The following is a 109,487-nucleotide window of genomic DNA, read 5'->3' on the forward strand; positions in this document are numbered from 1 at the left end:
CGTGCTCTTCTTCGTCGTCATCACGTCCACGCTACGTGCCGCCGCCGCGCGGGCCGGACGACGTCGGGCCTATGGTTGAAGGAACAACCAACACGGAGGTCCCCCATGAAGCTGCCGATCAAGAGCCGCCACGTCCCCGCCCGCCTCGCCACCGGGGCGTTCATCCTCAACTCGGGCATCGAGAAGTCCCACGGTGACGAGCAGACCGCGCAGGCTCTCCACGGCCTGTCCAGCGGCACCTATCCCTTCGTGGGGAAGCTCAAGGCCACCGACTTCCTCAAGGTGCTGTCGACGACGGAGATCGCCCTCGGCGCCGCGCTGCTGCTGCCCGTCGTGCCCACCGTGGTGGCGGGCGCCGGCCTCGCGGCGTTCTCCGGCGGGCTCCTCGGCCTGTACCTGCGGACGCCGGGCATGCGGCAGGAGGGCAGCCTGCGCCCCACCCAGCAGGGGCTCCCGATCGCCAAGGACGTCTGGATGCTCGGCATCGCCGCGGGCTTCATCGTCGACGAGATCGTCTCCCGGCAGGACTGACGCCCGCCTCGTCGACGGTGCTCTTTCCCGCCTCGGGCCCGTAGTGTCCGGGGCCCTCCCGCGCTGCCGGCTGCCCGCTCCACGTCTCCGGGTGTCTTGCGACTCGGGTCCCGCTTGGACCCAGACCCGTCCGAGGTGGAGACCATGGCGACGTCCCCGTCCGCTCGCCCCCGGCACGCGGCCCGTCGCGGCCGCGGGCGCCGATCCTGATCCCGCCCGGTCGCCGACGGCGGACCGTCGACCGGGCCGGGATCGTGGTGCTGCTCGCCGCTCTCCTGCTCTCGATCGCCGCCGCCGGCGGTAGCGCGCGGGCCGTGCGTCCCCCGCCGCCGTGGACCCTCGCCGACCCGATCCTCGCCGGGGTGCTGACCCCGCTCGACGGCACGACCACGAGCACCGGGTGCTCCCCCGCGCCCGGGCTGTGCTCGGTGCGGCTGCGCGCGGGGGCCGGCGGCGGGAGCAGCGTGCGTCTCGCCACCCGGCCCGGTGAGCGCTTCTTCGGCATGGGCGAGCGCTTCGGGTCGCTGGACCTCGACGGGCAGGTCCTGTCGAACCGCGCCCAGGACGGGATGGGCGACGAGACCGGTACCAGCTACTCGCCGACGCCGTTCCTGCTCTCCAGCAGCGGATACGGGCTCCAGGTCCACACCACCGCCGACGTGACCGTGGACTTCGGCACCGCGGGCGAGGTCGTCATCGACGTCGCGGCGGCCGACACGGTGGTCGACGTGCTGACCGGGCCGGCTCCCGCTGCGGTGCTGGCCCGCCGCGCGGCGGTGGTCGGGTTGCCGCCGGTGCCCCCGGCGTGGGGCCTCGGGGTGTGGAAGAGCCTGATCGGGGGCCCGGAGCGGGTCCTCGCCGACACCGACCGCCTGCTGGCCGACGGCGTGCCCCTCGACGCCGTCTGGATCTACGACATCACCGACCCGACGTCGGGGATCGGGTGGGCGTGGCCGATCTACCGGCCCGTCCCGATCGGCCGGTACCCCGACCCGGGGGCGCTGATCGCCGAGCTGCACCGCCGCGGCCTGCGGGTCATGGGGTACCTCAGTCCCTTCCTCGTCCCCGGTACCCCCGGGTTCGGCGAGGCCGCGGCCCGCGGGTACCTGGTCCGCCACGAGGACGGCTCGGTGTTCACCGAGCCCTGGATGGACGCCGACCGGCGGGCGTACCTCGACTTCACGAATCCGGCGGCGACCGTCTGGTGGCAGGACCGCCTGCGCCATGCGGTGGGCGTGCTCGGGTTCGACGGCGCGATGCAGGACTACGGCGACCACGCCCCGATGGCGGCCCGCTACGCCGACGGCACCCCCGGCACCCTGATGCGCAACACGTACCCCGTGCTCTACGCCCGCGCCGCCCGGGAGGCCGTCCAGTCGGTGAAGCCCGACGCGACCGTGCTGTTCGCCCGCTCGGGATACACCGGCTCCCAGGCGTGGGTCACCGGCCGCTTCACCGGCGACCAGACGCGGGACTGGGACCCGTCGACCGGCCTGCCCGCCGTCCTGGCCGGGATGCTCAACGGCAGCGTGTCCGGATGGCCCTACTGGGGCCCCGACATCGGCGGGTTCATGACCGGTGACGGTCCCGGCGAACGCGACCGCGAGCTCTGGGACCGCTGGGTGCAGCTCGGCGCCCTCTCCCCCGTCATGCGCGACATGCTCGGTGAGCAGGAGGATCCCCTCGGGGTCCAGTCCGACCCGGCGACCCTGGCGACGTTCCGGGGCTACGCCCGCCTGCACGAGGCCCTGGAGCCGTACCTCGTGGGTCTCGCCACCGCGGCCGGCGCGACCGGTCAGCCCCTGATGCGGCCGCTCTGGCTCGACGACCCGTCCGACCCCACCGCCTGGATGATCGAGAACCAGTACCTGCTCGGGCCCGACGTGCTGGTCGCCCCCGTCGTGACCGCCGGGACGACCCGGACGGCGGTCTACCTGAGCGCCGGCCGCTGGCGGGACTACTGGACGGGCCGCGAGCACCCGGGACGGTCCTGGGTCACCGTCGACGCGACCCACCACATCCCGCTCTTCACCCGGGCGGGGTCCCCCGTCGCCCTGCCCCCGCCGGAGGTCCTCGGCCTGCCCGACTGACCGTCGGGCGGGCCACCCCTGCGGCGGGGGGCTCAGGCGTGGAGGACCAGCCAGATCGCGACCTGGTGGCAGACGGCGGCGCCGACGGTGGCGGCGAGCACGAGCACCCCGGCCCAGCCCAGCGCCAGGTACAGCGCGACCATCGGCCATCGCGGCGCCCGGGCCCAGCACAGCGACAGCACGACGCCGGCCAGGGCCGCCGCCCACACCGCGACCAGGGTCGGGATCCCGTGGGCGGGCGGCACGCCCAGCACCGCCAGCGGGGTGTACGTGCCGGCGATGAGCACGAAGATCATGGCCTGGTCGAGACGGCCCATCAGGTCGCGCGCGCGGTCGGTCGCCCGCAGGCATGGGCGACTCCTCGTCGAACCCGCTCGGGCGGGTCGTCCCGCCCGGCGACTGGCGGCGACGAGGGCTGGGCCGCGGAATGCACGCCCCGGGACGCCCCTGGCTCGGGGTCCCGGACGAGCCCTTCCTACTGGTCGTGGTCCGCGGTGTCGACGCCGTCCCGACCACCGGACGCGGAGGTACCGTCGATGATCACCCGATGAACGTCCCCCCCTCGAGCCAGATCGGACGACCCTGATGCGCCCCGCCGACGACGCCGCGACGCCCCCGACCATCGCCGTCACCGGCGCCACCGGGCGTCTCGGGGGCCGCGTCGCGCGCCGCCTCGCCGACCGCGGGATCGCCCAGCGCCTGGCTGTGCGCAGCCCGGAGCGGGCGCCGCAGCTGCCCGGCGCGAACGCGGTGGCGTGCCGCTACGACAGCCCCGACCAGGTGCGTCGGGCGCTCGCCGGGGTGGAGACCGTCTTCATGGTCTCGGGCTCGGAGACGCCGGACCGGGTGGAGCAGCACCGGACCTTCATCGACGCGGCGGCCGAGGCCGGGGTCGCCCGCCTCGTCTACGTCTCGTTCGCCGGCGCCTCGCCCACCGCGACCTTCACCCTGGCCCGAGACCACGCGGCCACCGAGGAGCACCTGCACGCCTCCGGGCTCGCCGCGATCGTGCTGCGCGACAACTTCTACCTCGACTTCCTGCCCGAGCTCGTCGAGGCCGACGGCGTCATCCGCGGGCCCGCCGGCGACGGCCGGGTCGCCGCCGTCGCGCAGGACGACATCGCCGACGCGGCCGCGGCCGTCCTCGCCGACCCCGCGCCCCACGACGGGCGGACCTACGAGCTCACCGGGCGCGAGGCCCTGACCCTCACCGAGGCCGCTGCCGTCATCGGGCGGCACCAGGGCCGGACCGTGACCTTCGCCGACCAGACCGTCGCCGAGGCCTACGCCTCCCGGGCGGGCGAGGCGCCGGACTGGCAGCTCGACGCCTGGGTCAGCACCTACACCGCCATCGCGGCCGGCGAGCTCGCCGGCGTCACCGACGCCGTCCCCACCCTGACCGGCCACCCGGCGCTCACGCTCGACGAGCTCCTCGGTCGCCCCCGGACCTGACAGGAGACCGCGATGGCCTGGAGCACCCGCGAGCTCGCCGAGCTGGCGGGCACCAGCCTGCGCTCGGTCCGCCACTACCACGAGGTCGGCCTGCTGCCCGAGCCCGAACGCCGGTCGAACGGCTACAAGCAGTACGGCGTGGCCCACCTGATGCGCCTGCTGCGCATCAAGCGCCTGGTCGACCTCGGCTTCTCGCTGGCCCAGATCGCCGACCTCGGTGACCGCGACGAGTACCCCGAGGAGGCGCTGCGTGCCCTCGACGCCGAGCTGGTCGCGCAGATCGACCGGCTGCAGGCGCTGCGCACCGACCTCGCCCGGATCCTCGAGCAGCGGGTGCCCACCGACCTGCCGCCCGAGCTGGCCGTCGCGGGTCGCGGTCGGCTGTCCGAGGCCGACCGGAACCTGGTCGCGGTGATGGGGCGCCTGCTCGGGGAGGAGGAGCGGACGATCTACGCGGCGCTGCTGGCCGACGATGCGCGGATGCCGGCCGACGACGACTTCGAGAACCTCGCTGCGGACGCCGACGAGGCCGTCCGCCAGGAGCTCGCCGAGCGGATGGCCGAGGACCTCGTCGCCCTGCACGTGCGCTTCCCGGGGCTGCGGACGCTCGGGACGCGCACCTCGGTCGGGCCCCAGCGCTACCGCCAGACGCTGGACCGGGCCGTCCGGGACGTCTACAACACCGCCCAGCGCGACGTCCTCCTGCGACTGCGCGGGCTGTCGCGCCGGGAGGAGCCCCCGGCCTGAGCCCTCACGCGGGGCCGGCGACACCGCCGAGGTGCTCGGCGAAGAACCGGTCGACCGTGGTGAACATGTCGACGAGGTTCTCGGGCTGGGAGAACAGGTGCCCCTCGTCGGCGTACACCCGGTACCCGACCTCGACGCCCCGGTCGCGCAGCGACGCCACGATCGCGTCGGACTCCGACTGCGGCACCCGGACGTCGTTGGCGCCCTGGAACACCAGCAGCGGCGTGACGATGCGGTCGGCGTGGGTGAGCGGCGACCGGTCGAGCAGGTCGGGCACCTGCGCGGGGTCCGCGGGGTCGCCCGCGTAGGCGTACCAGTTGGTGCGCAGCCCCGGCCGCAGGAACTCCGGCAGGGCCTGCAGGAACGTCACCAGGTTCGAGATGCCGACGTAGTCCACCGCGGCCGCGAACAGGTGCGGGGTGCGGGTCACCCCCACCAGCACGGCGTAGCCGCCGTAGGACCCGCCGAGGATCGCCACCTTCCGCGGGTCCGCGTGCCCGTGGGACACGGCCCACTCGACCGCGTCGACGAGGTCGTCGTGCATCTTCCGCGCGAGCTCGCCGATCCCGGCCTGCAGGTGCGCCCGGCCGAAGCCCGTCGAGCCGCGGAAGTTCACCTGCAGCACCGCGTAGCCCCGGTTCGCGAACAGCTGGACGACGGGGTCGTACCCCCACGCGTCGCGGGTCCACGGACCGCCGTGGGGCATGAGCACCATCGGCGGCGCGTCCGCGGCGCCGAGGGGCACCGTGAGGTACGACGGCAGCGCCAGCCCGTCGCGCGCCGTGATCGTCACCGGCGTCATCGGGGCCGCCGCCGCGGGGTCCCGCTGCGGGAACGGCCGGAAGAGCAGGCGGGCCTCGCCCGTGGCGTGGTCGTAGAGCCAGGTGGCGCCGGGGTCGCGGTCGTGGGTGAAGGCGACGACCCAGCGCCGCCCGCTCGCGTCGACCGAGACGGGGCCGAGGTCGCCGTCCGAGAGCGCCTCGAGGCGGGCCAGCACCTCGGCGAAGTGCGGGGCCACCGGCACGACCACCTGGCGCTCGCGGGCGTACCGGACGCCGAGGAGCTCACCGGCCGCGTCCGTGATCAGCGGGGACGGCAGCTGCGGGAACACCTGCGAGCGCGTGTCGAGGTCGTGGGTGGGGTGGCCGCCGACCTCGCACTCCTCGCCGGTGGCCAGGTCGATCCGGACCAGCCGCAGCCGGTCGGTGTCGCCGTGGCGGCCGACCCACACGCCCGTGCCGTCCGGGGTGAGCTGCAGCGGGTGCGGGCCGACGGGGTGGTCGGCGCCGGCGAAGGTGGCGACGACGCGGTCGGTGGCCCCCGGCGCGCGGTGGTGGATCTCCCAGTCGGCGTCGTCGCCCTGGGCGAGGCCGACGACGTCCCCGGCCGGGCCGACCTGGACGCCCCCGACGTCCGCGCCCCCGTCGAGGAGCACCGTGACCTCGCCGGTCGCGATGTCGATCTCGCACAGGTCGATCTCGTCGGGCCGGCGGTGGTTCATCGACACGACGAGCGTGCCCGGCCGGCCCGGCGGCAGGTCGTGGCCGAAGACCCGGGCACCGGGATACGGCGTGAGGTCGACGGCCTCCGCGTCCCGGTCGTCGAGGTCGACGCGGAACACGTGGGCGTTCTCGTCGCCCCCGGTGTCCTGGGTGTAGAGCAGCCACCGGGGCGAGGCCCAGTGGTACACGCCGATGCTGCGGGTCTCGTCCGCGGTGACGCAGCGGGCCTCGGCGAGGTCCTCGTCGACGCCCACCACCCACACGTTGAGCCGGTGCTTCCACGGCGCGAGGAAGGCGATCCGCGTGCCGTCCGGGGAGATCGTGGCGCGGGCGCGCTCCGGCTGGGCGATGACGTCCTCGACCGGCAGCGGTCCGGGGCGGGTCATGGTGGTTCCTCTCGGTGGGTCGGGCGTCAGAGCGGCAGCGGGAGCGGGGCCAGGCGGTGGGCCGGCGGCTCGCTGCCGTGCAGGTGGCGCACGAGGAAGTCCCAGGTCCGGCGGTAGAGGTGGTGGCGGCGGTGCAGGATCGCGTGGTCGCCGCCGGGGACGATGAGCAGGTCGACGTCCTTGTCGGCGGCCACGAGGGCGTCGACGAGGCGCAGGGTCTGCGACGCCGGCACGATCTCGTCGAGCTCGCCGTGGATCAGCAGCAGCTCGCCCTGCAGGTTCGCGGCCAGCGCGGGGTTGGACAGCCCGGTCAGGTCGGCGTCCCCGTGGTAGTGCTCGGCCCACATCTGCAGGCCGGTGGCGTCGTCGTGGTTGCCCGAGACCGCGACGCCGACCCCGTAGAGCTCGGGGTGGGCGAGCAGCGCGCGGGCCGCGGCGAACCCGCCCGCGGACTGGCCCGTGATGCCCACGCGGTCGGTGTCGAGCCACGGGTGACGGCGGCCGAGCTCGCGGATCGCGGCGACGTGGTCGTCGAGGGCGCCGGCGTTGCCGAGGTCGCGGTAGGAGTGGTCGTGGAACGCCTTGCTGCGCCCGGCGGTCCCCCGCCCGTCGATGGCCACCACCGCGAAGCCCAGCGCCGCGAGGGCCTCCGGGTCGCCGTGGTGCACCGGGTCGAAGGACGGGCCGGCGCGGAAGTTCTGCGGTCCCGGGTAGATGTGCTCGACCACCGGGTAGCGCCGCGCCGGGTCGAACCCGTGCGGGCGCCAGAGCAGGCCGAAGATCGCCGTGTGCCCGTCGGCGGCGGTCGCGCGGAACCGCTCGGGCGGGGTCCAGCCGGCGGCGCGCAGCGCCTCGGTGTCGGGCGCCTCGAGCTCGACCAGCACGCGCCCGTCCTCGTCGAGCACCTGGGCGTGGGGCGGCTCCTCGGAGTCCGACGCGCGGTCGACGATGTAGCCGCCGCCGGGCGGGGCGACGGCGTCGTGGTCGAGGTCGTCGTCGGTCAGGCGGGCGAACCCGCGGCCGTCGAGACCGATCCGGGCGATCTGGCGGACGTACGGGTCGTCGGACAGTCCGCCGGCGGTGAACCACACCTGGCGGCGGTCCTCGTCGACCCACAGCACGCTGCGGACCAGCCACGAGCCGGACGTGACCTGGGCGGCCGGGCCGCCGTCGGCGGGGTACAGCCACAGGTGGCCCCACCCGTCGCGCTGCGACCACCACAGGACCTCGCCGGAGCCGAGGACGCGCGTCATCGTCGGGTCGCCGAGCTGCGGGGTCGCGTCGACGCGGGTCGTGCCGCTCTCGTCGACCAGCGTCGCCGTCTCCCCCGTCGTCGGATCGAGCGAGCGCAGGCGCAGGGTGCGGGCGTCGCGGGACTGCTGCAGGCGGTGGACGACGTCCCCGGTCCACCAGGTGTAGGCGATCGCGGTGCCGTGCACCATCGGCGCGGGCTCGTCCCGCGCGTCCACGCGGGTGCGGGTGGGCACGTCGAGCACGTGCCAGGTGATCGTCGGGTGGGCCTCGTCGCCCGGCACCGGGAAGGGCAGGCGGTGCTCGACCGGCCGCCCGCCGCCGGCCGGCGACGACTCGACCAGCACCTGGTCGGGCAGGCCCCGCTCGTCGAGGCGGTGGACGAGCAGGCGGGTCGAGTCGGGTGACCAGGTCGCGTGGAAGACCGGCCCGAGACCGAGCGAGCGCAGCAGCGTCCGCATGCCCATCGGGGCGTTCACGGCGCCGTAGGCGAGGCCGGGCTCCGCGTCGTCGGTGAGTGCGATCTCGGTGCCGTCCGCCCCGCGCACCCACACGTTCCCGTCGCGGCCGAACGCGACCCGGCGCCCGTCGGGCGAGGCGACCTCCATCGGCCCGGGCGGGACCTCGTCGATCGCGGTGCACGCGCCCCCGGCCCACCGCCAGCGCTGCCCGAACGCGGAGAACCGGATCGCCGGCTCCCGGTCGTCGCCGCCGTCGACCTCCACCGCGGTCAGCGGGAGGGCGCCGGCCTCGACCGCGTGGCCCGAGGCCACGGACAGCGCAGCCGCGAGGCGGTCGTGGTCGAACAGGTCGCGCCGCTCGCCCTTGTGGGGCTCCACGAGCACGTGGCGCGCGTCGGCGACGTAGTGGAAGCGCTCGCCGTCGTCGAGCCACCGCGGCGCGACGGTGGGCACCCGGCGCGCGCGGTACGGCGCGAGCATCTGCTCGGCCCGCGCGTAGTCGGCGACGGTGAGCGTGACGTCGGGGGTCATCGGGGTGGCCTTCCTGGTGGGGTCACCGCCGACGGAACACCCGGCCGTCGCGGCACACTCCACCCCGTGTGAGCCGAGTCACCCGCGCGCTGCCCGAGGTGGAGTGTGCCGTGGCGTCACGCCGTCCCCTGGGGTCATGACCCGCTCACCGGAGAAGACCGACAGCCCCTCGCTGATCACGCAGATGGGCGGCCGGTTCGGCGTGGTCGGGACCGCCGTGCCCCAGGTGGTGTTCGCCGCCCTGTCCCCCCACCTCGCGCTGCTGACCACCGCCGCCGTCGCGCTCGCCGTCGCCGTGGTGTTCACGGTGCTCCGGCTGCTGCGCGGAGAAGCGGTGGCGACGGCCGTCGGTGGGGTGCTCGGTGTCGTGCTGGCCGCCGGCATCGCCGTCTGGACCGGCTCGGCCAGCGACTTCTTCCTCGTCGGCATCGTCGCCGCGCTGGTCGGGTTCGTCGCCGCCGCCGGTTCGCTGGCGGTGCGCCGGCCGCTCACCGGGCTCGCCTGGAACCTGCGGCACGGCGGCGGGCTCCCCTGGCGGGCGGACCGCCCCAGCCGCCGCGCCCACGACGTCGCGACCGCCGCCGTGGCCGCGGTGTTCGGCGCCCGGTACGTGGTCACCCAGTGGCTCTACGTCCTCGACGCGACCACCGGACTCGCCGCGGCGAGGGTCGTGCTGGGCGTCCCGCTCACCCTGCTCGCCGCCGTCGTGGTCGTCTGGGCGTTCCGCCGATCCACCCGGCGGCTGGTCACCGCGTAGGGCTCACGCTCCGGCCCGCAACAGCCGGTTGCTCCGCAGCGCCGCCCCGCGCTCGACGGCAGTTCGGGGCGGGCGACGTCGAGGGAGAACAGTGACCGGGAGAGGACCTGCCAGAGGCGGTACTCCGGCACCGGGCTGCCGTCACCGGGCCGGACCCTGCCGAGCTGCACGCGGCGTCGGTACTTCTTCAGCACGATGCTCACCCTCCGGAGGTGGTCGCGTCGGCGGTGGTCGCGCGGGGCGCGGTGGCGGGCGGGTCCAGGTCGCGGAACACCGGCGCGATCAGCGCGAGCACCGCGGTCACGGCGGCGAGCGCGGCCAGGGCGGCGGCGGCGGCGCCCAGGCCCGCGGCCGCCGCGAGGGCGCCGAGGGGCGCGCCGGTCAGCGCCGGCGCCCCGAGCAGGATCGCGTTCTGGGCGCCGAGCACCCGGCCGCGGCGGACGTCGGGGGTGGCCTCGACGGAGAGCACGCCGAGGACCGCTCCCGCCGGGGCGTTCGTGGCCCCGACCAGCGCGGCCGCGCCGAGCACCACCGCCGGGGAGGCCAGCGTGCCGAGGGCGCCGAACCCGACGAGGGAGCCGACCATGCCGACGACGAACCACGTGCGCCGGCTCACGCCACCGCGGCCCGAGGTCGCCGCGAACACCGCCGACCCGACGAGGCTCCCGCCGGCGAACGCGGACAGCGTCAGACCCGTGAGGGCGGGGAGCTGCTCGGCGGTGAAGTAGGCGGGCATGAGGATCGCCTGCAGCGCACTGATGATCGCGACGAACGAGGCCGAGACGAGCGTGGCGCCGAGGACGATCCGACTGCGCACCAGGAACCGCCAGCCCGCCAACAGCTCGTCGCCGGTCCGCCGCACGGCGCCGCGGTCCGCGACGAGGCCGCCGAGGACGCCGACGCCGGCGGACGTCGCCGTCGACACCGTGGCGAGCAGCCCGGCGGCGAGGACGTCGCCGGTGCGGTCGAGGACGAGCAGGGGCATCAGGACGCTCGCCGTGCCGGCGCCCAGCAGCGAGAGTCCGTAGGAGCCGAGGTAGACGGTCGCACTCCGTGGTCGAGCTTCCACCATTTCCTCCCGGAGATCCGGGCCGCCCGTGGCGGCGGCCCGGAGTCGAGGGGAACGGATGCCGTCGCGGCACACTCAAGTCCGCGTGATCGCCGCGACGGCGTCCTTGACCGTGCCGCGGCGGCACGGTGTCCCCTGGTCGTCGGCGCGGGTTCCCGCGCCACCGGGGGCGGAGGAGGACAGCGATGAGCGGGGCGGACGCCGAGGCGGCGCGGCAGAAGTGGCGCGACGCGATGCCGTGGGACCACCCCATGTCGCGCGGCGACAAGTTCCTGGTGTTCGCGACCCTCGGCGTCATCGTGCTGATGGCCGCGACGCTGCCGGTGCGGCCGTTCCTGCTCGCCTCGCACCCGATCCTGCTCAGTGCCGTCACCGGCAGCCTGTCCGCGATCGGGGCCGGGGCCGCCTTCGCGCGGGTGGGCGACGGCGACCTCTGGCTGGTGATCGCCGCCGGGGTGTTCGGGATGGTCAAGTTCGACTGGCTGTTCTGGCTGGCCGGCCGCCGGTGGGGCGCGAGGATCATCGCGTTGTGGGCGCCGGGCGACCTCGCGCAGCGGTTCGTGGCGACGATCCGGTCGTGGCCGTCGTGGGCGATGCCGCTGGTGGTCGTCGTGGCGGCGTTCCCCGGGATCCCCGCGCCGGCGGTGTTCGCGGTGGCCGGGCTCGGGGGCATGCGCCTGGCGACGTTCCTGGTGTTCGACGCGATCGGCGCCGCGCTGGTCGCCGGCCTCGTCGCGGGCCTCGGGTACGCCGTCGGCCAGCACGCGGTCGACGTCGTGCTGCTGATCGACGAGTACGCGCTGTGGCTCACGCTCGGGCTCGTCGCCGTGGTGTCGGTGCGGGCCGGCTACCGCGGCCACCGCGAGGACCGGGAGAAGAAGCTCCGCGAGGCGGACGGGGTCAGCGGGTGACCGTGCTCAGGAAGGTGCGGATCACGGCGGCCAGCTCGTGAGGATGGGTCAGCGGGAGCATGTGCGACCCGGCCTCCACCGTCGCCGTCCGCGCGTCGGGGCACGCCGCCGCGAGCCCGGTCCAGCCAGGCCGCCGGCACGATCCGGTCCAGCCCGCCGCGGACGAGCAGCACCGGGACCGGGCGGTCCGCCAGCGCCCGGTCGACGCGGTGCCGGCGTGCGGCCTCTGGCGGACGGCGGAGGTCGGGAGGCCGACAGCAGGGCGGGAGCGGCACCCGCTCATCATCGTCGGCCCGTCGCCCGCCGCCGGCGGGGTGTAACCGGGCCCCCGCTCGGGGCAGACCCCGCCGTGTCGATCGCCGCACCGGGGAGGAGTCCGACCGTGATCCGAGCGGTGGGCGAGGTCGTGGCCTGGTCCGTCGTGCTGGTGGGCGTCTGGACCGCCACGCTGACCGTCGCGACGGGGGGCGACGTCCTGGTCGGGGTGCTGTGCGCCGTCCCCGTCGGCATCGTCGCCCGGCTCGCGCGCCGGGCGCTGGGGCCACCGGTGCGGCCGCCGGCCGAGGCGCTCCGGTGGCTCGCCCTGCTGCCCGCGGCCGTCGTCGGCGACCTCTTCCGGCTGCCCCCTGCCGTGCTCCGCGCCGCTGGGCGGGCCCCGGGCGGCACGGGCGAGTTCCGCGACGTCCCGGTCGTCCGCCCGGATTCCGCCCGCGCCACCTGGGCCGCCTGGATCCTCTCGGCCTCCCCCGGCTCCTACGCCGTGGACGTGGACGACCGCCGGCTGCGCGTGCACGCCCTGTCCGACCGGCCGTCGCACCTGGAGCGGGCGGTGTCGCGGTGAATCCGTGGACCCTGGCGGCGGGAGCCTTCCTCGTCGGCGGTGGCCTCCCCGGGCTCTGGCTCGTCGTCCGCGGCAGCGCCGTGGAGCGGCTCGCCGGACTGCAGCTGACGTCCACGATGGCGACGCTCGGCCTGGTCGCCGCCGTCATCGGGTCCGGTCAGTCGAGCCTGCTCATCGTGCCGCTGGCCGGTGTCCTCATGTCGTTCGCCGGAACGCTCGTCTACACCCGGCTGCTGGGACGGCCGTCGTGACGTCCGCGGTCGCGGTGTGGGTCCTGCTCGGGCTGGCGGTGGTGGTGGCCGTGCCCTGCGCGGTGGCCGCCGCCGTCGTGCGGGACCTGCCGGCCCGGCTCCACCTGCTCGCGCCCGTGACGGCGGTGGCCGGGCCGGCCGTGGCCGTCGCGGCCGGCGTGTCGCAGGGCTGGACGCCGACGACGACGGCCGCCGTGTTCCTGATCGTCGCCCTGCTCGCCGTGACGGGTCCCGTGCTGACCACGGCGATCGCCCGGGCCCACCTCGTCGACGGCGAGGTCGAGGCCCGGGAGGAGGCCCGGTGAGCCCCGTCCTGCTGGTCGTCGCGCTCGTCCTCGTGGCGGTGACGGGCACCGCCGTGGTGCTCACCCACGACCCCGGGCGCCAGGCGATCGTCCTCGGCGTCTTCGGGCTCTGGCTGACGGTCGCGTTCGTCCTGTTCCAGGCGCCGGACGTCGCCCTGTCGGAGCTCGCCGTCGGGACCGCGATCGTGCCGTTGCTCGTGATGCTCACCGTCAGCACCGTCCGCAGGCGGTCGGGCCGGTGAGCCGCCGGGCACGGCTCGCCGTCTTCCTGGTCGCCGCCGCGGGGTTCGTCGTGTGCTGGGTGCTCGCCCTCTCGGGCGCACCGCCGGTGGGCGGGGACGTCCATCCCTCGCGGGACAGTGCCACCGCCGCGGCGGTGGCCCGCGCGACCGCGAACGCCGTGTCCGTCGTCAACTACGACCTGCGCGGGATGGACACCTTCGGCGAGGAGACCATCCTGCTGGCGTCGGTCATCGCGGCGACCGCCCTGCTGCGGCCTGCCGGCGACGAGCGCGAGCACACCCCCGACGCCGAGCCCTGGGTCCTGCCGACCACCCGCCTGCTGGGGCTGCTCGTCCTCCCGATCACCGTCCTGCTGGGTCTCGACGTCATCGCGCACGGCCACCTCACCCCGGGCGGGGGGTTCCAGGGCGGCGTCGTGCTCGCCAGCGGCGTGCACCTGCTCTACCTGGCCGGAAGCTACGGCGCGCTGCAGCGGGTGCGGCCGCAGGCGTGGGCGCCACCGGTCGAGGCCGCGGCCGGCGTGGCACTCGTCGCGGTCGGGCTCGTCGGGCTCGTCGACGGGGCGGGGTTCCTCGCCAACGTGCTGCCGACGGGAACGCTGGGCGCGTTCGCCTCGTCCGGGACCGTCGTCGTGGTGAACGCGGTGATCGGGGTCGCCGTCGGGTCCGGCCTGGTCGTGCTGCTGGCGCAGTTCCTGCGCCAGGACCTGGTCGTGGAGGACCGGTGACCGCGACGGTGACCGTGGCCGCGTACGGGTGCGCGGTCTGGCTGGTCCTCGTCGGCATCCTCGGCATCGTGCGCAGCCGCGACCTGGTCCACGCCGTGGTGTGTCTGTCACTCAGTCAGGCCGGCACCTACGTCCTGCTCCTCGCCGTGGGCTACCAACGCGGGGCGGCGGCGCCGATCCTCGGCGCGGGCGGGGCGGGGACGACGCCGGTGGTCGACCCCGTGGTCCAGGCGATGACGCTCACCGACATCGTCGTCTCGGCCACCGTCACCGCACTGCTGCTCGCCCTGACCGTGCAGGTGGCCAAGCGTCACGGCACGGTCGACCCCGACCAGCTGCGGGAGCTGCGCGGGTGAGCCGCCGATGAGCCCCGAGGCGGCCGCGACGCTGGTGATCGTCGGCCCGGTACTGCTGGCCTGCGTCCTGCTCGGCGTCGGCCGCGTCGTGCCCCGCCCGGTCGTCGACGCCGCGGCCGTCCTGGCGGCGCTGGCGGTCGCCGCCGCCGGCGGGCTGCTGCTCGTGGCCACGCGCGAGCACCCCGTGGTGGTGGCGCTGGGCGGCTGGTCGCCGTCGAGTGGTGGGATCCCCCTGGTCGTCGACGGGCTCGCGGCCGCCCTCGTGGTGCTCGTCGGGCTGCTCGGGACCGCCGCGCTGGTCTCGAGCTGGCGGTACTTCGTCACCGTCGAGGCCCGGTTCCACGTGCTGGTCCTGTTCTTCCTCGCCGGGATGTCCGGCTTCGTCCTGTCCGGCGACCTCTTCGACATGCTCGTCTTCTTCGAGCTGATGGGCGCCGTCGCCTACGCCCTCGCCGCGTACAAGACCGAGGAGGCGCGCTCGCTGCAGGGCGGCCTGACCTTCGGGGTGACCAACTCGCTCGGCGCCTACCTGTCGCTGTGCGGCATCGCGCTGCTGTACGCGCGCGGTGGAGCCCTCGGTCTGGCGCCGCTCGGCGTCGCGCTGCCCCGCCCGGAGGGCCCCGACGCGCTCGTCGTGTTCGCCTTCGCACTCCTGCTGACGGGCTGGCTGGTCAAGGCGGCGGTGGTGCCGTTCCACTTCTGGCTCGCCGACGCCCACGCGGTCGCCCCGACGCCGGTCTGCACGCTGTTCTCCGGGATCATGGCTCCGCTCGGGGTCTACGCGGTGCTCCGGGTCTACCCCGTGGTGTTCGGCGACGTCCTGCCCGCCGACGGCGTCGGCCGGGCGCTGATCGTGCTCGCCGTGGTGACCGCGCTGACCGGCACCCTGATGTGCGCACTGCAGCGCCACCTCAAGCGCCTGCTCGCCTACTCGACGATCGCCCACATCGGTCTGTTCCTGCTCGGCGTCGCCCTCTGGACCTCCGAGGGCGCGACCTCCTCGCTGATCTACCTCGTGGGGCACTCGGCGGTGAAGGCGGCGCTGTTCCTGCTGGTCGGAGTGCTGCTCGCGCGCACCGGGAGCGTCGACGAGCTCGACCTGCACGGCAAGGGCGACCGGTTCACCGGCGTCCTGTTCGTGGTCGGCGGCCTCGCCCTGGCCGGGCTCCCGCCGTTCGGGACGGGCCTGGGCAAGGGCCTGCTCGAGCACGCCGTGGCCGGCGGCCCGGTCGGCACCCTCCTCGTCGGGCTGATCCTCGTGACGTCGGTGGGCACCGGCGCCGCCGTCCTGCGCGCCGGGCTGCGCGTGCACTTCGGGGTCGGTCCCGAGCCCCCCGACCGCTCGCACCCCGAGCAGACCGGGGGCGAGGGCGAGGAGCAGGAGACGACGCCGGGCCGCGAGCAGGCGCGACCGATGATCGGCGCCGCGGTGGCCCTGCTCCTGGGCGGACTCGCGGTGGGCGCCGTGCCCGCCGTGGGGCACCGCCTCGCCGTGGCGGCCGCGGAGGCGCTCGACGGGACCCGCTACCGCGCGGCGGTGCTCGGCGAACCGATCGGGCCGGTTCCCACCGCCACCGGCGCCGAGTGGCAGCTGCTGGAGGTGGGCGTGGGCCTGGGCACGGCCGCGGCCGCCCTCGCCCTGGCCGTGCTCGCCGCCCGCCGCACGACCTCCGCCCGAGAGCGCTGGCCTGGCCGGGCGCGCCGGCGGGCCGAGCACGCCCTGGAGCACCTGCACTCCGGGCACATCGGCGACTACGTCACCTGGCTGCTGGTGGGCACCGTCGTGCTGACGGGCCTCGTCGCCCTGCCGTGAGGCCGCGGGCAGCCGCCCGAGCCGACCCACGAAGCCCCTGCCCTCGACGTCTCGCGTGGCTCGTCACGGGGTGGCGGGTCGGATCGGCGGGTAGCCGTCGGAACGCGGTTGACCCGTCAGCCCTCGTTGTCCGACGACGACGGAACGGGTGAGGCGTCGATGCCCATCAGCCGATTCGAGCGAGCGACCCGGCTGGGTCTCGAGCAGGCCGGTCGGGTCGCCGTGGCCGCGACCGACCTGCGGACACGGGCCCGCACCGGGACCGGGTCGCGCAGTGGCGACCGGTCCGCACCCACCGCGGCGCCCGGCCCGGTGGTCCTGGTCGGTGGCTTCGCCGCGACCGGTCCGGTGCTGGACCCGATGGCCGCCCGGCTCCGGGCACGGGGCCACGACGTGCTCCCGGTCACGACCGGCGCCGGCCTCGGGTGTGCGGGCCGCGCGGCGGAGGCGCTGGCCGATCGGGTGATCGAGACCGCGGAGCGCACCGGGGCGCCGGTGCAGGTGGTGGGCCACAGCCGCGGCGGCCAGTTCGCGCGCGTCGCGGCCGCCCGCGCCGACGTCCGCGCCGGTGCCCACGTGGCGGGGCTCGTCACCCTCGGCGCTCCGTTCGACCTGTACGGGCTGCGCTGGCCGACGCTCGCCCAGGCCGCCGCGGTGTCGGCGGCGGGCAGCCTCGGCGTCCCCGGCCTCGCCACCCTCGCGTGCCTGCGGGGCGGGTGCTGCGCGGCGTTCCGCGCCGGGCTCCGCGCCCCCTGGCCGCGCGACGTGCCGTTCACCAGCATCTACAGCCGTTCCGACCGTGCGGTGCCCTGGCGCTCCAGCCACGACCCGCACGCACGCAACGTCGAGGTCGCCGGCGGGCACCTCGCACTGCTCACCGCGCCACCGGCCTTCCGCGAGGTGTGCGCCGCGCTGACCCGATCCGCCGTGGAGCCCCGTCGGCCCGCGTTCGCCGTCTGACCCCGGCCGCGCCGGTGTCACGCCGGTGTCACGCCGGTTCCGCGCCGAGGAGGCACCGCGGCGTCACCCCTCCGGCCTCCCGGGCGCCGCCGGACCGTCGACGACCTCCCGGGCCCGGACGAGGTCGGCGACCCGGCGCACCGTCGTCGACACGCGATCGACCCGCACCCTCGCGCCGTGCCGGTCCGCGAGCCAGCGGATCTCGACCAGCGTCCCGAGGCCCCGCACCGAGCAGAAGCCCACCCCGGCCAGGTCGAGCACCAGCGCACGACACCCGGCGTGAAGCTCGGCGCTCGCCGCCTGGAGCAGGAGTGGTGCGGTCAGCAGGTCGACCTCGCCGACGACCTCCAGCAGGACGTGATCCGGCGGGAGCCGGCGCGGTCGCACCGCGAACTCGTCGGTCACGGGTGTGAGCGACGGGGCGTACAGAGATCAGGCACGGAGCTCCAGCCAGCGGTCCGATGGGGAGGACCCCGCGCAGCTGGAGGCACGTCGACGGTACCCGACGATCTCCGGCGCATCGTCACCTGACGAAGCGGACGATGCGGCCGCGCCCGGCGGGACGAGCATCGGGCGGTCGGCCGGCACCGCGCACCTGGCTGACCACGCGCAGGAGGGAGCGGCTGCGCCCCCGGAAACCAGTCAGGTCGACGACCAGCTCGTCCCGGGCGAGGCGGCCGAGGTACCGGGTGAGGGCGTGGAGGCGCGCGAGCCCCTCGTCGTCCAGCACCCCGGCCAGGGCCACCGCGAGACGCCCCGGGGAGAAGCACCGGAAGCCGATCGCGAGCACCTCGGGTCCCCGACGTGCCGAGGCGACCCGGGCCTCGGACGCGGCCTTCTCCACGGCGACCCGTCGACGTTCCTCGAGCTGCGGTCCCGGGGCACTCTCGGTCACGGCGTTCCCCCTGCCACGCGGGCGACGCGTCGGTCGCTCCCGGTGACGGCAGAGGGGTTCGCCGTCGGAGTCAGGGTCGGTTACCCGCGTCCGACCGTGGCGCATGCGCTGCCCGGCGCGTCGAGCAGGTCAGTCCTCCGGCGGGCTCGGGGCCTCCGGCTCCTCGGCGTGGTCGCGACGGGCCGCCCGCAGGCGGACGACGCCGCTGTCGAGATCGATCCCCACGACCCGGGCGCCCTCACCGGCGTCGTCGGCATCGTCGACGCCCTCGAGCGCGGGAGAACGGAAGATGCCACCGAAGGCCGTCACGTCGCCAGCATACGACCACGCCCGTCGTCCACGGCTGAAGCGATCACGAAGCCGCCACGGTCCCGCGACGCGTGCGCGCGCGCCCGGTGTGGGGTAGTCAGGGACCAGCGCGGTTCAGCCTCCAGCCCGTCGCCCATCCGGCACGAGACGAGGAGTACCGCCGTGACCGACGTCCAGGAGCAGCAGGTCCGGTCCGCCCTGGCGGGCCTGCGCTTCCCCGCCCGCCACCACGACGTCATCACCTACGCCACCGACCGCGGGGGCGTCGAACCCGACGTGCTCGATGCGCTGGGAGAGCTGCCCCGGCGAGCCTTCAGCGGTCCCGACGACGTGGTCATCAGCCTGCCGGACCACCCGCAACCGAAGGTGGCGACGTAGGTCTCGGCGCCGGCCGACCCGTCGGCAGTGGCGCTGTTCACCCGCCGGCGGGAGGACCGTCGGCGTCCTCCGTGGGGGCGAGGTCGATCGCCAGGGCCCGGAGTCGCTCGGGCGCGGCGACGACGCCCAGGGTGGCGATGCGGCCGCCGGTGAACCCGAAGGTCAGGACCAGGGTGGGCACGCCCTCGTGCACGACGGCCGCGCCCGGGTGGCCGTCGACGGTGGCGGGACGCGCCCGGCGGGCGGGGGCCGAGAACCGGCGGGCCTCCTCGGCGATCGCGCGGGCGCCGTGGACGGTGGCGGCTCGACCGGGAGCGAGCAGGACGGGGTCGACGTGGCGGACCGCGTCCGGGGCGAGGAGGGCGACCATCGCGGGCACGTCGCCCTCGCGCAGGGCGTCGAGGAACCGGGCGACGACCTCGCGGCGCCCGGCGAGGTCGTGCCGGTCGTCCGCGGCCCCGAGCCGGGCCCGGTGACGGGCGCGACCGGCGAGCTTGCGGGTGGCCTCGGTGGACCGTCCGAGGACGGGCGCGATCTCGTCGAACGGGACGGCGAAGACGTCGTGCAGGACGAACGCGACCCGCTCGGCCGGGGCGAGGCTGTCGAGGACCACGGCGACGGCCCGACCCACCGAGTCGGCGAGCACCGCGTCGCCGGCGGGGTCGTCGGGGCCTGCCTGGTCGAGGTCGGGCTCGTCGAGGGCCTCCGGCCGCGCGTGACGTGCCCGCAGGCGGTCCAGGCAGATCCTCGAGGTCACCGTGGTCAGCCAGCCGCCGAGGTTGTCGATCCCGGTGGGATCGACACGCCGCAGCCGCAGCCAGCTGTCCTGGACGGCGTCCTCGGCGTCGGCGGCCGACCCCAGGAGGCGTTCGGCGACCCCGCGGAGGCGCGGCCGGTGCTGCTCGAACGCCGCCGCGACGCCGAGGTCCCCGTCGTCCCCGTCGTGGTCCATCTGTCCCCTCCCGGCGTCGGGCTCCGTCAGGGAGATGACGGTCCGCGCGACGCGCGTGGGACACCGCATCCTCCCGGAGGTGCTGGATCGATGGTCATCGCCTACATCGGGGTCACGGTCGCCGCGATCGTCGCCAACGCGCTCGCCGCCGGCGCCGACCTCACCCGCGCGCAGTTCGTGCTGGACAACTCCGCCTCCGTCGGGGTCCCCCTGTCGTGGCTGACCCCGCTCGGGCTGCTCAAGGGAGCCGGTGCCGCGGGCCTCCTGCTCGGCCTGCTCGGCGTACCCGCCCTCGGGACCGCCGCGGCGGCCGGCCTCGTCCTGTTCTTCGTCGGCGCCGTCGTGACCCACCTCCGCGCGGGCGACCGGTCGGCGGCGCTCGCCTTCCCCGCGTCGTTCCTCCTCCTCGCCGTGGCCGCGCTCGCCGCCGGCGTGCTCGTCGGGTGATCGCGGGGACACCGGGGCCGCTCGCGACGAGAGCCCGGCGGCCCCCCTGGGCGCCGGGCTCCCGTTCGGCGGCTCAGTGGATGTGCGAGCCGCCGTTGACGTCGTACGTCGCGCCGGTGACGTACCCGGTCTCCTCGCGGCAGAGGTAGGTGATGAGGTCGGCGACGTCGTCGACCCGGCCGTTGCGCCCGACCGGGATGCCGGCGAGCAGGGCGGTCTTGCGCTCGCCCACCAGGGCGCCGCCGGTGATGTCGGTGTCGATGAGCCCGGGCGCGACGCTGTTGACCGTCACCCCGGCCGGGCCCAGCTCGCGGGCCAGGGCACGGGCGAACCCGAGCTGACCGGCCTTGGCCGCGGAGTAGGCGACACCGCCGAAGACGCCGCCGCCGCGCTCGGCGGAGACCGACGAGAGGAAGACGATGCGACCGAAGCCGCGCTCGGCCATGCCGGGCGCGAGACGGCGGGTGACGTGGAAGGCGCCGCGGACGTTGACCGCGAACACCCGCTCCCACTCGGCCGACGTGACCTCGAGGAACGGCACCGGCGAGGTGATGCCGGCGTTGTTCACGAGGGCACCGACCGGGGGCAGCGCCCCGGTGACGGTGGCGAGCGCGGTCTCGACCGAGGCGTCGTCGGTGACGTCGCAGGCGGCGCCGAGGGCGGCGACGCCGTGCGCGGCGGTCACCGCGTCGGCGGTCTCCTTGGCGCCGGCCTCGTCGAGGTCGAGCACCGCGATGTTCCAGCCGGCGGCGGCGAGGGCGTGGGCGGTGGCGCGGCCGATGCCGCGGCGGGAGCCGGCGCCGGTGACGACGGCGGTCATGTCGGAGGTGGACACGGGGTTCTCCTGGTGGCGAGGTGGGTCAGGCGGAGGGCGGCGCGGGATCGGCCGGCCAGGGGGCGCCGTCGTCGAGCTCGGCCTTGATGCGGGCGACGACGGCGTCGGTGGACAGGCCGTAGCGGTCGTGCAGGGTCGGCAGCGCGCCGGCGGCGAGGAACTCGTCGGGCAGCCCGATCTGGCCGAAGCGCGTGGCCACGCCGGCCAGGGCGAGGGAGGTGGCGACGGCCTCGCCCAGACCGCCGACGACGGTGTGGTTCTCGCAGGTCAGGATCAGCCGGTCCGAGCGGGCGGCGCGGACGATGGCCTCGCGGTCCAGTGGCTTGATCGTCGGGACGTGCAGCACGGCGACGTCGACGTGGTCGGCCTCGAGGCGCGCGGCGGCCTGCAGCGCCCGCATCGTCATGAGACCGGTCGAGATGAGCAGGACGTCGCGCCCGGTGCGCAGCTCGGCGGCCTTGCCGAGCTCGAAGCGGTAGTCGTACTCGTCGAGGACGGTCGGCACCGAGCCGCGCAGCAGCCGCAGGTAGGTGGGCCCGTCGTGGTCGGCGAGCGCCGGCACGGCGGCCTCGATGTCGACCGAGTCGCAGGGGTCGACGATCGTCAGGTTGGGGCAGCCGCGCAGGATCGCGAGGTCCTCGGTGGCCTGGTGGCTCGGCCCGTAACCGGTGGTGAGGCCGGGCAGGCCGCCGACGACGTTGACGTTGAGCCCGGGCTCGGCGATGTCGAGGCACAGGAAGTCGTAGGCGCGGCGGGTCGCGAACACCGAGTAGGTCGAGGCGAACGGGACCAGGCCGACCTCGGCCATCCCCGCGGCGGCCCCGAGCAGGACCTGCTCGGCCATGCCCATCTGGAAGAAGCGGTCCGGGTGGGCCGCGCGGAAGACGTGCATGTCGGTGTACTTGGCGAGGTCCGCCGAGAGGCCGACGATCTCGGGGCGCTGCTCGGCCAGCGCGGCGAGCGCGTGCCCGAACGGGGCCGGGGTGGTGCGCTGGTCGGCGTCGGCGAACGACGCGATCATCGCCGACGTCGTGAGCCTCTTCTTCGGTGCTGCGGTCGTCATCGGGTGTGTCCTTCCAGGAGCTGGTCACGGGCGGTCTGCCACTCGTGCTCCTCGACCCGCAGGAAGTGCGCCTTCTCGCGGGTCTCGAGCATCGGGACGCCGCGCCCGGGGCGGGTGTCGCACAGCAGCACCGACGGGGCGGTGGGGTCGGCGGTGAGCTCGTCGACGGCGGCGACGAGGGCGGCGACGTCGTTGCCGTCGACCCGTCGGACGGTCCAGCCGAAGGCGCGCCACTTGTCCTCGAGCGGGTCGATCCGCAGCACCCCGGCGGTCGGGCCGTCGGCCTGCAGGCCGTTGACGTCGACCACGGCGAGGACGTTCGACAGGCCGTGGTGGGCGCACGACATCGCCGCCTCCCACGTCGAGCCCTCGTCGAGCTCGCCGTCGGAGAGCAGGTCCACCACACGGGCGCCGTTGCCGAGGTGGCGCAGCCCGAGGGCCATGCCGGTGGCGACGCCGAGGCCGTGGCCCAGCGAGCCGCCCGAGATCTCCATGCCGGGGGTGTACGAGGCCATGGCCGACATCGGCAGGCGCGAGTCGTCGGAGCCGTAGGTCTCGAGCTCCTCGGCGGGGATGATGCCCGCCTCGGCGAAGGCGGCGTAGGCGGCGATCGCGTAGTGGCCGATGGAGAGCAGGAAGCGGTCGCGGTCCGGCCACTCCGGGTCGTGGGGCCGGAAGCGGAGCACGTCGCCGAACACGACGGCGAGCACGTCGGCGACGCCGAGGGCCTGGCCGATGTAGCCCTGGCCCTGCACCTCGCCCATGTCCAGGGCGTACCGCCGGATGCGGTAGGCGGCGTCACGGAGCCGTGCGACGCGGTCGGGGTCGGGGTCGGCCGGCCCGGCGGTGCCGGGGGCGGTGGTGGTCAGCGAGGTCATGGGTGGTCCTCCTCGAGGGACGGTGTCAGCGGCCGGCGGTGGAGGCGTCGGCGGTGGTCGCCACCGGCGCGCCGTGGGACGGGGCCGCCGCGGGCAGGGCGAGCGAGCGCTCGAGCGCGTCCACCTCGGCGCGCTCGGCGGGCCCCCAGGTCTCGCGGGTGAGCAGCGTCGCGACGATGCCGAGCACGCCGTAGGAGCTGATGAGCACGGCGGGGCCGATCCAGCCGAAGCCGGCGTAGAGGGCGGTCGCGATGAGCGGGGTGAAGCCGGAGACGACGGCCGAGAGCTGGTAGGCCAGCGACGCGCCGGTGGTGCGGGTCCGGGCGGCGAACAGCTCGGAGAACCACGCGCCCTGCACCCCGGCCAGGGAGTTCTGGCAGATCGCGTAGCTGACGACGAAGGCGAGGACGACCGCGATCGCGGTGCCGGTGTTGAGCAGCAGGAACAGCGGCACGCCCCACAGCAGCGTCACGACGGTGCCGAAGAGGTAGACCGGCCGGCGGCCGACGCGGTCGGTGAGCGCGCCCCAGCCGATCGTGGCGGCGATGCCGAGCGCCGAGGCGATCATGGTCGCGGTGAGGCTGACGCTGCGGTCGGCCAGCTTCTCGCTGGTCAGGTACGAGAGCACGAAGGTGACGGTGACGGCGTAGCCGGCGGTCTCGGTGGTGCGCAGGCAGAACGCCCGCAGGACGTTGCGCCAGTCGGTGCGCAGGACCTCGGTCAGGGGGTTCTTCGCGATGTTGCCCTCGTCCTTGAGCTCCTCGAACTCGGGCGACTCCTCGACCTTGAGGCGGATGATGATGCCGACGGCGATGAGGACGGCGCTGAGCAGGAACGGGACCCGCCACGCCCAGTTGCCGCCGAGGGGCACGCTGGCCAGGAAGGCGAGGTTGGCCAGCAGCAGCCCGACGGGGAAGCCGGCCTGGGTGATGCCGGTGTACAGGCCCCGTTTGCGCCAGGGCGCGTGCTCGAAGCACATGAGGATGGCCCCGCCCCACTCGGCGCCGAACGCCAGGCCCTGCACGACGCGCACCGCGACGAGCAGGACGCCCGCCCACACCCCGATCTGGTCGTAGGTGGGCAGGGCGCCGATGGCGACGGTCGCGACGCCCATGAGCAGCAGCGACGCGACGAGCACGGGCTTGCGGCCGATCTTGTCGCCGAGGTAGCCGCCGATGATGCCGCCGAGCGGGCGGACCGCGAACCCGATGCCGAGCGTGGCGAACGAGAGCAGGGTGCCCGAGAGCGGGTCGTTCGCCGGGAAGAAGACGGTGTTGAAGTAGAGGGCGGCGGCGACGCCGAAGCCGATGAAGTCGTAGGTCTCGATGGTGGCGCCGACCGACGCGCCGATCGCCACGCGCTTGCGGGCGGGGGTGCCCTCGACGGGGTGTCGCGGGGCGGGGTCGGTGCCGGGCGGGGCTGCGGGCCGTTCGGTCATGGTGATCTCCGCTGATCGTGAGGACTCGACGAGGCCGGCAGCCGCGCGGTTCGGCCAACCTCAACAGTCGACTGTTAACAGTCGGCGTTGAAGACGATGGTGCGGTCGGGCCGCGCGTCTGTCAACAGTCGACGAACGACGGTTTCAGCGGCTCTGAGCTGGGATGATCACCCCCGGACACGCCACGAGATCGTCCCCGGCCGGCGGAGCGACCCCGACGCTCCCCGCCGTCAGCGGGCGGTGTCGGCGGGCGCGAAGTGGTCGGCCGCCGCGCCCATGTGCGCCTCGACGACCGCCAGCGCCGCCTCGAGGTCGCCGCTCTCGAGCGCGTCGATGATCGGCGCGTGCCGGTCCCCGGCCATCATGACCGGCGACCCCTCGGCGTCCCCGGCCATGATCGTCACGCGGATGCGCCCCTCGAGCGCGCGCCAGGCCTCGACCAGCATCGAGTTGCCGGCGAGACGGCACAGCAGCAGGTGGAAACCGAGATCGGCCTCGACACGCTCGGCGAAGTCGCCGGTGCCCAGTCCGCGCAGGGCGTCACGCAACGTGGCCACGGCCTCCTGCCGCCGGTCCGACGCGAGGATCTCCTTGACGGCCAGCCCCTCGAGCGCCGCCCGGACCTTGAACAGCTCGCGCACCTCGGAGCCCGACAGCTGGTTGACCCGCAACATCCCGCGGTTGCCTGCCGTGACCAGGCCTTCCTGCTGGAGGTGACGCAGCGCCTCGCGCACCGTCCCCCGGCTGACGCCGAGATGGCTCGCGAGCTCGACCTCGCCGAGGTGATCGCCCGGGCGGTACCCGCCCGACGTGATGGCCGAACGGAGCGCGGCCAGCGACCGCTCACGCAGGGTGCTGCGATCCAGACTGGCCAACGGCTCGACGCTCACGGGCCCGATCCTAGCGCCCCTGCCGACAGACGAGCTGGCGACTGTTGACACGGCGCGCGGCCGGCTCGACGGCTGAGCGGTCCCGATCCCGCCGGCACGGTGACATTCGCCCTCCCGCGCAGGGATGACCGGCCCCCGCCCCGGCGTTGTGGGAGGCAGTGGGCCGGTGCGCGATGCCGGCCTGGTCAGACCGGGAGGACCGGTCAAGAGGAGTCACGATGATCGACGTCAGCCCCGCCCCCTCGGCCGAGCCGGTCCGCACGGTCCGCGTGCCCGAACTGGTCGGCGTGCCGGCCATGGACGCGCACGACCGTGCGCTCGACGCGGGCCTGCTGGCCGTCGCGGAGAACGCGACGCACACGGCCGGCGGCCGCAGCCTCATCCACCGTCAGGACCCCGACCCGGGCGCCGAGGTCGAGCACGGGGCGATCGTGCGGATCTGGGTCAGCGCCTAGTCCGCACCGGGATCTCCGCCCGCACCGTGGTGCCCCGGCCACGGGGCGAGCGGAGCACCATCCGGCCGCCGAGGGCGCCGAGCCGGTCGGTGAGCCCCGCCAACCCGCTCCCGCCGCCGGTCTGCGCACCGCCGATCCCGTCGTCGCGGACCTCGACGGTCAGCGCGTCGTGGTCGACCCCGATGGCCACGGTCGCCTGCGAGGCCTGGGCGTGCTTGGTGGTGTTGGTCAGGGCCTCGGCGACGAAGAAGTAGGCATTGTTCTCGATCACTTCCGGGAGCCGCCCGGGCAGCGACCCGTCGACGGTGACCGGGAGCAGGGCCCGCGTCGCCAGCTCGTGGACGGCCATCACCAGGCCGCCGTGGGTGAGGATCGGGGGGTGGAGGCCGGCGGCGACCTCGCGGAGCTCGTCGATCGCCCGCTGCGCGTGCCCCGTCGCCTCGTCGAAGAGGTGGTGCGCCCGCGGCGAGTCCCCGATCTCGTCGCGGGCCAGCTGCAGGCTGATGAGCACGTTGACCAGCCGCTGCTGCGCCCCGTCGTGCAGGTCCCGCGCGACGTTGCGGCGCACCGTGGCCGCGGCCTCGACGATCCGTCGCTGCGCGGCCTGCGACTCCCCCGCGCGGATGGCGGCGGCGTCCCGCTCCCGCGCCGCCTGCGCGATGATGCTGCGCTCGGAGATGTCGGTGAACGCCAGCACGGCGCCGCGGCCCCTCGTCATCGCGATGGGTGAGGCCCACCAGGCGACGGGGAACAGCGAGCCGTCGCGACGCTCGAACCACTCGTACTCGCCGTGGCTCGACTCCCCGGTGGTCCGCGGGATCTGCATCGGGCAGGTCGCCCGCGGGTAGGGCGAGCCGTCCGGCAGCCGGTGCACCGTGTCGTGGCTGTGCCGGTGGTAGAGGTCGGACGGGTCGTCGTACCCGAGCGCCGCGACCGCTGCCGGGTTGGCGAAGACGATGAGCCCGTCCTCGTCGAGGACCCACACGGGTTGCGGTGCGTCTTTGAGGATCTGGGCGAGGAAATCCGCTCCCGGCTCCACCTCGGCCCCTACCCGTCGATGAGCCCGCGGAGGGCGTCGCCGAGCAGTTCGTCCTTGGGGAGGAACCCGACCGCCCCGACGCGGTGGGCCGCCGACCGGTTGCCCGCATCCGCGTCCGTGGAGACCATCACGACCCGCGGGGGTGACGGCAGCGCGACGAGCTGCTGGGTCAGCCCGAACCCGTCGCCGTCGGGCAGGCCGATGTCGACGAGGACCGTGTCGGGGCGGCGCGCGGCCACCCGCTCGACGGCTTCCGCGACGGTGCCGGCCTCGATCACGGCGTAGCCCCAGCCGGCGAGGACGCGGGCGGCGAGGCCCCGGAAGCCGGGGTCGTCGTCCACCACGAGGACCAGGGTGGCCCCGTAGGGGGTGTCCCGCCGCCCGCCGTCAGCGGACCGCTGCACCGCGGCACCGGGGACGGACCGGCTCGACGGCGACCCCGCGGGGGTGTCCGGCGGCTCCGCGCCCCGGCCCGGCCCCGCGACCCGGACCACGTGCCGGCCGGCGACCCGCCGACCGCACGGGCGGGGCGGCGCGGGGCGCCACGGCGTCCGGCGTCCGCCCGGAGCCCTGGTCACCGGCCCATGCTAGCGCTCCGTCGCGGTGCCGCGGCCCCTCGCGGCCACTAGTGTCGGAGCCGTGGCGCCACCTCTGCGGATCGTGGTCGCCGAGGACCAGGCCCTGGTGCGCGAGGGGATCGTGCGCATCCTCGAGAGCGCCGGACTCACCATCGTCGCGGTGGCCGTCGACGCCGTCGACCTCGTCGCGCAGGCCGTCGACCACCAGCCGGACGTCGTGATCACCGACATCCAGATGCCGCCCGACCGCTCCGACGACGGGCTGCGGGCGGCCATCGAGATCCGCCGGCGGTACCCGGGCATCGGCGTCATCGTGCTGTCCCAGTTCCTGGAGGACCGGTTCGTCCTCGACCTCGTGGGCGACCGCGCGGACGGGGTCGGCTACCTGCTCAAGGAACGGGTCGCGGACCGGACGATGCTGCTCGAGGCCGTGCGCAGCGTGGCCGCGGGCCAGTCGGCGCTGGACCGCGACGTCATCGCCCGGCTGGTGGGCCGCCGCCGCGCCACCGGACCCCTCGACGAGCTCACCCCGCGGGAGCGCGGGGTGCTCGCCCTCATGGCGGAGGGCCGGTCCAACTCCGGGATCGCCGACGCGCTCACCGTGACGGTGCCCGCCGTCGAACGCCACGTGAGCGGGATCTTCAGCAAGCTCGGCCTCCACCCCTCCGAGGCCGAGCACCACCGGCGCGTCGTGGCCGTCCTCAGGTACCTGCAGCACTGAGCTGCTCCACCTGCCCCACGGAGCGTGGGGTCTGCCCCACGGTGGCGTGGGGCTGACCCCGCCCGCCCGGCGTGCCCGCTCGACAGCCATTCCGCGCGCTGCTCACGAGGCTGAGGACGACCCGGTCGCCCGTCGGCCGGGACTCCTGACGCCGTCGCCGTGACACGGGGGCCCGATGACCGCCCAGCCGCGCACCACACCCCGGACCCCGCTGCCCGGTCGGGCCGCCGACCTCGACCGGGTGCGCGCCGTCCTCCCCGGGAGCGCGCTCCTGGTCACCGGCCCCGCGGGGATCGGCAAGACCGCCCTGCTCGAGGCGGCGAGCGAGGCCGCCCGCGCCGCCGGGCTGACCGTGCTGTCGGCCGACTCCGCGTCCGGCCCCGGCCCCGCCCTCGGGCGGGTGCTGCGGCCGCTGCGCCGGCACACGTCCGGGCTGGACCCTGCCCACCGGCAGGCGCTCGACGCGGTCATGTCCGGGGCGGCGCCGTCGTCGAGCCCCTTGCTGCTGGCCAGCGCCGTGCTCGCCCTGCTGCGCGCCGCCGACCGTCCGGTGCTCCTGGTCGTGGACGACCTCCCCGACGTCGACGCGGCGAGCGCGACCGTGCTCGGCGTCGTCGCCCGCCGCCTCGCCGGCAGCCCGGTGGGGTTCCTCGGGGCGATGCGCGCGGGCGGAGGGAGCACCGGCCTGCCGGAGCACGAGTTGGCGCCGCTCGACGACGACGCGGCGGCCCGGCTCCTCCGCGACCGGTACCCGCGTCTCGCGCCCCCCGTCGTCCGGCGGCTGGTCACCGAGGCGCAGGGCCATCCGCTCGCGCTGCGGGAGCTCCCCGCCGCGCTGGGCGAGCCCGAGCGCGCCGGGGTACGGGCGCTGCCCGCGGTCCTCTCGCCTCCCGCGGGGCTGCGGGACCTGTTCGGGCCGGGCGTCGCCGGACTCCCCCGGGCCACCCGCTGGTCGCTCCTGCTCGCGGCCCTCGACGACACGGGCGACCGGGGGCTCGACGACCTCGCGCCCGCGGAACGCGCCGGGCTCGTCGCGGTCGACCGGCCCGCAGCGCGCCTCGCCTTACGTCACCCGCTGGTCCGTCCGACGGTCGTCCACCTCGCGGCCCCGGACGAGCGGCGCCGCGCCCACCGCGCGCTGGCGGACGCGTGCGCCGACGACCCCGGGCGACGGGCGCGGCACCTCGCCGAGGCCGCGGACGGCCCGGACGAGGAGACGGCCGCGCTGGTCGAGGACGCGGCCCTCCGCGCGCTGCGACGCGGCGACGGGGACGGCGCCGTCGCCGGTCTGCTCCGCGCCGCCGAGCTGAGCCCGACCGCCGCGGAGCACGGGCGCCGGCTCACCGGGGCGGCGCGCGCCGCGGCCTCCGTCACGGGCGACCTCGAACGGATCGAGCCCTTGCTCGCCGAGGCCCGCCGCGTCGACCCCAGCGGTGGCACCTCCCCGGCCGCCACGGTCGCGTCCGCGTCGCTCCTGCTGCACCGCGACGGCGACGTCGCGGGCGCCCACCGCCGCCTGGCCCACGACGCCGACGGGCTGGCGGCGGCCGGGGACGACGTCCTCGACGACGCGGCGGACCTCGCCCTCGAGGTGGGCGTGCGCGCTCCCTCGGCCCGCGGGGAGACCACCCACCTCCTGCACACCGTCCTGTCCGACCCCGCCCGGGCGACCGCGGACGACGTCGACCGCCTCGACCGGGCGATCGACCGGCTCGGCGACGCGACCGACCCCCGCCGGGTCGTCCGGGTCGCGGCGGCGGCGCTCGCGGTGGACCGGTGCGCCGGGTGCCGCGCGGCGCTGCAGCGGGTGGCGGCGAGCGGCGCGGTCACGCCGGCCCTGCGGGCCCTCGCGCTGCTGTGCCTCGACGACCACCTCACCGGACGATGGGACGAGTGCGTGCAGCGCGCGCGGGAGGGCGTCGACCTCGCCACGGCCCACGGCCACCACCGGCTCGCGGCCCCGTTGCGGCTGGTCGAGGCCCTCGTCGCCGCGGCCCGCGGGGACCGCGAGACCGCCACGGCCCTGGCCGGGCGGGTCGACGCCTGGGCCCGGCCCCGCGAGGACCGCGCCCTCGGGTGGGCCGTGCACCGGGTGTCGGCGCTGGCCGCGCTGGCCGACGGCGACCCCGAGCACGCCTTCCGGTGCGCCAGCGCCGTCAGCGCGGCGGGCACCCTCGCCCCGCACCCGTCGGCCGTGGCGGTCGCCGGGGATCTCGTCGAGGCCGCCGCCCGCAGCGGGCGCACCGGCGGCGCGGCCCGCCACGCCCGCGCGATGCGCCAGGCGCCGCTCGCGGCGGTGTCCGCACGCTTCGCCCTGGTGGCGGCCGGGGCGGCCGCCGTGGCCGCCTCCCCCGACGCGGCGGCCACCGCCCTCTTCGAGGAGGCGCTCGCGACTCCCGGTGCCGAGCGGTGGGCGTTCGACCGGGGCCGCATCCAGCTCGCCTACGGCGAGCACCTGCGCCGGAGCCGCGAGCCGGCGACGGCCCGCCTCCACCTCGGCGCGGCGCTGGGGACGTTCCGGCGGCTGGCCGCCGAGCCCTGGACCGCGCGGGTGCGCGACGAGCTGCGGGCCGTCGGCGCCCGGACCGATGGTCCCCCCACCGCAGCGGCCCCGCGCCGGCCGTCGCCCACCCCGGAGGAGCTCGAGGCCGCCGTGCTCGCCGCGTCGGGGCTGACCAACAAGCAGATCGCGGGGCGGCTGCGCCTGTCCCACCGGACCGTCTCGGCGCGCCTCTACCAGGTGTTCCCCAAGCTGGGCGTCGTGTCCCGCGCGGGCCTGCGCGACGCCCTGCGGGAACGGGAGCCGGCCGGGGGTCCCGATGCCGTCGGGGCGTGACGGGGCACCCGCCGAGGCGCGGGCCCGGACCACGGTGGCGGACCTGGTCCCCGGCGCCCTGGTGCTCCGCGCCGCGGGGGTGGAGCCCGAGGTGCACCTGGCTCTCTCCGGCCTGCACCGGCTGCTCCTCCCGCTGGCGCCCGGGATCGCCGAGGTCGCTCCGCACCACCGGCCGGCGCTGACCGTGGCCCTGGGCCTCGAGGAGGGCCCGGCCGCGGAGCGCACGGTCCTGGTCGACGCCGTCCTCGCACTGCTCCGGCACGCCGCGCGCGAGCGACCGGTGCTCCTCCTGGTCGACGACCTCGACCGGCTCGACCCCGCCAGCGCCGCGGTGCTGGACGACCTGGGCCGCCACCTCGCGGGCAGCCGGATCGGTCTCCTCGCGACCGTCGCCCGGCCCGAGCGGGGAGTCCCCGACGTCCCCGCGGCCGGCGCCACGGCACGCGGCCCGGACGAGGAGGTCGCGCGCGCCCTCCAGGACGCCGCGACCGGGTCCCTGTGCGGCGGCGACGCGGTCGGCGCCGTCGCCCTCGCGCGCCGGGCCGCCGACGTCACCCCGCCCGGCCCCGGCCGGCGCCGGCGGGTCGCCCGCGCGGCGTCGCTCGCCGCCGAGGTCACCGGCGACCTGCAGCCCGCGCGGGACCTCCTCGGCGAGGACCCCCGGTGCCTGGACGTCGCCCTCGCCACGGCTCGCCTGCTGCTCCACGGCGACGGGGACGTCGATGCGGCGCACCGCCTGCTCGTCCGGGCCCTCGAGACCGACACGGCCGCGGACGACGACACGGTCGGCGAGGCGCTCCACACCCTGTCCACGGTGTGCGCGGTCGCTGCCCGCCCGGAGCTGTGGGCGGTCCCCCGCCGCGGCACACCGGCCACCCCCTCCGCGACGAGCCGGGACGACGCCGACCCCCGGCGGGTCGTGCGGGCCGCCCTCGCCGCGTCGGAGGTCGACGGCGTCGACGACCACCGGGACGCCCTGTGGCGGGTGGTCCGGGACGGGCGGGCGGGCGGCGCCGCGGTGTCCGGGAACCAGGCGCTGCTCGTCCTGGCCTTCGACGCCCGCGACCGCGGGCGCTGGGACGAGGCCGTCGACCTGGCCTCCGAGGCCCTGGCGTGGTGCCGCGAGCGCGGCTACCCGCTCCTCGCCGCGCCCGCCCGGCTCTGTCCGGCGCTCGTCGCCGCGGCGCGCGGTGACGGGGCCGCCGTGGTCGCGCTGACCGACGAGCTCATCGGGTGGGGCGCCCCGCGCGGCGCACGCCAGCCGGTCGTGGACGCCGGGTGGGCGCGGACCCTGGCCGCCCTGGGCCGCGGGGACTTCGAGGAGGCGTACCAGGCGGCCGTCGAGGTGAACCCGCCCGGCGTCCTCGACCGCGAGGCGGGGCACGTCCCGGGGATGGCGATGGACCTCGTCGAGGCCGCCGTGCGCACCCGCCGCCACGGGGAGGCCGCCGCCCACGTCGCTGTCCTGTGCGACGCCGCCGCCGCGGGCGGTTCGCCCCGGCTCGCCCTGCACGCCGCGGGCGCCGCCGCGATGGCCGCCCCCCAGGACCGCGCCGGCGACCTCTACGACGCGGCCCTCGCGCTGCCCGGGGTCGACTACTCGCCCTTCGACCTCGCGCGGGTCCGCCTGGCCCACGGCGAGCACCTGCGCCGGACCCGGGCGACCCGCGCGGCCCGGGAGCAGCTCGCGCGGGCCCTCGAGGTCTTCGAGGCCCTCGGCGCCCGACCCTGGGCGGCACGGGCGACCGTCGAGCTGCGGGCGGCGGGCCGCGACCCGTCCCCCGCGCCCGACGGGCTGCTGCCCCCGGGGCGGGCGTCGCTGACCGCCCAGGAACGGGAGGTCGCCGGCCTGGCCGCCTCGGGCCTGACCAACCGGGAGATCGCCGACCGGCTCCGTCTCTCGCGCCGCACCGTGGACGCCCACCTCTACCGGGCGTTCCCGAAGCTGCACATCACCGGGCGCGCGGCGCTGCGCGACGCCCTGGAGCGCCACCCGGGCTGAGCGGGAGGGGCGAGTCATTCCACGGATGCCCCCCGCACGGGCCCGTCGGATCCTGGTGGTGCCGCCACCACCCGGGTGGGGACGACCGCGAGGAGCACGCCATGGCGTCCGAGCCGACCACCACGACCGACGGCCCCGTCGACGAGCTCGCGAGCAAGCTCCGGCGCACGGTGCTGCAGCACGAACCGTCGTCGATCCCCGGCCGGGAGATCGTGCAGGTGCTCACCGAGATCCCGTGCGGCGTCGAGTCCGGGTGGCACATCCACCCCGGCGAGGAGGTCGGCTACATCGCGGCCGGCACCGTCGAGATGAGCATCCAGGACCGGCCGACGCTGACGCTCCGCACGGGCGAGGGGTTCCTCATCCCGCCGCGGACCCCCCACAACGCCCTCGACCTCGGCCCGGACACCGGACGCATGCTCTCGACCTACGTCGTCGAGATCGGCGAGCCCGTGACCACCCTGGTCGACCCGCCGCGCCGATGAGCCGGGGATACGGGGCGATCGCCCAGACCGAGTACGTCCGCGCCGCCCAGGTGCGCCTGGGCAGCCGCGCCGCGGTCGCCCGCCGGGAGCGGTCCGGTGCCCCGGAGCCCACCGACCCCGAGCCGCGGGACCCGCTGACCGCGACCGAGCAGGCGTTCATCGGCGAGCGCGACGGCTTCTACCTGGCGAGCGTGTCGGAGAGCGGCTGGCCCTACGTGCAGTTCCGGGGCGGGCCGCCGGGCTTCGTGCGCAGCCCCGACGCGGCGACGCTGGCCTGGGCCGAGTTCCGGGGGAACCGGCAGTACATCAGCACCGGCAACGTCGCCGACGACGGGCGGGTGGCGCTGTTCTTCATGGACTACCCGAACCAGCTGCGCCTGAAGGTCTTCGGGCGCGCCCGCTTCGTCGACGCGCGCGACCACCCCGAGGTCGTCGCGGACCTGACCGTGGACGGCTACCGGGCGGTGGTCGAGCAGGCGGTCCTGGTGACGGTCGTCGCGTTCGACTGGAACTGCCCGCAGCACATCACGCCGCGCTTCAGCGGCGTCGAGCTCGAGCACCTGCTGGACCCGAACGGCGCGTGACCCGGGCGCCGCTGCGGGCGCCCGGGTCAGCTCGGACCGGTTCGGGTCAGCTCGCTCCGGCCGCCCCCACCGCGTCGAGCACCACCTTCGCGACCTCGTCCGCGTGGGAGATGCCCACGACGTGGGACGCGCCCGCGATCTCGACCGTCTCCCGCGCCCCGGCGCGCTCGGCCATGATCCGGTGGGCCCCGACCGGGATGTTGTGGTCGAGCTCGCCGAACACGAACCAGCTGGGCACCGTCTGCCACAGCGCCTGCCCGCCGGCGGGCTCGAACAGCGCCTCCTGCGTGACCGGCCGCTGGGTGATCGCCATCCGCGTGGCCTCCGCAGCCGGGAGGTCGGCGCAGAACTGCGCGTGGTACTTCTCCTGGGCGATGTAGGTGTCGGTGCCGCCGCCCGCGAGCGGCACCGGGACCAGGGTGTCGCCGAGGGTCGAGCCCGGGACCAGCGCCGAGGCGTCGCCGGCGCTCTCCCCCGGCGCGAGGGCGAACCCCGCGATGTAGACGAGCGCGGTGACGTCCCCGGCGTCCGCGGGGACGCCCGAGATGACGGCCCCGCCGTAGGAGTGGCCGACCAGCACCACCGGCCCGTCGAGGGTGCGGACCAGGTCGGTCAGCAGGGCGGCGTCGGTGGCGACGCTCCGCAACGGGTTCGCGAACGCGATCACCCGGCCGTCGGTGGGCAGCCGGTCGAGCAGGCCGTCCCAGCTCGACGACTCGGCGTACGCGCCGTGGACGAGCACGATCGTGGGGGTCATCTCGGTCGTCTCCTCTGGGGGATCCGGACGTTCGGGTCGGCGGGGCCGTCGCCGGTGGGCGCCGCTCCCGCGAGGAAGCCGGACAGGATCTCGGCCACCTGTTCGGGCTGGTCCTCGACGAGGAAGTGGCTGCCGTCGAGCCCGCGGCCGGTGACGTCCCGGGCCCACGGTCGCCAGACGTCGAGGACGTCGCCGTAGAACCGCGGCAGCGCGCCGCGCGCGCTCCACAGGGCGAGCAGCGGGCACTCGATCAGCCGCCGGCCGCGGTCGGCGTCGTCGTGCTCCCGGTCGACGCCGGCCCCGGCGCGGTAGTCCTCGCAGATGGCCTCGACGGTGCCGGCGTCGTCGAGCAGCCCGCGGTACAGCGCCATCAGCTCCGGGGGGTACCGGCCCGGGGCGGCGCCGAGGCCGAGGGCGCGCACGTGCAGGTCGAAGAACGCGTCGGGGTCGGCGGCGATCAGCCGCTCGGGCAGGGGCGCCGGCTGGGCCAGGAACGCCCAGTGCCAGTAGCCGAGCGCCATCCGGGCGTCCGCGCGTGACCACACCTCGCCGGTCGGCACGACGTCGAGCACGGCCACCGCGGTCACGCGTGCGGGGTGGTCGAGGGCCATGCGGTAGGCCACCCGCCCGCCGCGGTCGTGCCCCGCGACGGCGAAGGCGTCGTGCCCCAGCTCCGCCATCGCCTCGGTGAGGTCGACCGCGATCGCCCGCTTCGAGTGCGCGTCGTGGTCGGGGGTCGGCGTCGGCCGGAACGAGGCCCCGTAGCCGGGGAGGTCGGCGACGACGACCGTGTACCGCTCGGCCAGGAGCGCGGCGGCGGCGTGCCACATGACGTGCGTCTGCGGGTACCCGTGCAGCAGCAGCAGCGGCGGTCCGGTGCCGCCGACACGGGCGAAGACGGTGCCCCGCCCGGTCGGCACGGTGCGCTCGGCGAAGTCCTCGAACACGGCGTCAGACCGCGCCGCTGGGGTCGGCGAGGAAGGCGACGAGCTCGCGGTTGACCTCGGCGGCGTGGGTCACGCACATGACGTGGGGCCCGCCCTCGATCTCGACATAGCGGGCGGCCGGCAGCGCCGCGTGCAGGCGCCGGCCCTGGCCGTCGATCGAGAGGATCCGGTCGGCGGTGCCGTGCATGACCAGGGTCGGCACGTCGATGCGGCGGATGTCGGCGGCGTAGTCGTCGAGCCAGGTCCGGACGCAGGCCCACGTCGCGTAGGGCGACGCCTCGGCGCCGGCGACCCACAGGGCGCGGACCGTCTCCTCGCTGACGCGCTTGCCGAGGTAGTCGTCGAGGTTGAGGAAGTCGCCGATCAGCCCGGTGAGCCAGGCGTACCGGTCCTCGAGGATGGCCTGCTGGACCCCGGCCACCGCGGCCTCGTCGACGCCGCCCGGGTTGCCGTCGGACCGGACGAACGACGGGGCCAGGCTCTCGATGATCACGAGGCTCTTCAGCCGCTCCGTGCCGTAGCGCCCGACGTAGCGCACCAGCTCGCCCGTGCCGAGGGAGAACCCGACGAGGGTGACCTCGCGCAGGTCGAGCTCGGTGAGGAGCCGGTCGAGGTCGCCGGCCAGGGTGTCGAAGTCGTAGCCGACGCTCGGGTTGCTCGAGCGCCCGAAGCCGCGCCGGTCGTAGGTGATCACGCGGTGGCCAGCGGCGAGCAGAGTGTGCAGCTGGGGCTCCCACGAGCGTCCGTCGAACGGCCACCCGGACAGCAGCACGACCGGCGAACCGCTGCCCTGGTCCTCGTAGTGGATCTCGATCGGGGCGCTGTTCTCCCGGCCTACGGCGATGGTGCCCATGGAGCTCCCTCTCGTCCTGAGCGCGGTGGGTGAGCCGGCCGTTCCGGCTCACCGCGCCGGCCACCTCACCCTCCGCGTGCCGGTGCTCCGCGGGCATCAGTGATCTGTCCGTCGCCCCGGGCGTCCCCGAGCGGCCGGACGGCCGCCGACTCCGCGCGCGCCTACCGTCGAGGCGTGCTGCGCCGCCGAGTCCCCCCGACCCCCGACGTGGGCTTCCGCCGGCTGTGGCCCTACCTGCGCCAGCACCGCGGCGCGCTGGCCGTCGTCGCCGTGCTCTCCGCCGCCACCGCGGCCACCTCGCTGGCCCAGCCGCTGCTGGTGGGGCGGGTGGTCACCGCCGTGCAGGAGATGACCCCGGTGCTGCCCGTCGCCGCCACCCTCGTCGCGATCCTCGTGGGCGGCGCGCTCGTCGGGGCGCTGCAGTCGTTCCTGCTGCAGCGCACCGCCGAGGGCCTGGTGCTCTCGACCCGCCGGACCCTGGCCGAGCGGATGCTCACGCTGCCGGTGGCCCAGTACGACGCCCGACGCACCGGCGACCTCATGTCCCGGATCGGGGCGGACACCACGCTGCTGCGGGCCGTCGTGACCTCGGGGCTGTTCGAGATCGCCAGCTCGATCGTCATCGTGGTGGGCGCGGCGGTCGCGATGGCGCTGGTCGACGTGGTGCTGCTCGGGGTGACGCTCCTCGCCGTCGCCATCGGGGCGTCGGTGATCGGGGTGGCGTCGCGCCGCATCCGGGCCCTGTCGACGCTCGCCCAGGTGCGGGTCGGCGAGATGACCGCCGCCGTGGAGCGCGCCCTGTCCGCGGTGCGCACCATCCGCGCGAGCGGGGCCACCGAGCGCGAGGTCGAGGGCGTGGGCGCCGCGGCCGGCGCCGCCTACGCCGTGGGGGTGCGCGCCGCGAAGCTGCAGGCGGTGGTGTCCCCCGCCGTCACCGTCGCGACCCAGGGCTCGTTCATCGCGGTGCTCGGGATCGGCGGGTCGCGGGTCGCGGCCGGCGTCCTCACCGTCGGCGAGCTGGTGTCGTTCGTGCTCTACCTCTTCCTGCTCGTGCTCCCGCTCGCGCGGCTCGCCCAGACCTGGACGCAGCTGCAGACCGGCCTCGGCGCCCTCGCCCGCATCGAGGAGGTGGCGGCGCTGCCCGGCGAGTCCGCGGGCGACGCCGAGGTCGCCGTCGCGCCGGTGGCGGCCGCCCCCGCGCTGGAGCTGCGCGACGTCGACTTCACCCACGCCGACGGCACCGTTGTGCTGCGCGAGGTCGGCTTCACCGTGCCGCGCGGGACCCGCACCGCGCTGGTCGGGCCCTCCGGCGCCGGCAAGTCGACGGTGTTCTCGCTGGTCGAGCGCTTCTACGACGTCACCGCCGGCGCGGTGCTCGTCGACGGCGTCGACGTGCGCGACCGGCCGCGCGACGAGCTGCGCGCCCGTCTCGGCTACGTCGAGCAGGACTCCCCCGCCCTGGCCGGCACGCTCCGCGAGAACCTCGTGCTCGCCGCCCCCGGCGTGACCGAGGCCGACCAGCTCGCGGTCCTCGCCGCCGTGAACCTCGAGGGCCTGGTCGCCCGCTCCCCGCTCGGGCTCGACACCCCGGTCGGCGAGGGCGGCGTCCTGCTCTCGGGCGGCGAGCGCCAGCGCCTGGCGATCGCCCGCACGCTGCTCGCCGAGCCGTCGCTGATGCTGCTCGACGAGCCCACGGCCAGCCTCGACGCCCGCAACGAGCAGGCCCTCAAGGACGCGATCGACGTCGCGGCCGCGGCGGACCGGACGCTGCTGATCGTCGCCCACCGGCTCTCGACGGTCGTGGACTGCGACCAGATCGTCGTGCTCGAGGACGGCCGCGTCGCCGCCGTGGGCACGCACCAGGAGCTGCTCGAGCGCAGCCCGCTCTACGCCGAGCTCGCCCGCTCCCAGCTGCTCGTGGAGACACCCTGACCGCCGGCGGATGCTGGCAGCATCGGGGCATGCGACGGAGCGCGGGCGGTGAGCGGTTGGCCACGCTGCCGCCGGCGCGGCGCGTGCCGGCCGCGAAGGTGGCCGACGCGCTGGCCGGCACGCCGACGGTCGTGGTGCTCGACGACGACCCCACCGGGACGCAGACGGTCCGCGACCTGCCCGTGCTCACGCGCTGGTCCGCCGATGACGTCGACTGGGCGCTCGCCCGGGGGACGCCCGCGTTCTTCGTGCTGACCAACACCCGCAGCCTCGCTGCCGCCGACGCCGCCGCCCGGGATCGCGAGGTGGTGCGGACCTGCCTCGACGCGGCCCGCCGGCGCGGCGTCGAGGTCGTCTTCGCGAGCCGCAGCGACTCGACGCTGCGCGGGCACTTCCCCCTGGAGACCGACGTGATCGCGGCGGAGGCGGGCACCCCTGACGCCGTGGTCCTCGCGCCGGCCTTCCCCGACGCCGGGCGGGTCACGCTCGGCGGCGTCCACTGGCTGCGCGACGGTGACGAGCTCACCCCGGTGGCCGAGAGCGAGTTCGCCGCCGACGCCACCTTCGGCTACCGCGCCTCCCGTCTCGCCGACTGGGTGGCGGAGAAGAGCGGCGGGGCGATCCCGGCCGCCGACGTCGGCGAGGTGGGGATCGAGAGCCTGCGCGCCGGGCCGGTCGTGCTCCCGCGGGCACGGGTGATCGTCCTCGACGCCGTCGACGACGACGACCTGCGCGCTGCCGTCCTCGCGATCCTCGCGGCCGAGCGCGCGGGCGCCCGGTTCGTCTACCGGGTCGGCCCGTCGTTCGTGCGCGCCCGTGTCGGCCAGGGCGGGCAGCCGCCGCTGTCCGACGCCGAGCTGGCCGGCGCCGTCGGGACGGGGCACGGCCTCGTGGTGGTCGGCTCGCACGTGGGGCGCACGAGCCGCCAGCTCGAGCGGCTCGCCGCGCGGCGGGACCTCGCCCGCGTCGAGATCGACGTCCCGACGGTACTGGACGGGGGGAGCCGGCACCTCGACGACACGGTCGCCGCGGTCGAGGCCTCCCTCGCGCAGCGGACCACCGTGCTGAGCACGTCGCGCACACTGATCACGGGACGCGACGAGGAGGAGAGCCTGGAGATCGCGCGCCGGGTGAGCGCCGCTCTGACCGGCGTCACGCGGCGGGTCGTCGCCGGGTACGCGCCGGCCTACGTCCTGGCCAAGGGCGGCATCACCTCGTCGGACGTCGCGACCGAGGCGCTCGCCGCCGACCGGGCGTGGGTGCGGGGATCGCTCCTGCCCGGGATCGTGTCGCTGTGGGCGCCCACGAGCGGGCCACCGCTGGCGGTGTTCCCCGGCAACGTCGGCGACGACGACGCCGTGGCCGACGTCGTCGGCCGCCTGGAGGAGGCCGCATGCGCGTGATCGTCACCGGCGGGGCCGGGTTCCTCGGGACGCTGCTGTGCCGCCGGCTGCTCGCCGGCCCGGTCGGGCTCGGCGGGGCGGCCCCGGCCGAGGTCACCCAGCTCACGGTGGTGGACCTCGTCGCGCCCCCCGACGACGTCGCCGCCGACCCGCGCGTGCAGCACATCGGGGGTGAGCTGACCCGGGCCCTCGGCGACGAGGCCGACGCGGTCTTCCACCTCGCCGGCGTCGTCAGCGGCGCGGCCGAGGCCGACTTCGACCTCGGGATGCGCACCAACCTCGACGGCACCCGCGCCGTCCTGGAGTACGCGCGGGGCCACGCCACTCCCCCGGTGCTCGTCTTCACCAGCTCGCTCGCCGTCTTCGGCAGCGACCCGGCGATCGGACCCGTGGGCGCCGTGGACGACGACACGCTGCCGCGCCCGCAGTCCAGCTACGGGGTCCAGAAGTTCGTCGGCGAGCAGCTCGTCGCCGACTACACCCGCAAGGGCTTCGTCCGCGGCCGCTCGGTCCGCCTCATGACGGTCTCGGTGCGGCCCGGGCGCCCCAACGCCGCGGCCTCGAGCTTCCTGTCCTCGATCGTCCGCGAGCCGCTGGCCGGCGAGCGCGCCGTGTGCCCGGTGCCCCCGGACCTCCCCGTCGCGCTGTCCTCGCCGCACCGCACGCTCGACGGCATCCTCACGGCCGCCGCGGTCGACGACGCCGCCTGGGGCAGCCGGACGGCGATGAACCTGCCCGCGCTCTCCACGACCCCGCGCGAGATGACCGCGGCCCTCGACCGCGTCGCCGGACCCGGCACCAGCGCGCTCGTCGACTGGGTCGAGGACCCGGCGATCGTCGCCATCGTGGGCAGCTGGCCGCCGCGCTTCGAGACCCCGCGCGCCCACGCCCTGGGCCTGACCGCGGACCCGTCCTTCGACGACGTCGTGCGCGCGTACCGCGGCGTCTGACCGGACCCAGGCCCCGGAGCTGCCACGCGGTGGACGCGGCCCGGACCACGGCGGTCGGGTTCGATGCGCTCGCCTCCGGAGCGGTTCCGTCCAGCTCGCCACGTTGATCTCTCGAGGGTGTCGGGAGCGAGGCCGGCGCTGTCGCCCGTCCGTCCGTACGAAACGCCCGGAGCCTCGACGACCTCGCCGACCAGATCGGGCGAGCGGGTCAGCGGCGCGGCCCGGGAGGGCGCATGCTGTTTGCCGCACTCGAATCAGGACAGCAGTGACGGCGACACACACCATCCGTCACTCTTGACACACCAGCACCACCGCTGGTGACCTGTCGGGCACACCGGGGTGCGCACCAGCACGGCGGCTGCGCGCCCGACCGGCAGGGGCGCGGAGGAGTCGTGGTGCAGGGGACGGACACGGGCAGCAGGCCGATCCGGCTCGTCGCCCTCGAGGTCCGGCCCGCGCGGAGCTGGGGCGGCCCCGTCACCGTCGCGCCGTCGCCGACCGACCCCCTGATCGAGCTCCTCGGTCCCGAGCGTCCGCTGCCGGAGCCCCCTCCCCCGCGCCGGCCCCGTCGACGGGCGCGTCGACGTCGTGTCCTCGTCCTCGCCCTGGTGCTCGGGGCGGTCGTCGCCACGGCCACCGCCGACCTCGCCGCACCGCCGACGCCGCCGACCCCGCCCGTCGGTGCCCCGCGCGTCAGTGCCCCAGCCCTGCTGGTCCCGCCCCCGGCCGACCCGTCGCTCGTCACCGGACGCGCGACCGCGGAGATCGACGGTCTCGTCGGCGGCGACTCCCCCGCACGCGTCTCCGTGGCCACCGTCGACGTCGCGACCGGGCGGTCCTTCGGCTACGCGCCCGACACGGCGCTGCGCACCGCGAGCGTGGTCAAGCTCGACATCCTGCAGACGCTCCTGCTCCAGAACCAGGAGGAGGGCAGCCTGCCGTCCGGCGAGGCCCAGGAGCTGGCCACGCGGATGATGCAGCAGAGCGACAACGACGCCGCCTCGACCCTCTGGGAGGACGTCGGCGGCATCCCGGCCATCGCCGCCGCCAACCGGCGCCTCGGTCTCGACGGCACCGAGCTCGACGACCACTGGGGCGTCAGCACGACCTCGGCCACCGATCAGCTCGCCCTGCTCGCCGCGCTCGACGCGCCGACACCGCTCGACCCGGACGCCCGCGCGTTCGCCCGCGACCTGATGACCCACGTCGCGGACGACCAGCGCTGGGGCGTGAGCGCCGCGGCGGACCCGGGAACCACGCCGGCGCTCAAGAACGGATGGATGCCCGTCGGCGACGAGGGCTGGGTCGTCGGGTCGGTCGGCCGGATCACCGTCGGAGGGCGTCCCGTCCTCCTCGCGGTCCTGACCGAGGGCCGACCCAGCAAGGAGGCGGGCGTCCGGCTCGTCGAGTCCCTGTCCCGGATCGCCACCGGCGCCGTCACCGCGCGCTGACTCCCGGCGTGTCAGCCGTGCCGTGATGTCCGCGTGACGACACTGCCGCCGCCGGACACTCGTCCAGAGCAGTACAGGGCCCTGCGTCGGTGGGACAGTGACGTCGCGTGACGTCCGGCGGGCGTCCGCGAGGAGCAAGAATCCAGCGCCGGGGGTGCGCCATGGCCAAGTACGTCGTCTTCTTCAACTACACGCAGGAGACGTGGTCGAAGATGATCACGAATCCGGGCGACCGCCTCGCGGCGGTCCGTGCGAGCGCCCAGTCCGTCGGCGGCGACGTCGAGGCGATGTACTTCATGTTCGGCAAGCACGACGGGTTCGTCGTCGTCGACGCCCCGGACGCCGCCAGCGCGGCCGGCATCTCGATCGCCGTGTCCAGCACGGGAGCGGTGCGCGACCTCGAGACCCACGAGCTCATCGCCCCGGACGACCTGCCCACCGTCCTCGAACGGGCGGCCACGGCCCAGGGCACCTACCGCCCGCCAGGGACCTGACCGCCACCAGCTCCGCCGAGCCCGTCACCGGCGTGCGGTCACCTGGGCGTCCTGCGGTCCGGTTGGACGTCCGGGCCGGGCGGACGCAGAGTGGGCGCGCCGACGGAGAGGACGGGCGCATGGCTGATCGCCGGACCGGGGCCGCGACGACGGGAGACACGACCGGGCGGCGGACCGTCGCCCTCTTCGCGCCCTACCGCCGGCGCCTCGCCCTCATCGCGCTCGCGATCCTCACGACGTCCGCGCTGGGCGTCGCCAACCCGTTCCTGACCCAGCGCGTCTTCGACGACGCCCTGTTCGCCCCCGGCGGGCCGCAGCTGCGGCTGCTGGTCGTCCTGGTCGGCGCGATGATCGCGATCGCCGTGGTCAGCGCCGTGATCGGCATCGGCCAGACCTACCTGACGACGGTGCTCGGCAACCGCGTCATGCAGTCGCTGCGCGACCGGCTCTTCGCCCACCTGCAGCGGATGCACCTCGGGTTCTTCACCGGCACCCGCACGGGGTCGATCCAGTCGCGGCTGGACAACGACGTGGGCGGGGTCCAGTCGGTGGTCACCGACACGGCGTCGTCGATCCTGAGCAACGTCGTCACCGTGGTCGCCTCGGTGGTGGCCATGGTCGCGCTGTCCTGGCAGCTGTCGCTGGTGGCGTTCGTGCTGCTGCCGGTGTTCATCGTGCTGCAGGTCCGGGTCGGCCGGGTGCGGCGCAAGATCGCGGCGCGCACCCAGTCCTCGCTGTCGGACATGAGCGCGATCACCCAGGAGACGCTGTCGGTGTCCGGCGTCCTGCTCGCCAAGGTCTACGGCCGCCAGGACCACGAGATCGCCCGCTACAGCACGGAGAACGACCGCCAGACCACCCTGCAGATCCGGCAGACGATGAGCGGCCAGTCGTTCTTCGCCGTCGTCACCGGCTTCTTCGCGCTGATCCCGGCCGTCGTCTACCTGGTGGCCGGGGTGCTCGCGGCCGGCGGTGGCGGCATCTCGGCGGGCACGCTCGTCGCGTTCACCACCCTGCAGACGCGCCTGCTGTTCCCCATCGTCAACCTGCTGCGGGTCTCGCTGGACGTCCAGACCTCGCTCGCCCTGTTCGGCCGCATCTTCGAGTACCTCGACCTCGTCCCGGCGCTCACCGACTCCCCCACCGCCCGCCCCCTGGCCAAGGCGGACGCGCGCGGCGAGGTGGAGTTCCGCGACGTCTGGTTCCGCTACCCCGCCGACGCGGAGCCCGGTCGCCCGTCCGTGCCCGGCCCGTGGGCGCTGGAGGAGCTGTCCCTGCGCATCGAGCCCGGCCAGCTCGCCGCGGTCGTCGGCCCGAGCGGGGCGGGCAAGACGACGCTGTCCTCGCTGGTGCCGCGGCTCTACGACGTCGACGCCGGCTCGGTGCGCCTCGACGGCATCGACGTCCGCGACCTCACCCTCGCCTCGCTGCCCGACCTCGTCGGCATGGTGACGCAGGAGAGCTACCTCTTCCACGCCACCGTCGCCGAGAACCTGCGCTACGCCGCCCCGGACGCCACCGACGAGGAGATCCGCGCCGCCGCCCGCGCCGCGAACATCGCCGAGCACCTCGAGGGCCTGGCCGAGGGCTACGACACGGTCGTCGGCGAGCGCGGATACCGCCTCTCCGGCGGCGAGAAGCAGCGCATCGCGATCGCGCGGGTGATCCTCGCCGACCCGCGGATCCTCGTGCTCGACGAGGCGACGTCGGCCCTGGACACGACGAGCGAGCGGCTGGTCCAGCAGGCGCTGGAGACCGTGATGTCGGGGCGGACGACGATCGCCATCGCACACCGGCTCTCGACGATCCTGTCCGCCGACGTGATCTTCGCGATCGACGGCGGCCGGCTGGTCGAGCAGGGCACGCACACCGAGCTGCTCGCGCAGGGCGGGCTGTACGCGCAGCTCTACGCCGAGCAGTTCGGCGGCGGCGCGGTCGAGGCCCGCTGCGCGGACGGCGTCCGGTTCACCGACGGCAAGATCCTCACCTCGCGCGGCACCGACGACACCACCGCCGCCTGACCTGCTAACGTCCCCGGACCGGTTGCGAAACGCAATTGCCCTGGGAGGGCCGATGACGGACACCACCTGCCACATGTCGATCTCGCTCGACGGTTTCGTCGCCGGGCCGGACCAGAGCCGCGACCACCCGCTCGGGAAGCGCGGCATCGAGCTGCACGGGTGGCACATCGGCGACCCCCGGGCGACCGAGGCCGACGAGACCGCGACCGGGTGGCTCATGCGGCCCCGCGGCGCCTACGTCATGGGCCGGAACATGTTCGGGCCGGTCCGCGGCGAGTGGGACGAGGACTGGCGCGGCTGGTGGGGCGCCGAGCCGCCGTACCACGCACCGGTCTTCGTGCTCACCCACCACGCCCACGAGCCGATCGAGATGGAGGGCGGCACGACCTTCCACTTCGTCACCGAGGGCTTCGACGCGGCCTACGCGCAAGCGCGCGAGACCGCCGGCGACCGGGGCGTGGACATCGCCGGAGGCGCCTCGGCGGCCCGCCAGGCGCTGATCGCCGGGGTGGTCGACGAGCTCACCCTGGACATCGCGCCCACCCTGCTCGGGTCCGGCGAGCGCATGTTCGACGGTGTCGGGTCCTTCGGCTTCGAGCCCGTCGAGGTGCTGCACTCCCCGCTGTCCACGCACATCCGGTATCGCCGGGTCGACGCCGGCTGAGCTACCCGGGTCGGGACGCCGCGGCGCGGGCGAGCAGGTACCGCTGCTCGGGCAGGCTCAGGGTGTTCCGCGCGGCCCGCCGGTAGTGCTCGCGGGCGGCGTCGTGGTCGCCGAGCTCGTCGAGCAGGTGGGCGCGGACGGCGTCCACGCGGTGGTGGCCGGCCAGCGCGGCGTCGCGGTCGACGGCGACCGACAGCTGGCCCAGGGCCACCTCGGGTCCCTGGACCATGGCCACCGCGACGACGCGGTTGAGGGTGACCATCGGGCCGGGTGCGAGGGCGGCGAGCAGCTCGTAGAGCGCGAGGATCTGGGGCCAGTCGGTCTCGGCGGCGCTGGGAGCCTCGTCGTGCACGGCGGCGATCGCGGCCTGGAGCTGGAAGGGCCCGGGCGGCGCGGTCGCGAGCGTCTCGGTGATCAGCGCGACGCCCTCGTCGATCGCGGCGCGGTCCCAGCGGCCGCGGTCCTGCTCGGCGAGGGGCACCAGCGCCCCGTCCGGGCGGGTCCGGGCGGGGCGGCGGGCGTCGGTGAGCAGCATCAGCGCGAGGAGCCCCGCGGTCTCCCCGTCGTCGGGGACGGCGGCGTGGAGCTGGCGGGCCAGGCGCACGGCCTCGGCGGCGAGCTCCGGGCGGTGCAGCGCAGGGCCCGAGCTGGCCGTGTGGCCCTCGTTGAAGATCAGGTAGAGCACGTGGAGCACCGCGGGCAGGCGGTGGGCGCGCTCCTCGGCGGTGGGCTCGTGGAAGCGGGCGCCGGCGGCCCGGATGCGCGCCTTGGCCCGGCTCACGCGCTGCGCCACGGTCGCCTCGGGCACCAGCAGCGCCCGCCCGATCTCGGCGCTGCTCAGCCCGCCGACGGCGCGCAGCGTCAGCGCCACCTGGGCCGAGGGGCTCAGGGTCGGGTGGCAGCAGAGCAGCAGCAGGGCGAGCGTGTCGTCCTGCGCCGGGGCCGGGTCCGGCGCCTCGGCCCGCGGGCCGGCCAGCAGGGCGTCGTCGGTCTCGCGCCGGCGGCGGGCGGCCTCCTGGCGCCAGGTGTCGACCAGGCGGCGGGACGCGGCGGTGATCAGCCAGCCGGTGGGGTTCGCGGGCAGCCCCTGCTCGCTCCACGTGGTGGACGCGGCGAGCAGGGCCTCCTGGACCGCGTCCTCGCACTCGTCGAAGCGGCCGTGGCGGCGCGTGAGCACCCCGAGGACCTGCGGCGCCAGGTCGCGCAGGGCCGTCTCCAACGCCCGCTCCCCCATCAGGTGTCCCAGCTGCTCATGTCCAGCACCGGGCGCACCTCCGCCAGCCCCCACACCGCGTCGGGCACCCGCGCCGCGATCTCGAGCGCGCGCTCCTCGGAGTCGCAGTCGACGAGGTAGAAGCCCGCGAGGTGCTCCTTGGCCTCGGCGAACGGCCCGTCGCTGACCACCGGCCGGGCCCCGGCGGTGTCGACCCGCTTGGCCCGGACCGGGTCGGCGAGCCCCTCGGATGCCAGCAGCTCGCCGGACGCCGCCAGGTCGGCGGAGAGGGCGAAGTGCCCGCGGCCGAAGTCCTCCCGCTGCTGGTCGGTCAGCCCCTCCCAGCGCTCGGTGAAGTGCGGGTTGCTCAGGACCAGGATCAGGTACTTCACGGCGGCCTCCGGAGGGTCTCGGCACATCTTCTCCACGAGGGTGTCGAGACGGCGCCCTCGGTCTCGACACCCCGGTGAACCCGAGACACCACGGGCCACCCCAGGGAGCCACGTCATGACCACCACGCAGTCCGCGCCCGACGTCACCGCCGTCCGCGAGGTCCTCGCCGAGTACGTCGCCGCCCACGCCGCCCGTGACGCCGAACGCATCCTCGCGTGCTTCACCGACGACGCCGTCCGCTACACGCTCGCCCCGCCGCTGGCGCAGGAGCCCGGCTCGCCGTACGGCAGCGTCGAGGGCCTCGGTGTCTGGCTGTCCACCTTCGACGGCCCGGTCGTGCTCCACCACCGGGACCCGGCGGTCGTCGTCGGGGCGGACGTGGCGTTCGTCCACACGCTGACCTCGATGACCGCGACCCCGGCCGGCGCCGCCGAGCCCTTCACGCTCTGGTTCCGGTCGACCTTCGGGCTGCGCCGGATCGACGGCGCCTGGCGGCTCGTCCACCAGCACGACTCGACGCCGTTCCACATGGACGGCAGCTTCCGCGCCGCCACCGACCTCGAGCCCTGACCGATGACCACCGACCGGGGCGGCCCGCTCGCCGCCGCCCGCGTGATCGCCAAGCTGCCCGCCCAGGACCTCGACCGGGCCCGCGCCTTCTACCGCGACCAGCTGGGCCTCGAGCCCGTCGAGGAGCGGACCGGAGGCCTGCGCTACTGCTGCGCGGAGGGCGAGTTCCACGTCTTCCGGTCGTCCGGGGCCCCGTCCGGCACGGCGACCCAGATGGGCTTCGAGGTCGACGACCTCGACGCCACCGTGGCGGAGCTGCGCCGGCGGGGCGTCGTCTTCGAGACCGTCGAGAGCCGCCCCGGCTTCCGGGCGGCCGGCGGTGTCGTCGAGGTCGACGACAACTACCCCAGCAAGGGGACCGGAGAGCGCGGGGCGTTCTTCCGCGACAGCGAGGGCAACGTCCTGGGCCTCGGGCAGGCGGTGCGGGTGAGCGCGGTGTAACGCGTACGCCCTAGTGGTCGAACCTGGGAGGAGTTCGCGCCGACGGTAGCGGGGGGTGGGTCGTGCAGGAGACGTTCGGGCCGTACCGGCTCGAGGCCCTGCTGGGGCGCGGCGGGATGGGCGAGGTCTTCCGCGCCACCGACACCCGCAAGAAGGATCGTCTGGTGGCCCTCAAGCGGATGCCGGCCGACTTCACCGACCCGGAGTTCGAGGAACGGTTCCGCCGCGAGGCCCACGCCGCAGCGGGTCTGCGCAGCCCGCACATCATCCCGATCCACGACTACGGCGAGATCGACGGCCGGTTGTTCCTGGACATGGCCCTCGTCGAGGGGCGCGACCTCGCGCGGGTCCTCGCCGACGCCGGCCCGCTCAGCCCCCAGCGAGCGATCGGTGTCGTCGCGCAGACCGCCAGCGCGCTCGACACCGCCCACCGGGCCGGGCTGATCCACCGCGACGTCAAGCCGTCGAACATCCTGCTCGTCGATTCCGACATCGATGAGGACGCCGACTTCGTCTACCTCGTCGACTTCGGCATCGCCCGCGACACGGCCTCGACGGGCCTGACCTCGACGGGTCTCACCGTCGGGACCATGACCTACATGGCTCCTGAGCGCTTCGTCGATCCCCGGCGGTCCGACGCCCGGGTCGACGTCTACGCGTTGGGCTGCGTCCTCTACGAGGCGCTCACCGGCCGGCCGCCCTTCCCCGGCGACGACGTGCCCCACCTCATGTACTGCCACCTCAGCGCTCCCCCACCCGCGCCCTCCCGAGCCCGCCCCGACCTGCCGACCGAGCTCGACGACGTGATCGCCCGCGCGATGGCCAAGGACCCGGGCGATCGGTACGCCACCGCCGGCGAGCTCGCCCGCCACGGTCGTCGTGTCCTCACCGCCGGGCCCACGCCGGAGTCCGCTCGTCCCACCTCGGTGGGCCCGCCCTCGGGCGAGCGGCCGCCGGCTTCCGGGCCGGTGCGGCCGCCCTCACCGCCGCCGACCGCGGTGCCGTCGAGGCCCGTCTCTTCCGGCGGTGACGAGCCCGCGCGGCGTCGACCCGGCAGCACCGCAGCCGCGATCGCCGACGCCGCCGTGCTCGTCGCCCTGCTCGTGCCGCTGCTCAACTCGGTGTTCACCGTCCTGACCTATTCGGATCAGGTGACCGACTACGTCGCTCTGTGGGTCGCGAGCACCACGGGCCTGGTCCTCGCGGGGCTCCTCCGCGCCGCGGGTGCCTCGCGGTCCTGGCGGTCGGTCGGCATCGCTGCGGTGGGCGGCCGCCTGGGCGGCGCCCTGGTCGTCGACGTCCGAGGTGGCCTGGTGCTCGTGGCCGGGGTGGTCCTCCTGGTGACGGTGCTCGTCTCGTGCGTGCTCGCCCTGGTCGCCCGTGGTGGCGACCGCCGACTGGCCATGGCGGGAGACATCACGGCGGCCGCGATGGTCTCCGTCACGGCCGCCGTCACGTTCCCGCTCCTCCCGGCCGGGTACTCCGTGGTGCCGGTCGTCGTGGGCCTGGTCGTCGGCCTGCTGGTCGGGGTTTTGCGGATGTTCCCGGCACGTGCGGTCCTGCCGGTGGCCCTCCTCGCGCCCGCAGCGCTCGGGGCGGTCGGCGTGTACCTGTCCAGGATCGACTACTTCGTCGAACGCTTCCCGGAGGCCAGTACACCGGTCGTCGTGCAGAACGTCGTCATCAGTCTCCCGGCCGCCGTCTCCGTCGCCGCCGTCGTCGTCTTCGCGTTCCGCGCGCGCCGGGTGGTCGCCGAGACACCGATGACCCGAGTCGTGACGGCCTCGCCGTAGATTCCGCGGCTCGACCCGACCGCCCGGTCGCCGACAGCGCCCTCAGTGCTGCGGTGGCAGCACGTGCTCCCCGCTCTTGTCCGTCGACAGCGACAGCGACGAGATGTAGCCGCCCTTCGCGCTGGCGAGCATGTCGGGGCGCTCGAAGTCCTGGCCCGAGACCTGGTCGTGGTAGAGCGTCGCCGACGGGTTGCCGTCGGCGTCGACGTAGGGCTCGTCGATGCCGTCGTCGGTGCGCCGCAGGTAGTACCGGCCGCGGGTGGCCACGGCGATGAGCGGGGTCAGCACGAGGGCCACGACGATGGCGACGATCGTCGAGTACGAGGACAGGAACTCCCCGAGCAGCCCGAAGTACGCCGCGATCGACAGCAGCGACGCCGCCAGGAACGAGCCGACGCCGACCGGGTTCCAGGCGTGCAGCATCCCGCGGCGGAACTCCGGGCGCTTCGGCGAGAGCCCGAGCACGTACTTGTTGATCCCGATGTCGGTCGCGACGGTCACGACCCAGGCGATCGCGCAGTTCGAGTAGAAGCCCAGGAGGCCGTTGAGGAAGCTGAACATGTCCGCCTCCATGAGGACCAGCGCGATCCCGAGGTTGACGAACAGGAACGTGATCCGGCCCGGGTACGTGCCGGTGACGCGGGTGAAGGCGTTGGTCCAGGCCAGCGAGCCCGAGTAGGCGTTGGTGACGTTGATCTTGACCTGGGAGAGGACGACGAGCAGCAGGGCCAGCGGGACCACGAGCCAGGCCGGGAAGATCGCCCCGAGCGCGCGGTCGAACTGCTCGATGGGCTCGACGGCCGCCGCGGCGCCGACGTCGGCGAGGATCAGCACGGCGAGAAAGACCCCGATGATCTGCTTGATCGCGCCGAACACCACCCAGCCCGGCCCCCCGAGCACCACCGCGGTCCACCATTGGCGCCGGTTCTCCGCGGTCTTGGGCGGCATGAAGCGCAGGTAGTCGATCTGCTCGCCGATCTGCGCCATGAGCGCGAGCGAGACGCCCGCCCCGAGCATGATCGAGGCCGGGTTCACCCCCGCGCCGTCCGTGCCGGGGTGGTCGAGGAAGCGGCCCACCGACGACGGGTCGGCGACGACGAGGAACACGAGCGGCGCGACGATGAGGAGCACCCACAGCGGGTTCGTCCAGGTCTGGAGCTTGGTCAACGCCTTCATCCCGTAGACGACGAGCGGCAGGATGATCAGCGTCGAGATCAGGTAGCCGATCCACAGCGGGATCGACAGCGCGTACCGCAGCCCCTGGGCCATGATCGAGCCCTCGAGCGCGAAGAAGATGAACGTGAAGCTCGCGAAGATCACCGCGGTGATCACCGAGCCGAAGTAGCCGAAGCCCGAGCCGCGGGTGACGAGGTCGAGGTCGAGGTTGTAGCGGGCGCCGTAGTAGGCCAGCGGGAAGCCGCTCACGAAGATGACGACGGCGGCCACGCCGATCGCCCACAGGGCGTTGCCGGTGCCGTGCTGCAGGCCGATGCCGGCGCCGATGGAGAAGTCGGCCATGTAGGCCATGCCGCCCAGCGCGGAGCCGCCGACGACGAAGGGCGTCCAGCGCCGGTAGCTGCGTGGGGCGAAGCGGAGTGTGTAGTCCTCGAGGCTCTCCCGCGTGGCGGCGTCGGCGGGCGTCGCGACGCCGGGCGTGGCGGATTCGGTGCTCATGGCGGCTCCGCGTGTGGGGCGTGTGTGGTCGCCACGAACGCTGCGGGGTCCTCGTGACCTGCGTGTGACGGCGCCGCTACGGCTGCGAGGGGTTGCGTGACCGTCCCGCCACGACACCGGATCGTCATGCGTGTCGTCGCGACGCAACACCGCGGACCCGGCCCCGCAACAGGCGCCGCCTTGACTCCTCGACGACTCACACACCGGTGTGGGGCGCGTCTAGGGTTCCGTCTGCGCGACGCAGAGCTGGTCCGAGAGATGCAGGTGGCGGGCCGACCGCCGCTCCACGGCGGGACAAAAGCCCGGGAGATGACCGAAGACCCGGTCGTCCCGCGACGGCCGGCCTCCCCGGGAGTCGCCCGTGCTGCTCGCCCCGACCCTCCCCGCCCCACACGGCGGGTCGCCACGCCGGAGCCCCCGGCACGGCCCCGAGGCCGCCCGCGCCGTCGAGATCGAGCGGACCCTGCCCACCACGGCGCGCGACGCCGAGATCGCCCGTGGTCTGGAGATGGGCCTGCCGGGCGCCGGCTCGATCGTCGACCGCACCATCCCGACCTTCTCGCGGGGCGAGCTGCCGCACTTCGCCGGCATCCCGACGTTCATGAAGGCGCCGTTCGTCGAGGACGTGCGCCGCTGCGGCGAGTACGACGTCGCGATCGTCGGCGCACCGTTCGACGGCGGCACCACCTACCGGCCGGGCACCCGGTTCGGGCCGAAGGGCATCCGCGACATCTCGCTGCTCTACGGCAGCTACTCGTTCGAGCTCGGCGTCGACCTGCGCGAGTCGATCACGATGTGCGACGTCGGCGACATCTTCACGATCCCGGCGAACATCGAGAAGACCTTCGACCAGATCACCAAGGCCGTCAGCCACGTCTACGCGAGCGGCGCGTTCCCGGTGGTCCTCGGCGGCGACCACTCCATCGGCTACCCGACCAGCCGCGGGGTCGCGGAGAACCTCGGCGACGGCAAGCTCGGGATCATCCACTTCGACCGCCACGTCGACACCCAGGAGACCGACCTCGACGAGCGGATGCACACGACGCCGTGGTTCCACGCCACCGACCTGCCGAACGTCCCGCCCGAGAACCTCGTCCAGATCGGCATCGGCGGCTGGCAGGCCCCGCGACCGGGCGTCGAGGTGGGCCGGGAACGCGGCACGACGATCATGACGGTCACCGACTGCGTCGAGATGGGCATCGAGGCCGCCGCCGAGCGGGCGCTCGAGGTGGCCTGGGACGGTACCGACGCGGTGTGGCTGTCCTTCGACGTCGACTGCCTCGACGCCGCCTTCGTTGCCGGCACCGGCTGGCCCGAGCCCGGCGGCTTCCTGCCCCGCGAGGTCCTCAAGTTCATCCAGCTCATCGCCGACGCCCGGCCGCTGGCGGGCATCGAGATCGTCGAGTGCTCGCCGCCCTATGACAACGCCGAGATCACCGCGCTCATCGCGTGCCGGGTCATCTGCGACACGCTCGGCTGCCTCGTCCGCTCCGGGCACCTCCCGACGGGGCGGGCGTCGTGATCATCATCGGGGTCGGCGTCGGCGTCCTGCTGGTGGTCGCCGTCGGGCTCTGGTTCGCCCGCCGGGTGGACGGCGACTCGACCAACTTCCTCGTGGCCGGCCGGTCGCTGGCGCTGCCGCTGTCGGCGGCCGGGCTGATGGGCCAGGCCGTCGACTCCAACGCGACGCTCGGCAACATGGACCTGACCTCGTCGCTCGGGTTCTGGGCCGGGGCCTCGCTGCCGCTCGGGCTCTCCCTGTGCCTGCTGCTCACCGGGCTGCTGTTCGCGGCCCGGATGAACGCGATGAGCCTGTTCACGCTCCCCGACTTCTACCGCCAGATCTACGGGCGCGGCGTCGAGGTGGTCGCCTCGGTCCTGATGATCGCGAGCTTCTGCATCCTGCTCGCGGGCAATCTCGTCGCCGGTGGTTTCCTCTTCGAGCGCTTCCTCGGCACGTCGTACACCGTGGGCGTCCTGCTCATCGTCGTCGTCGTGCTGGCCTACACGCTGACCGGCGGGATGTTCTCCGACGCGTACACCGCGCTCGTCCAGATGGTCATCACGGTGATCGGCTCGGTGTCCCTGCTCGTCTGGGTGGGCGCCACCTACGGGCTGTCCACACCCGACGGGATGGGCCCGTTCGACCTCGAGCAGCTCACCTCGGCGAGCGCCGGCGCTCCGATCAACTGGGCGACGCTGATCTCGCTCGGCATCGGCGACATCGTGGCCATCGACTTCATGCAGCGGATCTTCTCGGCGCGCTCCCCGTCGGTGGCTCGCCGCGCCTGCTTCACCGGGGCGGCGCTGACGGCCGCGGTGGGCGTGGTCTACGCGCTGGTGGCGCTCGCGATCGTGCCGGTGCTGGGCCCGGACGCGCCGCCACCGGTGCTGTTCACGCTGCTGGAGGGCTCCGCGCCGGCGTGGCTGGCGATCCTCGTGCTCTCGGCCATCGTGGCCGCGTCCTGCTCGACGGCGAACGGCGTCGTCCTCGGCACCGCGTCGGTCGCGGTGCGCAACATCCAGGGCCTGCGCGACCCGTCGATCGGCACCGGACCCTCCGGCACCGACCCCCTGCTGCGGGCCGTGCGGTGGACGATGCTGCCGGTGGTCGCCGTGGCGATCCTGTTCGCGCTCCAAGTGCCCCAGACCGGCATCCTGCTGACGCTCGCGTTCGACCTGCTCCTGGCGTGCCTGCTCGTCCCGTTCGTGGCCGGGCACTGGTGGCCCCGCCGGGCGACGCGGGAGGCGGCGATCGCGGCCGTCGTCCTCGGGCTCGTCGTGCGCCTGACGCTGTTCGCGCTGACGCCGACGATCTTCGGGGCGGAGAACACGCTGCTCTACATCCCGAACACGCTCGTCGGCCCCGGTTTCGACGGCTACCCGACGTTCCTCGGCTTCGCGGCGTCGATCCTGGCGTTCGTTGTCGTCGCCCTCCTGCGCCCGCCCCGCGAGGCGGCCGTGCTCACCCGCCGGGACGACCTGGCCCCCACGGCGGCGACGCCGTGAAGACCAGGACGCGCCCGTCCCCCGCAACCCCCGGCGCCCGGCGTGCCGGGCCCGCAGTCGAGTCGGAGGTGCTCCGTGCTGTTGTCACCCCACGAGCAGGAGAAGCTGCTGGTGCACGTGGCCGCCGGGCTCGCCCGGGAACGGCGGGGCCGTGGGCTGCGCCTCAACCACCCCGAGGCCGTCGCCCTGCTGACCTCCTGGATCGTCGAGGGCGCCCGTGACGGGCGCAGCGTCGCCGACCTCATGAGCGAGGGGCAGCACGTGCTCACCCGCGACGACGTCATGGACGGCGTGCCCGAGATGGTCCCGACCGTCGCGGTGGAGGCCACCTTCCCCGACGGGACGAAGCTCGTCACCGTCCACGACCCGATCTCGTGAGACCCGGCGAGATCGTGCCCGGGGACGGCGACGTCCGCTGGGGCGAGGGCACCGAGACCGTCACCCTCCTCGTGGCCAACACCGGCGACCGGCCGATCCAGGTCGGCTCGCACGTCCACTTCGCGGCCGCGAACCCCGCGCTGGCGTTCGACCGCGACGCCGCAACCGGGATGCGCCTGGCCGTGCCGGCGGGCACGTCGGTGCGCTTCGAACCGGGGGTGGAGAAGGAGGTCGCCCTCATCGCCCTCGGCGGGACGGGCACGGTGCCGGGCATCCGGCTCGACGTGCCCGACCCCGCGGGTGCCCGCCGCGGGACGGCCGGCTCCGGCTGGAGCGTCACCCGCGAGACCTACGCCGACCTCTTCGGCCCCACCGAGGGCGACCGCGTCCGCCTCGCCGACACCGACCTGGTGATCCGGGTCGAGTCCGACCTCAGTCGCGGCCCGGGCGGCGGCGACGAGGCGGTGTTCGGCGGAGGCAAGGTCATCCGGGAGTCGATGGGGCAGTCGCGTGCTACCCGTGCCGAGGGCGGCCCGGACCTCGTGATCACGGGTGCGCTCGTGCTCGACCACTGGGGCGTCGTCAAGGCCGACGTCGGCGTCCGCGACGGGCGCATCGTCGGGCTCGGGAAGGCCGGCAACCCGGACACGATGCACGGCGTCACGCCCGAGCTCGTCATCGGCCCGTCCACCGAGATCCTCTCGGGCAACGGGCTGATCCTCACGGCGGGCGGCGTCGACTGCCACGTCCACCTCATCAGCCCCCAGCAGCTGCCCGAGGCGCTCGGCTCGGGCGTGACGACGATGGTCGGCGGCGGCACCGGTCCCGCCGAGGGCACCAAGGCCACGACGGTGACGCCGGGCGCGTGGTGGCTCGCGCGGATGTTCGAGGCCCTCGACCCCGTGCCGATCAACTTCGCGCTGCTCGGCAAGGGCAACACCGTGGGCGTCGACGCCCTGCACGAGCAGGTCACCGCCGGCGCCGCGGGGTTCAAGGTGCACGAGGACTGGGGCGCCACCCCCGCCGCGATCGACGCCGCGCTGCGGGTGGCCGACCAGACCGGGGTGCAGGTGGCCCTGCACACCGACACCCTCAACGAGGCCGGCTACGTGGCCGACACCCTCGCCGCGATCGCCGGGCGCGGCATCCACGCGTACCACACCGAGGGTGCCGGGGGCGGGCACGCGCCGGACATCATCACGGTCGCCGGTCAGCCGCACGTGCTGCCCAGCTCGACCAACCCGACGCGGCCGCACACGGTGAACACCGTCGACGAGCACCTCGACATGCTCATGGTCTGCCACCACCTCAATCCCTCGGTGCCCGAGGACCTGGCGTTCGCGGAGTCCCGCATCCGAGCCTCGACGATCGCGGCCGAGGACCTCCTGCACGACCTCGGGGCCATCTCGATGATCGGGTCGGACTCGCAGGCGATGGGCCGCGTCGGCGAGGTCGTGATGCGCACCTGGCAGACCGCGCACGCCGCGAAGACGCGGTGGGGGCGGCTGTCGGGGGACGTCGACGACGACAACCTGCGCGCCCGGCGCTACGTCGCGAAGTACACGATCTGCCCCGCCGTCGCCCACGGGCTGGCCGGGGAGGTCGGCTCCGTGGAGGTCGGCAAGCTCGCGGACCTCGTGCTGTGGGACCCGGCGTTCTTCGGCGTGCGCCCGCAGGTCGTGGTCAAGGGCGGCATGATCGCCTGGGGCCGGATGGGCGACGCCAACGCCTCGATCCCGACGCCGCAGCCCGAGCTGTCCCGCCCGATGTTCGGGGCCTCGGCGCCGGCCGCGGCGGCCACGTCGCTGCACTTCGTGACCGAGCACGCGCTCACCGGCGGGCTGCCCGACCGCGTCGACGTGCGGCGCCGCTTCGTGCCCATCGCCGACACCCGCCGCGTCACGAAGGCCGACCTCCCGCGCAACGACGCCGTCCCCGACATCACCGTCGACCCCGACACGTTCACCGTCCGCGTCGACGGCGAGGTCGTCGATGCCGACCCCGCCCGCGAGCTGCCGATGGCGCAGCGCTACTTCCTGTTCTGATGGACGTGCCGATCGGGTTGCCGCCCGGGCTCCTGCTGCTCGCCGACTCCCGCCTGCCGACCGGGGGCCACGCCCACTCCGCCGGGGTCGAGGAGGCGGTCCGGCAGGGCGACGTCCGCGGCGGCCGGCACGGCGCCGCCGACCTCACGGCCTTCCTCGCCGCCCGCGTCCCGACCGCCGGCCTGGTGACGGCGTCGTTCGCCGCCGGGGCGTGCGCGCTGGTGCACGACCGACGGCCGACGAGCTGGGCGCGGTGGGAGGCCGCACTCGACGCTCGGACCCCGGTCGCCGCGCTGCGCGCCGTGTCGCGGGGGCAGGGGCGGGCGATGCTGCGGACGGTGCGCGCCGTGTGGCCCGACGCGTTGATCGAGGGACTCGACGAACGCCCGCACCAGGCCCTCGTGCTCGGGATCGCCGCGGCGGCGGCCGGTGGCGACGCCGGGCACGCGGCCGCGCTGGCCGTGCACCACCTCATCGGCCAGACCACGTCGGCCGCGGTGCGCCTCCTGGGCCTCGACCCGCTGGCCCTGGCCGGGGTCCACGCCCGCGCGCTGGAGGCCGGCGCGCCGACGATCGCCGAGGCCGCCCGCCGCGGGGCCGAGGCGGCCGCCGCCGACGATCCCGACCAGCTGCCCGCCGCGACCACCCCGCGTCCCGAGGTGCTCGCCGTCGTCCACGCCCGAGCCGAGGGAGCCCTCTTTGCGTCATGAGCTGCACGACACCGACCTCTCCGGCGGGGCCGTCGACGTGCCCCACCGCCACGACCACGCGGTCCGGATCGGCATCGGGGGCCCCGTCGGCTGCGGCAAGACCGCCCTGCTCGGCGCGCTGTGCCGGGCGCTGCGCGACGAGTTCTCGCTCGCCGTCGTCACCAACGACATCTACACCACCGAGGACGCCGACTTCCTGCGCCGCGAGGCGGTGCTGGACGCCGACCGGATCGTCGCCGTGCGCACCGGGTGCTGCCCGCACACCGCGATCCGCGACGACATCACCGCCAACCTCGACGCCGTCGAGGACCTCACGGCCCGTTTCGACCCCGATCTCGTCCTCGTCGAGTCCGGCGGGGACAACCTCACGGCCACCTTCAGCTACGGCCTCGTCGACCGGCAGATCTTCGTGCTGGACACCGCCGGGGGCGACGACGTCCCGCGCAAGGGCGGGCCGGGCGTGGCCGGCGCCGACCTCCTGGTGATCAACAAGGTGGACCTCGCCCCGCTCGTCGGCGCCGACGTGGACCGCATGGCCGCCGATGCCGCCCGCGTCCGTGAGGGTCGCCCCACCCTGCTGACCTCGGTGCGCACCGAGCCGGCGATCACGGAGGTGGCCGACTGGGTCCGCGCCCGCGTCGCCGCACGGGCCCCCACGGGATGACCCCCGCCCGGCTCGCGGTGCACGCGGGACGCGTCACATGGACCTCGCGACCGCCGGTGGTGCTGCGCCGGACCGGCGCCACCCGCGTCCACCTCGTGCAGGTCGGCGGCGGCCCGCTCGGCGGCGACGCGCTCGGCCTCGACGTCGAGGTCGGCCCGGGCCAGTACCTGGAGCTGTGCAGCGCCGCCGCCACCGTCGTGCAGCCCGGCCGCGTGCCGGGATCGGCGGCGACCTTCGCCGTCACCGCGCGGGTGGCGCCCGGCGGGGCTCTGTGGTGGCGACCCGAACCGACGATCGTCACCGACGGCGCGGTGTGGGACGTGCGCCTCCGTCTCGAGCTGGCCGCCGGCGCCGCGGCCACGGTGACCGAGCAGCTGGTCCTGGGCCGCGCCGGCCAGCGCGGCGGGCGGGTCGACAGCTCGCTCGACGTGCGCGTCGACCAGCAGCCGCTGCTGGTGACGACGACCCGGCTCGACGGTGCCGACCCGGCCCTCGCCGGCCCCGGCGGCACCGCCGGCGCGTCGTCCGTGGGCACGGTCCTGCGCGCCGGGGAGGGCGCGGAGGAAGACGGGGAGGACGGCGGGGTGGACGCAGGGGCCGCCTGGGCCCGCACCCCGCTCGCCGGCCCGGGCAGCCTGCTCTCCGCCGTCGGCACGCCCCGCGCCGTCGCCGACGTCCTGAGGAGCCGGTGCCCGATCCCGGCCCGCACCTGCGCCTGACGGGCTCAGCGGCGTCGCTGACGCACGCCGAGCACGATCAGCGCGACGAGGGACAGGACGGCGAACACCACCGAGGCGGCGAGGGCCGCGACGGCGAGGACCCGCAGGTCCGGGCGCGTCTCCGCTCCCGGGAACGACAGCAGGATGCCCACGACGGCGCACACGTTCGCGACGGCCCCGAACCCGTACCCGCGGCGCTCGTCCTCACGGATCCACCGCGTCCACGCCATCCTCTGGCCACCCCCGCGCACCGGCACTGCTGGTGGGGGGACGACGGCGACGGAGAGCGGGAGACCACGACCCGGCGGCGCCCACCTGCACCGCCTCGTCGAGGCCGATGCGGCTGCGGTGCCGTCGTGCGGAGATCGTACGGGGAGCGCGGCTCAGTCACCCGCCCGACGGATCGCCGACCGTCTCGTCGAGCAGGTCCACCACCGCCCGCCAGGCCCGGGCGGTGTGGGCGGGGTGGTGCCCCACCCCGGGCACCGTGGCCGTCACGTGGGTGGTGCCCCCGGCCGGGGAACCGTCGGGGTGGGTCGGCGCGGCCCAGAACGCGTGCTGGGCCCCGCCGTAGACGTGGACGCGCCAGTCGACCCCGGCGTCCTGCAGCGCCGCCGTGAACGCCAGCACCTGGTCGGGCATGCACAGCGGGTCCTCCGAGCCCGTGGCCAGCAGGAACGTGGCGCCGACCCCGGCCCAGTCCTCCGCTTGGGTGGGCGGTAGGCCGGGGTGGACGACGGCGACGCCGCAGAACGGCACCCCGGCACGGGCGAGCTCGAGCACGATCGATCCGCCCGCGCCGTACCCGAGGGCGGCGAGGCGGCCCGGGTCGGCACCGGGCTCGGCGAGCAGCACGTCGAGCGCGGCCTGGCCGACGGCCCGCATCCGGTCAGCGTCGCCGATCAGGGGCAGGACTCGCGCCAGCATCTCCTCCGGGGCCCCGCCGAACCACCGGCCGCCGAGGTAGTCCATCGCCAGGGCCAGGTAGCCGCGCTCGGCGAGGTGGTCGGCGCGGCGGCGCTGGAAGTCGTCGAGACCGATGCCGTCGTGCGCGACGAGCACCGTGGGCCACGGACCCTCGCCGTCCGGCCGGGCCAGGTGGCCGACCATCACCAGACCGTCGGCGTCGTAGGTGACCTCGCGCGTCGCGACCATGCGCCGGACGCTAGCCAGCGCGGCGCCCTCCGAGGCGGCGGTTCGCTGTCGGCCGAACACATGGCTACCTGACTGACGGGACAGTCAGGTCTTGCGATAGCAGCAAGCCCGGCCGTACGTTCCCGGTCATGGCGGACGACGAGGTGCGCGAGCGGGCGCGCCGAGCCCTCGACGCCGTGGGGAGCACCCGCCGCGAGCTCGCCGCCGCGATCGGGATCGACGAGACCAAGCTGTCGAAGTCGCTCTCCGGCCGCCGCCGCTTCACCCCGGCGGAGCTGTCCGCGATCGCCGAGCGCGCGGGCGTCGAGCTCGACTGGCTGCTGCGCGGCGCGGGCGCTCCCCCGGTCACCGCCCGGACCGACCTCCTCGAGCCTCCCCGCCCCGAGCCCGACGACGCCCGCAAGCGGATCCTCGACGCCGCGTGGACGCTCATCGCCGCGCACGGCTATCACCGGGTGCGGATCGCCGACGTGGCCGAGGCCGCGGGCACGAGCAGCGCCGCCGTGCACTACCACTTCGACGGCAAGGAGGCCCTGCTCGACGAGGCCCTGCGCCACAACGTCGAGCTGGCGCACGACCGGCAGGCGACCACGCTGGCCGCCCTCCCCGACCCCGGCGCGAGGCTGCTGCGGCTCCTCGATCTCCAGATGCCCGAGGGCCCGGTCCTGGAGCCGGAGTGGTCCATCTGGATGCAGGTCTGGAGCGAGGCCGTCACCGAGCCGCGCCACCGGCCCCTCTACGCCCGCGGCCAGGACCGCTGGTTCCGGACCGTGCTCATGACCCTCGAGAGCGGCGCCCGGGCCGGGGTGTTCCGCGACGGCGACCAGACCGTGCGGGCGCGCCAGCTCACCGCCCTCGTCGACGGCCTCGGGGTCGGCGTGATGACCGGCGCCTCCACCCCCGCGGACATGCGCGCCGCCCTGCACGATTTCGTCGACCGCTGCGTCAGGAAGGACGCCCCGTGAGAACCGTGAACCGCCACGTCGTGATCACCGCCGCGCTGACCGGCGCCGCCGACTCCGTGTCGAAGAGCCCGCACGTGCCCGTCACGCCGCAGCAGATCGCCGACGACGCGATCGCCGCCGCCCGGGCCGGCGCGGCGGTCGTGCACGTCCACGTGCGTCACCCCGAGACCGGCATCCGTTCCCGGGACGTCGCCCTCTACCGCAAGGCCGCGGGACTCATCCGCGCCGCCGACGTCGACGTCGTCCTCAACCTGACCGCCGGGATGGGCGGCGACCTCGTGGTCGACGAGGAGGACCCGCTCAAGCCCGTCGACGGCACCGACCTGGTCAGCCAGCACGACCGGATGCCGCACGTCGAGGAGCTCCGTCCGGACATCGCGACGCTGGACTGCGGGTCGTACAACTTCGGCGACGGCCAGGCCCTCTACGTCTCGACGACCGCAATGCTGCGCGCCGGCGCCAAGCGCTTCCAGGAGCTCGGGGTCAAGCCCGAGCTGGAGGTCTTCGACACCGGGCAGCTGTGGTTCGCCCAGGTCCTGCACGAGGAGGGCCTCGTCGACGACCCGCCGCTGGTGCAGCTGTGCATGGGGGTCCCCTACGGCGCGCCCGCCCACTCGGGGCTGCTCCAGACGATGGTCGAGATGCTGCCCGCCGACGCCCAGTTCACGTCCTTCGCGCTCGGCCGCGACCAGCTGCCGTGGGTGGCGCAGTCGGTGCTGCTCGGTGGCCACGCCCGCGTCGGGCTCGAGGACAACCTCTACCTCGCGCGCGGGGTGAAGGCCACGAACGCCCAGCTCGTCGAGCGCGCGGTCACGATCGTCGAGTCCCTCGGCGCCGAGGTGGCGACCGCGGACCAGGCCCGCGAGATCTTCGGCCTGCGGAGCGCGCGGTGAGCGGCACCGTCGCGTGCGTCGGCGCCGGGGTCATCGGCGGCGGGTGGGCCGCGTACTTCCTCGCCCGCGGCTTCGACGTCGTCGCCTGGGACCCCGCCCCGGACGCCGAGGCCCGCCTGCGCCGCACCGTGGACGCCGCCTGGCCCGCCCTCACCGAGCTGGGGCTCGACGCCGGCGCCGACCGGTCGCGGCTGCGCGTGGCGGACTCGCTGACCGAGGCCTGCGCGGGAGCCGCGTTCGTCCAGGAGTCCGCGCCGGAGGACCTGGACCTCAAGCGCGGCCTGCTCGCCGACCTCGTCGAGGCGACCGGCGACGACGTCGTCGTCGCGTCCTCCACCTCCGGCTTCCCGATGTCCGACATGGCCACCGAGGCGCGCGACCCCCGCCGCCTCGTCGTCGGGCACCCCTTCAACCCGCCGTACCTCATCCCGCTGGTCGAGGTGGTCGGCGGCGAGGGGACCGCGCCCGAGGTCGTCGCCCGCGCCGCGGACTTCTACCGGGCCATCGGCAAGTCGGTGATCGAGATGGACCGCGAGGTCCCCGGCTTCGTCGCCAACCGCCTGCAGGAGGCGCTCTGGCGCGAAGCCCTGCACATGGTCGCCAACGGCGACGCGACCGTCGACCAGATCGACGCGTCGATCACCGAGGGACCCGGACTGCGCTGGCCGATCCACGGCCCCTGCCTGACCTTCCACCTCGCCGGCGGCGAAGGCGGCATGGCCCACATGCTCGACCACTTCGGACCCTCCCTGCTCGCCCCCTGGACGAGGCTCGACGCGCCCGACCTGACGCCCGAGCTGCGGGCGGCGGTGGTCGCCGGCACCGCCGCCGAGGCAGGAGCGCGGGAGTTCGCCGACCTCGTGGCCGAGCGGGACCGGGCCGTCATCGCCGTCCGCCGCGCGGTCGAGACCGCGCGGTCCGCGACGTCGGTCCCGCTCCCCGCCTCAGCTCCAGGGGAAGGGTGAGTGGCTGGTCGGGTGCAGCTCGCCGCGCTCGTAGCGCGCGAGGCGGAAGGGCTCGAGCAGCTCCTGGGGCTCGCCGAGCAGCTCGCGGGCCACGAGGGCGCCCACGCCGATCATCTTGTAGCCGTGGTTCGAGTCCGCGATGACGTAGGCGTTGCCGCGGAACGTGTCGAACACCGGGAAGCTGTCCGGGGTGAAGGCCCCGATCCCGCCCGAGGGCTCCTGGCGGTAGACGTCCCGGCGTCCCTCGAAGCGCTTGTGGCAGGCGGCCAGCGCCGAGGTCCACATGCGGACGAAGGCGTCGCCGACGACGAACTCCGGGCTCGCGGTGCCGTAGGGGTCGACGGCGACGGTGTCGGCCGGGCGCCCGATCGGCTCGGGCGACGCGCCGCCCTGCACGCCGCCGAAGTGGAAGTCCGGCTTGTAGTAGATGCCCCAGATCTCGTCGGTGATCAGCTCGCCGTCGACGTCGTCGTAGAGGGGCGCGTCGGAGTCGACGTGGATCACCGGGGGGAGCTCCCCGCGGTTGTCCGTGAACTCCTGGGGGTCGACGTCGAGGATCCCCTCCTGCAGCGCCCAGTAGGTCCACATCGGCGCGTCCGGGATGACCCGACCGTCGGGCGTGCGCACGGTGACGGTCTCCGGCAGGTCGAGCATCGCCCAGAGGTCGCGCACCCACGGGCCGGCCGCGGCGACCACGTGCTCGCACGCGATCGCGCCGGCGTCGGTCTCGACCGCGGCGACCCGGCCGTCCTCGAGCCGCATCCCGGTGACGGTCACGCCGGTCGCGATGGTCACGCCGGCGGCGCGCACCTTGTCCGCCAGGCCGCGCAGCGAGGCCACGTTGTTGGCGTAGCCGCCGCGCTTCTCGTGGAGGATCACCGAGACGCCGGGCGCCTGCCAGTCCGAGAACATCTCGCGCATGTAGGCCCCGCACGCCTCGACGCCCTCCACGAGCACCGAGTCGTAGCCGATCGCCCGCTGCTCGGCGTGGATCTGCACCACGTCGTCGCGCATCGCGTCGGGAGCCGCCTGGATGTAGCCGACCCCGTGGTACGAGAACGCCTCCGGGTCGGACTCCCACACGTCCACCGAGTGCGCCATGAGCCGGCGCATCGCGGGCTGGAAGTAGTTGTTGCGGATCACCCCGCACGCCACCCCAGAGGCGCCCGCCCCGATGCCGGTCTTGTCGACGACCAGGACGTCGCCGCCGTCGCCCAGACCGCGCTCGCGCAGCTCGGTGGCGAGGTGCCACGCGGAGGACAGGCCGTGGATGCCGGCGCCGACGATCACGTACCGGGCTCTCGGAGGAACGTTCACTGCTCTCACCTGTTCGATGGACGGGATGGGTGTGGCTGTCACGCGAAGGAGGCGACGGGCGCGCCGAAGACGCCCTCGTCGGGGACCACGCCGAGACCGGGTCCGGTCGGCACCGTGATGCGTCCCTTCTCGACCCGGACCGGGTTCGTGGAGTCGTCGTGGCCGTCCATGAACGGCTCGGCCAGCCAGACGCCCTCGAGCAGGCGCGGGTGGACCGTCGCCCCGATGTGGGCGCAGGCGGCCGCGATGATGTCGCCACCCCAGGAGTCGTCGCAGGTGTGCGGCAGGGAGCGTGCCTCGCAGAGGTCCCGCACGGTGGCCATCGCACCGAGACCGCCGAGGCGCGTGACCTTCAGACCGAACCCGTCGCAAATCCCGAGCGAGATCGCCCGGAGCACGTGGCCCACGGATTCGGTGTTCTCGTCGAGGTAGACCGCGTGGTGAAGCTGCCCGCGGATCGCGGCGATCTCCTCCAGGGTGTTGCAGGGCTGCTCGAGGACGAGGGGGACGTCGGCGCACTCCCGGCTGAGCCGCAGGGCGTCCCGGGTGGTCAGTGCTCGGTTGGCGTCGACGGCCAGACGGGTGCAGCCCGTCGCCTCCCACACCTTCCGGACCGTCTCGATGTCGACGTCGACCGGCCGCCCGCCGATCTTGACCTGAAGCGCGGGGTAGCCCTCGGCGATCTTCTCCGCAGCGGTCCGGGCGACGTCGTCCGGCTCGCCGACGACGAGCGACCAGTAGGAGTCGACCCGGTCGCTCGCCGCGCCACCCAGGAGGTCGCACACGCGTAGGCCGTGGGCCTTGCCGATGAGGTCGTGGATCGCGATGTCGACGGCGGCCTTGGCGTAGGCGTGTCCGTTGAGGAGTCCGTGCAACACCCGCTGGATCGCCAGCGGACCCGTCACGGGGAGCCCGACCAGCCCGGGCGCCATCTGCTGCAGCGCCGCGCGTGCTCCCAGGGCGTGGGACGGCGCGTAGGTGGGGCCCACCGGGCACGTCTCCCCCCAGCCGGAGACGCCCGTGTCGGACACGATCTCCACGATCGTCGAGTCCAGCGCCGTGTACGCGCCCCCGGACATGCGGTAGACCGCGCCGTTCAGCGGGAGATCCTTCTGGTACACGTGCACCTCGGCGATGCGCACGGTCAGAGATCCAGCTCGAGCCGGGCGCAGCCGCGCTCGGCGCGCCGTTCATGAATGATCAGTTCCATGGCGCGCTCCTCAGCGCATCTGGCCGGCGCCGACGTAGGGGTGGGGGCTGGTGAGCAGGGCGCCCTCGGCGAACCGCGAGAGCCGGAAGTCCGCGGCCGGGATGTCCGCGTCGGAGCTCACGCCGTCGACGACGAGGTCGGCCGCGAGCCGCCCCACCGCGGGCGAGATCTTGTAGCCGTGCCCGGAGAAGCCGGCGGCGACGACGAGCCCGTCGAGGCCGTCGACCCGGGAGATCACAGGGTTGAAGTCGGGCGTGACGTCGTAGCAGCCGGCGTAGGTCGAGGAGATCGCCGGGTTCGCCAGCCCGGGCAGGCGGGTCCCGACCTTGTCGACGGCGATGTCGACGAACGACGCGGTGGCCTGGTTCGAGTAGCGGTCGGGGTCCGCGGGCTCGAGGACCGCCAGGTCGGAGTTGCCGAAGAGCAGCTGGCCCGCACCCTCGGAGCGGATGTACTGCAGCGACACCAGGTCGGAGAACACCGGGACCGGGCCGAGGTCCTGGCCGGGGTCGACGAGCACGATCTGCTCGCGGTGCGGGGTGATCGGCAGCTCGACGCCGTGGTCGGCGAGCAGCCGCACCGACCAGGGGCCGGCGGCGAGGACGACGTGACCGGTGGCGATCGCGGTGCCGTCGGCGAGCTCGACGCCGGTGACCCGGCCGCCCGGGGTGCGGATCGCGGCGACGGTGGTGCCCTGCCGGAGGCGCGCCCCGGCGCGGCGCGCGGCGCCCGCGAAGGCCTGGGCGGTCTGGTAGGCGTCGCCGTAGCCGCCGCGCTCCTCCCACGCGAACGCGCCGAAGGGCTCGAGGTCGGCGACCGGCCACATCTTGCGGACCTCGGTGTGGTCGACGTCCTCGGTGCGCACGCCGACGGCACGCTGGTCGGCCATGGAGGCGTGCAGCGCCTCGACGTTCTCGGGCCCGACGCCCACCACGTAGCCGGTCTGGTGGAACCCGATGTCGGCGCCGAGCACGTCGTCGGCGTGCTCGAACGTCTCCAGGCTGCGGGTCGCCATGGCCGCGAGCGAGGACACTCCGTAGTGGCAGCGCACCACGCCGGACGACTTGCCGGTGCCGCCGGAGCCCACGGTGTCGCGCTCGACGACGGTGACGTCGGTGATGCCGCGCTGCGTGAGGGCCCACGCGGCGGCGCAGCCCTCGAGGCCGCCGCCGACGACGACGACCTCGGCGGAGGTCGGGGAACTCGTGCTCACAGCGATCCTTCCGGGTCGGGGAACATGCGCGTCATGGTGTCCTCGTCACCGCCGGGGACCCGCTCGACGCCGACGATCTTGTCGATCACCATGTTCTGGAAGCGGTGCAGCGGCTCCTCGAAGCGGAAGCACATCCGCCCGCCGCGGTAGGTCGGGTTCGCCAGGCCCTCCTGCACGCGCTCGACGATCTCGACATCCTGGCGGTTGACCAGGTCCCAGAACTTCCACAGCTGCTCGACGCCCTCCTCGGCGTCCGGGCCGTCGAGCGACTCGGGGTGCGCGAGCAGCACGGCGGTCTCGACGGTGCGGTTCGGCGCGACCGGCCGGTTGATCAGCACGAACGCGTGGTTGGGCAGCACCACCAGGGCGGTGCCGGGGAACAACCACACGAACCGCCCGCTGTCGGCGTCCTGCGCGCCGAGCGTGCTCAGCGCGGGCAGCCCGTCCCAGCCACCCGCGTCGGAGTTGCGCGACACCGGCGTGGTGCACATGCCCGTGTACATGCCGGGGCCCTGCCACCGGTAGTGGTCGGAGAACCTGGAGACCTGGTTGAGCTCCGGGTGCACCCAGGGCAGGTGGTAGTACTCCATGAAGTTCTCGCCGACGAGCTTGTAGTTGGCGGCGACGTCGTAGGTCCGGCGGCGCTGCGTCACCCACTCGTCGAGGCGGTACTCCGCGAACCGCTGCGGCAGGTCGCCGAGCTGGGTCGCCAGCGGCGCCGGGTTCGCCGAGAGGTTGACGAAGACGAACAGGCCCCAGGACTCGACGGCCACGTCGAGCAGCCCGTAGTCGGCGCGGTCGAAGCCCTGGGCCACCGCGGTGTCGAAGATCGGCTCCTGGCCCGCGGGGACGTCCGAGCCCTCGAACAGCGGCGTCCCGAGGCACGTCCCGTCGGTGTCGTAGGTCCACGAGTGGTACGGGCAGCGGATGCGGCCGCGCTTCCCGACGTCGCGGGCGTCGGCGTCGAGCAGCTTCGTCGCACGGTGCCGGCAGACGTTGTGGAACGCGCGCAGCACACCGTCGCGGTTGCGGGTGACGAAGATCGACCGGCCCGCGACCTCGACGACGATGCACGCGCCCGGACGGTCGACGTCGCTCGTGATGCCGACGGCGACCCAGCCGGTGGTGAACAGCCGCTGCTGCTCGAGGGCGAAGAACTCGGGCGAGGTGTAGGCGTCGGGCAGCAGCGTCGAGGCCAGCTCGACGGGCAGCCGGGTGGCCCGGTAGGTGCTCTCCTGCGTGAACAGCGCCGGATCGACGGGGCGCGCCGGCAGCGCGGCGTACGGATCGACGGCTGCGCTCGTGGTGTCGCTCGTCATGGCTGTCGGGCTCCTCTCGAGGTCGGCGGCGTGCTCGGTGCCCGGCGCCCTCGGAGTGTCAGCGCCGCTGTTCGTCCGCGTCCATCGAAACGTCTAACCTATGATCTTGTACGCTGTGTACATGATCGACCGGCGGTTGCGGGTGCTCCAGGCGATCGCGCGCCACGGGACGGTCACCGCCGCCGCGGAGGTCTGCCGGCTCACGCCGTCGGCGGTCTCGCACCAGATGCAGGCCCTCGCGCGCGAGCTCGACATCCCGCTCCTCGAGCCCGTCGGACGCAACGTGCGGCTCACCCCCGCCGCCCACACGCTGCTCGGGCACACCGAGACCCTCACGGCCGCGTGGGAGCAGGCGCGCGCCGACCTCGCCGCCCACCGGGCCGGCGCCGTCGGCGGGACGCTGCGCTTCGCCGCGTTCTCCTCGGCCGCCGCGGTCGTCGTGCCCCGGGCCCTCGATCACCTCCGCACCGAGCACCCCGCGCTGCGGGTGTTCCTGCGCGAGAGCGAGCCGGCGCGGTCCTTCGACCTCCTGGCCGCCGACGACGCCGACATCGCCGTGATCGTCGCGACGCCGAGCATCCCCCCGGCCTCCGACGCCGCCTTCCAGCAGCACGCGCTCTTCGACGAACCCCTCGACATCCTCGTCGGTCCCGAGCACCCCCTGGTCGGCCGCTCGGGCGTCGTCGCCCTCCGCGATCTCGCCGGCGACCCGTGGATCTGCGGCAACGTCGGCCGCGCCTACCACCAGCTCGTCACGCTGGCCTGCACCGCGGCCGGCTTCGCCCCGGACATCGCCCACTACGCCGACGAGTGGGACACCGGTGCCGCGCTCGTGGCACGGGGTTTCGGGGTCGCGCTGGTCCCGCGCCTCGCCGACCTCCCCGCGCACCACGACACCCGGCGCATCCCAATCACGACCGACCCGGTGCCGACCCGCCGCGTCATCGCGGCCGTCCGTGCGGGGTCCCAGGACCAGCCCACGATCGCCGCGGGCCTCGAGGCGCTGCGGCACGTCACCGAGACGGGGCTCCCGGCGCTGGGACGACCGTGATCGGGCTGCTCCCCTCGACCTGGCTCGCTCCGCGATCAAGGATCTCGCCCCGACTTCGGTGACGAACCCCGCGCTCAGCGCGGGATCCGCCACCGAAGTCACGAACGCCACGACGTGTGGCTCGGCGGCATACTCGACGGCCGTGCCTCCTCGACCGTGCCCGTGCGGCCTGGGCGAACCGTTCGACGCCTGCTGCGGCCGGTATCTCGGCGAGTCCGGCGATGCGGCGCCCACCGCGGAGGCCCTCATGCGGTCGCGCTACACGGCCTTCGCGCGGGGCGACGTCGACCACCTGCTGCGGACCTGGCACCCGGCGACCCGCCCGGCGTCGCTGACACTCGACCCCTCGATCCGCTGGACGCACCTGGAGGTGCTCGACCGCGTCGGCGGCGGCATCTTCGACACCGACGGGGTCGTCGAGTTCCGCGCCCACCACCGCGAGGGTCAGCAGACCGGGGTCCTGCACGAACGCAGCCGTTTCGTCCGGGAGGCCGGGCAGTGGCTGTACCGGGACGGACTCACCCGATGATGTCGCCGACGAGTTCGAGCCCCGCGCGGGCGGCCTGGCCGCGATCCGTGACGGCTTCCGGTGTGCGCGTGTCGGTCCACACCGTGACCAGGAACAACCAGCGGACGACGAGATAGACGATCAGCAGGAGGCCGACCAGCGCGCCCAGCGTCGTCACCGCCGGCGAGTTCCCGAGCAGGCGGAAGTAGAGGCCGCCCAGCTGCTGCAGGCCGACCAGGCCCACCGCCGCCACGGCTGCGGCCGGGAGCACGGGGCGCAGCGGACGCGTCGGCCGCGGAAGGTGTGCCAGGCACCAGGCCACGACGAGCCAGTTGGCGGCAAGCCCGATCACGACCGAGCCGACCCCCAGCAGGATCCGGGCCTCGGGAGTGCTGGTGAGGCCGAGCAGGTCGAGCAGCTGCCTCCCCACGACGCCGGTCAGGGCCGCCAGCGCGAACGAGACCGCCAGAGCGAGGCCGATGCCCAGCAGCGCGCCGACGTCCGCGATCGCGTGCCGCACGCGGCGCTCCGGGCACGGCCGTCCCAGCAGCGCGGTCACGGCGTCGCGGAGGTGGCTGATCCAGCTCCACCCGGAGATCGCCGCGGCCGCCAGGCCCAGGACGCCGAGAGCCCCGCGCTCGGCCACCACGACGTGGACGACGTTGACGACGGCGGTGCTCGCCGGCAGCGGCAGCGCCATGGTGACGAGGCGCTCCACCTGCGCGAACACGGTCTGGCTGGACGACAGCAGGAACCCGACCACGGACACCGCCATCATCAGCAGCGGCACCAGCGCGAGCACGGTGAAGAAGGTGACCGCGGCGGCGAGGTGGTCACCGTGGCGGGCACGGTAGAGGCGCCGACTCTCGCGGAGGCGCCGCCACCACGGCGCCACCCAGCGGGTCACCGTCTCGATGACCCGTCCTCGCGATCCCGCCTGCACCATCCGATCACCTCGGCGGGCAGGCAACCATGCCCGCGTTCGTCGTCGACGCCTGGGCCCTCCGGAGGCGCCCCGGGCGGACGAGGTCGTGCAGGTGCCGTCCTTCCTGGTACCGACCACCTCCCCCACGAGGACCTGCTGTCGGGTGCCCTGACAGGGCACCTCATGCCGGTCGCGCCCGACCTGGCCTCGATGACGTGGACGCCGATCAGCTCCGCGCGCCGAGGTGCGCGACTTCCTCACCACCCGCCGCGGCCGGGTCACGCCCGGCGAGGCGGGGCCGGGCACCGCTCGGCCAGGCTTCCTACCGTGGGGCCGGGACGTCGCCTTCGCTCTACCGTCTGGCCGGCTTCGAAGCGGGAATCGTTGCGCCCAGTACACCGAGCCGCGACCCGTCTGAGTGGTCGGACCGCCCACGCTGGGCCACGTTCGAGTCTGAGGTCATCTCGCACATCCCTTCGCGCGATGAATCTCGAGCTGTGTGTTGATGAGAGGGCAGCCGTGAGTGACCCACACCAGCCGATCAATCCGTGGACGTGGCAAGATCAATTCGGCTTCTCGCAGGCGATCTCCGCAGCGGCCCCCTCGCGTTGGGTGTTCTGCGCCGGCCAAGGTTCTTCTGGCTCCGAGGGAGAGAATCTGCACCCTGACGACATCGGTGCGCAGGTGACCCAGTCGTTCGACAATCTCGAAACCGTGCTCGAGCGTGCCGGCTCCGGACTGTCGCAGGTCGTTCGGCTGAACTATTACACCACCGATGTGGACGCCCTCTTGGGAGTGTGGAATCTGGCGGTCGAGCGGCTCGACAAGGCAGGCTGCCGCCCGGCCAGCACACTGCTGGGCGTCACTCGCCTGGCCTTCCCCGAAATGCTCATCGAGATCGAAGCGACCGCACTGGTGCTGTAGAGGGGCCCGCGGCTGCTCGCCGACCTCACCGGCGGCGACCCGTGGGGATCGCGTTCCGCCTCACCGCCAACGCGATCTACGTCGCTTGGTCAGCCCACCTGGCCCTCACCGCCTCCTCCCCCACCGACGTCCCGCGTAGAGCGGACGGCCGGCGAGGTGGCGATCCGCGAGTGGCCACGCGCGGTGGGTCTGGTCGCGAGTGGCGCGCGCTCGGTCCGACAGGACGAGACGCCGGGTGACGCTGCACCGGCCAGGGCGATGACCTCTCGCCACCGGCGCCGCACGGTCGGGTGATGAGCAGCGCCGCACCCGCCCCGATCGTCACGCCACCTCATCCCCCGCGACGGGCACGGCCGGGCGCGGGCCTGGTCCGGGCGCTGTCGACGACCGACCCCAAGGACATCGCGATCCTGTACCTGGTGACGTCGTTCGGGTTCTTCCTGATCGGCGGGCTGATGGCGCTGCTCATGCGCGCCGAACTGGGCCGGCCGGGCCTGCAGATCCTGTCGGTGGACCAGTACAACCAGCTGTTCACCATGCACGGCACGATCATGCTGCTGCTCTACGCGACACCGATCGTCTTCGGCTTCGGGAACTACATCATGCCGCTGCAGATCGGCGCCCCCGACGTCGCGTTCCCACGCCTCAACGCCTTCTCGTACTGGCTGTTCCTCTTCGGCGGCATCATCGTCATCTCCGGGTTCTTCACCCCGGACGGCGCCGCATCCGCGGGTTGGTACGCCTACACGCCGCTCTCGGACATCCCGTCCACCCCCCGACTCGGGCAGGACCTGTGGGCCGTCGGGCTGGTGGTGTCCGGTCTGGGCACGATCCTGGGCGCGGTGAACTTCACGACGACCATCGTCTGCATGCGCGCCCCGGGCATGACGATGTTCCGGATGCCGATCTTCACCTGGAACATCCTCGTGACGATGTTCCTGGTCCTGACGGCGTTCCCGATCCTCACCGCGGCCCTGCTGGCCCTGGAGGCCGACCGGCACCTCGGGGCACACGTCTACGATCCCGCGCACGGCGGGGCCATCCTCTGGCAGCACCTGTTCTGGTTCTTCGGGCACCCCGAGGTCTACATCGTCGCGCTGCCGTTCTTCGGCATCGTCACCGAGATCTTCCCGGTGTTCAGCCGCAAGCCCGTCTTCGGCTACAAGACGCTGATCTTCGCCACGATCTCCATCGGCGCCCTGTCGGTGGCCGTGTGGGCCCACCACATGTTCGCGACCGGCGCGGTGCTGCTGGCGTTCTTCTCGTTCACCACGTTCCTCATCGCCGTGCCGACCGGCATCAAGTTCTTCAACTGGATCGGCACGATGTGGCGCGGGCAGCTGACGTTCGAGTCGCCGATGCTGTTCGCCATCGGCTTCCTGGTGACCTTCCTCCTGGGTGGTCTCACCGGCGTCCTGCTGGCCAGCCCGCCGCTGGACTTCCACCTCAACGACCAGTACTTCGTGGTGGCGCACTTTCACTACGTGCTCTTCGGCACCATCGTGTTCGCGACCTACGCCGGCATCTACTTCTGGTTCCCGAAGATGACCGGCCGGATGATGGACGAGCGCCTGGGCAAGTTCCACTTCTGGGCCACGTTCCTCGGCTTCCACCTGACGTTCCTGGTGCAGCACTGGCTGGGCAACGAGGGCATGCCGCGCCGCTACGCCGACTACGCCGCCACCGACGGCTTCACCGTGCTCAACACGATCTCGACGATCGGCGCGTTCATCCTCGGCGCCTCGACGCTGCCGTTCCTGTGGAACGTGTTCCACAGCTACCGCTACGGCCGCCCGGTCGAGGTCGACGACCCCTGGGGCCACGGCAACTCGCTCGAGTGGGCGACCTCGTGCCCGCCCCCGCGGCACAACTTCACCGAGCTGCCCCGCATCCGCTCCGAGCGCCCGGCGTTCGAGCTGCACTACCCGCACGCGGCCGACCGGCTCCGACTCGAGGCGCACGTGGGATCACGCCGACCGTCGCCCGGCGAGTTCGCGGCCGGCGCCACCGGACAGGAGCACCTGCCGGGCAGCGACCCGCGCAACCGGTAGCACCGCCCGCACGCGGGCGGCGGCGGTCACGTACCGGGCAGGCTGGTCACGAGGTTGATCGCCACGGCGAGCAGGCCTGCGTTGACCAGGTAGGACAGCAGCGAGTGCACCAGGACGGTCCGGGGATGCCGGCGTCGGAGATCTCGGTGTCGGAGACCTGCGACGACATGCCGACGTTGAGCGCGACGTAGGCGAAGTCGCTGTACCGGGGCGGCTCGTCCTGCGGCAGGACGATCCCCGTCCTCGCAGCGAAACAGGTGTGCACCAGCGCCCAGGAGCTCACGACCGACATCATCCCGAGCCCCGCGCGCACCACGACCAGCGCGGGCTCGTCGTCGTGCCCGGTCTGCCGGACCCCGTCACGTCCGGGCGCGCCGCCCCGCGACCAGGCGGTAGACGCCGAGCAGGACCAGCGAACCGACGAGGGCGAGCACCCACGTCCGGAGGTCGAAGAAGTCGCCGAGCCCCGCCCCGAAGAGCGCACGGCCGAGGAACCCGCCGAGGAGGGCGCCGACGATCCCGATCAGGCCGGTGACGACGACACCGCCGGGGTCGTCGCCGGGCATGACCAGCTTGGCCAACGCGCCCACCACGAGTCCCAGCACGATCCACCCGAGAATGCCCATGTCCGCTCCCCTCGCCGGCGACCTCGATCCTCCTGCCGGGGCCGGCGGGACCCGGCGGCGGCCCGCGGAGCCGCCCCGCGGGGCGTCCACGATGCGCCGCCGCACGGTCGGTCGTCGCGGTCACGAGGTGTCGAGGTCGGGCGGTCCCGCTCGACCTGACGTGCGAGACCGGGTGGGCGGCGAGGGACGGTTCGCGGCCTCGAGCGGCCGCTGCGAGAGCGCTCGAAGACATGAGGACAAAGCCGTCGACGGTCAGGCCGCGGGTGGGAGCTCGCTGCTGTCACCGAGCGCCCAGGGCACGAGGTAGAACGCCGGGACCGTGATGGACGTCCCGCACTCCGGACAGCGACGACGCTCGCGGCGTCCGCCGTCGACCAGCTCGCCGGGCGGGAAGCGCCGGACCCGGCCTCGGCACCTCGGCTCGGGACAGATCAGGTCCTGGTGCCACACCAGGTGCTCACGCGCCTGCGACGCGGCTCCGCCGCCACGCTTGCCGGGCCGCTCGTCGTCTGTCACGACCCATATCGTCGCTGGCTCGCGAGGGGCGTGACGCTCGTTCTCCGCAACTACTTCCCCCATCTCCCGCCGCCTCGGGCTGGCCACCCCGTAGAGCAGGGCGCTGATTGCGCAGTTGATCATCGCACCTGGAGGCGCCGTGGCTCACCCGCCGCAGGTGAGGCGCCTGGTCGGTCGCCGGAGGACCGTGACGGCGTTGCGGCCGGCTTCGCTCGTCGTTCGTGCTGACCGAGGGAGCGAACCGGGCTCTGCGTCAGCCCCCCGACGCGAGCGGCGGTCCGGGGCACCACGACCTGCGGCTCGTGGTGCGCCGGCTCCTGCTCCGGGCGGTGGTCGGTGTCCCGGCGGGGCCGAGCCGACCCCCTCTCGGACGTCCGGGAGCTGAGCAGCACCACAGGCGAACGCGGGAGGCCGGCATGGGTGTCGCGGCGGTGACCGTGATCGCGGCGGCGATCTTCGTCTGGGGGATCGTCTCGGCGCGGCTCGAGCGGGCGGACCTCACCGCGCCGATCGTCTTCGTGGCCGTCGGCGCGGCCCTGGCCGGGCTGGGCCTGGTCGACACGCCCTCGGCGCCGGAGAGCTTCAAGCCGGTGGTCGAGGTGACCCTCGTCTGGGTGCTGTTCTCCGACGCGGCCCGCATCCGTGTCTCCGAGCTCCGGCGCGACCTCGGTCGTTGTGTCCGGCTGCTCGGCTTCGGTCTCCCCCTCACGATCCTCCTGGGGTGGGCCCTGGCGGTCTGGCTCCTCTCCGGGCTCGACCTGTGGCTCGCCCTGCTCGTCGCCGCGGCGCTGGCGCCCACCGATGCGGCGCTGGGCGTCCCGGTGGTGACCAACCGAGCGGTGCCGTCGCGGCTGCGTCGGCTGATCACCGTGGAGAGCGGCCTCAACGACGGGATCGCCACGCCCGTGGTGGTGCTGGCGATCGCCGGGGCGGCCTCGGTCGAGGGGCTGGACGGCGTAGGTCCGGGGCAGGCGCTGCTCGAGCTGGCGGTCGGGGTGGTCGTCGGCGTCGCGGTGGGTGCTGCGGGAGGTGTCCTGCTGCGGTGCACCCGTCGTCGGGGGTGGGCGGCTGAGGAGTTCACCGGCATCGCGGTCCTCGCCCTCGCTCTCGGCGTCTATTCCGGAGCCCTCCTCGCCCACGGGAACGGCTTCGTGGCCGCGTTCTGCGGTGGGCTGGCCTTCGCGGCGACCGCGGGCCGGCGTGGGCCCGCGGAGGTCGGCTTCCTGGAGCAGGCCAGTGGTCTGGTCTCTCTACTCGTGTGGCTGGCGTTCGGGGTCGTCGCTGTTCCGATCATGCTCGACGGCCTCGACCTGGCCGTCGCGCTCTACGCCGTGCTGAGCCTGACCCTGGTCCGCATGGTGCCGGTCGCGCTCGTCCTCGTCGGCGCCGGGCTCGACCGGGCCACGGTGCTGTTCGTGGGGTGGTTCGGGCCGCGTGGCCTGGCCTCGCTCGTGTTCGCCCTGCTCGCGCTGGAGGAACTCGGTCCGGGCGCCGACCACGCCGTCACCACCATCGCGGTGACCGTGCTGCTGAGCGTCGTCGCCCACGGCGCCACCGCCGCGCCCCTCGCCGCCCGGTACGGCAGGACGCACGGCACCCCGGCCGAGCCCGACGAGTCCGCCGTCGAGGTGCCCGTGCGCGGGCTGCCGCGTCGTCGCGTCCCGGAGCGGCCGTCGGACGACAGCTCCGGGATCACCTCGGGGTGACCGTTCCGGCGGAACGGGTCAGGCCGTGGCGAACGCGCCCAGGGTGCGGTCGGGGCGGACGCCGGAGAAGGTGCGGTGCCAGGTGCGGTAGTAGGCGACCTCTTCGTCGCTGCGCAGGTCCCAGCCGTGCTCGATGGCGCGGTCCTCGCTCTCGCGGCCGTCGGCGCCCTCCTTGGCCTTCTCCTTCTCGACCAGCTTGGCCAGCACGTCGCCGGCGCCGGACCCGTCGCCGAACTGCTCCTTGCCGCGCCAGAGGATGTCGAAGGGCACCATCCCGTCGAACGCCTCGCGCAGCAGCTGCTTCTCGGTGCGGTCCTCGGTCTTGAGCTTCCACTCGGCCGGGATCGCGAGCATCTCGCGCATGACGGTGGCGTCGAGGAACGGGACGCGGGCCTCGAGGCCGTAGTTCATCGTCGCCCGGTCGCAGCGCTGCAGGTTGAGCTCGTGGAGCATCTCGATGGAGCGCACCAGCTCGGCCTGCAGGGTGTCCGGGGTCGAGAACTCCTCGCTGTGCACGTACTCGTAGCCGGCGAACAGCTCGTCGGCGCCCTCGCCGGTGAGCACCACCTTGACGTGGCGCACGGCCTCGCGGGCGAGCAGCAGGTTCGGCACCGCCGAGCGCACCAGCGCCGGGTCGAAGTGCTCGATGACCGTGACGGCCTCGTCGAGGGCCGCCTCGAGGTCGTCGGGGGTCGGGACGATCTCGTGGTGGTCGGTGCCCAGGTGCTCGGCCACGGCGCGGGCGGCCAGCAGGTCGGCCGAGCCCTCGGTGCCGACGGCGAAGGTCGGCAGCCGCTCGCCCTTCTCCTCGGCCACCTTCGCCGCGATCGCCGCGACGATCGCGGAGTCGAGCCCGCCGGAGAGGAACACCCCGACCGGCACGTCGCTCATCATGTGGCGACGGATCGAGTCGGACAGGACGTCGCGGATGTGCCCGAGGTCCTCCTCGGTCCACTGCTTGTCCGGGGCCAGGCGCGCGGGGCGCACCTCGACCGGCACCGCGTCGGCGAAACGGACCATCGCGCCCTCGGCCCTGTCCGCCCCGTCGTGGCCGGCGATGCCCGGCGTCCACACGTGCCCGGGCGGGAAGGCCTCCACGTGGGGCTGGTCCTCGGCGTCGAAGGCGCGCAGCTCGCTGGCGAACAGCGTCACGCCCTCGAGGCGCGCCCAGTACAGCGGCTTGATGCCGATCGGGTCGCGGGCGACGGCGCCGCGCCCGTCGGTGTGCGCCATCGCCAGCGCGTACATGCCGCGCAGGTCGTGCAGGGCAGCCGACCCGTCGCGCAGCACCAGACGGAACGCCGACTCGGTGTCCGAGTCGGTGGCGAACCGGACCTCGGACAGGACGTCACGGATGTCCTCGTGGTTGTAGATCTCGCCGTTGCCCACCACGTAGGCCGAATCGGTGTCGTCCGCGATCGGCTGCTTGCCGCCCGTGACGTCCATGATCGAGAGCCGCTGGTGGCCGAGCCACGCATTCGGGAGATAGACCCGTCCGTTCTCGTCGGGGCCGCGGTGATCGATGCGGGCGAGCATCCGCTCGCACTTCTCCGGGTCGATGGTTCCGTACGCCGCGATGATTCCGCACACGAGGCGGGCTCACACATCCTTGTCGAGAGTCGAATTTCGTCGATCGGGAGAGTCGGTCACAGCGTGGTCGACACGCCTGCGCGCCTCGCGACGCCGCGCTGCGTCCCGTCTCGGAGACGCACCTGTCATCGCCGCTGGTCAGCGGTGTTTGATGCGGTCGATCACCGCGGTGCACCCTCGGAACTCCCCGTCGCCGGACAGGTACTGATCACGATCGCGTCCGGTGCTCGGCGACCAGAGCGGCGAGCGAAGGAATGACATCCATTCCTTCCTGAACGATCGATGCGCGGCCCGCGAGCTGCCCAACAATGGTAGCACGATTCGCGACAGCGTGATGGGGAGTCGGTCACACCCACCGTTTTCTGATCACGACCAGAGGTGGATCCTGGCCGCGGGGGCTCCACCCCCTCCTCACGCGATGAACCAGTGCGGAGGAGTCGATGTCGGACGACAGCGCGGTCCCGGGTGATCGGCACTCGCCGGACGACGTGGGCGAGACGGCGCGGACGGTCGCGAGACGGCCCGACCCGGACCCGCCCGCTGCTGCGGCCCCTCGGGGTTCCGCGCGACACCCGGTACAGATCAGGTTCGTTGCGCCAGCCACTCCTTGGCCTGTGCGAGCTGGTCGAGCGGGAACGCCCGTAGCTGGCCGGGCACGAGCGCAGAGAGCACGCGCAGCGCGGGTCGCAGCCAGTCCCGATCGCTGACGACCGCGACACGTTCGTAGGACTCCGCGTGTCGTGCCGCGAACTTCAGTTGGTCGCCGAGCGCCTCGCCCTCGTACTCGAGCAACCCGGGACCGAGGAGGTAGAGCATGCGGATCGCCCGGCCGGCGGCGATCTCCCGGCGCAGGACGGGCTCGACGGTGTCCTCGAAGTCGTCGTCGTCGACCTCGTCGATCGCCTCGAAGCCGAGCGTCCCTGCGGGCATCTCCTCGATGTGCTTGAGCATCCCTCTCCTTTCGTCCGAGAGCGCCCGTCGAGGACCCCTTCGAGGTCAGCCGACCACCTCGAGGCCCGCGCCGACCTCGCTCGTGGCGAGCGCGCTCACGGTGATCAGGTAGGTGAGAGGCCGGCCGACGGGATGGAGGGGATCTCGACGTGCCACTCCCATCGCTGCGGCTGCCCTGTGTCGATCGTCTCGGAGCCACACGCCCCGGGCCTCATCCCGAGCGGGTGATCCCGCGGTCCGCGCAACGGCCTGCACAGTGACCTCACCCGGACCGAGCGAGCGTGCGCCCTGCCCGTGGGGAGCCGCGTGTGGCCGGCACGGCAGGTCAGTGGAGGCGCCGATCAGCAGTGGCCCCCGAGGCGGCGACCGGACTGCCCAGCCCGTGGATCTCGAGGCGGTCGATGTCCCGGGGACCCACGCCGACGGGACGCCGCCGCTGCCGCCAGGGCTGCGCCGTCCAGCGTTCGCACCAAGCGGGCGTGGCGATGAGCGGGAGGAAACCGGCCCAGAACTCGTTCATCAGCTCCCAGAGCGGTGCTCCGTCGCTGCCCGGATCGGAGACCGTCGCCCGGCCGGCGAAACCGGCGACGACCTCATCGGCGATCCAGCGCGGATCCGCCGCACGACGCAGCAGACCGTCGGTCTGCGCATCGGCGAGCAACTCCTCGGCCTGGTCACGCCACCACGCGATGACCTCGGCCAGGGTCGGCGTGACGACGACGCGGTCACGCAGCAGGCGCCCGGCACCGCGCACGATCGGGTCGTCGAGACGAACGATCACGGCGTCGGTCAGGAGGACCAGGGCTTCGAGACCGTCACCCGCGACCCGGCGGACCGCGGGCAGGACCTGGTCCCACGAGGCACTCATCTCCGCGACGAGTGCCTCGGCGACGGCGTGCTTGGACGCGAAGTGGAAGTAGAGCGCGCCCTTGGTCGGGACGCCGTCCCCCAGCAGGTCGTTGAGCGCCGTGCCGTGGAACCCCTGGATCGAGAAGCGCTCTCCCGCCGCGGCGAGCAGGGCACGTCTCGTCGCACGGGACCGCGCCTGCTGCGGCACCCGCGCTCCCTCCGCCGCCGACGCGGCCTCACTCCCCACGACATCTCCCCCGAACCGTTGACCGGCGCACCCGATGCCGCACGGTGTCGGCCTGCACCGGTCCGAGAAGTGTGGAGCCCGCCCGGACGACACGCCATCCCCGGACCGGCACCGTGGCGGACACGGGCGCATCGGGTGGTCCGCGCGTGGAGATAACCCTTCCGCTCGAAGCGTACCGCTGGGTATGGTTCCAGCCGCGGGTGCCGGAGCGTCGGGGGCCCTGATCCGCGGTCGGGGGGGAGCGACGTCGCCGGAGGGGGGCCGGCGACGTCGTCCCGCGGCCGGCAGGGGCGGCCCCGGGCCGCACGCTGCCGCGTCGGAGCAAGGCGGGTGGCTGTCAGCCTCGCGGTAGATCGCGTTTCCCCGTCCGGCCCAGTCGAGCCCACGGGTGGCGGTACCTCGCCACCCTCGGTGAGACTTCGCCGGTGGAGAAGGTCGCGGTCATGCTGTCACGGCCGGTCGACGTCCTCCCGACGTCCGGCCCGTGGGCCTACGAACCCAAGCTCGACGGCTTCCGCTGCCTGCTGACGATCGGCGAGTTCGGCGACGTCCGTCTCGACTCGCGGCGCGCCAAGGCCCTCGGCCGGTACTTCCCCGAGATCGTCGCCGCCGCACACGCGCTGCCGCCCGGGCTGGTCCTCGACGGCGAGCTCGTCATCGCCCGCGGCGCAGGCGTCGACTTCGCCGCGCTGCAGCAACGCCTGCGCTACGCCACCACCACCCGCGCCGCTCTGGCGGCCGCCGGCTCCCCCGCCGCCCTCGTCGCCTTCGACGTGCTGCAACGCGACGGCCACGACCTGCGGCCCCTCCTCTACGACGCGCGCCGCGCGGTCCTCGAAGAGGTCCTCGCCGACGCCCCGCGTGGTGTGGGGCTCATGCCGATGACCACCGACCTCGAGGCGGCGGGCGCCTGGCTGCGCGACCAGCCCCCGGGCATCGAGGGCGTCGTGGCCAAGCGCCGCGACCAGCGCTACCGCCCCGGCGCGCGCGCCTGGCAGAAGCTGCGCGCCCGCCACACCGCCGAAGCCGTCATCGGCGGCGTCTTCGGCACCCTCGCCCACCCCGAGGCCCTCGTCCTCGGCCGCTACCGCGGCAACCGGCTCTCCGTCGTCGGGCGCACGAGCCCGCTCCCCCTCGCCACCCGCGCCGAGCTCCGGGCGCTACTACGACCCCCGGACGCCGAGCATCCGTGGCCGGTGCGGCTGCCCTCGAGCCGGTTCGGGCAGACCCCGGGCCGCGAGATCGACTACACCCAGGTCGCCCCGGAGCTCGTCGTCGAGGTCGAGACCGACACCGCCTACGATCAGGGCCGCTGGCGCCACGCCACCGCCTACCTGCGCCGGCGACCCGACCTCGCTCCCGAGGACCTCGCCGCCGAGACGGCTTAGCCCGGTGCGGCCGACAGGTGCTCGCAGCTGCGTCGGCTCCCTGCGCGGGCACTGGCAAGGCCGGCCCCGGACTTCGTCCCCGGGGGGAGGAACGGCGTCCGGGACCGGCACGTCATCGTGACACCGGCCCCGATGAAGAACCCGAACGCGCGTCGAACCGCTCCTCGTAGGTCGCGAACGCGGCACCGGGCCGACCGCAGAGCCGGGTGGTGTGCCCCCCGCCGTCCCGGCGGCCAGGGCCACCCGATGTCGAAATCCGGCCGGCCCGTTCGACGAGGAGGTGAGAAGCCCGACCGGCACAGGGAGCCGACCATGACCACGACGACGTACGAGCCGCTCAGCCACCGGGATCGAGCCGTCCTGCGTGCGGTGGCCGGCGGGCGCTGCCGGCACTCCGGCGAGATCGGGACGCCGCTGCTCGTCGACGGCGTCTACAGCAGCGACCAGTCCGTCGGTCGACGACTGTCGGCCGCCGGTCTGATCGCCACCGCATCTGGACGGGGGACGACGACGATCACCGCGCGCGGACGCGTCGCGCTGGCGACCGCCTAGCCCGTGGAGCGGGGCAGATCAGACGAGCTCGGGCAGGAGACGGGCCACCTCGGGAGCGCCGTCCTCGCCCTCGAGCCGGGCGGCGAACCGACCGGCACGGTCCCGGTGGCCGGGCTCACCGACCGCGGCGCGGATCGCGGCCGCCAGGGCGTCGGCGGTGAGCCCCCTGCTCGTGAGGCGGGCCGGGGCGACGCCCAGGGCGACCTGTCGCGCCGCCCAGAAGTGCTGGTCGGCCGCGATCGGTACGGGCACCGTGGGCACCCCGGCGCGCAGGGCCGCGGCCGTGGTGCCCGCTCCGCTGTGGTGGACCAGCGCCGCGACCCGCGGCAGCAGCCAGGTGTGCGGGACCTCCCCCACGGTCACGACGTGCTCCGCGCTCACGTCGAACCCCGCCCACCCGGCCTGGACGATCCCGCGCCGACCCGCCTGCCGAAGGGCGTCGGCGATGAGCGCGCTCCAGCGGTCCGGGTCGCGCGGAGCCATGCTGCCGAAGCTGACCGCGACCGGGGGCGGCCCGGCGTCGAGGAACGCCCGCAGCGTCGGGGGTGGGGTCCACGCGCCGTGGTGGGGCCAGAAGTACCCGGCCATCTCCAGGCCCGGCCGCCAGTCGCGGGGCCGGGGCACGACCAGCGGGCTGACGCCGTAGCGGACCGGCCAGCGGGCGCGGTCGTGGGCCTGCACCGTGCGACGGAAGCTCCGCGGGGGCAGTCCGAGCGTGGAGCGGATGTGCCGGATCGCCGGCGCGAGGATCGGGCTCATCCCGGCGAACACCGCGCCGCCCGCGAGCCGGTTGCCGGTGGGCCCGAGGTCGGGCAGGCCGATCAGCGGGGGGAACTCCCGGGTGGGGTGCGCCGGCGCGGCGAAAACCCCCGCGCTCGGCAGCCCGAGCCCCTCGGCGACGTCGGCTCCGCCCAGGTAGGCCGGGCCCGACAGCAGCACCACGTCGGTGTCCCGGGCGGCCGCGGCGATCATGGCGTCACCGAGCTCGCGCAGGTGCCGGGCGAGCAACCGCGTCATCTCGACGCCGCCCCGCACGCCGCGGCCGCCCCGCTGCCACCGCTGGTTGGCCTCCGACCGCTGGGCGGCCCGCGGGTCGCCCGGCAGCACCCGGTGCTCCAGCCCCGCGGCGGCGACCATGGCGGCGAACGGCTCCGCCGCGGCGATCGCCACCTCGTGGCCGGCCCGCCGCAACCCGGCACCCAGCCCGGTGTAGGGCGCGACGTCGCCCGTCGTCCCCACCGCCATGATCAGGACGCGCACGCCGCCCTCCTCGCACCGTCACCGCTCACGGGCGCTCGTAGGTGACGACGGTGATCCCGTCGCCGACGGTCCTCGTCCCGGCCAGGCGGAGGCGCACCGTCTCGTCCATCTCCGTGAACAGGCGCCGGCCGGCGCCGAGGATGATCGGGAAGACCATGAGGCGCAGCTCGTCCACCAGGTCGTTCTCGAGGAGCGTCCTGACGAGGCGTGCGCTGCCGTGGACCACGACGGCTCCCTCCGCGCCCGCCCGGAGCTTCGACACTTCGGCCACGACGTCGCCCGCGATCACCGTGGAGTTCTCCCACGCGGGTTCCCGCAGGGTCGTCGAGACGACGTACTTGGGCATGCTGTTGAACTTGTCGGCGACCTCGCCCTGCATGGTGGGCCAGGCCGCGGCGAAGCCCTCGTAGGTCACGCGTCCGAGCAGCAGCGCCTCGGCGGTGAGGGCCTCGTCGAGCTTGAACCGGACGCCGTCCTCACCGCGCGCGACCTCGAACGTCCAGCCGGCGCGCTCGAAGTCCTCCCCTCCCCCGGGCGCCTCCATGACGCCGTCGATCGTGACGTACTCCGTGACGATGATCGTCCCCATTGCCTTCTCCTTACGTGGTCGTTCGTCAGGACCGGGACCCGGCCGTGGCGGGCCGGGAGGACAGGAGCGGTCCGGCGACGGCGGCGACGACCAGGCCGGGGAACCGGCCCGCCGGGATGAGCCAGCCGGCCGGGGTCCACAGGAAGTACAGCGGTGAGCCGGCGCCGCACACCGCGGACGCCAGCCCGGTGGCCACCACCCAGCGGGGCAGGTCGGCGGAGCCGCCGAGGACCAGCGCCGCGGTCAGGGCGCCGAAGCCGACGCCGTGCACGGGGCCGCCGGCGACGAACGCGCGGCGGGACAGCCGGAGCGCGGTCTCGTCGTCGACCTCGCGCAGGGTCAGGGTGGTGGCCGCGGCTGCGGAGGTCGCGAGCGAGACCGCGGCGACCGCGCCGCCCGCGACGGCCGTCCGCTGCAGGGCCGGGGAGCGGGTGGCGGCGAGGCGGGCGACGGTGCGGGTGAAACGGGCCAGGGCCACGGCGGAGACGGCCTGGCCGAGGGCGCTGAGGCGGGCGGCGCGGCGGCTGCCGCGGAAGTAGGTGCGCACGTCGGCGCCATCGGCCCAGGGCCGCGGGAAGGGAGTCTCCGCCAGCGCGATCGCGCCCCCGACGCCGCCCAGGAAGCTCACCCCGATCAGGGGCCCGGTCAGGTCGGTCACGGCCGCACCCCGGTGAACGCGTCGCGGTGGGCCGCGGCCCAGGCGGCGAAGGGGCGGGCGGGACGGCCGAGCACCCGCTCGACGGCGGGCAGGACCTCGGTGCCGACGTCGCTGTCGAGGGTCCGGGCCAGCGCGGCGTCGATCGCCGCCTCGGACATCCCCCCGCGGGCCATACCGGCGCGGATCTGCTCGAGGGGCGGCTCGACGACCCGTAGCGGCCGGGCAACCAGCGTGGCGAGCGCGGTGAGCTCCTCGGCCGGGGTCATCACCGCGGGGCCGGAGAGCGGGTGGACCGCGCCGTCGTGGCGACCGGCGGTGTCGGTGAGCGCCGCGGCGGCCACCGCGGCGATGTCGGCCGGGTCGATCGACGTCGTGGGGCGGTGGGCGAACGGGATGACGACGTCGTCGCCGCGGGCGATCTGCGGGGCCCAGGCCAGGGCGTTGGACATGAAGCGCCCGGGCCGCAGCACGGTCGTCCGCACACCGCTCTCGGCGACCGACCGCTCCGAGTGGCCCCACCAGGCGGCGAACACGTCACCGCCCTCGCCGCCCTGGAGCACCGAGAGCAGTACCAGGTGGCGGACACCGGCACGTACGGCCGCGTCGACCAGGGCGGGCAGGTGGGTCGGCCGCGAGGCCGTGACGTTCTCGGCGGACATGAGGAACGTCCGGTCCACACCGGTGAACGCCTCCGGCAGGGACGCGGGGTCCGCGGCGTCGCCGGCGACGACCTCGACCCCGGCCGGGACGGTGAGGTCGTGGGGCTTGCGGGTCATGGCGCGGACGCGGCGCCCGGTCGCGGCGAGCTGGGCGACCAGCTCGCCGCCGACGTGGCCGCTCGCGCCCGTGACCAGGATGACCTCGGTGTCGGTCATGGCGGGTTTCCTTTCGGTCGGGGGGTCGACGTCATCGTGCGGAGGCGGTGGGCCGCCCCGTGGTGATCAGGAGTGCGGCCAGCACGGCGGCGACGACGAGCGCGCCCGCGGCCACCCCGACGGCCGTCGTGTAGCCGGCGACCAGGGCGTCGACGGTGGGTGGGCCCGCTGCCGTGGTGGCCACGGCCGTCGCCACGGCGGCGACGGCGTTGAGCACCGCGACCCCGATGGAGGCGCCGAGCTGCTGTGCGGTGGAGACGACCGCGGCGGTGACGCCGACGTCCTGCCGGGGGCTCCGGGCGGTGGCCAGGCTGATCACGGGGGTGAACACGGCGCCGGTCCCGAGGCCGAGAAGCAGCTCCGCGGGCAGGACGTCGGTCAGGAAGGTGCTCTGCGCGGTGAGGCGGGTCAGCAGCAGCATGCCCGCGGCGGCCACGAGCAGGCCGGGCACCACCAGGACCCGGGCCGCGACCCGGGCCATCACCCGGCCGACGACCTGTGCGCTCGCGAACAGCGCCGCGGACAACGGCAGGAAGGCGAGCCCGGTGTCGAGCGGCGAGAAGCCGAGCACGACCTGGAGGACGTAGGTCAGGACGAGGAAGGCGCCGAGCAACCCGGCCACGGCCAGGGCCACGGTGAGGCACGCGCCGACCAGGACGCGGTCGGCGAGGATCCGCAGCGGCAGCAGGGGCGCCGGCGCGCGGGACTCCCGGCGCACGAAAGCGGCCAGCAGGACACCCCCGACCACGAGCAGTCCGACCGCCCACGCCGTGGGGACCGCGCCCGAGCAGGCCGCGACCACGGAGACCAGGGCGGTGGTGACCAGCAGCGCGCCGGGGACGTCCCAGCGCCGGCCGGCCGTGTCACCGCCGGCGCGCGGGAGGTACCGCGCCCCGAGGGCGGTCACCCCCACGATCGGCACGTTGACGAACAGACATCCGCGCCACCCGACCGTCTCCGCCAGCAGCCCGCCCAGCACGAGCCCGATCGCGCCGCCGCCGCCGGCGACGGCCCCGAACACCGCGAAGGCACGTCCGCGCCCGCGGGGGTCGGGAAAGCTCACCGACAGCAGCGCGAGCACGGTGGGCGCGAGCAGCGCAGCGAAGACGCCCTGCAGGCCCCGGGCCACGGCAAGCACCGCGAGGTCGGGCGCCAGCGCGCCGAGACCGGACGCGAGCCCGAACCCGGCCAGCCCCACCAGGAACGCCCGGCGGCGGCCGAGCTGGTCGGAGACCCGGCCGCCCAGCAGCAGCATCCCCCCGAACGCGGTGGTGTAGGCGGTGATCACCCAGTGGCGCTGGACGTCGGGGAAGCCCAACGCGGCCTGGGCCGAGGGCAGCGCGACGTTCACCACCGTCGCGTCGAGGGCGATCGTGAGCTGCGCCAGCGCGAGGACGACCAGCGCGACCCAGCGGCGGGCCGGCGGCGCGGTGACGTCGGAGCCGCTGCGAACCATGGCGTCCATCGAGCCTCCTCGGATCGAGCAGTACGTTAGATATCGAATGGTTTGTCGTCAATGGATTAGACGACGATGGGCTAGGGTGGCTCCATGCCCGAGTCCGAGTCCGGCCCGCCGCTGGGTCGGTTGCTCACCACCACCGCACGGGAGGTCAGCCGGGCCTTCGATACCGCGCTGGCCGCGGCCGGCGGATCCCGGTCGACGTGGCTGGTGCTGCTCGCCCTGACCACCCGCCGCACCGCCAGCCAGCGGGAGCTCGCCGTCGAGGTCGGCATCCAGGGCGCCACGTTGACCCACCACCTCAACGGGATGGAGGCCGACGGCCTGCTCACCCGGCGCCGCGACCCGGAGAACCGTCGGGTCCACCTCGTCGAGCTCACCGACGCCGGACGCGACGCCTTCGCCCGCCTCCGCGGCGTCGCCCAGGACCACGACCGGCGCCTGCACGCGGGCCTCGACCCCGACGACCTCGCCGCGGCGCGCCGGGTGCTCACCCTGCTGCGCACGAACGTCGGCGCCGACACCGAGCGCGTCTGAGGGACCGGTCCTCAGGGTCGGGGCGCGGCGCCGGGTCCCAGTGGGGGGCCGAGGACCCGGGTCGCCGCCTCCGCCTCGGCGGGGCCCACGAGGCCCGCGCCCTCGGGATCGGCGGCGAGCATGCGCTCGAAGCGGCGCTCGAACCCGCCGGGCGCGAACACGCACAGCACCCGCGCGTCGGCGGCCGCGAGGTTCGCCAGCGTGTGGGGCGTGCCCACGGGGGCGAACGCCCAGCCGCCCGGGCCCACCGTGTCGATCCGGTCCCCGAGCTGCACGGTGAGCACGCCGGACAGGACGTAGAAGCCCTCGCCGTGGGTCGGGTGGAGGTGCAGCGGCGGCCCGCTGCTGCCCGTCGGGAACGCCATCTCGACGACGCCGAGCGCGTCGTCGTTCTCGGCGGCACTGAGCAGCCCCGCAGAGCAGCAGGGGCGGCCGGGCGCACGATCCCCCCGGCGGTCACGGCCGGGCCTCCCGGTCCGAGGCGTTGGTGGTCATGGTCGACGTTCCTCCTTGCAGGACGGGGACGGTGGCGGGCGCGACGGAGAGCAGGGCGGCGACGCCGAGGGCCAGCCCGACGAGGGCCTCGACGACGCAGACGAGGGCGAGCGGCCCGTGATCCGCGGTTCGAGCAGCACACCGGTGAGGCCTCCGGCGAACGCGGTGGACGAGCCGAGCCACGCGGCGACGGACCACGACCACGTCCGGCGCTGTCGGCCGCGGCCCAGGACCTGGGTCGCGACCGCGCCGAGGGCGATGACGCCCCCGACGACGGCCAGGGCGCTGCGCTGGGCGACGGTGACGAAGCCCGAGGGCCCGCCGTGTCCGGGACCGAGCACGGCCCAGACGAGCTGGCAGCCCGCGACGACGGCCGCGGCGGCCGTCCCGACGTGCGACAGCGTCCCGCGCAGCTCCTCCCGGGGGCCGTCGAGCGCGGGCGCGAGCCGGGGCCAGCGACGGTTCACGCACACGGCGAGCGCGACGTACAGGACCGCCGCCTGCACGATGAACCCCCCGTACACCAGGGCGGCACCCAGGGGCTCAGGCCGGAGTCGACGGGGATGGGCGACCCGCCGAGGGCGGCCTGCACGGCGAGCCCGACCGGGACGCCGAGCGCCACCGGCACCAGGAGCCCCGTGCCCACCCACGTCGGGGCGAGCAGCCAGGCCGCGGGCACCCGGCGCGCCCGGGGCGAGGTCAGCACGACGACCACCGCGACCGCAGCGTCCGGGCCGCGCCGGGTGCGTCCGGCGGGTTCGTCACCGTCGCACACCGCCCTCGACGACGCGACGGGCCAGCACCCCGAGGCGGCCGACCTCCCCCAGCGGCGCCGCGAGCATCGCCGCCACGACCTGCGGCCACCGCGCGCCGACGACGCGGACCCGTTCCCGGTCCTGCAGGGACGCCAGCAGCTCCAGGGCGTCGCGCGTGACCTCGTCCGCACCCGAGAGGTCGACGACGGGCTGTGGTCCGGCCGTCGCGACGAGGTCCGACACCGTCGTCGCGTCGACGAGACCCACGCCCGCCGAGCGCGCCCGGGGTACCGCCCGAGTCATCGTTCCCCCATCACGAACGCCATCCAGGTGCACCTCCGGCCCACCGCACCGGTCGGAGCCCGGGGAGGCGGTCGACAGCCTCCAGGAAGTCCGGACGGCGTCCCATCGACCCTCCGGTGGGCCGGGTGGCCTCGGCGCGCACATCGGTCATGTCGCCAGGGTGCGGCTCGCGGCCCTCGCCACCGAGACCCGACGGCGGGGACGGCCGGAATCACGGGACAGCTGTCCGTCCGGCTCCCGCCGCCGTCACACGGTGGCGTCGGCGCCGTCGTCGCGCCGCGGTGAGGGCACGAGCATCGCGATCAGCGCGCCCAGGCTGCCGGTGAGGTAGTCGCCCAACGAGCTCGACGCGTCGAACGCCCACCAGGTGAGCGCCCCCTGCCAGTGCGAGGCGAGCACGTGCCCGATCCCGGCCGGCGCGCCGCGGGTGGAGGCGAAGCACCCCTCGAGGGCGGCGGTGAGGGCCTGCTCCCAGGCGCGGCCACGCGCGCGGAGCGATGCATCACCGAGGTCCTCGTGCAGGACGAGCAGCCCGCTGCGGTAGGTCGCCACGTCGTCGCCGTACTGGCGGGAGAGCCCGATCAGGAGCTCGACGGCCCCGTCGGGGGTCCGCGGCACCGCGGCGGCGAGCTCGGCGGTCGACGCGTCGAGACGGTCCCAGGCGTGCCACAGCGCGCGATGGGTCAGCGTGGCCTTCGTCCCGAACCGCTGGACGAGGGTGGCCGCCGAGAGCCCGCACCGCTCCGCCACCGCCGCGAACGTGAGGCGCTCGACGCCGCCGACGTGCACGAGCTCGAGAGCGGCGTCGAGGACCTGTTCGTCGGTCCGGGTTTTGGGTCGCGGCACCGCGCTATAGTAACCTACCGTTCGTTTATATACGCGGAGGGAGTGTCACCCATGACGCTGGCAGGCACGGTCGCCCTCGTGGCCGGGGCGACCCGAGGAGGGGGCCGCGGGATCGCCGTCGAGCTCGGGGCGGCGGGCGCAACGGTCTACGTCACCGGGCGCACCACCCGTGAGCGCCGCTCGGAGTACGACCGCGCCGAGACCATCGAGGAGACCGCGGAGCTCGTCGACCGCGCCGGCGGCGTGGGCATCGCCGTCCCGACCGACCACCTCGTCCACGACGACGTCCGCGCCCTGGTCGGGCGGATCGACCGCGACCAGGGGCGCCTCGACGTGCTGGTCAACGACATCTGGGGCGGCGAGGTGCTCGTCGGCTGGAACCAGGCCGTGTGGGAGCACGACCTCGATGACGGGCTGCGGATGCTGCGCCTCGCGGTGGACACCCACCTCGTCACCGCCCACTTCGCCCTGCCGCTGCTCATCCGTCACCCCGGCGGGCTCCTCGTCGAGGTCACCGACGGCACCACGGAGTACAACGCCGTGAACTACCGCATCTCGCCCTTCTACGACCTGGCCAAGGTCGCGGTGAACCGCATGGCGTGGGCGCACGCGCAGGACCTGGAGAAGCACGGCGCGACCGCGGTGTCGGTGACGCCCGGCTGGATGCGCTCGGAGATGATGCTCGACCTGTTCGGCGTCGAGGAGCAGAACTGGCGCGACGCGCTGGCTCGCGAGCCGCACTTCGCCATCTCCGAGACCCCCCGCTTCGTCGGTCGTGCCGTCGCCGCGCTGGCGTCCGACCCCGACCGTGCGCGGTGGAACGGCCGCTCGCTGTCCAGCGGTGGGCTCGCCACCGTCTACGGGTTCACCGATCTCGACGGCTCGCGCCCCGACGCCTGGCGCTACATCACCGAGGTGCAGGACCCGGGGAAGCCCGCCGACACGACCGGCTACCGCTGACCGCCCGTACCCCGCGGCGACAACGCGAGGAGCTGCCGCCGGTGTCCGGGCAGCTCGCCCTCGGCGAGGCCGGCGATCAGGTCCCGCAGCGGGAGCGGCTGGTCGACGAGGACGGCGCCGTGGGACAGGAGCAGGGTCGGGATCGGCGTGTCGAGTTCGGGGTCGCCGAGCACCGACACGAGCGCGCCGAGGGCGCCGCCCTGGGTCTCGATCCGCTGTCGCAGCCCGGGGCGGCCCCCGGCCCGGGCGACGAGACGCCGGATGGTCCACAGGTCCGATGCCGGGCGGTTCTCGAAGGTGGTGTCGACCCCCGCCGCGACGTCCGCCGCGACGGCGATGGTGGCGGCGGTGACGAGGGAGACGTGCGCCAGGACCTCGTCGGCGTCCCACTCGTCCGCGTCCTGCGGCCTCGCGTCGGCGTCCCCCAGGGACGCGGCGACGTCGAGGAGCTCGGTGAACGCGGCTCCGAGCGCTGCCGCGGTCATCGCCGGCCCCCCGCGCGCCGGTCCGCCGCCGCCTGGAACCTGCTCACCGCGCGCCGCCAGGCGACCACCGGGACCGCCCGGACCTCCGAGCCGTTCACCGCGATCGACCGGGCCAGCCGAGTCGCCGCCTCGCGCGTCGGTCGGGAGGCCTTGCTGGGGTGTCCGGCGTCGAACGGTGGCCGCGGGTCGTACTCGATGTAGAGCTGCGCGGTCTCCGCGTGCTCCCGGCCGGCGATCTGGCCGACGAGCCACAGACCGAGGTCGATCCCGGCCGAGACACCCGCCGCCGTGACGATCTTCCCCGCCTGCACGATCCGCTCGTCGCGCTGGGGCACGGCGCCCATCGCCGCCAGCCCCGCCTGCACGTTCCAGTGCGTCGTCGCGGGCACGCCCTCGAGCAGACCCGCCGCCGCCAGGATCATCGCCCCGGTGCAGACCGACGTCGTCCAGCTCGTCGTCCGGTGGACCTGCTGCAACCAGGCGACCAGCCGGCGGTCGGCCATCGTCGTCGCCGTGCGGGGGCCGGAGCCCGGTACCAGCACGACGTCCGGTGCCGGGGTGTGCTCGTAACCGTGGGTCACGCCCAGGAAGAGCACGCCGCTGTCGGCGACGACCGGCCCGGGCTCCGCGCCGACGAAGCGCACGTCGGCGTCGGGCAGCAGCCGCAGGAGCTCGTACGGTCCCACGGCGTCGAGGGCCGTCACGCCGGGATAGAGCACGATGGCGATCTGCACACGGGGTCCTTCCACGGTGTCGGGCGGGGCGTCGTCACCGTGGCCCGCGGCAGCACCCTCCGGGCGCCCCGTCGCCGTGAGGTGTCCGGATGCCTGGGCGATCGGTCCGCCAGGACGGTGGGGCGCTCCAGGACGACCCGGGTGTTGCCGCAGGGCCTCCCGCGCGCTACCGCCTGGGAGCGGCAGGAGGAGGTCCCCTCCGACGCCGCAGGCGGACGGCCAGCACGACCGCGCCCGCCGCGACCGCCGCGATGAGGACGGCGCGCACGGTCAGCGCCCACGGCCAGCGCGCGCCGGTCAGCGTCGGCTCCGGTCCGGGGTACTGCAGGGTCTTGGCCACCCACCGGGCGGTGGCGACGTCGTCGGTGGCGGCGATGTCGCGCAGCGCGCCGTCGAAGGCGAAACCGGGGCGGTCGTGGAGGTAGGTCGGCGGCGGCCCGCCCGGCAGCACCGGCACGCGCGCGTCCCGGGCCGCCTGCGCACCGGGGACGAGGAGCCGGTCCAGCCGGCCGGCCGCGCCCACCAGGTCGCCGCGGGGCACGAACACCAGCCCGTGCCGTGAACGGACCGGCCGCCCGTCCGCGCTCAGGGTGAGTGGACGGGCCAGGTAGGAGAGCTCGGTGTACGGGCGCAGCGCCGAGGCCAGCTCGACCTCACCCACCCCGTCGGTGAGCAGCACGCCCGTCGTCGGCCGGTCGGCGCGGTAGGCCGCACTGAGCAGGCCGGCCACATCGGGCGGGGCCGGGCTCGACCGCGGGATCGCGGCCGCCGTGCCCGGCACGTAGTCCGGCCAGCCGATCGCCCGTGCCGCCCCGGCGGCCACCTCCGGGCCCCGCAGCCGCTCGATGACCCGCAGCGACCCGTCGACGCCCCGCAGGACGCCCGACGAGGTGATGACGTCGCCGTCGTCGACGTAGCGGACACCGTCCTGCCAGCGGACCTCCGGGTGGTCGCGGCGCAGCCCGATGAGGCCGAGCCAATGGGAGGTGGCGGGGCGGCCGTCGAGCAGGCCGGCGTCCGCGAGCACCCAGGCGCCGACGCACACGCTCAACAGGAGCGGGCGGCCCTCGGCCCGCTGCCGCTGCAGCCACCGGATCACCGTGGCGACGCCGGCTGAGTCCATGGCGTGGAGCTGGGGCACGACGATCACGTCCGGCGGGCCCGGCAGCAGGGCGTCCAGCGCGGCGAAGTCCAGCTGGGGCACGTGGTCCAGCCCGCCGGTCATCGGCACGGGACGGCGGTCGGGGGCCACGGTGTAGACGTTGAACGCGCCCGTCGCGGCGAACACCTCGTAGGGCGGCAGGGAGTCGGCGACGTTCGTGCCCTCCGGACCCAGCACGATCGCCACGGTGGGCTTCGCGGGGTCGTGCGCCGGCGCGGGCGCGGCGACCGGGACGCCCGGGGGCGGCGCCGTGTAGATCTCGCCCGCCGCTCCGGTCGCTCCCAGCGCGCCGACGCCCACCACCGCGAGCAGCGCCACGAGCGCGGCCAGCACCACCGTGGGCCAGCGGCGCGCGGGGCGGCGGCGCCGGTCGACCTCGGTCGCCATGGTGATCCCTCCCCCTCGCGGACCCTCGCCGCGGGGACACCGCGAAGGGTCGGCGAGGCCGGCACCGAGACGCCGCGTCCGGCGGCGGGAGCGTCCGGATCGCTGGGCTCCCGGTCAGGGGGTCGGGGTCATCGGGCCGGGTCACGGCCGATCGTGACCCCCACGCGTGACCTTCGGTTGATGCCCGCGGCGTGGCCCGCGAGGATCCTGCGCCCGGAGGCGGCACGACGACGAGGAGGACGGGACATGGTCGGCACACCCGCGCGGCGCGTCGTGGTCGTCGCGTACGACGGCGCCGAGCTCCTCGACGTCGCCTGCGTCACCTCGACCCTGGACCTGGCCAACCGGATCGCCGGCCGCGAGCTCTACCGCGCCGAGCTGGTCTCCCCGGCGGGCCGGGCGGTGCGGTGCGATTCGGGCCTGGCCCTCCAGGTCGCCGGGTCACTGCAACGCACGACGGGCGCGATCGACACCCTCGTGGTCTCCGGCGGGCGCGGTCACGAGGACGCGGCCGCCACGAGCACGGTGGTCGCGCACGTCCGCCGGCTCGCCGCGGTGGCCCGCCGGGTCGCGTCGGTCTGCACCGGCGCCACCGTGCTCGCCGCCGCGGGCCTGCTCGACGGGCGCCGGGCGACCACCCACTGGGCCTACGCCGATGCGCTGGCCGACCGGTACCCGGCGGTCCACGTCGACCCGACCCCCATCTACGTCCGGGACGGGTCGGTGGCGACCTCGGCCGGCGTCACCAGCGCGCTCGACCTGACGCTGGCCCTCGTCGACGAGGACCACGGCCCCGGGCTGGCTCGCTCGGTGTCGCGCGGGCTGGTCACCTACCTGCAGCGCCCCGGTAGCCAGGCGCAGATGAGCGTCTTCGTCGCCCCCGAGGCCGACCACGACCTGGTGCGCGACACCGTCGCCCACGTCACCGCCAACCTCGACGCCACCCTCGACACCGCGACCCTCGCCGCGCGCGCCGGAGTCAGCGAGCGGCAGCTCAACCGGCTGTTCGTCGAGCACGTCGGCCTGCCGCCCGGCCGCTTCGTCCGGCGCGTCCGCCTGGATGCGGCCGCCCGCCTGCTCGCGACCACGGAGCACCCGGTCAGCACGATCGCGCGCCGGTGCGGGTTCGCCTCGGTCGAGGGGCTGCGGCAGGCGTTCGTGCAGCGTTTCGGCCTGCCGCCGACACGGTTCCGGGCCTCCGCCGCCCTCCCGGTCTGACGCCGCTCACGGTGGGGCCGCGGCGGCGAGCGAACGCGGTCGGCGAGCCCCGGGTCAGTCGGGCAGCACCGGCGGCGTCCCGCGCCCGGGCTCGCGACGAGCCGTCACGGTCCGGTGCCTGATGCGCCACCCGTGGCCCGTCCTCGCGAGCCGGTCGTCGTAGGTGAAGGAGGCGACCGCACCGTCCCCGTCCACGAGGAGGCCCTTCGACCACGCCCGGGCACCGTCGCCGTGGTCGCGGACGACGATGTTGGTGACGTGGAGGGCCACCGTGCCTCCGGGTCCGATGCGACGCGCGGCGTCGATGTAGGCGTCGAGGCGCGACCGATCCGGATCCCCGGCGGGCAGGGGCGCCCGGCCGAGATCCCCGGCATCGACCTCGAGGTCGGCGGTGAACACCTCGCCGAAGCGTTCGTAGGCGCCGGCATCGACCAGGTGTCCGTGGAGGGCGATCACCTCGTGGATGTCCAGGCGGTCGTCGGCCGTCAATCCCACATCGAGCTCCTGACGTCAGGTCTGCGGGTCGCGCCCCGCGGTCTGGATGCCTTCGCGCATCAGTTGCAGGGCGCCGCCCGGAGGTACGGCGACGATGGCGGCGGAGCCGCACGGCACGGTCGGGTCCCGCTCGTCGTCCCCGTCGAGGACCAGCAAGTGCCCGTCGAACTCCGCGTCCGCCTGCGCCGCGGTCACCGCGACGTCGCTGCCGGTGCGGTTGCCGCTGGACAGCGCGAGATGACCGCCGTGGCGCTGCAGCACCGGCCGGGCCCGGTCCGAGCACGCCGTGGTCACCCCGACCAGCCCGGACGGACCGGGGAGCAGCCAGTCGGGGGCGTGGTCGACCACCGGCACGAAGAGGCTGAGGAGCAGGTCGTCGGTCAGCCGGCGGGCGAGGGCGGCCGAGGGTGGATCGAGCGCGAGCCAGGGCTCGACGAGTGCGAAGTCGGCGACGCCCAGCCCGGTCGGCTGGTCGCGCGACCGTCCCTTCGCCTCGTTGACCGCGGCCGGTCCGGCCGCGGCGACCACGTAGGGCAACGGGACCGGTAGCGGGAGGACCACCGCCGTCCCCGCGTCCAGGGCTCGGCCGACCTCGTCGCCGTCGCGCGTGATCACTGTCGGGTCCTCGCCGAGCCACCGCCGGGCAGCAGGACCGACAGAGCGGGTTCACGGCGGGCGGCCCGGGTGATGTAGGCGCCGTTCCACACCGCGAGCCCGGCCATGGCGACGATCATCATGGCGGTCGAGGCGCCGACCGCCACCTCCAGGGGCAGCAGGTAGATCAGCGGGACGCGCAGCGCCGCCTCGGCGACCAGCCCGAGACCCCACCCCAGGGCACTGACCCGGAAGGCGCGTCGCGCGGCGGGCCGCGTGCGGTACAGCGCCGCCAGCTCCTCGGCGCGGTGCGGTGTCCAGCTCTGCGCACCGGCGAGGGTCAGCGGGTGCTCCCCGACCAGGCTGACCAGGAACACCGCCCCGATCACCGCCGTGGTGAACGAGTCCTTGAGCAGCAGGAACCGCGGCTCGCCGCCGACGAAGGCGAGCGCCAGGCCCACGCCGAACACCCCGAACATGATCGCGGCGAACCAGGAGATCCGCCGGGTCCAGACCGCGACGGCCACCAGCCGGACACCCGCGGCCGCGGTGGCCACCAGCAGCGCCAGCCAGTCCGAGCCGCCGACGCCGTGCACCGTGTAGTAGCCGACCAGCGGCAGCCCGATGTCCACGCCCAGACCGACCAGGGCGCTCCCCGTGGACGCCGGCGATTCCATCACACTGTTGTATACCGCTGTGATGCTACAGTCAAGGCATGAGTCCCCGCTCGGCCGACCCGACCGTGCGCACGGCCCTGCTCGAGGCCGCCGCCCGCCTCGTGGCCGCCGAGGGTCCCCGCGCCCTGAGCACCCGGCGTCTCGCGGCCGAGGTGGGCACGTCGACGATGGCGGTCTACACCCACTTCGGGAGCATGGACGAGGTGCGTCGCGCGGTCCGGCAGGACGGGTTCGCCCGCCTCGAGGCCGACCTCGACGCGGTGCCGCGCACCGAGGACCCGGTCGCCGACCTGGCCGCCGCCGCGGCCGCGTACTTCGCCACCGGGCTCGCCCACCCCGAGCGCTACCGCGCGATGTTCGTCGACCGACCCCCGGCCGAGGAGGACGACCCCGGCGCGGAGGTCTTCACACGCCTGGTCGACGCCGTCCGCCGCTGCCTTGAGGCCGGCCGGTTCCCCGGGACCGACGCGGGGACGGCGCTGCGCTGGGCGGCCGAGATCTGGACGATGGTCCACGGCATGGTCACCCTCGCCCACTCCCGGCTCCTGCCGCCCGAGCAGGTCTGGTCCCTGCTCACCGACATGACCTACCGACTCGTCGTCGGCTTCGGCGACGACCCCGCGGCGGCGGAGTCCTCCGTCGAGCACGGCTACGGCTCGCGGGTCAGCCGGTGACCCAGTCCATGTGTCCGATCCAGTGCTCGAGCAGTGCGCGATCCCCGTGCAGTTCCAGCGTCGGAGCGGCCCGGAGCGGACGACGCCTGCGCAGCACGAGCAGCAGGTCGGCGGCCGGGCCGCGCACCTCGACGTCCGCCGGGGCGTGCGCGCGTTCCAGCACGACCCCGTCCGGTTCCCGGCGGGCCAGCCACTCCCCCGGCGCGTCGGTGGCGTGGAAGTGCAGGGTCTGGCCGTCGCCGCCGCGTCCGCGCGGTGCACGGAGACCTCGCCGAAGAGCCGACGTGACCAGAACGGCACGCCCGCGGCGGTCATCGGGTGCGCACACCGGCACCGCGGGTGTACACCGGCACCCGGGCAGCCGCAGGCGGCCTCGCGATGTGGGAGGACCGGCGTGGTGGGTCCGCTGCTGGAGAGCAAGTACCGCGTCCCCGCTCGCCGGCCGGGGACCGTGGCCCGTCCACGCCTGCTCGAGGCGCTGGACGGCGCCGTCCGGACGGCGGTGACGGTGGTGTCGGCGCCAGCGGGGTTCGGCAAGTCAACGCTGCTCGCCGAGTGGCTCGCCACGCCCCCGGCAGGCACGACCGCGGCCGCGTGGGTCTCGCTGGACGAGCGCGACGACGACCCCACGCTGTTCTGGACCTACGCCGTCACCGCGATGCAGGCGGCCGCGGGCGTGGGCGACGGCGCGCTGGCGGTCCTGGCCTCGTCGCCGGCGTCGACCGAGACCGCGCTCGTCGCGGTGCTGAACGACCTCGCCCGAATGCCCCGGGACCTGGTGCTGGTCCTGGACGACGTCCACCTCGTGAACTCGCCGGCGGTGCACGAGGGGATCGCCTTCCTCCTCGAGCACCGCCCGCCGCGGCTCCACCTGGTCCTCGCCACGCGGGTGGACCCGCCGCTGCCCCTGGCACGGTGGCGGGCGCGCGGCGAGCTGCTCGAGGTCCGCGCCGCCGATCTCCGCTTCACCGAGCAGGAGTCCGCGGCCTACCTCAACGGACCGATGGGGCTCGCGCTCTCGGAACACGACGTCGCGACCCTCGACGGGCGCGCCGAGGGCTGGATCGCCGCCCTGCAGCTGGCGGCGCTGTCGATGCGGGGCCGCGACGACGTCGGCGCCTTCATCGCGGGGTTCGCCGGCGACGACCGCCACGTCGTCGACTACCTGGCCGAAGAGGTCCTGGCCCGCCAGCCCGACGACGTCCGGGACTTCCTGCTCGAGACCTCGATCCTGGAGCGACTCACCGGCCCGCTCTGCGACGCGGTCACCGGGCGCCCCGGGGGCCGCGGCACGCTCGTGGCCCTCGAGCGCGCGAACCTGTTCCTGGTGCCGCTCGACGACCGGCGGCAGTGGTACCGCTACCACCACCTGTTCGCCGACGTCCTGCGCGCCCACCTCGTCGACGAGCGCCCGGACACGGTCCCGGAGCTCCACCGCCGGGCGGGCCGCTGGTTCTCCGACCACGGTGACACGCCCGCGGCCGTCGACCACGCCCTCGCCGGCGGGCACGTCGACCGGGCCGCGGACCTGATGGAAGGGGCGATGTCGACGATGCGCCGCGAGCGGCGAGAGGCCGAGCTCGGCTCCTGGGTGCGCTCGCTGCCGCACGAGATCGTGCGGGTGCGGCCGGTGCTCGGCATGGCCTTCGTCGGTGCCCTGGCCCAGGCCTCCGAGTTCGACACCGTGGAGCAGCGGCTGGCGGACGTCGAGCGCGCCGTCCGGCCCGATGGGGGCACCTGGCCGGCGCAACCCCCGCCCGGTCTGGTCGTGGTCGACGAGGAGGGCTACCGGTCGGTCCCCGCGGGGCTCGAGGTCTACCGGGCGGCGCTCGCGTTGCGCCGGGCGGACCTCGACGCGGCTGCCGCGCACGCACGGGAGGCCCTGTCGCTGACCCCGGTATCCGACGACCTCACCCGGGCCGCCGCGGGGGCGCTGGGCGGGCTCGCCTCGTGGGCCCGCGGCGACCTGGCGCGAGCGGAGGCCGCGTACGTGGAGTCGGTGGCGGGGCTGCACCGCGCCGGGTTCGTCGCCGACGTCCTGGGCTGCTGCATCGCCCTCGGCGACATCCGCCGCACCCTGGGGCGGCCGAGCGACGCGGAACGCCTCCACCGGTGGGCGCTCGCCCTGACCGATCCGGCGGCACCGATCCGGGGAACGGCCGACATGCACGTCGCCCTGGCCGGCGTACTGATCGAGCGCGACGACCTCACCGGGGCCGCCGAGCACCTGGACACGTCCCGACGGCTGGGCGAGCACCGCGGTCTGCCGCAGAACCCGTACCGCTCGCGGGTGGCCGAGGCACGCCTCCTCGAGGCCCGCGGCGATCCCGACGGCGCGCTCACCCTGCTCGACGAGGCCGAGCGCGTTCACGACACCGACTACTCCCCCGACGTGGCGCCCGTGCCCGCCGTGCGCGCCCGCCTCCGGCTCCGGCGCGGCGAGCTGCAGCACGCCGAGGCCTGGGCACGCGAGCGGCAGCTCGCCCCCGACGACGAGCTGACCTACCTCCGCGAGTACGAGCACCTCACCCTCGCCCGGCTGCTCCTCGCCCGCCGGGACGGCGCAGGACCCGACGCCGCGGCCGGGCTGCTCGCGCGGCTGCACGCGGCCGCCGAGGACGGTGGGCGGGTCGGCAGCCTCATCGAGATCCTCGTGCTGGAGGCGCTCGCCGCGCAGGCCCGGGGCGACGTCCCGTCCGCGCTCGACGCGCTGCGACGGGCCGTGACGCTCGCGGAGCCCGAGGGCGTGGTCCGCGTCGTCGCGGACGAAGGACCGTCGATCGCGGTGCTGCTCCGGACCTTCACGAAACACGACCCCGGGTACGCGTACGGACGCCGTCTCCTCGCCCCCTGCGCCGGGACCGCGCCGGCCTCCCGGGCGCTGGTCGACCCGCTGAGCGAGCGTGAGCTCGACGTCCTGCGCCTGCTCGGCTCGGACCTCGACGGGCCGGACATCGCCCGTGAGCTGTCGGTCTCGCTCAACACGGTGCGGACCCACACCAAGAGCATCTACGCGAAGCTCGGCGTGAACAGCCGTCGAGCCGCCGTGCGCCGGGCCCACGAGCTGGGCGTGCTCCCGCGCCGTCGCTGACCGTCACTCACCACACGTGGTGAGGACCGCTCACCACCTCGGCGCCCATCGTTCCCGCCATGAGCAGCAGCAGGCCACAGCGCTACGAAATCCGGGTGCGGGGCCACCTCGCTCCGCGCTGGGCCCCGTGGTTCGACGGGATGGCACTCGTCGCGCAGGACGACGGCACCACGGTCATCGACGGCCCCGTCGCCGACCAGTCCGCGCTCCACGGCCTGCTCCGCACCATCAGCGACCTCGGCGTGCCCCTCGTCTCGGTCACCGCGACCGACGCCGACGCGCCGACCCACCCCTCGAGGAGAACACCGTGACCACCGACGTCCAGACCCCACCGACCGCACCCTCGCCCGCCCGCCGGATGGACCCGATGAGGAAGGTGGCCCTCGCCGGCGGCCTTCTCTACCTCGTCACGTTCGCCGCCTCGATCCCGCAGCTCGCGCTCTTCGCCGACCTCGTCGCCGACCCCGCAGGCTTCGTCCGCACCCCGGGCAGCAACACCGCCGTGCTGTGGGGGTCGTGGCTCGAGGTGATCACCGCGGCCTCCTGCGTCGGCACGGCCGTCGCGCTGTACCCCGTCACCCGGCGGGTCAGCCGGACCGCAGCGATCGGCTTCGTCACCTCGCGCGTCGTCGAGGCCGCCATGATCCTCGTCGGCGTCCTCTGCGTGCTCGCCGTCGTGTCCCTGCGCGGCGACCTCGCGGCAGCCGTCGGCGCCGAGGCCGACGCTCTCGGGGTCGTCGGCCAGGCCCTGATCGAGGTCCGCCAGTGGTCGTTCCTGGTCGGACCGGGCCTCATCGCCGGCGTGAACGGCCTGTTCCTCGGCTACGTGATGTACCGGTCACGGCTGGTGCCCCGCATCATCCCGATCGTCGGCCTCGTGGGCGCCCCGCTGATCCTCCTGTCCTCGACCGTGACGATCTTCGGTGGCTGGGGGCAGGTGTCGATCGCCGGCAGCCTCTGCGCGCTGCCCATCGCCCTCTGGGAGTTCTCCCTCGGCGTGTGGCTGACCGTCAAGGGCTTCCGCCCGACGACCCTGACGATCGACTGACCGCACGACGACCGCCCAGCGGAGCCGACCCCCCGAGGGTCGGCTCCCTGGTGCGTCCCCAGCAGCATGCCCAGCCTCCGTCGACAAAGCGCTGTGTTCTTGCACGATATAATGCACGATCGTAGTATCGACCCATGGCCGCGATCTCGGAGGCGGAGCCGGCAGCTCCCCGGATGTCGCTCCTGTTCGACCTGTGGTTGATCAACCACATGGTCGAGGGAGCCTTCGACGACGCCCTCGCGGCCGGGTCCGGCCTGAGCGGCGAGGAGTTCGGCTTCTACTCGCTCCTCCGGCGGTTCGGCCCGGCCACACCCGGCCGGATCAGCCGCTGGACGGCCATGCCGCCGACGACGGTGTCCGCCACCGTGCGCCGGCTCGTCCAGCGCGGTCATGTCGATCAACGCCCCAACCCTGCCGACGGACGATCGCGGCTGGTCGCCCTGACCCCGGACGGGGTGACGGCGCACGCCGGCGCGGCAGAGGTGTTCTGGACGGCCACCCGCCCGCTCGCTGCGGCGCTGCAGGACGACGTGCACCACCAACGCATCTCGCTGCAGCGCCTCGACCAGGCCCTCCGCGACGTCGGCGGCCTCGAGCCACGTCCCTACCAGGTCGACGACACGGCCTCCGCCAGGCAGCACCTGGAGTACGACGGGACGCCGCTGACGACCGACGAGGAAGGCAGCGTCCGCGCCTACATCGACTTCATCCGCACGCGACGCACACCCGAGGGCCTCCGATGAACCCACCCACCCCACCCACGAACCAGCACACGACGGTCGATCTCGACGGCCTCCGCGCCACCGTCCTCGCCGTCATGGAGCGGCAACGCATCCCCGGGCTCTCCCTCGCCGTGACCTCCTCCGATCGGCTTCTGCACCACGAGGTCTTCGGGCTCGCCGACCTCGCCACCGCCCGCCCGGTCACCACCGCCACCCGGTTCCTGTGGTTCTCGATGTCGAAGGTCGTCACGGCGACCGCAGCGCTGCGCCTGGCCGACGAAGGACGACTCGACCTCGACGCACCCGTCACCACGGCCGTCCCGAGCTACACCGCCCGCGGCCGCCGGGGCCGGGGCCCTGAACCGCGCCTCCGGCAGCTCCTCGACCACACCGCGGGCGCCTCGAACCCCCTTCCCCTGCGCTGGGTCCGACCCGCCGCCGCACCCGACCCGGCGGACGACGAGGTCCACCGCCTCCTGCGGCGAGCACGGCCGACCCGGCGCATCGGCGGCCAGGCGCGCTACTCCAACCTCGGCTACCTCCTGCTCGCCGAGGCCATCGCCCAGGCCGCCGGCGAGCCGTTCGAGCAGTACGTGCAGCACGCTGTGCTCGACCCCGTCGGGATGCACACCACCGGCTACCGCCACGACCCCACCGGCGACCACGCCACCGGATACGTCCTCGCGCCCCGTCCCGCTCGCGCGGTCCTACGCGCCGCCCTTCCAGCGGGGATCGTCGCCGACCGCCACGGCGACCACGTCGCCCTGCACCCGTTCACCGTCACCGGCGCCGGCTACGGCGGGCTCATCGGCAACGCCTCCGACGCCGCCCGGCTGCTGCGCCTGCACCTGGCCGACGGCACCATCGACGGCCGAACCGTCCTGCGGCCCGAGACCACCCGGGCGATGCGGACCATCACGACACCCGGGAAGCCCTTCGACCTCGGACTTGCCTGGTTCCGGCGCCCCGCCGACCGCACCACCCGGCCGGGCTTCGTCGAGCACTGGGGCAGCGGCGGCGGCTTCTTCAACCTCATCCGCCTCTACCCCGACGCAGACCTCGGCGTCGTGATCATGGCCAACACCACCCGTCGCTACGACCACGACACGATCGCGCGCAGCGTTCATCGCCGCTTCGCTCCATGACCCTCCGCGCAGCCCAACGTCGCAAACTCAGCCCGGACGTCGCAGAGGGAGTCGTGTCTCAACACCTCCCGGACAGGTGTCTCACGACATGCCGGACAGATGTCGCGGGTGATCCGGACAGCAGCGACACGCCCGCTCATGTCGTCCAAGTTGCGTCTGGTGATCACTGCTGTGGTCGTGGAGAAGCGGCCGGTCGCGCAGGTCGCGCGCGAGTACGGGGTGTCGCGGCGAACCTCGCTCGCGCCGACCCAAGACCTCACCGAGGTCGGCCGGGAGCCGTGCTGATGGGTCAGCTGCCACCATCGAGTTGATCCTCGAGCTGCGGCACCACCGAGACCCACCACCGCGTCCGCACCGACAAGATCGACAAATCGGGGACGGTCACCCTGCGCGTCGCCGGCCGGCTGCGCCACATCGGCATCGGCCGACCCCACAGCGGAACCCACGTCCTGCTGCTCACCCAGGACCGCCACGTGCGCGTCATCGACGCCGCCACCGGCGAACTCCTCCGCGAGCTCGAGATCGACCTCACCCGCAACTACCAGCCCCGACACCCACCGACCCCGAAATGACAAACGCCCGAACCCACACAGCGTGGGTCCGGGCGGAGATGTCGACCGTGGGCTCGTAGGCCCTGCTCACCGTGACGCCGCGCAGACCGGGGTACACCCCGTCGTAGACGGTCTGTGTCATGCGCGGGCCAGGCCGATCCGCAGGTGGCCGGCGGGTGGACCTGGCCGCGGTGTCGTCCGGTGATCAGACGGTGAAGGACTCGAGGCCGAGGCGGCCCCACGCGATGAATGCCGCGAGGGCGAGGTAGGCCGCGTTCACCATCACGAGCCTGACCTGGCCGTAGTGGCCGTGGGTGATCATCGCGCCGACCATGAGCACGACCCAGCAGATGGCGGTCACCGGCACCATGACCGGTGCGATGTCGAGCAGGGCGGGCAGGACCAGGCCGACTGCAGCCAGGAGCTCGAGGACGCCGAGCGTCTTGACGAAGCCGACCCGGGCGTCTGCGGTCCATCGCCCGCCCTCGTGCGCCGCCAGCTTCTCCTTGGGCAGGAACGTCTTGGTGATGCCACCGGCCAGGGCGACCGCGGCCAGCAGTCCGGCAGCGATCCACAGTGCGAGGTCCATGGGGTTCCTCCGTTGTCCGTTGTCGAAGTGGCGGCCGGTCACCGGTCTGCGCGATCGGGCGCGCCCTGGGCTTCCGCGGAGAGGTCCTGCCAGTCGGCCCAGATCTTGAGCCGGTCGGCGTAGGCCTGCTGGAGCATCGGGTAGAAGCCCAGGCCGAAGAGCACGCGCAGGGGTGGGTCGTCGGAATCGACGATCTTGAGGAGTGCCTGGGCCGCGGCGGCGGGATCGCCGGCGGGCTGCTTGCCCACGAGCCCGGCGAGGCGCCGGCGGAGACCGTCGTAGACCGGGTCGGGCGCGGCCATGTGACCGTTGGCGAGGGGATCGGGGTTCTTGCCGTCGCGGGTGGCGAAACCGCCGGGCTCGACCACCGCCACCTTGATGCCGAAGTCGGCGACCTCGTGGGCGAGAGACTCGTTCAGGGCTTCCAGCGCCCACTTGGAGACGTGGTAGGTGCTGCCGAGCGGCATCGCCAGCAGCCCGGCGACCGAGGAGAGCTGGACGATGTGCCCCGAGCCCTGGTCACGCAGGTGGAGCAGCGCGGCCTGGATGACCCCTAACGCGCCGAACAGGTTGGTCTCCAGCTGGTCGCGTACGTGCTTCTCGGACAGCTCCTCGACGGCGCCGACCTGGGCGTAGCCGGCGTTGTTCACGACGACGTCGAGGCGGCCGAAGTGTTCCGTCGCCCGCTCGACGCTCGCGAAGACGGCGGCCTTGTCGGTGACGTCCAGCCGCAGTGGGAGCACCGCCCGGCGGTAGGCGGCGACGAGACCGTCGAGGCTCGCGGTGTCCCGCGCGGCCGCGGCCACCTGGTCGCCGCGGGCCAGGGCGGCCTCGACGAACTCGCGGCCCAGGCCGCGGGACGCACCGGTGATGAACCAGACCTTGCTCATGGTGTCCTTCCGATCTCTGTGCGGTGGCAGTCGTGCGTGCTGCTCTCCGACGCACACCAGGCGCCGGCGAATCGACCCCTGTGACAGAGCGGCGGTGTGGTGTACGCCATCGGGGTCGGGATGTCACAGACCTGTACGGGCCGGCGTCTCGAGCCGTGGAGCAGGAGTCGAGGGCGAACGGTCAGGAGCCAGTCGTGAACGAGCACCCCGAGGCGACGACGGCGTTCCTCGCGCACCGCAACCTGCTGTTCACCGTCGCCTACGAGATGCTCGGATCGGCCGCCGACGCGGAAGACGTCCTGCAGGAGACCTGGCTGCGGTGGATGAAGGTCGATCTGGGGCAGGTGCGTGACCAGCGCGCCTACCTGGTCCGGATCACGACCCGGCAGTCGCTCGACCGGCTGCGCACCCTGCGACGTCGCAAGGAGGCCTACGTCGGTCCCTGGCTGCCCGAGCCGCTGCTCACCGCGCCGGACGTGGCCGAGGACGTCGAGCTGGCCGAGTCCGTGTCGATGGCGATGATGCTCGTCCTCGAGACGCTGACGCCGACCGAGCGGGCCGTGTTCGTGCTGCGCGAGGCCTTCGACGTCGGCTACGACGAGATCGCGGCCGCCGTCGACAAGACCCCGGCCGCCGTCCGGCAGATCGCGCACCGCGCCCGCCAGCACGTCGATGCCCGCCGCCCGCGGGAGGTGGTGTCCCCCACCGAGGCCCGGGCGACGCTGGAGGCGTTCCGCCACGCTCTGGAGGCCGGGGACCCGCAGCGTCTGCTCGACGTGCTCGCGCCCGACGTCGTCCTCGTCAGCGACGGCGGCGGTGTCAAGCGGGCCGCGCTGCGGCCGATCGTCGGCGCGGAGAAGCTGGTCCGCTACATGGTCGGCGGCATCGGGAAGGCCCAGGTCACGGTCAGCACCGACCCGACCGTGGTCAACGGCAACCCGGCACTGGTCCTGCGCGTGGACGGCGAGACCGACGGCGTCATGGCGGTCCGGGTCGAGGACGCGCACATCACCGGTCTCTACTACGTCCGCAACCCGCACAAGCTGACCCGCATCGCCTCCGAGATCTCGCTCGCCCTGCGATGAGCACGGGTGGGCTCCGCGGACGGGCACGACGGACAGGAGCCCGGCAACACCGAGGGCCAGCCCGGCCAGGGCCTCGACGACGCACACGAGCGCGAGCGGCCTGGTGAGTTGCGGCTCGAGCAGGACGCCGGTGAGGCCGCCGGCGAGAGCGGAGGACGATCCGAGCCAGACGCCGACGGCCCACCTCCAGGTCCGTGACCGCCGGCCGGGGCGCACCGGAACCACGACCGCGACCGCGCCCACGACGATCAGCGTCGCGGTGACGGCCAGGGGCGCTGCGCTGCCCGGCGGTCACGAAGCCCGAGGGTCCGCCGTGTCCTGGACCGAGCACGGCCCACACGCACTGGCAGCTCGCCACGAGCGTGGCGGCTACGGCTCTCAGCGACGCCAGCGCGACGCGCAACGGCCGGGTCCTGTCGGGCTCGGGCACGGGCCGAGTCGCGGCCAGCGGGTGCTCACGTGCGTCGCGAAGGCCACCCCCAGGACGGTCGCCTGCGCGATGAATCCCCCGTAGACCAGGGCGGGGACCCAGACGCGCATTCCGGCGTCGGCGGGCATCGGTGAGCCGCCGAGGGCGACCTGCGCACGAGCCCGACCGGGACGCCGAGCCCCACCGGCACCAGCAGCCCGGTACCCACCCACATCGGGGCGAGCACCACGGCCGCGAGGAGTTGCCGGGCTCGGTCCGAGGTCAGGGCGACGACCGCGACCACCGCGACGAGCTCGAGCAGTGTCGAGACGGCGTTGCCGGCCATGTGGGCGCGCTCGAGCAGCACGAGCGCGGCGGCCGGGTCCGACGCCCCGGTCGGGTGCCCGGTCAGCCACGCGATCTTGAGCGCCAGGTAGGGCAGGCAAGCGACGACCATCGAGTGCGAAGCGTCCGGGCCGCGCGACGAGTGACCGGCGGCGCCACGCGGGGCCGCGCCGGGACCTGTTGGAGAAGCATGGCTCGACGTGACGGAGCGGTCGTCGTCCGCCCTCCCCCGCGAGAGCGAGCCGCAGCGACCAGCTCGTCGGTGTCCGGCTGGCGGCCGCCGGGTTGATCGCCACCGAGTCCGGGCAAGGGGCCACGACGATCACCGCGAGCGGACGCGCCGCCCTGGCGGCCACGTAGCCCGCGCGACGCGTCGTCTTCGCCCTGGCCCGCGGGCATGCTGAGCGAGTGCGCCGCGTCGTCCGCAAGCTGACGGCCACATTGGGCTGCGTGGTGGTCGTGCTCCTCGCCTCGGCCGCGACCGTGGACGCCGCCCCGTCCCGGGCGGCGCCCGATCCGGCCGCGCTCGACCGCTACCTCGCCGACCCGCGGACCGCTACCGGTCTGCCGGGGATGGCGGTCGCCGTCACCCGTGGGCCCGACGTCGTCCACCTCGCCGGCTTCGGCACGGATGGGCGCGGCGCGCCCATCACGCCGAGCACGCGCTTCCGGATCGCCTCGTTGTCCAAGTCGTTCACCGCCGCCGCACTCCTGCAGCTCGCGGAGGCCCGGCGCATCGATCTCGACGCGCCCGTGCGGCGGTACCTGCCCGGCTTCGCCACCGCCGATCCCGGCGCCTCGGCCCGCACCACCGTGCGCGACCTGCTCAACCATACCAGCGGCATCGCCGACACCGGCTTCCCCGCGATCACCGCGGACGAGCAGGACCTCGAGCGACGGGTGGCGAGCCTGCGCAGCGCGCGCCCCGCGAGCGAGCCCGGCACCGAGTTCCACTACTCGGACCCGAACTACCAGGTGCTCGCCCGGCTGGTCGAGGTCGTGACGGGCGAGCCGTGGGCCCGGTACCTCGCCCGCGAGGTGTTCGCGCCCCTGGGGATGACCAGGACGCTCGCGACGGTGACCGCGGCCGAGGCCGGACCGCGAGCGCCCGACCTCGCCGAGGGCCACGTGCTGGTGTTCGGCATTCCCGTCGCCCGGGCCGAGCTCGACGGACTGGTCGCGGGCTCGACCGGGGTGGTCTCGACGGCCGAGGACATGGCGCGGTGGCTGGTCATGCAGTCGACCGGCGGTGGACGGCTCCTGTCACCCGAAGCGGTCGCCGTCATGCACTCCCCGCCCGCGGGCGTCCCCGGCGGCTACGGCATGGGCTGGCAGGTCGTCACGCCGGAGCAGGGGTCGCGACGGATCGAGCACACCGGGGTGCTCTCGACCTTCTCCGCCGTGCAGGTCCTGCTGCCCGACAGCGGGTATGCCTTCGCCCTGTTGTGGAACGCCAACAGCGCACTGGCCGACACGGCGGGTGTCACGACGGCGCTGGCTGCGCTGCTGAGCGGGACCGGTGAGGCCACGAGGCCCCGCAGCACCGTGCTCGTGTCCGCGGTGCTCGGTGGCGTGTGCGTCCTGTTCTTGGGGGTACGGACACGCACCTTCGTCCGCCTCGACCAGTGGCGGCGGCGCCGAGCGGGCCGGCCGTGGTGGACCGCCGCGCCCGGGATCGCCTGGCTCATCCTCCCCGCTGCGCTGCTCGCCGGGCTGGTCCCGCTCATCAGCGCCATGACGGGCCGGGTCTTCACGTTCTGGCAGCTGAGCCTCGCGATGCCCGACGCCGTGGCCCTGCTGGCGGTCGCGGCGGTGTCCGGTGCCGCGCTCGCCGTCGCACGCGTCGCCGGGCTCGTGGCGGACCGCCGGGAGCGGAAGCGTCGTAGGGGCTGCCGGTCGGCGTCGACGCCGGCGAGCAGCCGGATGTTCGGCGGTGAGCGCCCGCAGCGCTGAGTTCCGCGGCGTCGATGGTGAGACCCGTGCTCCTCCGAACCCACTGAGATCACGGGCTGACGATGCTGGAGCCGGTGTCGGGTACATCGGTCAGGGACAGGATCGTCGATCCGTCCGTCGTACTCGGGTCCGGCTCGGAGTTGCTCGGTACAACCCGCGAATGAACAGGGACCCTTGCGTCTGCGCGTCAGCCCGCTGCCAGGTCACCGCCGTCTGGCGTCCTGCGGAAGGGCGGGCGTCCACCGTCGCGGTACTGGGGTGCGAGGACGGCACGGTCCGGGCGCTCGACCTTCGCCACGGGATCCTCGGCGAGGCCTCAAGGGTCCACGACGGTCGAGTGACCGCGATCGTGCAGACCGACGACGACGGCGGGGTCGCGACCGCGGGTGTCGATGGAAGCTTGTGCGACGCGCCGCCTCCCGGCCACATGTCCGACGTCCGCGGGGTGGACACCGCCCGAGTAGACGGCCGCGATCTCGTGCTGACCGCGGGCAAGGACAACACACTGCGCCTCACCGCTCTCGA

115 protein-coding genes, 1 pseudogene and 1 riboswitch (2 of these 117 cut by a window edge) are annotated in these 109,487 nt (G+C 74.6%); of the genes and pseudogenes, 61 read left to right on the top strand and 55 right to left on the bottom strand.

Going from position 1 to position 109,487, the window contains the following annotated elements:
• Positions 1-21, bottom strand: partial view of a hypothetical protein gene (locus ACQPX6_RS16295; RefSeq protein ID WP_433781278.1) — the beginning only. Its footprint begins 303 nt before the window's first position; 21 of the gene's 324 nt are visible here — the first part of the coding sequence; it begins with the start codon at positions 19-21; the stop codon falls past the left edge of the window.
• 84 nt (positions 22-105) lie between these two features.
• Here ACQPX6_RS16295 and ACQPX6_RS16300 point away from each other — a divergent pair, with 84 nt between their 5' ends.
• Together ACQPX6_RS16300 and ACQPX6_RS16305 are read left to right on the top strand one after the other, a co-directional pair.
• Positions 106-531, top strand: a complete 426-nt coding sequence (locus tag ACQPX6_RS16300; RefSeq protein ID WP_433781280.1) for a hypothetical protein — start codon at positions 106-108, stop codon at positions 529-531.
• Between the two features lie 257 nt (positions 532-788).
• Complete coding sequence (locus ACQPX6_RS16305; RefSeq protein ID WP_433781281.1) at positions 789-2,621, top strand: TIM-barrel domain-containing protein; 1,833 nt, start codon at positions 789-791, stop codon at positions 2,619-2,621.
• Positions 2,622-2,653: 32 nt separating this feature from the next.
• Here ACQPX6_RS16305 and ACQPX6_RS16310 read toward each other — a convergent pair whose 3' ends face one another.
• Positions 2,654-3,244 carry a hemolysin III family protein gene (locus ACQPX6_RS16310; protein WP_433788285.1) on the bottom strand — a complete coding sequence of 197 codons (591 nt, stop codon included), beginning with the start codon at positions 3,242-3,244 and terminating at the stop codon, positions 2,654-2,656.
• On the opposite strand from ACQPX6_RS16310, the gene ACQPX6_RS16315 reads away from it, so the two are divergent.
• Positions 3,207-4,073, top strand: a complete 867-nt coding sequence (locus ACQPX6_RS16315) for an SDR family oxidoreductase (protein WP_433781283.1) — start codon at positions 3,207-3,209, stop codon at positions 4,071-4,073. The two genes, ACQPX6_RS16310 and ACQPX6_RS16315, sit on opposite strands and share 38 nt — an antisense overlap.
• A 12-nt stretch (positions 4,074-4,085) precedes the next feature.
• Positions 4,086-4,820: a MerR family transcriptional regulator gene (locus ACQPX6_RS16320; RefSeq protein WP_433781284.1), complete on the top strand. Its 735-nt coding sequence runs from the start codon at positions 4,086-4,088 to the stop codon at positions 4,818-4,820.
• A 4-nt stretch (positions 4,821-4,824) separates the two neighbouring features.
• Here the strand turns inward: ACQPX6_RS16320 and ACQPX6_RS16325 are convergent, their stop codons facing one another.
• Both ACQPX6_RS16325 and ACQPX6_RS16330 read right to left on the bottom strand, forming a co-directional pair.
• Positions 4,825-6,708 (bottom strand): alpha/beta fold hydrolase, encoded by a 1,884-nt coding sequence (locus tag ACQPX6_RS16325; RefSeq protein ID WP_433781285.1) that lies wholly within the window; start codon positions 6,706-6,708, stop codon positions 4,825-4,827.
• 26 nt (positions 6,709-6,734) lie between these two features.
• Positions 6,735-8,951, bottom strand: coding sequence for a DPP IV N-terminal domain-containing protein (locus ACQPX6_RS16330; RefSeq protein WP_433781286.1), 2,217 nt, complete (start codon positions 8,949-8,951; stop codon positions 6,735-6,737).
• A gap of 136 nt (positions 8,952-9,087) precedes the next feature.
• Here ACQPX6_RS16330 and ACQPX6_RS16335 point away from each other — a divergent pair, with 136 nt between their 5' ends.
• Complete coding sequence (locus tag ACQPX6_RS16335; protein ID WP_433781287.1) at positions 9,088-9,708, top strand: DUF3159 domain-containing protein; 621 nt, start codon at positions 9,088-9,090, stop codon at positions 9,706-9,708.
• Positions 9,709-9,907: 199 nt separating this feature from the next.
• On the opposite strand, the gene ACQPX6_RS16340 is transcribed toward ACQPX6_RS16335, so the two are convergent.
• Entirely contained in the window at positions 9,908-10,780 is an 873-nt protein-coding gene (locus ACQPX6_RS16340; protein ID WP_433781288.1) for an MFS transporter, read from the bottom strand.
• A 182-nt stretch (positions 10,781-10,962) separates the two neighbouring features.
• Between ACQPX6_RS16340 and ACQPX6_RS16345 the strand changes: the two genes are divergently transcribed.
• The 9 genes from ACQPX6_RS16345 to ACQPX6_RS16385 all read left to right on the top strand — a co-directional run bounded on the left by ACQPX6_RS16345 (position 10,963) and on the right by ACQPX6_RS16385 (position 17,184).
• Positions 10,963-11,688, top strand: a complete 726-nt coding sequence (locus tag ACQPX6_RS16345; RefSeq protein ID WP_433781290.1) for a DedA family protein — start codon at positions 10,963-10,965, stop codon at positions 11,686-11,688.
• A gap of 382 nt (positions 11,689-12,070) precedes the next feature.
• Complete coding sequence (locus ACQPX6_RS16350) at positions 12,071-12,529, top strand: Na+/H+ antiporter subunit E (protein WP_433781291.1); 459 nt, start codon at positions 12,071-12,073, stop codon at positions 12,527-12,529.
• On the top strand, positions 12,526-12,780 hold the full coding sequence (locus ACQPX6_RS16355) for a monovalent cation/H+ antiporter complex subunit F (RefSeq protein ID WP_433781292.1): 255 nt from the start codon (positions 12,526-12,528) through the stop codon (positions 12,778-12,780). The genes ACQPX6_RS16350 and ACQPX6_RS16355 overlap by 4 nt, the downstream gene beginning before the upstream one ends.
• Complete coding sequence (locus ACQPX6_RS16360) at positions 12,777-13,085, top strand: monovalent cation/H(+) antiporter subunit G (RefSeq protein WP_433781293.1); 309 nt, start codon at positions 12,777-12,779, stop codon at positions 13,083-13,085. The genes ACQPX6_RS16355 and ACQPX6_RS16360 overlap by 4 nt, the downstream gene beginning before the upstream one ends.
• Positions 13,082-13,327 (top strand): Na(+)/H(+) antiporter subunit B, encoded by a 246-nt coding sequence (locus ACQPX6_RS16365; protein WP_433781294.1) that lies wholly within the window; start codon positions 13,082-13,084, stop codon positions 13,325-13,327. The genes ACQPX6_RS16360 and ACQPX6_RS16365 overlap by 4 nt, the downstream gene beginning before the upstream one ends.
• Positions 13,324-14,055 carry an MnhB domain-containing protein gene (locus tag ACQPX6_RS16370; protein WP_433781295.1) on the top strand — a complete coding sequence of 244 codons (732 nt, stop codon included), beginning with the start codon at positions 13,324-13,326 and terminating at the stop codon, positions 14,053-14,055. The genes ACQPX6_RS16365 and ACQPX6_RS16370 overlap by 4 nt, the downstream gene beginning before the upstream one ends.
• Positions 14,052-14,411 (top strand): sodium:proton antiporter, encoded by a 360-nt coding sequence (locus ACQPX6_RS16375; protein ID WP_433781297.1) that lies wholly within the window; start codon positions 14,052-14,054, stop codon positions 14,409-14,411. Before ACQPX6_RS16370 ends, ACQPX6_RS16375 begins: the two co-directional genes overlap by 4 nt.
• 7 nt (positions 14,412-14,418) lie before the next feature.
• On the top strand, positions 14,419-16,224 hold the full coding sequence (locus ACQPX6_RS16380; RefSeq protein ID WP_433781299.1) for a complex I subunit 5 family protein: 1,806 nt from the start codon (positions 14,419-14,421) through the stop codon (positions 16,222-16,224).
• 159 nt (positions 16,225-16,383) lie between these two features.
• Positions 16,384-17,184 (top strand): esterase/lipase family protein, encoded by an 801-nt coding sequence (locus ACQPX6_RS16385; protein ID WP_433781300.1) that lies wholly within the window; start codon positions 16,384-16,386, stop codon positions 17,182-17,184.
• A gap of 63 nt (positions 17,185-17,247) precedes the next feature.
• Here the strand turns inward: ACQPX6_RS16385 and ACQPX6_RS16390 are convergent, their stop codons facing one another.
• The 3 genes from ACQPX6_RS16390 to ACQPX6_RS16400 form a co-directional block, all read right to left on the bottom strand.
• Entirely contained in the window at positions 17,248-17,589 is a 342-nt protein-coding gene (locus ACQPX6_RS16390) for an STAS domain-containing protein (RefSeq protein ID WP_433781301.1), read from the bottom strand.
• 118 nt (positions 17,590-17,707) lie between these two features.
• The gene (locus ACQPX6_RS16395; protein WP_433781302.1) at positions 17,708-18,079 is read right to left on the bottom strand and encodes a hypothetical protein; all 372 of its coding nucleotides are present in this window, start codon (positions 18,077-18,079) and stop codon (positions 17,708-17,710) included.
• Positions 18,080-18,208: 129 nt separating this feature from the next.
• Positions 18,209-18,388 carry a hypothetical protein gene (locus ACQPX6_RS16400; RefSeq protein WP_433781303.1) on the bottom strand — a complete coding sequence of 60 codons (180 nt, stop codon included), beginning with the start codon at positions 18,386-18,388 and terminating at the stop codon, positions 18,209-18,211.
• A gap of 162 nt (positions 18,389-18,550) precedes the next feature.
• Here ACQPX6_RS16400 and ACQPX6_RS16405 point away from each other — a divergent pair, with 162 nt between their 5' ends.
• Positions 18,551-18,766, top strand: a complete 216-nt coding sequence (locus tag ACQPX6_RS16405) for a DUF2795 domain-containing protein (protein ID WP_433781304.1) — start codon at positions 18,551-18,553, stop codon at positions 18,764-18,766.
• Positions 18,767-18,803: 37 nt separating this feature from the next.
• Here the strand turns inward: ACQPX6_RS16405 and ACQPX6_RS16410 are convergent, their stop codons facing one another.
• On the bottom strand, positions 18,804-19,718 hold the full coding sequence (locus ACQPX6_RS16410) for a sigma-70 family RNA polymerase sigma factor (protein WP_433781305.1): 915 nt from the start codon (positions 19,716-19,718) through the stop codon (positions 18,804-18,806).
• 90 nt (positions 19,719-19,808) lie between these two features.
• Between ACQPX6_RS16410 and ACQPX6_RS16415 the strand changes: the two genes are divergently transcribed.
• Positions 19,809-20,165 carry a DoxX family protein gene (locus tag ACQPX6_RS16415; RefSeq protein ID WP_433781307.1) on the top strand — a complete coding sequence of 119 codons (357 nt, stop codon included), beginning with the start codon at positions 19,809-19,811 and terminating at the stop codon, positions 20,163-20,165.
• Positions 20,166-20,238: 73 nt separating this feature from the next.
• Here the strand turns inward: ACQPX6_RS16415 and ACQPX6_RS16420 are convergent, their stop codons facing one another.
• From ACQPX6_RS16420 to ACQPX6_RS16440, 5 genes are all read right to left on the bottom strand, one after another.
• Positions 20,239-21,000, bottom strand: a complete 762-nt coding sequence (locus ACQPX6_RS16420; protein ID WP_433781309.1) for an SDR family NAD(P)-dependent oxidoreductase — start codon at positions 20,998-21,000, stop codon at positions 20,239-20,241.
• A gap of 25 nt (positions 21,001-21,025) precedes the next feature.
• Entirely contained in the window at positions 21,026-22,063 is a 1,038-nt protein-coding gene (locus ACQPX6_RS16425) for a transketolase family protein (protein WP_433781310.1), read from the bottom strand.
• A complete protein-coding gene (locus ACQPX6_RS16430; RefSeq protein ID WP_433781311.1) occupies positions 22,060-22,941 on the bottom strand; it encodes a transketolase in 882 nt (293 codons plus the stop codon). Before ACQPX6_RS16430 ends, ACQPX6_RS16425 begins: the two co-directional genes overlap by 4 nt.
• Before the next feature lie 25 nt (positions 22,942-22,966).
• Positions 22,967-24,379 (bottom strand): MFS transporter, encoded by a 1,413-nt coding sequence (locus tag ACQPX6_RS16435; protein ID WP_433781312.1) that lies wholly within the window; start codon positions 24,377-24,379, stop codon positions 22,967-22,969.
• Between the two features lie 230 nt (positions 24,380-24,609).
• On the bottom strand, positions 24,610-25,269 hold the full coding sequence (locus ACQPX6_RS16440) for a GntR family transcriptional regulator (RefSeq protein ID WP_433781314.1): 660 nt from the start codon (positions 25,267-25,269) through the stop codon (positions 24,610-24,612).
• Between the two features lie 218 nt (positions 25,270-25,487).
• On the opposite strand from ACQPX6_RS16440, the gene ACQPX6_RS16445 reads away from it, so the two are divergent.
• Positions 25,488-25,724, top strand: a complete 237-nt coding sequence (locus ACQPX6_RS16445) for a PASTA domain-containing protein (RefSeq protein ID WP_433781315.1) — start codon at positions 25,488-25,490, stop codon at positions 25,722-25,724.
• On the opposite strand, the gene ACQPX6_RS16450 is transcribed toward ACQPX6_RS16445, so the two are convergent.
• Together ACQPX6_RS16450 and ACQPX6_RS16455 are read right to left on the bottom strand one after the other, a co-directional pair.
• Positions 25,714-26,763 carry a histidine kinase gene (locus tag ACQPX6_RS16450; RefSeq protein ID WP_433781317.1) on the bottom strand — a complete coding sequence of 350 codons (1,050 nt, stop codon included), beginning with the start codon at positions 26,761-26,763 and terminating at the stop codon, positions 25,714-25,716. The genes ACQPX6_RS16445 and ACQPX6_RS16450 overlap by 11 nt on opposite strands.
• An 8-nt stretch (positions 26,764-26,771) precedes the next feature.
• Positions 26,772-27,341 carry a response regulator gene (locus ACQPX6_RS16455; protein WP_433781319.1) on the bottom strand — a complete coding sequence of 190 codons (570 nt, stop codon included), beginning with the start codon at positions 27,339-27,341 and terminating at the stop codon, positions 26,772-26,774.
• A 61-nt stretch (positions 27,342-27,402) separates the two neighbouring features.
• Here ACQPX6_RS16455 and ACQPX6_RS16460 point away from each other — a divergent pair, with 61 nt between their 5' ends.
• The 5 genes from ACQPX6_RS16460 to ACQPX6_RS16480 all read left to right on the top strand — a co-directional run bounded on the left by ACQPX6_RS16460 (position 27,403) and on the right by ACQPX6_RS16480 (position 33,969).
• Positions 27,403-28,062 (top strand): response regulator transcription factor, encoded by a 660-nt coding sequence (locus tag ACQPX6_RS16460; protein WP_433781320.1) that lies wholly within the window; start codon positions 27,403-27,405, stop codon positions 28,060-28,062.
• A 175-nt stretch (positions 28,063-28,237) separates the two neighbouring features.
• Positions 28,238-30,898 carry an AAA family ATPase gene (locus ACQPX6_RS16465; RefSeq protein WP_433781322.1) on the top strand — a complete coding sequence of 887 codons (2,661 nt, stop codon included), beginning with the start codon at positions 28,238-28,240 and terminating at the stop codon, positions 30,896-30,898.
• 34 nt (positions 30,899-30,932) lie between these two features.
• On the top strand, positions 30,933-32,900 hold the full coding sequence (locus ACQPX6_RS16470) for a LuxR C-terminal-related transcriptional regulator (protein ID WP_433781324.1): 1,968 nt from the start codon (positions 30,933-30,935) through the stop codon (positions 32,898-32,900).
• A gap of 101 nt (positions 32,901-33,001) precedes the next feature.
• Positions 33,002-33,385 carry a cupin domain-containing protein gene (locus ACQPX6_RS16475; RefSeq protein WP_433781326.1) on the top strand — a complete coding sequence of 128 codons (384 nt, stop codon included), beginning with the start codon at positions 33,002-33,004 and terminating at the stop codon, positions 33,383-33,385.
• Entirely contained in the window at positions 33,382-33,969 is a 588-nt protein-coding gene (locus ACQPX6_RS16480; RefSeq protein ID WP_433781327.1) for a pyridoxamine 5'-phosphate oxidase family protein, read from the top strand. Before ACQPX6_RS16475 ends, ACQPX6_RS16480 begins: the two co-directional genes overlap by 4 nt.
• A 46-nt stretch (positions 33,970-34,015) precedes the next feature.
• On the opposite strand, the gene ACQPX6_RS16485 is transcribed toward ACQPX6_RS16480, so the two are convergent.
• The 3 genes from ACQPX6_RS16485 to ACQPX6_RS16495 are packed head-to-tail and all read right to left on the bottom strand — an operon-like array spanning position 34,016 to position 36,526.
• The gene (locus ACQPX6_RS16485) at positions 34,016-34,726 is read right to left on the bottom strand and encodes an alpha/beta fold hydrolase (protein WP_433781328.1); all 711 of its coding nucleotides are present in this window, start codon (positions 34,724-34,726) and stop codon (positions 34,016-34,018) included.
• Positions 34,723-35,673 carry an alpha/beta fold hydrolase gene (locus tag ACQPX6_RS16490; protein WP_433781329.1) on the bottom strand — a complete coding sequence of 317 codons (951 nt, stop codon included), beginning with the start codon at positions 35,671-35,673 and terminating at the stop codon, positions 34,723-34,725. The genes ACQPX6_RS16485 and ACQPX6_RS16490 overlap by 4 nt, the downstream gene beginning before the upstream one ends.
• Positions 35,674-35,677: 4 nt before the next feature.
• Positions 35,678-36,526 (bottom strand): alpha/beta fold hydrolase, encoded by an 849-nt coding sequence (locus ACQPX6_RS16495; RefSeq protein WP_433781331.1) that lies wholly within the window; start codon positions 36,524-36,526, stop codon positions 35,678-35,680.
• Between the two features lie 174 nt (positions 36,527-36,700).
• On the opposite strand from ACQPX6_RS16495, the gene ACQPX6_RS16500 reads away from it, so the two are divergent.
• The 7 genes from ACQPX6_RS16500 to ACQPX6_RS16530 all read left to right on the top strand — a co-directional run bounded on the left by ACQPX6_RS16500 (position 36,701) and on the right by ACQPX6_RS16530 (position 45,441).
• Positions 36,701-38,458, top strand: coding sequence for an ABC transporter ATP-binding protein (locus ACQPX6_RS16500; protein WP_433781332.1), 1,758 nt, complete (start codon positions 36,701-36,703; stop codon positions 38,456-38,458).
• 29 nt (positions 38,459-38,487) lie between these two features.
• Entirely contained in the window at positions 38,488-39,861 is a 1,374-nt protein-coding gene (locus ACQPX6_RS16505; protein ID WP_433781333.1) for a four-carbon acid sugar kinase family protein, read from the top strand.
• On the top strand, positions 39,852-40,811 hold the full coding sequence (gene denD / locus ACQPX6_RS16510) for a D-erythronate dehydrogenase (protein WP_433781334.1): 960 nt from the start codon (positions 39,852-39,854) through the stop codon (positions 40,809-40,811). The genes ACQPX6_RS16505 and denD overlap by 10 nt, the downstream gene beginning before the upstream one ends.
• A 395-nt stretch (positions 40,812-41,206) precedes the next feature.
• Entirely contained in the window at positions 41,207-42,262 is a 1,056-nt protein-coding gene (locus ACQPX6_RS16515) for a serine hydrolase (protein ID WP_433781335.1), read from the top strand.
• Positions 42,263-42,423: 161 nt separating this feature from the next.
• Positions 42,424-42,756, top strand: coding sequence for a GYD domain-containing protein (locus ACQPX6_RS16520; protein WP_433781336.1), 333 nt, complete (start codon positions 42,424-42,426; stop codon positions 42,754-42,756).
• A 119-nt stretch (positions 42,757-42,875) separates the two neighbouring features.
• Entirely contained in the window at positions 42,876-44,777 is a 1,902-nt protein-coding gene (locus ACQPX6_RS16525) for an ABC transporter ATP-binding protein (protein WP_433781337.1), read from the top strand.
• 52 nt (positions 44,778-44,829) lie between these two features.
• A complete protein-coding gene (locus ACQPX6_RS16530; protein WP_433781338.1) occupies positions 44,830-45,441 on the top strand; it encodes a dihydrofolate reductase family protein in 612 nt (203 codons plus the stop codon).
• Between the two features lies 1 nt (position 45,442).
• Here ACQPX6_RS16530 and ACQPX6_RS16535 read toward each other — a convergent pair whose 3' ends face one another.
• Positions 45,443-46,675, bottom strand: coding sequence for an RNA polymerase sigma factor (locus ACQPX6_RS16535; protein ID WP_433781339.1), 1,233 nt, complete (start codon positions 46,673-46,675; stop codon positions 45,443-45,445).
• The gene (locus ACQPX6_RS16540; RefSeq protein ID WP_433781340.1) at positions 46,675-47,046 is read right to left on the bottom strand and encodes a YciI family protein; all 372 of its coding nucleotides are present in this window, start codon (positions 47,044-47,046) and stop codon (positions 46,675-46,677) included. Before ACQPX6_RS16540 ends, ACQPX6_RS16535 begins: the two co-directional genes overlap by 1 nt.
• Positions 47,047-47,161: 115 nt before the next feature.
• Between ACQPX6_RS16540 and ACQPX6_RS16545 the strand changes: the two genes are divergently transcribed.
• From ACQPX6_RS16545 to ACQPX6_RS16555, 3 genes are all read left to right on the top strand, one after another.
• Positions 47,162-47,617, top strand: coding sequence for a YybH family protein (locus ACQPX6_RS16545; protein ID WP_433781341.1), 456 nt, complete (start codon positions 47,162-47,164; stop codon positions 47,615-47,617).
• A 3-nt stretch (positions 47,618-47,620) separates the two neighbouring features.
• Positions 47,621-48,058, top strand: a complete 438-nt coding sequence (locus tag ACQPX6_RS16550) for a VOC family protein (protein WP_433781342.1) — start codon at positions 47,621-47,623, stop codon at positions 48,056-48,058.
• 62 nt (positions 48,059-48,120) lie between these two features.
• The gene (locus ACQPX6_RS16555; protein WP_433781343.1) at positions 48,121-49,851 is read left to right on the top strand and encodes a serine/threonine-protein kinase; all 1,731 of its coding nucleotides are present in this window, start codon (positions 48,121-48,123) and stop codon (positions 49,849-49,851) included.
• A 42-nt stretch (positions 49,852-49,893) separates the two neighbouring features.
• Here ACQPX6_RS16555 and ACQPX6_RS16560 read toward each other — a convergent pair whose 3' ends face one another.
• Entirely contained in the window at positions 49,894-51,525 is a 1,632-nt protein-coding gene (locus tag ACQPX6_RS16560; RefSeq protein WP_433781344.1) for a purine-cytosine permease family protein, read from the bottom strand.
• Positions 51,526-51,733: 208 nt separating this feature from the next.
• Positions 51,734-51,836: riboswitch (guanidine-I (ykkC/yxkD leader) on the top strand.
• 50 nt (positions 51,837-51,886) lie between these two features.
• Between ACQPX6_RS16560 and ACQPX6_RS16565 the strand changes: the two genes are divergently transcribed.
• The 7 genes from ACQPX6_RS16565 to ACQPX6_RS16595 all read left to right on the top strand — a co-directional run bounded on the left by ACQPX6_RS16565 (position 51,887) and on the right by ACQPX6_RS16595 (position 59,050).
• Positions 51,887-53,047 (top strand): agmatinase family protein, encoded by a 1,161-nt coding sequence (locus ACQPX6_RS16565; protein ID WP_433781345.1) that lies wholly within the window; start codon positions 51,887-51,889, stop codon positions 53,045-53,047.
• Entirely contained in the window at positions 53,044-54,534 is a 1,491-nt protein-coding gene (locus ACQPX6_RS16570; protein WP_433781346.1) for a sodium:solute symporter family transporter, read from the top strand. Before ACQPX6_RS16565 ends, ACQPX6_RS16570 begins: the two co-directional genes overlap by 4 nt.
• Before the next feature lie 75 nt (positions 54,535-54,609).
• Positions 54,610-54,912, top strand: a complete 303-nt coding sequence (locus ACQPX6_RS16575) for an urease subunit gamma (protein ID WP_433781347.1) — start codon at positions 54,610-54,612, stop codon at positions 54,910-54,912.
• Positions 54,909-56,957: an urease subunit alpha gene (locus ACQPX6_RS16580; RefSeq protein WP_433781348.1), complete on the top strand. Its 2,049-nt coding sequence runs from the start codon at positions 54,909-54,911 to the stop codon at positions 56,955-56,957. Before ACQPX6_RS16575 ends, ACQPX6_RS16580 begins: the two co-directional genes overlap by 4 nt.
• Complete coding sequence (locus tag ACQPX6_RS16585) at positions 56,957-57,667, top strand: urease accessory protein UreF (RefSeq protein WP_433781349.1); 711 nt, start codon at positions 56,957-56,959, stop codon at positions 57,665-57,667. Before ACQPX6_RS16580 ends, ACQPX6_RS16585 begins: the two co-directional genes overlap by 1 nt.
• Positions 57,657-58,331, top strand: a complete 675-nt coding sequence (ureG, locus tag ACQPX6_RS16590; protein ID WP_433781350.1) for an urease accessory protein UreG — start codon at positions 57,657-57,659, stop codon at positions 58,329-58,331. Before ACQPX6_RS16585 ends, ureG begins: the two co-directional genes overlap by 11 nt.
• Positions 58,328-59,050 (top strand): urease accessory protein UreD, encoded by a 723-nt coding sequence (locus tag ACQPX6_RS16595; RefSeq protein WP_433781351.1) that lies wholly within the window; start codon positions 58,328-58,330, stop codon positions 59,048-59,050. Before ureG ends, ACQPX6_RS16595 begins: the two co-directional genes overlap by 4 nt.
• Before the next feature lie 5 nt (positions 59,051-59,055).
• On the opposite strand, the gene ACQPX6_RS16600 is transcribed toward ACQPX6_RS16595, so the two are convergent.
• Together ACQPX6_RS16600 and ACQPX6_RS16605 are read right to left on the bottom strand one after the other, a co-directional pair.
• Entirely contained in the window at positions 59,056-59,280 is a 225-nt protein-coding gene (locus tag ACQPX6_RS16600) for a hypothetical protein (protein WP_433781352.1), read from the bottom strand.
• A gap of 157 nt (positions 59,281-59,437) precedes the next feature.
• Positions 59,438-60,205 carry a dienelactone hydrolase family protein gene (locus tag ACQPX6_RS16605; RefSeq protein WP_433781353.1) on the bottom strand — a complete coding sequence of 256 codons (768 nt, stop codon included), beginning with the start codon at positions 60,203-60,205 and terminating at the stop codon, positions 59,438-59,440.
• A 128-nt stretch (positions 60,206-60,333) separates the two neighbouring features.
• On the opposite strand from ACQPX6_RS16605, the gene ACQPX6_RS16610 reads away from it, so the two are divergent.
• From ACQPX6_RS16610 to ACQPX6_RS16620, 3 genes are read left to right on the top strand one after another with little or no spacing between them, the layout of a single operon-like run.
• Positions 60,334-61,170 carry a TetR family transcriptional regulator C-terminal domain-containing protein gene (locus ACQPX6_RS16610; RefSeq protein ID WP_433781354.1) on the top strand — a complete coding sequence of 279 codons (837 nt, stop codon included), beginning with the start codon at positions 60,334-60,336 and terminating at the stop codon, positions 61,168-61,170.
• Between the two features lie 5 nt (positions 61,171-61,175).
• The gene (locus ACQPX6_RS16615; protein WP_433788286.1) at positions 61,176-62,063 is read left to right on the top strand and encodes a 3-keto-5-aminohexanoate cleavage protein; all 888 of its coding nucleotides are present in this window, start codon (positions 61,176-61,178) and stop codon (positions 62,061-62,063) included.
• The gene (locus tag ACQPX6_RS16620; protein WP_433781355.1) at positions 62,060-63,028 is read left to right on the top strand and encodes a 3-hydroxyacyl-CoA dehydrogenase NAD-binding domain-containing protein; all 969 of its coding nucleotides are present in this window, start codon (positions 62,060-62,062) and stop codon (positions 63,026-63,028) included. The genes ACQPX6_RS16615 and ACQPX6_RS16620 overlap by 4 nt, the downstream gene beginning before the upstream one ends.
• Here the strand turns inward: ACQPX6_RS16620 and ACQPX6_RS16625 are convergent.
• The 4 genes from ACQPX6_RS16625 to ACQPX6_RS16640 form a co-directional block, all read right to left on the bottom strand.
• The gene (locus ACQPX6_RS16625; protein WP_433781356.1) at positions 63,008-64,318 is read right to left on the bottom strand and encodes an NAD(P)/FAD-dependent oxidoreductase; all 1,311 of its coding nucleotides are present in this window, start codon (positions 64,316-64,318) and stop codon (positions 63,008-63,010) included. The two genes, ACQPX6_RS16620 and ACQPX6_RS16625, sit on opposite strands and share 21 nt — an antisense overlap.
• 65 nt (positions 64,319-64,383) lie before the next feature.
• Entirely contained in the window at positions 64,384-65,487 is a 1,104-nt protein-coding gene (locus ACQPX6_RS16630) for a mandelate racemase/muconate lactonizing enzyme family protein (protein ID WP_433781357.1), read from the bottom strand.
• Between the two features lie 78 nt (positions 65,488-65,565).
• Positions 65,566-66,768: an NAD(P)/FAD-dependent oxidoreductase gene (locus ACQPX6_RS16635; RefSeq protein ID WP_433781358.1), complete on the bottom strand. Its 1,203-nt coding sequence runs from the start codon at positions 66,766-66,768 to the stop codon at positions 65,566-65,568.
• The gene (locus ACQPX6_RS16640; protein WP_433781359.1) at positions 66,765-68,087 is read right to left on the bottom strand and encodes an aromatic ring-hydroxylating oxygenase subunit alpha; all 1,323 of its coding nucleotides are present in this window, start codon (positions 68,085-68,087) and stop codon (positions 66,765-66,767) included. The genes ACQPX6_RS16635 and ACQPX6_RS16640 overlap by 4 nt, the downstream gene beginning before the upstream one ends.
• Positions 68,088-68,208: 121 nt before the next feature.
• Here ACQPX6_RS16640 and ACQPX6_RS16645 point away from each other — a divergent pair, with 121 nt between their 5' ends.
• Together ACQPX6_RS16645 and ACQPX6_RS16650 are read left to right on the top strand one after the other, a co-directional pair.
• Positions 68,209-69,138, top strand: a complete 930-nt coding sequence (locus ACQPX6_RS16645; RefSeq protein ID WP_433781360.1) for a LysR family transcriptional regulator — start codon at positions 68,209-68,211, stop codon at positions 69,136-69,138.
• Positions 69,139-69,280: 142 nt separating this feature from the next.
• Entirely contained in the window at positions 69,281-69,667 is a 387-nt protein-coding gene (locus ACQPX6_RS16650) for a YchJ family protein (RefSeq protein WP_433781362.1), read from the top strand.
• Here ACQPX6_RS16650 and ACQPX6_RS16655 read toward each other — a convergent pair.
• Complete coding sequence (locus tag ACQPX6_RS16655) at positions 69,657-70,592, bottom strand: YihY/virulence factor BrkB family protein (protein ID WP_433781364.1); 936 nt, start codon at positions 70,590-70,592, stop codon at positions 69,657-69,659. The genes ACQPX6_RS16650 and ACQPX6_RS16655 overlap by 11 nt on opposite strands.
• A 462-nt stretch (positions 70,593-71,054) precedes the next feature.
• Between ACQPX6_RS16655 and ACQPX6_RS16660 the strand changes: the two genes are divergently transcribed.
• Both ACQPX6_RS16660 and ctaD read left to right on the top strand, forming a co-directional pair.
• Positions 71,055-71,495, top strand: coding sequence for a RidA family protein (locus tag ACQPX6_RS16660; RefSeq protein WP_433781366.1), 441 nt, complete (start codon positions 71,055-71,057; stop codon positions 71,493-71,495).
• Positions 71,496-71,788: 293 nt separating this feature from the next.
• Positions 71,789-73,546, top strand: a complete 1,758-nt coding sequence (gene ctaD, locus ACQPX6_RS16665) for an aa3-type cytochrome oxidase subunit I (protein ID WP_433781368.1) — start codon at positions 71,789-71,791, stop codon at positions 73,544-73,546.
• A gap of 46 nt (positions 73,547-73,592) precedes the next feature.
• On the opposite strand, the pseudogene ACQPX6_RS16670 reads toward ctaD, so the two are convergent.
• From ACQPX6_RS16670 to ACQPX6_RS16680, 3 genes and pseudogenes are all read right to left on the bottom strand, one after another.
• Positions 73,593-73,874 (bottom strand): annotated as a pseudogene (locus ACQPX6_RS16670) (DUF1345 domain-containing protein); the annotation flags it as partial.
• Positions 73,875-73,905: 31 nt separating this feature from the next.
• Positions 73,906-74,172, bottom strand: a complete 267-nt coding sequence (locus ACQPX6_RS16675) for a GlsB/YeaQ/YmgE family stress response membrane protein (RefSeq protein WP_433781369.1) — start codon at positions 74,170-74,172, stop codon at positions 73,906-73,908.
• A 252-nt stretch (positions 74,173-74,424) separates the two neighbouring features.
• Positions 74,425-74,688, bottom strand: coding sequence for a hypothetical protein (locus ACQPX6_RS16680; protein WP_433781371.1), 264 nt, complete (start codon positions 74,686-74,688; stop codon positions 74,425-74,427).
• Positions 74,689-75,104: 416 nt separating this feature from the next.
• Between ACQPX6_RS16680 and ACQPX6_RS16685 the strand changes: the two genes are divergently transcribed.
• A complete protein-coding gene (locus ACQPX6_RS16685) occupies positions 75,105-76,394 on the top strand; it encodes a cation:proton antiporter domain-containing protein (RefSeq protein ID WP_433781372.1) in 1,290 nt (429 codons plus the stop codon).
• Between the two features lie 18 nt (positions 76,395-76,412).
• On the opposite strand, the gene asnB is transcribed toward ACQPX6_RS16685, so the two are convergent.
• From asnB to ACQPX6_RS16700, 3 genes are all read right to left on the bottom strand, one after another.
• A complete protein-coding gene (gene asnB, locus ACQPX6_RS16690) occupies positions 76,413-77,984 on the bottom strand; it encodes an asparagine synthase (glutamine-hydrolyzing) (RefSeq protein ID WP_433781373.1) in 1,572 nt (523 codons plus the stop codon).
• A gap of 582 nt (positions 77,985-78,566) precedes the next feature.
• Positions 78,567-78,935, bottom strand: coding sequence for an STAS/SEC14 domain-containing protein (locus tag ACQPX6_RS16695; protein WP_433781374.1), 369 nt, complete (start codon positions 78,933-78,935; stop codon positions 78,567-78,569).
• Between the two features lie 325 nt (positions 78,936-79,260).
• Positions 79,261-80,031, bottom strand: a complete 771-nt coding sequence (locus tag ACQPX6_RS16700; RefSeq protein ID WP_433781375.1) for a hypothetical protein — start codon at positions 80,029-80,031, stop codon at positions 79,261-79,263.
• 443 nt (positions 80,032-80,474) lie between these two features.
• On the opposite strand from ACQPX6_RS16700, the gene ACQPX6_RS16705 reads away from it, so the two are divergent.
• Complete coding sequence (locus ACQPX6_RS16705; protein WP_433781376.1) at positions 80,475-81,419, top strand: hypothetical protein; 945 nt, start codon at positions 80,475-80,477, stop codon at positions 81,417-81,419.
• A 312-nt stretch (positions 81,420-81,731) separates the two neighbouring features.
• Complete coding sequence (locus ACQPX6_RS16710; RefSeq protein ID WP_433781377.1) at positions 81,732-81,971, top strand: hypothetical protein; 240 nt, start codon at positions 81,732-81,734, stop codon at positions 81,969-81,971.
• Positions 81,972-81,989: 18 nt separating this feature from the next.
• On the opposite strand, the gene ACQPX6_RS16715 is transcribed toward ACQPX6_RS16710, so the two are convergent.
• Genes ACQPX6_RS16715 through ACQPX6_RS16735 form a run of 5 tightly spaced genes read right to left on the bottom strand, consistent with a single transcriptional unit; the run spans position 81,990 to position 86,818 of the window.
• A complete protein-coding gene (locus ACQPX6_RS16715) occupies positions 81,990-83,231 on the bottom strand; it encodes a glycosyltransferase (protein ID WP_433781378.1) in 1,242 nt (413 codons plus the stop codon).
• Positions 83,232-83,256: 25 nt separating this feature from the next.
• On the bottom strand, positions 83,257-83,820 hold the full coding sequence (locus ACQPX6_RS16720; protein WP_433781379.1) for a dihydrofolate reductase family protein: 564 nt from the start codon (positions 83,818-83,820) through the stop codon (positions 83,257-83,259).
• Positions 83,821-83,845: 25 nt separating this feature from the next.
• Entirely contained in the window at positions 83,846-84,478 is a 633-nt protein-coding gene (locus ACQPX6_RS16725) for a hypothetical protein (RefSeq protein WP_433781380.1), read from the bottom strand.
• On the bottom strand, positions 84,475-85,353 hold the full coding sequence (locus ACQPX6_RS16730) for an NAD(P)H-binding protein (RefSeq protein ID WP_433781381.1): 879 nt from the start codon (positions 85,351-85,353) through the stop codon (positions 84,475-84,477). Before ACQPX6_RS16730 ends, ACQPX6_RS16725 begins: the two co-directional genes overlap by 4 nt.
• A gap of 31 nt (positions 85,354-85,384) precedes the next feature.
• On the bottom strand, positions 85,385-86,818 hold the full coding sequence (locus tag ACQPX6_RS16735; protein WP_433781382.1) for an MFS transporter: 1,434 nt from the start codon (positions 86,816-86,818) through the stop codon (positions 85,385-85,387).
• Between the two features lie 84 nt (positions 86,819-86,902).
• Here ACQPX6_RS16735 and ACQPX6_RS16740 point away from each other — a divergent pair, with 84 nt between their 5' ends.
• Positions 86,903-87,349 (top strand): MarR family winged helix-turn-helix transcriptional regulator, encoded by a 447-nt coding sequence (locus ACQPX6_RS16740; RefSeq protein WP_433781384.1) that lies wholly within the window; start codon positions 86,903-86,905, stop codon positions 87,347-87,349.
• A gap of 11 nt (positions 87,350-87,360) precedes the next feature.
• Here ACQPX6_RS16740 and ACQPX6_RS16745 read toward each other — a convergent pair whose 3' ends face one another.
• From ACQPX6_RS16745 to ACQPX6_RS16760, 4 genes are all read right to left on the bottom strand, one after another.
• Positions 87,361-87,714 (bottom strand): cupin domain-containing protein, encoded by a 354-nt coding sequence (locus ACQPX6_RS16745; RefSeq protein WP_433781385.1) that lies wholly within the window; start codon positions 87,712-87,714, stop codon positions 87,361-87,363.
• 126 nt (positions 87,715-87,840) lie between these two features.
• Positions 87,841-88,368 (bottom strand): hypothetical protein, encoded by a 528-nt coding sequence (locus tag ACQPX6_RS16750; protein WP_433781386.1) that lies wholly within the window; start codon positions 88,366-88,368, stop codon positions 87,841-87,843.
• A gap of 237 nt (positions 88,369-88,605) precedes the next feature.
• On the bottom strand, positions 88,606-88,866 hold the full coding sequence (locus ACQPX6_RS16755) for a hypothetical protein (RefSeq protein ID WP_433781387.1): 261 nt from the start codon (positions 88,864-88,866) through the stop codon (positions 88,606-88,608).
• 282 nt (positions 88,867-89,148) lie between these two features.
• Positions 89,149-89,748 (bottom strand): TetR family transcriptional regulator, encoded by a 600-nt coding sequence (locus ACQPX6_RS16760; protein WP_433781388.1) that lies wholly within the window; start codon positions 89,746-89,748, stop codon positions 89,149-89,151.
• 51 nt (positions 89,749-89,799) lie between these two features.
• Here ACQPX6_RS16760 and ACQPX6_RS16765 point away from each other — a divergent pair, with 51 nt between their 5' ends.
• Entirely contained in the window at positions 89,800-90,708 is a 909-nt protein-coding gene (locus ACQPX6_RS16765) for an SDR family oxidoreductase (RefSeq protein WP_433781389.1), read from the top strand.
• Here the strand turns inward: ACQPX6_RS16765 and ACQPX6_RS16770 are convergent.
• From ACQPX6_RS16770 to ACQPX6_RS16780, 3 genes are all read right to left on the bottom strand, one after another.
• Entirely contained in the window at positions 90,699-91,193 is a 495-nt protein-coding gene (locus tag ACQPX6_RS16770) for a hypothetical protein (protein ID WP_433781390.1), read from the bottom strand. The two genes, ACQPX6_RS16765 and ACQPX6_RS16770, sit on opposite strands and share 10 nt — an antisense overlap.
• A complete protein-coding gene (locus ACQPX6_RS16775; RefSeq protein ID WP_433781391.1) occupies positions 91,190-91,927 on the bottom strand; it encodes a DJ-1/PfpI family protein in 738 nt (245 codons plus the stop codon). Before ACQPX6_RS16775 ends, ACQPX6_RS16770 begins: the two co-directional genes overlap by 4 nt.
• Before the next feature lie 166 nt (positions 91,928-92,093).
• Positions 92,094-93,476, bottom strand: coding sequence for a DJ-1/PfpI family protein (locus ACQPX6_RS16780; RefSeq protein ID WP_433781392.1), 1,383 nt, complete (start codon positions 93,474-93,476; stop codon positions 92,094-92,096).
• A 246-nt stretch (positions 93,477-93,722) separates the two neighbouring features.
• Here ACQPX6_RS16780 and ACQPX6_RS16785 point away from each other — a divergent pair, with 246 nt between their 5' ends.
• Positions 93,723-94,694: a GlxA family transcriptional regulator gene (locus tag ACQPX6_RS16785; protein WP_433781393.1), complete on the top strand. Its 972-nt coding sequence runs from the start codon at positions 93,723-93,725 to the stop codon at positions 94,692-94,694.
• A gap of 54 nt (positions 94,695-94,748) precedes the next feature.
• On the opposite strand, the gene ACQPX6_RS16790 is transcribed toward ACQPX6_RS16785, so the two are convergent.
• From ACQPX6_RS16790 to ACQPX6_RS16800, 3 genes are read right to left on the bottom strand one after another with little or no spacing between them, the layout of a single operon-like run.
• Complete coding sequence (locus tag ACQPX6_RS16790; protein WP_433781394.1) at positions 94,749-95,189, bottom strand: nuclear transport factor 2 family protein; 441 nt, start codon at positions 95,187-95,189, stop codon at positions 94,749-94,751.
• Between the two features lie 15 nt (positions 95,190-95,204).
• Positions 95,205-95,804: a Sua5/YciO/YrdC/YwlC family protein gene (locus ACQPX6_RS16795; RefSeq protein ID WP_433781395.1), complete on the bottom strand. Its 600-nt coding sequence runs from the start codon at positions 95,802-95,804 to the stop codon at positions 95,205-95,207.
• Positions 95,801-96,460, bottom strand: coding sequence for a VC0807 family protein (locus ACQPX6_RS16800; RefSeq protein ID WP_433781396.1), 660 nt, complete (start codon positions 96,458-96,460; stop codon positions 95,801-95,803). Before ACQPX6_RS16800 ends, ACQPX6_RS16795 begins: the two co-directional genes overlap by 4 nt.
• Positions 96,461-96,498: 38 nt before the next feature.
• On the opposite strand from ACQPX6_RS16800, the gene ACQPX6_RS16805 reads away from it, so the two are divergent.
• Positions 96,499-97,134 (top strand): TetR/AcrR family transcriptional regulator, encoded by a 636-nt coding sequence (locus ACQPX6_RS16805; protein WP_433781397.1) that lies wholly within the window; start codon positions 96,499-96,501, stop codon positions 97,132-97,134.
• Here the strand turns inward: ACQPX6_RS16805 and ACQPX6_RS16810 are convergent.
• Positions 97,124-97,297: a hypothetical protein gene (locus ACQPX6_RS16810; protein WP_433781398.1), complete on the bottom strand. Its 174-nt coding sequence runs from the start codon at positions 97,295-97,297 to the stop codon at positions 97,124-97,126. The two genes, ACQPX6_RS16805 and ACQPX6_RS16810, sit on opposite strands and share 11 nt — an antisense overlap.
• A gap of 234 nt (positions 97,298-97,531) precedes the next feature.
• On the opposite strand from ACQPX6_RS16810, the gene ACQPX6_RS16815 reads away from it, so the two are divergent.
• The 6 genes from ACQPX6_RS16815 to ACQPX6_RS16840 all read left to right on the top strand — a co-directional run bounded on the left by ACQPX6_RS16815 (position 97,532) and on the right by ACQPX6_RS16840 (position 103,425).
• The gene (locus tag ACQPX6_RS16815) at positions 97,532-100,225 is read left to right on the top strand and encodes a LuxR C-terminal-related transcriptional regulator (protein ID WP_433781399.1); all 2,694 of its coding nucleotides are present in this window, start codon (positions 97,532-97,534) and stop codon (positions 100,223-100,225) included.
• A 59-nt stretch (positions 100,226-100,284) separates the two neighbouring features.
• On the top strand, positions 100,285-100,536 hold the full coding sequence (locus ACQPX6_RS16820) for a hypothetical protein (RefSeq protein WP_433781400.1): 252 nt from the start codon (positions 100,285-100,287) through the stop codon (positions 100,534-100,536).
• Entirely contained in the window at positions 100,533-101,273 is a 741-nt protein-coding gene (locus tag ACQPX6_RS16825) for a DUF4386 domain-containing protein (protein WP_433781401.1), read from the top strand. Before ACQPX6_RS16820 ends, ACQPX6_RS16825 begins: the two co-directional genes overlap by 4 nt.
• Before the next feature lie 134 nt (positions 101,274-101,407).
• Positions 101,408-102,016: a MarR family winged helix-turn-helix transcriptional regulator gene (locus tag ACQPX6_RS16830; RefSeq protein WP_433781402.1), complete on the top strand. Its 609-nt coding sequence runs from the start codon at positions 101,408-101,410 to the stop codon at positions 102,014-102,016.
• Entirely contained in the window at positions 102,013-103,140 is a 1,128-nt protein-coding gene (locus tag ACQPX6_RS16835; protein ID WP_433781404.1) for a serine hydrolase domain-containing protein, read from the top strand. The genes ACQPX6_RS16830 and ACQPX6_RS16835 overlap by 4 nt, the downstream gene beginning before the upstream one ends.
• A gap of 159 nt (positions 103,141-103,299) precedes the next feature.
• On the top strand, positions 103,300-103,425 hold the full coding sequence (locus tag ACQPX6_RS16840; RefSeq protein ID WP_433781406.1) for a hypothetical protein: 126 nt from the start codon (positions 103,300-103,302) through the stop codon (positions 103,423-103,425).
• A 471-nt stretch (positions 103,426-103,896) separates the two neighbouring features.
• Here the strand turns inward: ACQPX6_RS16840 and ACQPX6_RS16845 are convergent, their stop codons facing one another.
• The gene (locus ACQPX6_RS16845) at positions 103,897-104,280 is read right to left on the bottom strand and encodes a DoxX family protein (protein ID WP_433781407.1); all 384 of its coding nucleotides are present in this window, start codon (positions 104,278-104,280) and stop codon (positions 103,897-103,899) included.
• 38 nt (positions 104,281-104,318) lie between these two features.
• Positions 104,319-105,170: an SDR family NAD(P)-dependent oxidoreductase gene (locus ACQPX6_RS16850; protein ID WP_433781409.1), complete on the bottom strand. Its 852-nt coding sequence runs from the start codon at positions 105,168-105,170 to the stop codon at positions 104,319-104,321.
• 194 nt (positions 105,171-105,364) lie between these two features.
• Between ACQPX6_RS16850 and ACQPX6_RS16855 the strand changes: the two genes are divergently transcribed.
• Positions 105,365-106,255: an RNA polymerase sigma-70 factor gene (locus ACQPX6_RS16855; RefSeq protein WP_433781411.1), complete on the top strand. Its 891-nt coding sequence runs from the start codon at positions 105,365-105,367 to the stop codon at positions 106,253-106,255.
• A gap of 455 nt (positions 106,256-106,710) precedes the next feature.
• Here the strand turns inward: ACQPX6_RS16855 and ACQPX6_RS16860 are convergent, their stop codons facing one another.
• Entirely contained in the window at positions 106,711-107,121 is a 411-nt protein-coding gene (locus tag ACQPX6_RS16860; RefSeq protein ID WP_433781412.1) for a hypothetical protein, read from the bottom strand.
• A gap of 338 nt (positions 107,122-107,459) precedes the next feature.
• Between ACQPX6_RS16860 and ACQPX6_RS16865 the strand changes: the two genes are divergently transcribed.
• A complete protein-coding gene (locus ACQPX6_RS16865) occupies positions 107,460-108,962 on the top strand; it encodes a serine hydrolase domain-containing protein (RefSeq protein ID WP_433781414.1) in 1,503 nt (500 codons plus the stop codon).
• A 316-nt stretch (positions 108,963-109,278) separates the two neighbouring features.
• Here ACQPX6_RS16865 and ACQPX6_RS16870 read toward each other — a convergent pair whose 3' ends face one another.
• Positions 109,279-109,487, bottom strand: partial view of a hypothetical protein gene (locus ACQPX6_RS16870; RefSeq protein ID WP_433781415.1) — the 3' portion only. The gene runs 112 nt beyond the window's last position; the window shows 209 of its 321 coding nt (coding positions 113-321); its start codon lies beyond the right edge, outside the window — the gene reads right to left on this strand; the stop codon is at positions 109,279-109,281.

The sequence above is a fragment of the Actinomycetospora sp. CA-101289 genome (assembly GCF_050955895.1).
Classification (GTDB): domain Bacteria; phylum Actinomycetota; class Actinomycetes; order Mycobacteriales; family Pseudonocardiaceae; genus Actinomycetospora.

Bases quoted from the DNA above. Each gene is read 5' to 3' on its own strand.
- ACQPX6_RS16300 (WP_433781280.1), top strand. From the start codon at position 106: ATGAAGCTGCCGATCAAGAGCCGCCACGTCCCCGCCCGCCTCGCCACC.
- ACQPX6_RS16315 (WP_433781283.1), top strand. From the start codon at position 3,207: ATGCGCCCCGCCGACGACGCCGCGACGCCCCCGACCATCGCCGTCACC.
- ACQPX6_RS16310 (WP_433788285.1), bottom strand. From the start codon at position 3,244: ATGGTCGGGGGCGTCGCGGCGTCGTCGGCGGGGCGCATCAGGGTCGTC.
- ACQPX6_RS16320 (WP_433781284.1), top strand. From the start codon at position 4,086: ATGGCCTGGAGCACCCGCGAGCTCGCCGAGCTGGCGGGCACCAGCCTG.
- ACQPX6_RS16325 (WP_433781285.1), bottom strand. From the start codon at position 6,708: ATGACCCGCCCCGGACCGCTGCCGGTCGAGGACGTCATCGCCCAGCCG.
- ACQPX6_RS16330 (WP_433781286.1), bottom strand. From the start codon at position 8,951: ATGACCCCCGACGTCACGCTCACCGTCGCCGACTACGCGCGGGCCGAG.
- ACQPX6_RS16335 (WP_433781287.1), top strand. From the start codon at position 9,088: ATGACCCGCTCACCGGAGAAGACCGACAGCCCCTCGCTGATCACGCAG.
- ACQPX6_RS16340 (WP_433781288.1), bottom strand. From the start codon at position 10,780: ATGGTGGAAGCTCGACCACGGAGTGCGACCGTCTACCTCGGCTCCTAC.
- ACQPX6_RS16345 (WP_433781290.1), top strand. From the start codon at position 10,963: ATGAGCGGGGCGGACGCCGAGGCGGCGCGGCAGAAGTGGCGCGACGCG.
- ACQPX6_RS16380 (WP_433781299.1), top strand. From the start codon at position 14,419: ATGAGCCCCGAGGCGGCCGCGACGCTGGTGATCGTCGGCCCGGTACTG.
- ACQPX6_RS16385 (WP_433781300.1), top strand. From the start codon at position 16,384: ATGCCCATCAGCCGATTCGAGCGAGCGACCCGGCTGGGTCTCGAGCAG.
- ACQPX6_RS16410 (WP_433781305.1), bottom strand. From the start codon at position 19,718: ATGGACCACGACGGGGACGACGGGGACCTCGGCGTCGCGGCGGCGTTC.
- ACQPX6_RS16415 (WP_433781307.1), top strand. From the start codon at position 19,809: ATGGTCATCGCCTACATCGGGGTCACGGTCGCCGCGATCGTCGCCAAC.
- ACQPX6_RS16425 (WP_433781310.1), bottom strand. From the start codon at position 22,063: ATGACGACCGCAGCACCGAAGAAGAGGCTCACGACGTCGGCGATGATC.
- ACQPX6_RS16430 (WP_433781311.1), bottom strand. From the start codon at position 22,941: ATGACCTCGCTGACCACCACCGCCCCCGGCACCGCCGGGCCGGCCGAC.
- ACQPX6_RS16435 (WP_433781312.1), bottom strand. From the start codon at position 24,379: ATGACCGAACGGCCCGCAGCCCCGCCCGGCACCGACCCCGCCCCGCGA.
- ACQPX6_RS16445 (WP_433781315.1), top strand. From the start codon at position 25,488: ATGATCGACGTCAGCCCCGCCCCCTCGGCCGAGCCGGTCCGCACGGTC.
- ACQPX6_RS16465 (WP_433781322.1), top strand. From the start codon at position 28,238: ATGACCGCCCAGCCGCGCACCACACCCCGGACCCCGCTGCCCGGTCGG.
- ACQPX6_RS16475 (WP_433781326.1), top strand. From the start codon at position 33,002: ATGGCGTCCGAGCCGACCACCACGACCGACGGCCCCGTCGACGAGCTC.
- ACQPX6_RS16480 (WP_433781327.1), top strand. From the start codon at position 33,382: ATGAGCCGGGGATACGGGGCGATCGCCCAGACCGAGTACGTCCGCGCC.
- ACQPX6_RS16485 (WP_433781328.1), bottom strand. From the start codon at position 34,726: ATGACCCCCACGATCGTGCTCGTCCACGGCGCGTACGCCGAGTCGTCG.
- ACQPX6_RS16495 (WP_433781331.1), bottom strand. From the start codon at position 36,526: ATGGGCACCATCGCCGTAGGCCGGGAGAACAGCGCCCCGATCGAGATC.
- ACQPX6_RS16505 (WP_433781333.1), top strand. From the start codon at position 38,488: ATGCGACGGAGCGCGGGCGGTGAGCGGTTGGCCACGCTGCCGCCGGCG.
- denD (WP_433781334.1), top strand. From the start codon at position 39,852: ATGCGCGTGATCGTCACCGGCGGGGCCGGGTTCCTCGGGACGCTGCTG.
- ACQPX6_RS16520 (WP_433781336.1), top strand. From the start codon at position 42,424: ATGGCCAAGTACGTCGTCTTCTTCAACTACACGCAGGAGACGTGGTCG.
- ACQPX6_RS16525 (WP_433781337.1), top strand. From the start codon at position 42,876: ATGGCTGATCGCCGGACCGGGGCCGCGACGACGGGAGACACGACCGGG.
- ACQPX6_RS16530 (WP_433781338.1), top strand. From the start codon at position 44,830: ATGACGGACACCACCTGCCACATGTCGATCTCGCTCGACGGTTTCGTC.
- ACQPX6_RS16535 (WP_433781339.1), bottom strand. From the start codon at position 46,675: ATGGGGGAGCGGGCGTTGGAGACGGCCCTGCGCGACCTGGCGCCGCAG.
- ACQPX6_RS16545 (WP_433781341.1), top strand. From the start codon at position 47,162: ATGACCACCACGCAGTCCGCGCCCGACGTCACCGCCGTCCGCGAGGTC.
- ACQPX6_RS16550 (WP_433781342.1), top strand. From the start codon at position 47,621: ATGACCACCGACCGGGGCGGCCCGCTCGCCGCCGCCCGCGTGATCGCC.
- ACQPX6_RS16560 (WP_433781344.1), bottom strand. From the start codon at position 51,525: ATGAGCACCGAATCCGCCACGCCCGGCGTCGCGACGCCCGCCGACGCC.
- ACQPX6_RS16585 (WP_433781349.1), top strand. From the start codon at position 56,957: ATGGACGTGCCGATCGGGTTGCCGCCCGGGCTCCTGCTGCTCGCCGAC.
- ACQPX6_RS16595 (WP_433781351.1), top strand. From the start codon at position 58,328: ATGACCCCCGCCCGGCTCGCGGTGCACGCGGGACGCGTCACATGGACC.
- ACQPX6_RS16600 (WP_433781352.1), bottom strand. From the start codon at position 59,280: ATGGCGTGGACGCGGTGGATCCGTGAGGACGAGCGCCGCGGGTACGGG.
- ACQPX6_RS16605 (WP_433781353.1), bottom strand. From the start codon at position 60,205: ATGGTCGCGACGCGCGAGGTCACCTACGACGCCGACGGTCTGGTGATG.
- ACQPX6_RS16610 (WP_433781354.1), top strand. From the start codon at position 60,334: ATGGCGGACGACGAGGTGCGCGAGCGGGCGCGCCGAGCCCTCGACGCC.
- ACQPX6_RS16640 (WP_433781359.1), bottom strand. From the start codon at position 68,087: ATGACGAGCGACACCACGAGCGCAGCCGTCGATCCGTACGCCGCGCTG.
- ACQPX6_RS16645 (WP_433781360.1), top strand. From the start codon at position 68,209: ATGATCGACCGGCGGTTGCGGGTGCTCCAGGCGATCGCGCGCCACGGG.
- ACQPX6_RS16655 (WP_433781364.1), bottom strand. From the start codon at position 70,592: ATGGTGCAGGCGGGATCGCGAGGACGGGTCATCGAGACGGTGACCCGC.
- ACQPX6_RS16660 (WP_433781366.1), top strand. From the start codon at position 71,055: ATGAATCTCGAGCTGTGTGTTGATGAGAGGGCAGCCGTGAGTGACCCA.
- ctaD (WP_433781368.1), top strand. From the start codon at position 71,789: ATGAGCAGCGCCGCACCCGCCCCGATCGTCACGCCACCTCATCCCCCG.
- ACQPX6_RS16675 (WP_433781369.1), bottom strand. From the start codon at position 74,172: ATGGGCATTCTCGGGTGGATCGTGCTGGGACTCGTGGTGGGCGCGTTG.
- ACQPX6_RS16685 (WP_433781372.1), top strand. From the start codon at position 75,105: ATGGGTGTCGCGGCGGTGACCGTGATCGCGGCGGCGATCTTCGTCTGG.
- ACQPX6_RS16695 (WP_433781374.1), bottom strand. From the start codon at position 78,935: ATGCTCAAGCACATCGAGGAGATGCCCGCAGGGACGCTCGGCTTCGAG.
- ACQPX6_RS16705 (WP_433781376.1), top strand. From the start codon at position 80,475: ATGCTGTCACGGCCGGTCGACGTCCTCCCGACGTCCGGCCCGTGGGCC.
- ACQPX6_RS16710 (WP_433781377.1), top strand. From the start codon at position 81,732: ATGACCACGACGACGTACGAGCCGCTCAGCCACCGGGATCGAGCCGTC.
- ACQPX6_RS16720 (WP_433781379.1), bottom strand. From the start codon at position 83,820: ATGGGGACGATCATCGTCACGGAGTACGTCACGATCGACGGCGTCATG.
- ACQPX6_RS16730 (WP_433781381.1), bottom strand. From the start codon at position 85,353: ATGACCGACACCGAGGTCATCCTGGTCACGGGCGCGAGCGGCCACGTC.
- ACQPX6_RS16735 (WP_433781382.1), bottom strand. From the start codon at position 86,818: ATGGACGCCATGGTTCGCAGCGGCTCCGACGTCACCGCGCCGCCGGCC.
- ACQPX6_RS16740 (WP_433781384.1), top strand. From the start codon at position 86,903: ATGCCCGAGTCCGAGTCCGGCCCGCCGCTGGGTCGGTTGCTCACCACC.
- ACQPX6_RS16745 (WP_433781385.1), bottom strand. From the start codon at position 87,714: ATGGCGTTCCCGACGGGCAGCAGCGGGCCGCCGCTGCACCTCCACCCG.
- ACQPX6_RS16765 (WP_433781389.1), top strand. From the start codon at position 89,800: ATGACGCTGGCAGGCACGGTCGCCCTCGTGGCCGGGGCGACCCGAGGA.
- ACQPX6_RS16770 (WP_433781390.1), bottom strand. From the start codon at position 91,193: ATGACCGCGGCAGCGCTCGGAGCCGCGTTCACCGAGCTCCTCGACGTC.
- ACQPX6_RS16780 (WP_433781392.1), bottom strand. From the start codon at position 93,476: ATGGCGACCGAGGTCGACCGGCGCCGCCGCCCCGCGCGCCGCTGGCCC.
- ACQPX6_RS16785 (WP_433781393.1), top strand. From the start codon at position 93,723: ATGGTCGGCACACCCGCGCGGCGCGTCGTGGTCGTCGCGTACGACGGC.
- ACQPX6_RS16800 (WP_433781396.1), bottom strand. From the start codon at position 96,460: ATGGAATCGCCGGCGTCCACGGGGAGCGCCCTGGTCGGTCTGGGCGTG.
- ACQPX6_RS16805 (WP_433781397.1), top strand. From the start codon at position 96,499: ATGAGTCCCCGCTCGGCCGACCCGACCGTGCGCACGGCCCTGCTCGAG.
- ACQPX6_RS16820 (WP_433781400.1), top strand. From the start codon at position 100,285: ATGAGCAGCAGCAGGCCACAGCGCTACGAAATCCGGGTGCGGGGCCAC.
- ACQPX6_RS16830 (WP_433781402.1), top strand. From the start codon at position 101,408: ATGGCCGCGATCTCGGAGGCGGAGCCGGCAGCTCCCCGGATGTCGCTC.
- ACQPX6_RS16835 (WP_433781404.1), top strand. From the start codon at position 102,013: ATGAACCCACCCACCCCACCCACGAACCAGCACACGACGGTCGATCTC.
- ACQPX6_RS16845 (WP_433781407.1), bottom strand. From the start codon at position 104,280: ATGGACCTCGCACTGTGGATCGCTGCCGGACTGCTGGCCGCGGTCGCC.
- ACQPX6_RS16850 (WP_433781409.1), bottom strand. From the start codon at position 105,170: ATGAGCAAGGTCTGGTTCATCACCGGTGCGTCCCGCGGCCTGGGCCGC.
- ACQPX6_RS16860 (WP_433781412.1), bottom strand. From the start codon at position 107,121: ATGGTCGTCGCTTGCCTGCCCTACCTGGCGCTCAAGATCGCGTGGCTG.